91 protein-coding genes and 1 pseudogene (2 of these 92 only partly in view) are annotated in these 115,343 nt (G+C 45.0%); 25 read left to right on the top strand and 67 right to left on the bottom strand.

The genetic code is table 11. The features are described 5' to 3' along the window. The 8 genes from MKX70_RS01960 to MKX70_RS01995 form a co-directional block, all read right to left on the bottom strand. Positions 1-43: the 5' end (the start) of a nuclease domain-containing protein gene (locus MKX70_RS01960; protein WP_340839452.1), read on the bottom strand. It extends 1,289 nt beyond the left edge of the window; only the first 43 of its 1,332 coding nucleotides appear in the window; its start codon is at positions 41-43; its stop codon lies off the left edge, out of view. Then, positions 44-322, bottom strand: a complete 279-nt coding sequence (locus MKX70_RS01965; protein WP_340839453.1) for a DUF2357 domain-containing protein — start codon at positions 320-322, stop codon at positions 44-46. A gap of 58 nt (positions 323-380) precedes the next feature. Continuing rightward, positions 381-674, bottom strand: a complete 294-nt coding sequence (locus MKX70_RS01970) for a nuclease-related domain-containing protein (protein ID WP_340841612.1) — start codon at positions 672-674, stop codon at positions 381-383. A gap of 360 nt (positions 675-1,034) precedes the next feature. Then, positions 1,035-1,325 carry a hypothetical protein gene (locus MKX70_RS01975; RefSeq protein WP_340839455.1) on the bottom strand — a complete coding sequence of 97 codons (291 nt, stop codon included), beginning with the start codon at positions 1,323-1,325 and terminating at the stop codon, positions 1,035-1,037. A gap of 796 nt (positions 1,326-2,121) precedes the next feature. Then, entirely contained in the window at positions 2,122-4,158 is a 2,037-nt protein-coding gene (locus MKX70_RS01980) for an AIPR family protein (protein WP_340839456.1), read from the bottom strand. A 10-nt stretch (positions 4,159-4,168) separates the two neighbouring features. Further along, positions 4,169-5,119, bottom strand: coding sequence for a PD-(D/E)XK motif protein (locus MKX70_RS01985; protein WP_340839457.1), 951 nt, complete (start codon positions 5,117-5,119; stop codon positions 4,169-4,171). Continuing rightward, positions 5,103-7,835 carry a Z1 domain-containing protein gene (locus tag MKX70_RS01990; RefSeq protein WP_340839459.1) on the bottom strand — a complete coding sequence of 911 codons (2,733 nt, stop codon included), beginning with the start codon at positions 7,833-7,835 and terminating at the stop codon, positions 5,103-5,105. The genes MKX70_RS01985 and MKX70_RS01990 overlap by 17 nt, the downstream gene beginning before the upstream one ends. After that, positions 7,825-9,246 carry an ATP-binding protein gene (locus tag MKX70_RS01995; RefSeq protein ID WP_340839460.1) on the bottom strand — a complete coding sequence of 474 codons (1,422 nt, stop codon included), beginning with the start codon at positions 9,244-9,246 and terminating at the stop codon, positions 7,825-7,827. The genes MKX70_RS01990 and MKX70_RS01995 overlap by 11 nt, the downstream gene beginning before the upstream one ends. A 466-nt stretch (positions 9,247-9,712) precedes the next feature. Between MKX70_RS01995 and MKX70_RS02000 the strand changes: the two genes are divergently transcribed. Beyond that, positions 9,713-11,046, top strand: a protein-coding gene (locus MKX70_RS02000) for an IS3 family transposase (protein ID WP_156123488.1) whose coding sequence is annotated in 2 segments (ribosomal slippage) — positions 9,713-10,094 and positions 10,094-11,046 — 1,335 coding nt in all. Because the reading frame shifts where the segments join, the coding sequence is not laid out codon by codon here. Positions 11,047-11,114: 68 nt separating this feature from the next. On the opposite strand, the gene MKX70_RS02005 is transcribed toward MKX70_RS02000, so the two are convergent. The 7 genes from MKX70_RS02005 to MKX70_RS02035 form a co-directional block, all read right to left on the bottom strand. Then, a complete protein-coding gene (locus tag MKX70_RS02005; protein WP_340839461.1) occupies positions 11,115-12,794 on the bottom strand; it encodes a DNA cytosine methyltransferase in 1,680 nt (559 codons plus the stop codon). A 157-nt stretch (positions 12,795-12,951) separates the two neighbouring features. Continuing rightward, positions 12,952-13,695 (bottom strand): DUF6339 family protein, encoded by a 744-nt coding sequence (locus MKX70_RS02010; protein ID WP_340839462.1) that lies wholly within the window; start codon positions 13,693-13,695, stop codon positions 12,952-12,954. A gap of 11 nt (positions 13,696-13,706) precedes the next feature. Continuing rightward, the gene (locus MKX70_RS02015) at positions 13,707-14,567 is read right to left on the bottom strand and encodes a hypothetical protein (RefSeq protein ID WP_340839463.1); all 861 of its coding nucleotides are present in this window, start codon (positions 14,565-14,567) and stop codon (positions 13,707-13,709) included. Then, on the bottom strand, positions 14,557-16,530 hold the full coding sequence (locus tag MKX70_RS02020; protein ID WP_340839464.1) for a hypothetical protein: 1,974 nt from the start codon (positions 16,528-16,530) through the stop codon (positions 14,557-14,559). The genes MKX70_RS02015 and MKX70_RS02020 overlap by 11 nt, the downstream gene beginning before the upstream one ends. After that, positions 16,527-17,573, bottom strand: a complete 1,047-nt coding sequence (locus MKX70_RS02025; protein WP_340841613.1) for a DNA cytosine methyltransferase — start codon at positions 17,571-17,573, stop codon at positions 16,527-16,529. The genes MKX70_RS02020 and MKX70_RS02025 overlap by 4 nt, the downstream gene beginning before the upstream one ends. 859 nt (positions 17,574-18,432) lie before the next feature. Then, complete coding sequence (locus MKX70_RS02030) at positions 18,433-18,630, bottom strand: DNA/RNA helicase domain-containing protein (RefSeq protein WP_340841614.1); 198 nt, start codon at positions 18,628-18,630, stop codon at positions 18,433-18,435. Positions 18,631-18,658: 28 nt separating this feature from the next. Beyond that, entirely contained in the window at positions 18,659-18,967 is a 309-nt protein-coding gene (locus tag MKX70_RS02035) for a hypothetical protein (protein ID WP_340839465.1), read from the bottom strand. A gap of 196 nt (positions 18,968-19,163) precedes the next feature. On the opposite strand from MKX70_RS02035, the gene MKX70_RS02040 reads away from it, so the two are divergent. Further along, positions 19,164-19,724, top strand: coding sequence for a hypothetical protein (locus tag MKX70_RS02040; RefSeq protein WP_340839466.1), 561 nt, complete (start codon positions 19,164-19,166; stop codon positions 19,722-19,724). A 132-nt stretch (positions 19,725-19,856) separates the two neighbouring features. On the opposite strand, the gene MKX70_RS02045 is transcribed toward MKX70_RS02040, so the two are convergent. After that, positions 19,857-20,474 carry a type 1 glutamine amidotransferase family protein gene (locus MKX70_RS02045; protein ID WP_340839467.1) on the bottom strand — a complete coding sequence of 206 codons (618 nt, stop codon included), beginning with the start codon at positions 20,472-20,474 and terminating at the stop codon, positions 19,857-19,859. Positions 20,475-20,784: 310 nt separating this feature from the next. Here MKX70_RS02045 and MKX70_RS02050 point away from each other — a divergent pair, with 310 nt between their 5' ends. Together MKX70_RS02050 and MKX70_RS02055 are read left to right on the top strand one after the other, a co-directional pair. Further along, positions 20,785-21,000, top strand: coding sequence for a hypothetical protein (locus MKX70_RS02050; RefSeq protein WP_340839468.1), 216 nt, complete (start codon positions 20,785-20,787; stop codon positions 20,998-21,000). Positions 21,001-21,008: 8 nt separating this feature from the next. Then, positions 21,009-21,284, top strand: a complete 276-nt coding sequence (locus tag MKX70_RS02055; protein WP_340839469.1) for a phosphotransferase — start codon at positions 21,009-21,011, stop codon at positions 21,282-21,284. A gap of 227 nt (positions 21,285-21,511) precedes the next feature. Here the strand turns inward: MKX70_RS02055 and MKX70_RS02060 are convergent, their stop codons facing one another. After that, positions 21,512-21,868: a hypothetical protein gene (locus MKX70_RS02060; protein ID WP_340839470.1), complete on the bottom strand. Its 357-nt coding sequence runs from the start codon at positions 21,866-21,868 to the stop codon at positions 21,512-21,514. Between the two features lie 145 nt (positions 21,869-22,013). Here MKX70_RS02060 and MKX70_RS02065 point away from each other — a divergent pair, with 145 nt between their 5' ends. Then, positions 22,014-22,847, top strand: coding sequence for a hypothetical protein (locus MKX70_RS02065; protein WP_340839471.1), 834 nt, complete (start codon positions 22,014-22,016; stop codon positions 22,845-22,847). Positions 22,848-22,899: 52 nt separating this feature from the next. On the opposite strand, the gene MKX70_RS02070 is transcribed toward MKX70_RS02065, so the two are convergent. From MKX70_RS02070 to MKX70_RS02095, 6 genes are all read right to left on the bottom strand, one after another. Then, positions 22,900-23,922, bottom strand: a complete 1,023-nt coding sequence (locus MKX70_RS02070; protein ID WP_340839472.1) for a carbohydrate-binding protein — start codon at positions 23,920-23,922, stop codon at positions 22,900-22,902. Positions 23,923-24,327: 405 nt separating this feature from the next. Further along, entirely contained in the window at positions 24,328-25,623 is a 1,296-nt protein-coding gene (locus MKX70_RS02075; protein ID WP_042234001.1) for an IS110 family transposase, read from the bottom strand. Positions 25,624-25,707: 84 nt separating this feature from the next. Then, positions 25,708-25,944 carry a hypothetical protein gene (locus MKX70_RS02080; protein ID WP_340839473.1) on the bottom strand — a complete coding sequence of 79 codons (237 nt, stop codon included), beginning with the start codon at positions 25,942-25,944 and terminating at the stop codon, positions 25,708-25,710. A gap of 8 nt (positions 25,945-25,952) precedes the next feature. Next, on the bottom strand, positions 25,953-26,522 hold the full coding sequence (locus MKX70_RS02085; RefSeq protein WP_042232498.1) for an SF0329 family protein: 570 nt from the start codon (positions 26,520-26,522) through the stop codon (positions 25,953-25,955). Between the two features lie 377 nt (positions 26,523-26,899). Then, on the bottom strand, positions 26,900-32,893 hold the full coding sequence (locus MKX70_RS02090; RefSeq protein ID WP_340839474.1) for a fibronectin type III domain-containing protein: 5,994 nt from the start codon (positions 32,891-32,893) through the stop codon (positions 26,900-26,902). Positions 32,894-33,198: 305 nt separating this feature from the next. After that, entirely contained in the window at positions 33,199-34,188 is a 990-nt protein-coding gene (locus tag MKX70_RS02095) for a tRNA dihydrouridine synthase (RefSeq protein ID WP_042232496.1), read from the bottom strand. A 339-nt stretch (positions 34,189-34,527) separates the two neighbouring features. Here MKX70_RS02095 and MKX70_RS02100 point away from each other — a divergent pair, with 339 nt between their 5' ends. From MKX70_RS02100 to MKX70_RS02110, 3 genes are all read left to right on the top strand, one after another. Further along, on the top strand, positions 34,528-35,826 hold the full coding sequence (locus MKX70_RS02100; protein ID WP_340839475.1) for an MFS transporter: 1,299 nt from the start codon (positions 34,528-34,530) through the stop codon (positions 35,824-35,826). Between the two features lie 204 nt (positions 35,827-36,030). After that, positions 36,031-37,695 (top strand): cellulase family glycosylhydrolase, encoded by a 1,665-nt coding sequence (locus MKX70_RS02105; RefSeq protein WP_340839476.1) that lies wholly within the window; start codon positions 36,031-36,033, stop codon positions 37,693-37,695. Between the two features lie 82 nt (positions 37,696-37,777). Further along, complete coding sequence (locus MKX70_RS02110; protein WP_340839477.1) at positions 37,778-38,566, top strand: nucleotidyltransferase domain-containing protein; 789 nt, start codon at positions 37,778-37,780, stop codon at positions 38,564-38,566. A gap of 67 nt (positions 38,567-38,633) precedes the next feature. Here the strand turns inward: MKX70_RS02110 and MKX70_RS02115 are convergent, their stop codons facing one another. From MKX70_RS02115 to MKX70_RS02135, 5 genes are read right to left on the bottom strand one after another with little or no spacing between them, the layout of a single operon-like run. Beyond that, positions 38,634-39,647 carry a Gfo/Idh/MocA family protein gene (locus MKX70_RS02115; protein WP_340839478.1) on the bottom strand — a complete coding sequence of 338 codons (1,014 nt, stop codon included), beginning with the start codon at positions 39,645-39,647 and terminating at the stop codon, positions 38,634-38,636. Next, positions 39,644-40,837 (bottom strand): radical SAM/SPASM domain-containing protein, encoded by a 1,194-nt coding sequence (locus tag MKX70_RS02120; protein ID WP_340839479.1) that lies wholly within the window; start codon positions 40,835-40,837, stop codon positions 39,644-39,646. The genes MKX70_RS02115 and MKX70_RS02120 overlap by 4 nt, the downstream gene beginning before the upstream one ends. Continuing rightward, positions 40,837-41,958 (bottom strand): UDP-glucuronosyltransferase, encoded by a 1,122-nt coding sequence (locus MKX70_RS02125; protein WP_340839480.1) that lies wholly within the window; start codon positions 41,956-41,958, stop codon positions 40,837-40,839. Before MKX70_RS02125 ends, MKX70_RS02120 begins: the two co-directional genes overlap by 1 nt. Positions 41,959-41,974: 16 nt before the next feature. Further along, the gene (locus tag MKX70_RS02130) at positions 41,975-43,333 is read right to left on the bottom strand and encodes a hypothetical protein (RefSeq protein ID WP_042232484.1); all 1,359 of its coding nucleotides are present in this window, start codon (positions 43,331-43,333) and stop codon (positions 41,975-41,977) included. Next, positions 43,330-43,572, bottom strand: coding sequence for an acyl carrier protein (locus tag MKX70_RS02135; RefSeq protein WP_042232482.1), 243 nt, complete (start codon positions 43,570-43,572; stop codon positions 43,330-43,332). Before MKX70_RS02135 ends, MKX70_RS02130 begins: the two co-directional genes overlap by 4 nt. Before the next feature lie 157 nt (positions 43,573-43,729). Between MKX70_RS02135 and MKX70_RS02140 the strand changes: the two genes are divergently transcribed. The 3 genes from MKX70_RS02140 (at position 43,730) to sstT (ending at position 47,185) form a co-directional block, all read left to right on the top strand. Beyond that, on the top strand, positions 43,730-44,650 hold the full coding sequence (locus tag MKX70_RS02140; protein ID WP_042232481.1) for an AraC family transcriptional regulator: 921 nt from the start codon (positions 43,730-43,732) through the stop codon (positions 44,648-44,650). After that, positions 44,628-45,635 carry a hypothetical protein gene (locus MKX70_RS02145; protein WP_042232479.1) on the top strand — a complete coding sequence of 336 codons (1,008 nt, stop codon included), beginning with the start codon at positions 44,628-44,630 and terminating at the stop codon, positions 45,633-45,635. Before MKX70_RS02140 ends, MKX70_RS02145 begins: the two co-directional genes overlap by 23 nt. Positions 45,636-45,940: 305 nt before the next feature. Further along, positions 45,941-47,185, top strand: coding sequence for a serine/threonine transporter SstT (gene sstT / locus MKX70_RS02150; RefSeq protein WP_340839481.1), 1,245 nt, complete (start codon positions 45,941-45,943; stop codon positions 47,183-47,185). Between the two features lie 309 nt (positions 47,186-47,494). Here the strand turns inward: sstT and MKX70_RS02155 are convergent, their stop codons facing one another. Then, positions 47,495-51,523: an S-layer homology domain-containing protein gene (locus MKX70_RS02155; protein WP_340839482.1), complete on the bottom strand. Its 4,029-nt coding sequence runs from the start codon at positions 51,521-51,523 to the stop codon at positions 47,495-47,497. A gap of 602 nt (positions 51,524-52,125) precedes the next feature. Between MKX70_RS02155 and MKX70_RS02160 the strand changes: the two genes are divergently transcribed. The 3 genes from MKX70_RS02160 (at position 52,126) to MKX70_RS02170 (ending at position 54,293) form a co-directional block, all read left to right on the top strand. After that, positions 52,126-52,590, top strand: a complete 465-nt coding sequence (locus MKX70_RS02160) for a MarR family winged helix-turn-helix transcriptional regulator (RefSeq protein ID WP_340839483.1) — start codon at positions 52,126-52,128, stop codon at positions 52,588-52,590. Further along, positions 52,577-53,128, top strand: a complete 552-nt coding sequence (locus MKX70_RS02165; RefSeq protein ID WP_197073031.1) for a GNAT family N-acetyltransferase — start codon at positions 52,577-52,579, stop codon at positions 53,126-53,128. Before MKX70_RS02160 ends, MKX70_RS02165 begins: the two co-directional genes overlap by 14 nt. An 85-nt stretch (positions 53,129-53,213) precedes the next feature. Further along, a complete protein-coding gene (locus MKX70_RS02170; RefSeq protein ID WP_340839484.1) occupies positions 53,214-54,293 on the top strand; it encodes an acyltransferase family protein in 1,080 nt (359 codons plus the stop codon). A 539-nt stretch (positions 54,294-54,832) separates the two neighbouring features. On the opposite strand, the gene MKX70_RS02175 is transcribed toward MKX70_RS02170, so the two are convergent. The 13 genes and pseudogenes from MKX70_RS02175 to MKX70_RS02235 form a co-directional block, all read right to left on the bottom strand. Continuing rightward, the gene (locus MKX70_RS02175) at positions 54,833-55,495 is read right to left on the bottom strand and encodes a hypothetical protein (RefSeq protein ID WP_340839486.1); all 663 of its coding nucleotides are present in this window, start codon (positions 55,493-55,495) and stop codon (positions 54,833-54,835) included. A 242-nt stretch (positions 55,496-55,737) separates the two neighbouring features. Further along, complete coding sequence (locus MKX70_RS02180; RefSeq protein ID WP_340839487.1) at positions 55,738-58,830, bottom strand: SMC family ATPase; 3,093 nt, start codon at positions 58,828-58,830, stop codon at positions 55,738-55,740. Continuing rightward, positions 58,787-59,983 carry an exonuclease SbcCD subunit D gene (locus tag MKX70_RS02185; protein WP_340839488.1) on the bottom strand — a complete coding sequence of 399 codons (1,197 nt, stop codon included), beginning with the start codon at positions 59,981-59,983 and terminating at the stop codon, positions 58,787-58,789. Before MKX70_RS02185 ends, MKX70_RS02180 begins: the two co-directional genes overlap by 44 nt. 232 nt (positions 59,984-60,215) lie before the next feature. Continuing rightward, positions 60,216-62,384 (bottom strand): Z1 domain-containing protein, encoded by a 2,169-nt coding sequence (locus MKX70_RS02190; protein WP_340839489.1) that lies wholly within the window; start codon positions 62,382-62,384, stop codon positions 60,216-60,218. 195 nt (positions 62,385-62,579) lie between these two features. Next, positions 62,580-63,296: a hypothetical protein gene (locus MKX70_RS02195; RefSeq protein WP_340839490.1), complete on the bottom strand. Its 717-nt coding sequence runs from the start codon at positions 63,294-63,296 to the stop codon at positions 62,580-62,582. A gap of 28 nt (positions 63,297-63,324) precedes the next feature. Then, positions 63,325-63,546 (bottom strand): annotated as a pseudogene (locus MKX70_RS02200) (YdbC family protein). Between the two features lie 36 nt (positions 63,547-63,582). Further along, complete coding sequence (locus tag MKX70_RS02205) at positions 63,583-66,654, bottom strand: type I restriction endonuclease subunit R (protein ID WP_340839491.1); 3,072 nt, start codon at positions 66,652-66,654, stop codon at positions 63,583-63,585. Positions 66,655-66,669: 15 nt separating this feature from the next. Then, complete coding sequence (locus tag MKX70_RS02210; protein WP_340839492.1) at positions 66,670-67,995, bottom strand: restriction endonuclease subunit S; 1,326 nt, start codon at positions 67,993-67,995, stop codon at positions 66,670-66,672. Next, a complete protein-coding gene (locus MKX70_RS02215; RefSeq protein ID WP_340839493.1) occupies positions 67,985-69,481 on the bottom strand; it encodes a type I restriction-modification system subunit M in 1,497 nt (498 codons plus the stop codon). Before MKX70_RS02215 ends, MKX70_RS02210 begins: the two co-directional genes overlap by 11 nt. Positions 69,482-69,579: 98 nt before the next feature. Then, on the bottom strand, positions 69,580-70,617 hold the full coding sequence (gene mcrC, locus MKX70_RS02220; protein WP_340839494.1) for a 5-methylcytosine-specific restriction endonuclease system specificity protein McrC: 1,038 nt from the start codon (positions 70,615-70,617) through the stop codon (positions 69,580-69,582). Further along, positions 70,604-73,066 (bottom strand): AAA family ATPase, encoded by a 2,463-nt coding sequence (locus tag MKX70_RS02225; RefSeq protein ID WP_340839495.1) that lies wholly within the window; start codon positions 73,064-73,066, stop codon positions 70,604-70,606. The genes mcrC and MKX70_RS02225 overlap by 14 nt, the downstream gene beginning before the upstream one ends. 38 nt (positions 73,067-73,104) lie before the next feature. Continuing rightward, a complete protein-coding gene (locus MKX70_RS02230) occupies positions 73,105-73,794 on the bottom strand; it encodes a hypothetical protein (protein WP_340839497.1) in 690 nt (229 codons plus the stop codon). A gap of 717 nt (positions 73,795-74,511) precedes the next feature. Beyond that, the gene (locus tag MKX70_RS02235) at positions 74,512-74,847 is read right to left on the bottom strand and encodes an excisionase family DNA-binding protein (RefSeq protein ID WP_340839498.1); all 336 of its coding nucleotides are present in this window, start codon (positions 74,845-74,847) and stop codon (positions 74,512-74,514) included. Between the two features lie 452 nt (positions 74,848-75,299). Between MKX70_RS02235 and MKX70_RS02240 the strand changes: the two genes are divergently transcribed. The 6 genes from MKX70_RS02240 (at position 75,300) to MKX70_RS02265 (ending at position 81,085) form a co-directional block, all read left to right on the top strand. Next, a complete protein-coding gene (locus MKX70_RS02240; RefSeq protein WP_340839499.1) occupies positions 75,300-76,157 on the top strand; it encodes a hypothetical protein in 858 nt (285 codons plus the stop codon). A gap of 291 nt (positions 76,158-76,448) precedes the next feature. Then, entirely contained in the window at positions 76,449-77,762 is a 1,314-nt protein-coding gene (locus tag MKX70_RS02245) for a tyrosine-type recombinase/integrase (RefSeq protein WP_340839500.1), read from the top strand. Between the two features lie 14 nt (positions 77,763-77,776). Beyond that, positions 77,777-78,766, top strand: coding sequence for a tyrosine-type recombinase/integrase (locus tag MKX70_RS02250; protein ID WP_340839501.1), 990 nt, complete (start codon positions 77,777-77,779; stop codon positions 78,764-78,766). A 114-nt stretch (positions 78,767-78,880) separates the two neighbouring features. Continuing rightward, complete coding sequence (locus tag MKX70_RS02255; protein ID WP_340839502.1) at positions 78,881-79,810, top strand: tyrosine-type recombinase/integrase; 930 nt, start codon at positions 78,881-78,883, stop codon at positions 79,808-79,810. A 100-nt stretch (positions 79,811-79,910) separates the two neighbouring features. After that, positions 79,911-80,864 carry a site-specific integrase gene (locus MKX70_RS02260; RefSeq protein WP_340839503.1) on the top strand — a complete coding sequence of 318 codons (954 nt, stop codon included), beginning with the start codon at positions 79,911-79,913 and terminating at the stop codon, positions 80,862-80,864. Then, on the top strand, positions 80,795-81,085 hold the full coding sequence (locus tag MKX70_RS02265) for a site-specific integrase (RefSeq protein ID WP_340839504.1): 291 nt from the start codon (positions 80,795-80,797) through the stop codon (positions 81,083-81,085). Before MKX70_RS02260 ends, MKX70_RS02265 begins: the two co-directional genes overlap by 70 nt. A gap of 37 nt (positions 81,086-81,122) precedes the next feature. Here the strand turns inward: MKX70_RS02265 and MKX70_RS02270 are convergent, their stop codons facing one another. The 3 genes from MKX70_RS02270 to MKX70_RS02280 are packed head-to-tail and all read right to left on the bottom strand — an operon-like array spanning position 81,123 to position 85,112. Beyond that, on the bottom strand, positions 81,123-81,554 hold the full coding sequence (locus tag MKX70_RS02270; RefSeq protein WP_340839506.1) for a hypothetical protein: 432 nt from the start codon (positions 81,552-81,554) through the stop codon (positions 81,123-81,125). Then, the gene (locus tag MKX70_RS02275; RefSeq protein ID WP_340839507.1) at positions 81,555-83,402 is read right to left on the bottom strand and encodes a DEAD/DEAH box helicase; all 1,848 of its coding nucleotides are present in this window, start codon (positions 83,400-83,402) and stop codon (positions 81,555-81,557) included. Between the two features lie 51 nt (positions 83,403-83,453). Beyond that, the gene (locus MKX70_RS02280; RefSeq protein WP_340839509.1) at positions 83,454-85,112 is read right to left on the bottom strand and encodes a pentapeptide repeat-containing protein; all 1,659 of its coding nucleotides are present in this window, start codon (positions 85,110-85,112) and stop codon (positions 83,454-83,456) included. A gap of 113 nt (positions 85,113-85,225) precedes the next feature. Here MKX70_RS02280 and MKX70_RS02285 point away from each other — a divergent pair, with 113 nt between their 5' ends. Both MKX70_RS02285 and MKX70_RS02290 read left to right on the top strand, forming a co-directional pair. Then, positions 85,226-87,223: a retron Eco8 family effector endonuclease gene (locus MKX70_RS02285; RefSeq protein ID WP_339189479.1), complete on the top strand. Its 1,998-nt coding sequence runs from the start codon at positions 85,226-85,228 to the stop codon at positions 87,221-87,223. A gap of 193 nt (positions 87,224-87,416) precedes the next feature. Then, positions 87,417-88,466: a reverse transcriptase family protein gene (locus MKX70_RS02290; protein WP_340839510.1), complete on the top strand. Its 1,050-nt coding sequence runs from the start codon at positions 87,417-87,419 to the stop codon at positions 88,464-88,466. A gap of 695 nt (positions 88,467-89,161) precedes the next feature. Here the strand turns inward: MKX70_RS02290 and rlmD are convergent. From rlmD to MKX70_RS02310, 4 genes are all read right to left on the bottom strand, one after another. Next, on the bottom strand, positions 89,162-90,688 hold the full coding sequence (gene rlmD / locus MKX70_RS02295; RefSeq protein WP_340839511.1) for a 23S rRNA (uracil(1939)-C(5))-methyltransferase RlmD: 1,527 nt from the start codon (positions 90,686-90,688) through the stop codon (positions 89,162-89,164). Between the two features lie 43 nt (positions 90,689-90,731). After that, a complete protein-coding gene (locus MKX70_RS02300) occupies positions 90,732-91,625 on the bottom strand; it encodes a diacylglycerol kinase (RefSeq protein WP_042232470.1) in 894 nt (297 codons plus the stop codon). Between the two features lie 264 nt (positions 91,626-91,889). Continuing rightward, entirely contained in the window at positions 91,890-92,660 is a 771-nt protein-coding gene (locus tag MKX70_RS02305) for a sirohydrochlorin chelatase (RefSeq protein WP_340839512.1), read from the bottom strand. 3 nt (positions 92,661-92,663) lie between these two features. Then, entirely contained in the window at positions 92,664-92,954 is a 291-nt protein-coding gene (locus tag MKX70_RS02310) for a YerC/YecD family TrpR-related protein (protein ID WP_019913624.1), read from the bottom strand. Between the two features lie 404 nt (positions 92,955-93,358). Here MKX70_RS02310 and MKX70_RS02315 point away from each other — a divergent pair, with 404 nt between their 5' ends. Continuing rightward, the gene (locus MKX70_RS02315; protein WP_042232467.1) at positions 93,359-93,907 is read left to right on the top strand and encodes a hypothetical protein; all 549 of its coding nucleotides are present in this window, start codon (positions 93,359-93,361) and stop codon (positions 93,905-93,907) included. 124 nt (positions 93,908-94,031) lie between these two features. Here MKX70_RS02315 and corA read toward each other — a convergent pair whose 3' ends face one another. The 13 genes from corA to MKX70_RS02380 all read right to left on the bottom strand — a co-directional run bounded on the left by corA (position 94,032) and on the right by MKX70_RS02380 (position 106,056). Next, on the bottom strand, positions 94,032-94,991 hold the full coding sequence (gene corA, locus MKX70_RS02320) for a magnesium/cobalt transporter CorA (protein ID WP_042232465.1): 960 nt from the start codon (positions 94,989-94,991) through the stop codon (positions 94,032-94,034). A gap of 209 nt (positions 94,992-95,200) precedes the next feature. Further along, positions 95,201-96,103, bottom strand: a complete 903-nt coding sequence (locus MKX70_RS02325) for a response regulator (RefSeq protein WP_042232463.1) — start codon at positions 96,101-96,103, stop codon at positions 95,201-95,203. Positions 96,104-96,106: 3 nt separating this feature from the next. Then, positions 96,107-97,396, bottom strand: a complete 1,290-nt coding sequence (locus MKX70_RS02330) for an ATP-binding protein (protein ID WP_042232461.1) — start codon at positions 97,394-97,396, stop codon at positions 96,107-96,109. A gap of 87 nt (positions 97,397-97,483) precedes the next feature. Further along, positions 97,484-98,134: an amino acid ABC transporter permease gene (locus MKX70_RS02335; RefSeq protein WP_042133429.1), complete on the bottom strand. Its 651-nt coding sequence runs from the start codon at positions 98,132-98,134 to the stop codon at positions 97,484-97,486. 31 nt (positions 98,135-98,165) lie between these two features. Beyond that, positions 98,166-98,816: an amino acid ABC transporter permease gene (locus MKX70_RS02340; RefSeq protein WP_042232459.1), complete on the bottom strand. Its 651-nt coding sequence runs from the start codon at positions 98,814-98,816 to the stop codon at positions 98,166-98,168. Between the two features lie 168 nt (positions 98,817-98,984). Then, the gene (locus MKX70_RS02345) at positions 98,985-99,836 is read right to left on the bottom strand and encodes a glutamate ABC transporter substrate-binding protein (RefSeq protein WP_340781059.1); all 852 of its coding nucleotides are present in this window, start codon (positions 99,834-99,836) and stop codon (positions 98,985-98,987) included. A gap of 32 nt (positions 99,837-99,868) precedes the next feature. Then, positions 99,869-100,597 carry an amino acid ABC transporter ATP-binding protein gene (locus MKX70_RS02350; protein ID WP_340781060.1) on the bottom strand — a complete coding sequence of 243 codons (729 nt, stop codon included), beginning with the start codon at positions 100,595-100,597 and terminating at the stop codon, positions 99,869-99,871. Between the two features lie 301 nt (positions 100,598-100,898). Continuing rightward, positions 100,899-101,888 (bottom strand): inorganic phosphate transporter, encoded by a 990-nt coding sequence (locus tag MKX70_RS02355; RefSeq protein ID WP_340839513.1) that lies wholly within the window; start codon positions 101,886-101,888, stop codon positions 100,899-100,901. 13 nt (positions 101,889-101,901) lie between these two features. Then, positions 101,902-102,519 (bottom strand): DUF47 domain-containing protein, encoded by a 618-nt coding sequence (locus MKX70_RS02360; protein WP_039298293.1) that lies wholly within the window; start codon positions 102,517-102,519, stop codon positions 101,902-101,904. Positions 102,520-102,723: 204 nt separating this feature from the next. Beyond that, on the bottom strand, positions 102,724-103,827 hold the full coding sequence (locus MKX70_RS02365) for a DUF3048 domain-containing protein (protein WP_042232455.1): 1,104 nt from the start codon (positions 103,825-103,827) through the stop codon (positions 102,724-102,726). Between the two features lie 147 nt (positions 103,828-103,974). After that, positions 103,975-104,751 carry a DODA-type extradiol aromatic ring-opening family dioxygenase gene (locus MKX70_RS02370; protein WP_042232452.1) on the bottom strand — a complete coding sequence of 259 codons (777 nt, stop codon included), beginning with the start codon at positions 104,749-104,751 and terminating at the stop codon, positions 103,975-103,977. Positions 104,752-104,837: 86 nt separating this feature from the next. Then, the gene (locus MKX70_RS02375; protein WP_042232450.1) at positions 104,838-105,668 is read right to left on the bottom strand and encodes an alpha/beta hydrolase family protein; all 831 of its coding nucleotides are present in this window, start codon (positions 105,666-105,668) and stop codon (positions 104,838-104,840) included. Between the two features lie 187 nt (positions 105,669-105,855). Beyond that, positions 105,856-106,056 carry a hypothetical protein gene (locus tag MKX70_RS02380; RefSeq protein ID WP_340839514.1) on the bottom strand — a complete coding sequence of 67 codons (201 nt, stop codon included), beginning with the start codon at positions 106,054-106,056 and terminating at the stop codon, positions 105,856-105,858. Positions 106,057-106,280: 224 nt separating this feature from the next. Here MKX70_RS02380 and MKX70_RS02385 point away from each other — a divergent pair, with 224 nt between their 5' ends. Beyond that, complete coding sequence (locus MKX70_RS02385; protein ID WP_340839515.1) at positions 106,281-106,943, top strand: DUF1129 family protein; 663 nt, start codon at positions 106,281-106,283, stop codon at positions 106,941-106,943. Between the two features lie 41 nt (positions 106,944-106,984). Beyond that, entirely contained in the window at positions 106,985-107,944 is a 960-nt protein-coding gene (locus MKX70_RS02390; RefSeq protein ID WP_340839516.1) for a hypothetical protein, read from the top strand. A gap of 137 nt (positions 107,945-108,081) precedes the next feature. Here the strand turns inward: MKX70_RS02390 and ilvA are convergent, their stop codons facing one another. The 5 genes from ilvA to purH all read right to left on the bottom strand — a co-directional run. Then, the gene (gene ilvA / locus MKX70_RS02395) at positions 108,082-109,344 is read right to left on the bottom strand and encodes a threonine ammonia-lyase IlvA (protein ID WP_340839517.1); all 1,263 of its coding nucleotides are present in this window, start codon (positions 109,342-109,344) and stop codon (positions 108,082-108,084) included. A gap of 254 nt (positions 109,345-109,598) precedes the next feature. Beyond that, positions 109,599-111,680, bottom strand: coding sequence for a methyl-accepting chemotaxis protein (locus MKX70_RS02400; RefSeq protein WP_340839518.1), 2,082 nt, complete (start codon positions 111,678-111,680; stop codon positions 109,599-109,601). Between the two features lie 309 nt (positions 111,681-111,989). After that, a complete protein-coding gene (locus tag MKX70_RS02405; RefSeq protein ID WP_340781068.1) occupies positions 111,990-113,351 on the bottom strand; it encodes an SEC-C metal-binding domain-containing protein in 1,362 nt (453 codons plus the stop codon). 331 nt (positions 113,352-113,682) lie between these two features. Beyond that, complete coding sequence (purD, locus tag MKX70_RS02410) at positions 113,683-114,948, bottom strand: phosphoribosylamine--glycine ligase (RefSeq protein WP_340781069.1); 1,266 nt, start codon at positions 114,946-114,948, stop codon at positions 113,683-113,685. 23 nt (positions 114,949-114,971) lie between these two features. Beyond that, on the bottom strand, positions 114,972-115,343 hold the final stretch of the coding sequence (gene purH, locus MKX70_RS02415; RefSeq protein WP_042232438.1) for a bifunctional phosphoribosylaminoimidazolecarboxamide formyltransferase/IMP cyclohydrolase. 1,176 nt of this gene lie beyond the right edge of the window; only the last 372 of its 1,548 coding nucleotides appear in the window; its start codon lies off the right edge, out of view — the gene reads right to left on this strand; the stop codon is at positions 114,972-114,974.

Here is a 115,343-nt window from a genome sequence, read left to right on the forward strand (position 1 = left end):
CGCGGTATCCCGGCGCCATCTGCAGCACCAGCGTAACAGACATCTACTTCAGCACTCCGGCCTCACGCAGGAAATCCATTTTAAGTACGCGCTCTATTTGCGTCAGCATCATATCCAGTCTTTTGATCAGCACAGGATCTGGGGTCCGGCTTGTCTTCCTCCAATGAACCTTGAGCTCCTTCAGTTTCCCATGAACCCGTTCCAGCATCCAGCGGATGAACCGGTTCTCGTTCGTATCATAGGCTAGACGCTTGCGTGTCTCCATTAAGTGCGTGGCTGTGTAGCACTCCGTCAGCCCAACCTCATTCCCAAAGTTCAGCACACCCGTATTTTCTCTACATGAAGCTTTCGGATCGCTAGGTTTGTAATATTAGCTTGGCTCAGTTGTTCATAAATAGATTGAACTTGTACTTGAGAAAATAAAGGCTCAGGGTTTCCAACTTTAAACGGAGCAGTTTTCTGGAGATAAATTCACTCAACTCTACATCATAAATGACTAGCTCGTTAGATTGAATTTTGCGGAGTTCTGGATTAATGCTTGAACGACATCTATACACCTTGTATCGGTTGCCTACTAACCAATGTTGATCCGTCCGTTTACCTTTAATTTCTCCATTGTAGTTTTTCGTTTCAATGACAAATAAGCAGTATGGAGAAATAACAATATGATCTATCTGAGCGTAACCAGTTCTAGATTAGGGTGCAATAGATCGCTTAGCGATCTGCATTCCTTAGGTAGTTGATCAAGTTGGAGATTGATTTTCTGTTCGCCTAACTCACCAATTCATGTGGGGGTAACCTTAGGCTTATGCTTGGAAGGTTGTACATTTTGCACAGCCTGTGGTGGCTTAGGGTCCGATATTTTAAAGAGAGATATTAAGCTTTAAACATAGCACAACCTCATATCATCTGTATTTACAATATGTATGGTTATTCGACAAAATGGAAAAGTCCCCCTTCAAAAAATGCACGTAAGAAAAAGACTGTCGTGTGGACAGCCCAAGCATAAGCATGTGTATGTTTTTTAGTCCATCTTAATCCGATAGAACAGAAGGAGGGGTAAAGGCATTTGCAAGCTGCATGCCATCCTTGAGTCCTTGTAGATACAGACGTTCATAAAGAACGGATTGCTTTAAAGAAAGCTTATCCTCCCAATTCTCAAACTCTGGCTTACGTGCAATATCCATGGAGGCAAACAACGCCTGAAAAGCTTTACGCTCTTCATCAAAAGCGTGTCTAGGCTCGGATTGATGTTCAATCAGTGCACTCACCACAACCAATCGACCTTGAATCGTTTCTGTAAACCATGCTGGAAAGCTCACCATATCTCCTCCAAGACAGAAGTAAAACCCCTATTTTCTTGATGCAACTGATTGATGAATTCGTCTACCCTACGACTCTGGAACTGAAGCGCTTCATTGTTACTTAACGGAATCGCCTGCTTCAGTGATTGCTGCCCAAGTTCATTCAGCTTGCGTTTTTCCTCATCATATTTCTGTTTCAGATGTTACATTACACCCCTTCCTTCCGGGAAAAGCTATATCTGTAGACGAAGCACAGAAATTTTAATGCGTATTAACCAAATTGTATGCGAGGAAAGTATTATTTTAATGCGAATATCGAATTAAAATAAAATATTATGAGGTGACACCGAAACGAAGCATCGCCAAGAACCACCGGGTGACAAAAATATCATCGGAACAATAAGTGGTAGCGAATAGCTAAACGAATGAAGCAAAAGATTTTTCTCGCCCGGTTGCAAGCCTCGGTCTAGACATCAGCCCGACCAGTTTATCGCGATTGGAAGGTCAATATAGGCTTGTGCAGGATTACGGGGTGGTTGCCAATGCGAAGCAGTGGAGGTTTCTGTTGGGGAGTTGCTGGGGGATAGTTAGTATAAAGATAAACAATGTACACTTCTGAAAGATTTTTACAAAAACGACCCAATAAAACCAGAAAAACATCTGTCTACCCTTTATTGTTGTAAGTCTCACCTAACAACAAAAAGGAAAGAACAGATGCCTATGGATTTCCGACGACTGACAGCTTAAACTTGCAAAATGAATATTAATCACAAAAAGTTTAGGCAAGGAAAATCTATAATTTACATTCAATAAATCCTTATACTACTACACCTTCATCTATTGCTTTTTCATATAGTGTGTTTAATATCTTACTTTGTTTTTCTGAAGGAGCCGCCAAAATTCCTGTAGCCATTTTCTCTAATATATCCATTTGTGTATGTGTCACTTTGCTCACTGATTGATACCTCTTATAGTAGTCCAACAATTTCATCCAAACTTGTCTATGAGTATTCACTACAAAAATTTGTATCTCAATACCCGTTTTCATTTTCTTTTCCTTTTTTTCTTCACGTTTAATATATTTTGTCTCTTCCTTATCGATCAAAAGTGTTTCGTTAAAAATGATCCCCATATTAAGTTTTTTTACTCTTTCCCAACATTCGCGTTTTTTACACCACTGAGCTATATTGGCCGAGCCTCCAGGAGGGGTTGTGATAGAATCATAAATCCCTTTGGTGATTGTATTGATGATAGGTATAAGCTCTTTAGGAAGTTGCTGTTCTTCCCATATTTTATTAAAAGCAAAATGCTTTCCGGTGGACTCCACTAACAAAGATAGGTAAGCTATAGTGTAAGTTACCGTCTGCGCTCTGAATCCGCCATCATACCATGCTGCATTAGAAATCAGTTTTTCTACATTTTTGAAAAGAATTATACGTGCTACTGCATCTTTAAAGTAACTGTCTGTAATCGCTAGGTTATCCTTTTCAAGATACTCCGTTATATGATCTGCAAATGATGCGAAGCTGTACTGGGCACCCTTAGAAACGACTTCTGGCTTTCTCAACCAAGAGTTCTCACTCTTAGAGAGAAAGGTTTTATCAATAAGTTGTGCCTTCGGATTCTCCAATTGAAACTTCGTTTTTTCCGCTTTTGTTAGATAAGCCTGTTCATTTAGATATTCTCCTCGCACCCTCTCATAGAACCAGTGAGTTCTACGTTGCGATCCTCCCATACTTGGAGCCCATACCCTTTGCGAACTACTTTTCATTTCCTTATGATAAGGATTATTGGAGAAAAAGTCTGACTTATTTACTTTATTTTGAGTATTCGCGTATTCAGAAACTTTTGATACAAAATCATGATGCTTTTCTTTTTCTTTGACTACAGATAGTTTCATTTGTACAGATACTTTTGCTACATCTAATTTAGCATTTTTTTTAGCAGCATAAATAGAAGAGGTGGTCTGAGCTCCATTTACAATTTGAAAATCAAAAATTTTACTTATGTTACCTATTTCATCAAATTCTACTTTACTTGCAGTCGCAGTGATACCATTGTTATAGGCGAAAAAAAGTTCAGGATTATATTCAATGGTGTTTCTTATACCTTTGTTTACTCCACCCTTAAACTGTAAGAAAGTCCTTACATTTTGTTCAAATAGCTTCTGTCCATATTGTTCATAGATATTTGATAAATCTTCTCCTGTTAAAAAAGATAGATATGATTGATATTCTACTGAGCTCGTTGGAATCTCCAAGCAGGGAAATTTCACATTAATTTCAAAATTCCTCTCACTATAGTCAGATATATTAATTTTGTAGATATAATCTATATCGACCACTCTTAAGTCTACCTGAATGTTATCTAGCTTTTCAGAGGGAAGCTCAGTTAGAGTCCTCGTCATGATGCCATCTGTGATTAAGATCATTCGAATTTTACTTATTTTACTTCTTTGGTTATAGTGAAAAATGCTATAAGCCATTGAGTATGCATCGGATGTCTCTTCCAAATCTCTATAAAGCCCCTGGATACTTTTTTTCACAAAATTCCTGAGCCTATTAAATTTCGTTGTGATATGAGTTTTTGTCAGTGTTTCAATCTGATCCTCTTGAAAAAATTGATGAACTAAGATCGTAAGAATCTCACGAGATTCGTCATAATCATAGCCATGTACTTCTATGCCTGTTTTAGAATACTCTGCAGCTGTATAATCGCTGGTAAGATCACCAATACTCACTAAAGATTCACACGTGTTTTCGAAGAAGGCCTGACTCCGCATTAATCCTCTGCTCTCGGCATCAGCAAGAATACTCTGCAAAAAATCTTGATGGAAATCCTCTAGAGTGATCATATCTTCCCTCTCATTTCAAAAGGTTCTGTAAATTCGTCTCAAACTTCTTACATTTCGATAAATCAATAGAATAACATGCTGAAACGATTGGGGCTTTTACATCCATTGGAGTAATTTTAGGGAATTCATTTGTTATGCTAAAAATCCTTTGGTTATCTACTATGAATTGATTCAACTCTTCGCTTATGATTTCAGGAGCATAGCCATAAGCCAAAAGTTTAGCCTCAAATAATTCCAATACGTAATCTGTCCCGTTAGATACTATTACCTTCTTAATGTCCCCTACTAATTCTTCTATCGATGTCCCATTTTCAGAAGTTGTCAGTGCATAAGTAACCATGTATAAATAATTTTTTTCACAATAAAGTTGCTTTAAGGAAGAAATACTTACATTATCTCCTTTAGAAGTTCTATAGGATTTAACTTCAAGTGCAGCATTATCAAGTAAAAAATCCTGTTTGTCAGACTCCGGGCCATTCCAAGCTAAAATAGCTTGATGAATCCCATACATAGGAATTACTATGTCTTTTAAACACAGTAGTTCAGAAAACAAGCCCATCTGCTGTTCTATAGGGAAAGCGAACATTTTTACTGCCTTTAACAGTTGTTGCCATCGTTTAAGTCGTACTTCAACTGCTTTAAGCATTACTTTTCCGTCACTGTGATCAAGTATCACTTCTATTAAATCATCACATAATGAAAGAAAAATCTCCCATTCCTTTTTGTCATGTAAAACTATAAATAAATCAGTATGATTAGGTTCTATGTCACCTTTAAACAACTGTATACCTTTAAGCGTTATTCTTCCAGTTTTAAACTCAATACTACTATTCGTCTGGATTCTCAAACCGTAGCTCCCTTGAGAGTCAGTTATCCAGAATAAATCGTGCGGTGTGTGAACAGAAACACGTCTTTGCGAGAGTCTTTGCATTCCTTCCCATGGATTATTCTTGGTAGTCATCGTAGTCATCCTCAGTATTTGATAGTAAGTTTTTAATTGTTACACTATTAATTTTTACTTTTACAGTTTTTTTACCACTTTCTATACCTCCTGGGAAGCTAATTCCGAAGGCAGCCAAATCTGTTTGATGAATGATTTTATCTTCAATGCTTTGATTAGTATCTTCCACTTTGGAAATTTCCCCATCAATTACATGTAACATAAGAAGTGGCCTTTTCAACTTACTTCTTACTGTTTTACGATCACTCTTATTAATCCCTTCCAAATCTTTTTCACAAAGAGAAATAGCCTCAGCAGATCCAGATGATACTTGTCTATTCTTAATTTCTAAATGATCACCTTTATCTGTAAACTTACGTCGCTCTTGTTTAATTTGTATATCTCCAATACAGAACTCAGCGTTTTTATCTTCTCCGCTATATAAAGCTACATCCCACTTAGTTTCCATTTTATTTACATATTCACGCACAAATTCAATAGGCATTCTAGAGTTAAGACCAAATTGATCTGAGGTAACTACATTAAAATGTTCTAAGAAATATGCAATAGCTTCTTTATCAACATCTCTCCACAGATAATTTCTGTAAGTCTTTTCTTTTTCATTGGAATCCGACCAATTTTCAGGTCCATATTGCTTATCAATTTGTGTAACAAAACTTTTTATTAATTCTATGTTTCTATTATTGATATTAATATCATTATGAACCCAACTTGTTTCCTTAGCTGTACCATCAAGTTTCATTTCGAAATAGATATCTTTACTGTTCTTTTGCTTATTTCTTGCAGTAACTTGTAGACCACTATCAGGATGGAATTTTACGGATAGGCCAAAATGTTCTGGAGTCATTTTTGCTTTAGCCATTCGATCTAAATCGTCAATCAAGTCCTCGGTAGCTTCAATAATTAACCTAAATCTATTCGCTACATCCATAGGCATGTAAATAAAACATAGGTCTTCATAGTTAGGACGATATCCAAACCATCTTCCCATTTGCATAAGGGTATCATAAAAGACTGTGCTTCTAATAAAATAACTAATACTCAACCCTTCGACAGTATACCCTCTAGATAGGCTTGTTCCACCAATAACTATAGCGTTAGTAGAACTATCATTTCTGTATACAAGAGGTATTGTAGTATGATTATGAACTTCTCTTACAATAACTGTACTGATAACATCAACCATACTGTGAAGAACGGCTTCCCAACTAAATTCAAGTGTAGAGTATCGTTTTAAAAATGTTTCCTTTAAATCCTTAATCAATGAATTCTGTGCTGAAGCATCCGTTAGTCTGCCAAACGAACTTACAGCATTTTGAACCTTCTCAACATATTCATATGAAAAAATGCCGACTCTTTGATGCATCAGGGTAAATCGAGTAACGTGAATTAACATACTGTTATGCTTATCCCCTTGGCCTCTAAGTCTCCTTATTCCTATATTAATAAAAAAGTGTCGTATAGCTTCAAATAAACTATCAGGTAACGACTTTAATGGATCATCTTTTTTATGAGTAAGTGGAAGAGTGTGGGTATAGTCTTTAATTGGAATAATATGTTTAAGGCCAGGATCTAAAAAAATTTTTGCTGCTCCAAAGTAATTAGTAGGTGCCTTAATTGCGTAAATGAAGTCTTTAGGAAAGATATCTTTACCAACGTCTTCATTCCTAGCTTCATGGTCGATAAATATGTTTGCATATGGAGTTGCTGTGTAAGCTACATAAGCACTTTTATGAAATAACTGTAGAAGCTCTCTTAGCCTTTTATTAATAATTGTTGGGTCATCTTCACTCTTAGTATTGATAGATGCATAGTCTGATTCATCGTCTATCATAAGCATGGCATGCCTTGCGATTTGATTCCTGTACTGCGCTTTCAGCCAATTAATAACATTCAAGAGAGTTTTCGAATTTTTCTTTATTACTATTAATATCGGACTCTTGATATTATCTAGATTTATTCCCTGTTTATTTCTATCTGCGTCTTGTTTATTAAAATCCTGCTCCGCAGTTGTCAAGCTTATTGGTAGCATTTCAGCTTTCATATTGCCAAGTTTACCTACACCAACAGGAACCCCTTTGTCTTTACCAACGAAGGCCTCATTCATTCGTACCTGCGTTTGATCTCTAAGATTATTCATCCCCCCAGCTATAACAACAATAAACTTGTAGCCAGCATCAGCAGCCTTGCATACTAAAGCTGAATAATTACTTGTTTTTCCTGACTGTACATGGCCCACAACCATGCCCAATCTTGAGAAGGCTTCTATTGAAACATTTGTAGGATTTTCGATATTATCCATAACCCTATCTGTATCTTCATCAGTTGTCTTTACTACTTCTGGTGCTAAAGATTTACTAATGAATTCTTTATATCTTTTCCAATAATATCCATTCAATTCCTGCTTTGATTTTCCAGTCCACCAAGTTGTATCTCTTTTCTGTTGCTCTTCCCCTTGTACAAGGATCCCTGTTTCCATTCTCACATCAAAGTGGGTCTCAAACTCTCTTCTCATTCGAATCCAATCTTCTTCAGTTAAATCTTTAAGATCAGGAGTCGAAAGTATAGTCCCAAGCAAAGAAATACCATTAGAAAATATAACTTTTTGAATAACTTCTATTTCTTCTTTAATTTTATTTTCGGGGAGTACCCCCTCAACTTCTTGGAGCTTTTTTAGGATAAAGCTCTTTATAACCTGATAACTGTTACTCTCCATCTCTGAGTATCCCCTCTCTATTCTTGAACATCTCCGTCTTAAGCAGGCTTGTAATCTCTAGCTCGCTCAAGCCAGCAGTTCGGAGCTTTTTAGTTATTTCTTTAATGTCTTCATCGGTTAACAATGTTTCTTGATTTACAACGTAAGGATTCTGTTGCAACTGTGCTTGGATAGCTTCCAAAGGTAAGTAAGCTTGTAAACCTCTTAAGTACACATCCAACAACTCCTGAAGCTCAAAAGGAAGATCCATCGTTAACCTTTCAAGTAAGGGATGTTCTTGATTCAAAGTAAATCTGAATCCCCCATTCTGTGGAATCATTGACCAAAACTTAGTCGTTGTTTTATCCTCAATCTTTTTTCCCCTGCCAGTGTATGGTCTTGAGCCCTTTTCTGTAACCTGTCTTATAATTCTCCGGAGATCATTTTTTATTTCTGGGATAGGGCTAGCAGTAGACTTCTTAATATCAATCCTCCAATACTTATCTTGATCATTGGAAACCTCAATTTTTATCCGGACAAGTTTATGAACATCATTTGCTTTGTGAAGTCCCCACCAAGTTCCGTATATAAGCAGTCTCCGAGCTCTATATAAATAAAATCCCTGGGACTTTGTATACCCTTCGTTTGTGGCATACTCCTCATATTCTTGTTGAGATAGTTTAGAATGATGTGGAAGAATGTACGGTTGTACAGTTATTGTAGAATTATTTACTTTCAATTTCTCACTAGTGAATTGTTGCGTTGCAGGATGATTAATATTAAATGGGTTAAAGGGCTTTAATGCATTGTTATTAATTGAAATATTAATTGCCTTTTGTTTAGGAGCTCCTTCTAAGAACTGATGGAATACTAGGGATAAGTGCCTTCTTAGATTCGAAATGACAGCTGTTAAGTCCAACTTATCTACACTGTCAATTTCCTGCCATATAATCAACGTTCCACTGTCTTGAAATTTTAACTGTTTTACTAGTGGCATGCCATTAAATTGAGTAAGAGGAGGAGCAAGCAAAATCCATTCGTCTTTATCTGCAATATAGTCTAAATCCCATTGTCTGACTGATGTCTTTTTATTTTTTTTAGAAATGACAGTTAATTTTTTACCTTGTGAAAAAGAAGCTGTTTTTAAGCCTAGTCCAAACCTACCTAAATCTGATTTATTTCTCTCAGCCTCAGGATCTTTAGCTCCTAAGCGCATAGCTTCAACAAGTTCCTCACTGGCCATTCCATTGCCATTATCAAGCATACAAAAAATTAACTCTGGCTCTGCAAGCAGATGAATATTTATGTCCGAGGCTTGAGCCGCGAGACTATTATCCAATATATCTGCTACAGCTACATCAAATGTATAACCCACTTCGCGCAAGGACATAATAAAATTTTTAACTTTTGGATTAACAATTTCTTTTTTCACATTATCCACGCCTTTTCAATATGGCCCTCATTTTAAATACTAGCAAGAACCTAATTACTGATATCATTGTTTATTGAAGTAGATGACAAATCAAACATCGCTAATATACGACATTTCCCCGAACATTCTGAGACTCCAGAAATAGATTTTTAGAAAAAAATAGACCTACTGGTCTAATTTACCGCGCCCTTAATATTAAATCAACTACAAAATAACAAAATAAGACAAACTGTAAGAGTTAAAGTAAATTCCCAGATCTAATTCGTCCTTCTCTTCTATTCTTCCATATGAAATTAGAGAAGTACACATCAATAACCGATCTAAATTAAACAGCATACTTTATAAAAAAGACCCCCTACTTCATCAATGAACTGTGACCCACAAGAAAGACACTTTGAAAAAAGTGACCTTCTTGTGGGTCTTTTGTGTTTTAATCAGAATATTGGAAAAGGAGCGGGATAAGACTGTGGGAAATTTAAATCGAACCCTATTTACGGAAGATATCATCAGAAGATTAGAGAAGAATCCAAATGTTCAGCGAGTATCCGAGACGAATATTTCGTATACTGCTGAGTTTAAGTTGGCGGCAGTGAAGGCCTACAACGAGGGGACACCCCCGTCAGAAATATTTCTTAAGGCGGGCTTTGACCTAAATCTCATCGGTTCTAAAAAACCAAAGCATAGTTTGAAACGCTGGAGAGATAGCTTTGCTAAATATGGTGAACTGGGACTACTGGAAGAACGGCGTGGCAAAGGCAGCGCTGGACGAAAGCCTGCATGTGCCTTGTCTGCTGACGAAGAACTGAAGCGCGCAAAGGCGAAGATTAAATTACTAGAAGCTGAGGTCGACTTTCTAAAAAAGCTCGAAGCGCTCGAACGGAACCAAGGAAAACCTTAACACCTTCGGAGCGCTACGAAATCATTTATCACACCCTGAGAGCCCATGGATTAAGCCGTATGACTCGTTATCTATGTGGAGTCGCCGCTGTGAGCACCAGTGGCTATTACAGATGGCTGGGCGCCGAGCAAAGGCGTCAACTTCGTGCAGCCGACGACGAGCGCGACCTTGTTCTTATTAAGCAACACTTCAACGCATTACAAGGAAGAGCTGGCGCTTTGGTGATTAAGATGCGTTTGGAGCATCTCAGCGGTGTCACCATGAATCACAAGAAGATTCGCCGATTAATGCGTAAATTTAACCTTGTCGCAGCCTTACGGCAAGCTAATCCGTACCGTAAGATGGCAAAGGCAACGCAGGAGCATCAGACCTGCGCAAACTTACTGAAACGCCAATTTGACCAGAAAGAGCCGGAGAAAGTCTTTCTAACCGATATCACCTATCTGCGGTACGGAAACGGACAGTGGGCTTATCTTTCGTGCATAAAAGATGGAGCAACCCGGCAAATTCTTGCTGACTGTGTAGCAGGGACACTAGAGTTACCACTCGTTGAAAAAACCATTCGGCGTCTGCTGGAACGGCTTGATGGAAATCTTCATCCAGAAGCCATTTTCCACTCCGATCAGGGCATGCACTACACACATCCTAAAACTCGTCTCCAAATTGAGCAGGCAGGTTTTCAACAGTCCATGTCCCGTAAAGGGAACTGTTGGGACAATGCATCGATGGAGTCGTTCTTTGGGCATATGAAAGATGAAATGAGCGTTCGAGATTGTCAGAATCTCACAGAAGTCAGGGCTCGTGTTTCGGAATATATTGCCTACTATAACTCCGAGCGATACCAATGGACATTAAAGAAGATGACTCCTGACGAATTCAGAAGTCATCTCCTTGCGAGCTAGCTCTAGGGTATTTCTTTTAAACCGTCCTCAAATCGGGTCACAGTTCACAATGAAAGTAAGGGATCTTTTTATAAATTAGCCATTTCATAAGGTGTAATTATGTTTTTTAGGGATTGATCTGCAGGATGTCCTAAGTAAAAAAGAAGTTGATCAGCAACAGCTCTTCCTAACAGCGGTGGCACTGCGTTTCCTACCTGTTGGTACTGTGCATCTTTCGCTCCAATAAAAATAAAATTATCAGGAAATGTTTGCAATCGTGCAGCTTCTCTAATGCTGACAGCTCGATTTTTCACAGGGTGAATCCACATCGACTTACGAATATTCAGTACTGTTCCTGAAGGGGTATTATAGTTAAGACGCAGATAAACAGTATTTTGTGTCCTCTTTGGATTAGAATAAGTCCCTTTAAAGGAATCGTCCAAGTGGTGAAAGTTTTGTCCTGGTTGCAAGGCCCTAAATCTCTCCAGAGCTGTTTCCCTGGTATCTGTCATAACATGATTATGAACAACCGCAGTCCCTGCCTGCAGATACTTGAGTAAAGGATTTGCATAATTAACACAATCTTTAATCAAAGGCTTATCCTCTTCTATAAGTACTAAAGGTTGAACATTTTCGAGATCTTTGATAGCATCCTTTACGGTATAAAAGTGAATCGGGTTTTCAATAATCGGCTCAGGAAGTTTAACTTCTTTGTCCACAACCAACTCATTACGGATACCAATAATAAATAAGCGTTCTCTCTGCTGAGGGGCACCAAAATTAGCGGAATTCAAGATCAGACGATCTTCATTAATTTTGTAACCCAAGCTCTTAAATTTCGCTTTCAAGTAATCCAATACAACATACGATTTAAGATTGACTAGGATTTCATTATCTTTCAAATAGAACCCACCTGTTTCAAGGCTGTTTATTTCAATTTCTCCAGCTCGCATAATAATCTGATGAATAGTCATTACTTCTTCTAGGCAGGAATACACCTCATCAATCGGACTCCGTTCATCCTGCAAAAGATTACCTAATTCCATCCACTTCTCTCTATAATCTGGACACCAATAAAATTGATGCTGTCTTTCCCAGTTGTTAAAAAAGTTCTTAATTCCTTTTCTAGTTTTGCTTAAATAAACCTTTGCCTCTTTTTTCTTCCGACTTAGGTGGCTAAGTTTGGAATATAGAACTCTATCTGAAATTGTATAATTGGTAATTGATACTCGAAAGGGATCGTTTAAAAAGAGTATGAGTTCTTCTTTAAGTGTTTCCACTAGACCTAAAGAAACTTTTTCTGCAGTCGGGACAAGTTTTAAATACTTAATCTCGTGTTCATCTTGGGAAGAAAGAAAAAATTTATGCTTGCTAGACCTTATTTCTTTAACATTCTCCATGACAAACGCTTCTGGATTTAATCGTTCAATGGCTTTGACGTACTCTTTTACTAGTTGATTATTAGCGGAGATTAGCGCTACCTTCTGTCTATTTGCATTTGAAAAGCCCTGACAGGGAGGCCCACCAAATACAATATTAACTTTTCCAGACCCTATCTCATTACATTCTTTTAAGATTTCATCATAATCAACCTCCTGTATATCACCATACATTTTCACATCTAAATGATTAGCCAAATATGTCCGCTGTGCTGATTTGTTATTTTCAACTGCCGCTGCTATTTGAATCTGACCGGTCTGTAAAAAACCTAAACTTAGACCACCAGCTCCAGAGAAAAGATCAACAGCTATTAACTTACCACTCTTCACTGCTAGCCCTCCTAACAAGAACATGCGTTCTTCACCTAAGCAGCTTATCACAATCTGCTCCAAAAAACAATAAATTATCTTAAGATCACTAGTTTACAGCGAAATGATAACATTGGCTAGTATAGAAAAAAGCCTGCCGTTTGGCAGACCTGTATCTTTAAGCTAGAAGAGCATCGAGTCTTTCTTCGATTAACTTCTCCATTTCCAGTCGATCTAATGCATCTAATATAGTAACTCCACCAAGTTGATTGAGATACATCATTAAACTTCTGAACACTTCTCTATTCACTGATTGACCTTCGATTTTATGTTTTTTATGAAGAACAGACAAAACTGCACGGGTAATATCACGATTCCCTGAAAATAGCCTTTCAAGTAAACTTTGAGCAATGTCAAGTTTAGAAAGGAGCATGGCAGTCAATTCATAAGGATCTTCCCGTTCTTCGTCATAAGATATATAACCGTACCACCAGAGGCGGGCTATCCCATTACGTACAAGAGCTCTGCCTTTGTTTGACATAAAAAAATAACGTTCTTTTATTGAATCTTCAGTTTTTTGTTTTTTTAAATAAGACTCTACCGGCCATCTTTCACGCATATACTTCCAGAATGTTTGATGTGCCAAATATACCCATATTCTCTCATCAGATGCCTGTGTTAAGGTCATCTCTCTTAGAGCAGTATATACTTTTTTTGTGTTTTCAAAATCAAAATGAACGGTTGAACTTATCGGCATATGCAAATCAATATCTTCCACTCTAATTTTGGATGGAAAACTCCATCTTTCAGAGCCAAAGTAGTCGTTTAACCAGTGATCTCTAAAGGAGTATTTCGGTATATTATGTTTAATATTAGATTTAATATCATCCAATGAACTATCACTTATATAATTTAAATTCAAATTTTCACACCTCAATATTCTTCAAAATTCATAAGTGCTGAAAAAGCTTGACTTAAGGGATCTCCGATCAACTTATGCGCAATCGAGATGGTGGACTCCTGTTCATAGCTGTGAGTGCCTAGCTCGATACCAAAGTCCTTAAGTCTTAATAAAATGACTTGATACCATCTACACTCTTCATAATCGTTAATTAATCCTTGCTCATTTCTTAATATCTCCAGTATCGATACTAACGCCGGAATAACAATCATAGAAGAAAGAATCGGTTGGAAACTCGAATTCAACGAAATAGATTTATATTGATCAAAATTCCCTTGAGAGAGTTTAATGATAATTTTATTCCCTGAAGAGTCTACCTCTATAGCCTGAGCATCATCGCTTCGGTTGGGCTGAATAGAGAAAATTGATGGAATCCGTTTTAAAGGATCGATGTCCTTTTCGGCAATAAATACTCTTTCTGCATCCAAAGCAAGAATATCACCCTTTTTAATTTGGAAGCTGTACCCTTCATAATCAGGGTGAAATTCTGCCAATTCATAATTTTCTATGTTTGAAACAGCTAATATAAACGCACAAATCTGCACCTTTCCTTCCACATCTTGAGCAGGAAGCTGAAATGAGAAACTGGCGTCAAAAGACGAGAATACTTTGCGATACCGTGTGGATTGACACTCAAAGTGAAACGCGAATTTAACTTTACGCTCTTGTATAAGCTTATTTAGTCCTGCACTGCTTGTAATACAATACGCATCAAAAATATATGAACTGTGTGTTTCAGTATTTTTTAGTGAGGCTTGGAAATCACTATCTATAAAGTCATCCGAATAATAAGATAGTACTGGATGGGGAAACTGTCTGGAACTAATTTGCATAAATAGCCACCTCCAATGCGCAACGAAGAGGTTCATTCAATGTAATCATTAATATCATTCGTTCGTTCTTTTCAAAAAGTACAGGTCCAATCTTCACATCACTCTCAATACTCAAATTCCTCCCATGAAACTCAGCAGAGCGAACCTTAGCTTTTTCCCCTCCTACCTCTCCAACTATGTTAATTCCTAAGTAACCGTAACCTTGTTCGTTTGACATCATGGTCACTTTATAAGTACCCTTTACTGTATCAGTGCAAAAAATTCTAGATTGAGTAATTCGCAGATTTTTATTAGGTTTAGGATACGTTTTTTTTTGTTCTTCTAGTTGGAGCGCTATATTTTTGTCCACTTCATCTACTTCATTGTTTTCTGTTATATCATCCAGTGCTTGATCTTCAGTATTATTTTTTTGCTTCTCGTAATTATCTCTTTTATCACTATATATATTTGAATGTTCTTCCTTGTCTACATTAAAGGTTTCCTCAAAATCAGAATGAGAGTAATTTTCTTCATCAGTATCTAATTGATGATTATAGGAATCCAAGTCACCTTCGCTAATAATAGTATAGGTGTTTGGTTTGTTCTGTCGATAGTTCACCTGAATCTCTATTTCCTTTGGTTCAGATTTTTCACCTTCTATCTCAGTAAATGCAGAGTCAGCACTGTCATCCCCTTTATCAGGTAGATATTCGCTCAACCCTTCCACATCCAATTCTTCCAAAGCATCTCCGAGTGTAATGGATTTTATTTGATCATTCATCCAAGAATATATTTTTTTTATAACTCCCTTTGCATAGTTTGGATTCTCATGTCGCTCCGCTTCCCAAGCTGTATGGGTAGGAGGTTCAATCATTCGAAGAAATTCATTGATCTTTTCTCCTTCTGCAATTAATACGCCAGAAAACTTAAATGGAGTTCTAAAATTCCCTTTATCATATATTTTCATTCCCGAGCTTCTAACCATTGCTACACGCTTAAGTGCATCTTTACTTGGAAGAACATACATTCTGATCTCTCCAAGTCCTTCAAAATCAGCTTTTGTAAATTTAAATGTATTCGACAAAGTGTAGGCTTCATAGTATTGATAGGACAAACAATCTGTTTCTCCTTTAGTATATTGCTCCATAATAGCGGGTAGGGTCTCAGCATTAATCTCTATTCCTTCGACCTTTACAATTAGCTTCTGATCCAGAATAGCAATAAAGAAATTTTCTAACACAGAGCGTATAACCTTTTTATCCCAATCAACTTCAGCGTTGAATCCAGCAATAAATATGTCTGTTCCAACTTCATCTCTCCTAAAAAATTCACTTATCTGCTCTTCTTGGAGGACTGGATCATTTTTTTCAACTTGTCCATAGTAACCAGTTCCCTGTGTTGGCTCTTTCAATCCGTTGAGATGTGTAACCAATTTAGACACACCTTGGAACGATTTAAGACCGTCTAGATCCTTTGTATTATAAAAAACGGTTCTTAGATCTGAACAGGCAAAAGGAGCGTGTTTTCCGATGCCAAAAGAACCACCTGATTTGGAATCTTTGTTAGAAGAACCAACTGATTTAATTAGATTATGCCACCCTCCTTGATGACCTTGATTAGCTCCCTTAAGCCCTGTAGTATTATAATCGCTGATTTTCAAGAATTTAATTGTTTCTCCTTGCATAACACTCAGCGCCTGTTCAAAAAACTTTACGGTCTTTACGTTATCTTTCCAATATTCCAAGCTTTGTTTTAAAATGTGTATAAAAGTATCCTTTCCGGGAAACTGAGAAACAGGTAGCTCTTTAACCTCAAATTCTACTCTAACCGGTTCGATGCTATCTTTCTCTCTCGCATCACAGGAATTTTGATTAATCTCCCTAGCAAGTGAATTCCAAGGATCACCTTTAAAAGTCTCGATCCCTGCATCATTAAGACCAGTAACTTGACCATAATTATTAGATGGAAAATTCCAGTTAATCATTGTCGTTCTCCCTGCTCAATCAAATTTCTTCTACATTCCGCTGCCAGCCTCTGTACCAAGTCAACAGTAACAGCATTTCCGATCTGTTTATACTGCTTTCCTTTGGGCATATCTTTAGGAAAAGAAAAGGATGTGTCTTTAAATCCCTGTAAACGAGCGCACTCTACTGGAGTTAATTTTCTTATCCCCCAGTCATCCTTAATAACAGGAACGTTATGACCACCTTCTCCCATGTTAGCTGTCAAAGTAAAGGTAGCAGCGCTCTTATTTTCTCTTACATAAGCTCTACGAAGTAGATATACTGAGTCCTCATTGCCCTCGGCCATTTTGTTGGCAAACATTTTACCGTATTTACTTTCTTCATCAAAATAATATTCCTCATCCAGTTTATTCTGCAAGTCTAGATAATCTCTTACATCGTTTAGATTCTCTATAGTTTGTGGAAATTTAAAAGCATTCATTTTAAAATGTTGTTGTGAAAAAGCAATCATAAATAGTCGTTCCCTGTTTTGAGGAATATCTGTATGTTCCTTGGTATTTAAAACTACTGCATTGCTACGATTTGAAATCAAGTTTCCTTTTTGATCAAGGGGCACTCTAAACCAATAACCAGCTCTTTTTATTTCTTCTTCGATTGTGTAAATAGTATTTTTATTATCGTGATATATCAAGTTTTTAACATTTTCTAGAACAAGAATTTTAGGTTTTTGATCTCCAAACTCCTTTAACAATCGAATAATTTCAAAAAATAGCCGACCTCTGGGATCTTTAAAACCGAGCTTATTGCCTGCTAGAGAGAAAGACTGGCAAGGAAAGCCAGCAGTCAAAATATCAACCGGTTGCAACTCATCCGCTCTCACTGAAAGTTCTTCAACCGACTTCTCAATCAGCCTAGTTTCAGGATAATTATGACGATACGTTTGAGCAGCATAGGAGTCCATTTCATTTGCCCAAACAACATTAAACCCCTCATTTTTAAATGCTCGACAGAATCCACCTATACCTGCAAATAGACTTCCTACCGTATATTTATCGTGCTTCATTGAATCCAAAGATGCCCACTCCAAAATTATTATATTTTTAAGTTCAATGTTAAAAAGCTTATGCATAGATTGTATCTTTTTAATAATAGATGAGATTTATAAAAAATGGAATGGGACGCAAACAATTTCATATCCCTGGGAAAAAGCGACTACAGTACTGTAGTTATGATAACAGAAACATTTATTTAGCTTTAATAATCCTCGAGTTTTTCTATGGATCTTATACTCGCGTCCTCGTGAAAACAAAATAAACCCTCTCAGTGAAGAAAGGGCAATTCCAACATTAACCGCTTATACGGTTATTTCCATTCAAACTAATAGTGAAAAGCATAAACCCATGTGTATATGACAAGTAGATTGTTAAACATCCATGGAGTATAAAATCACTTACTATTATTTGGAATAAAAAAAGCAAAAATAACTAGTGGCGTTTTAATGCTTTCTTTCATCTTCCTTAACTATAATCGAAATATCTTAAATGATAGATCAACAAAGCTGATTCACCTCAAGCTTTATTAACTTATTTTTTATGTTCATTCCTAAAACAGTAAATTGAAATTCTATCATCAAGAAGGCCACGACGATTAGACGCTCCTCCGGCACTGCCTCGAGGCAACTCGTCTCACCGCTTCAATGTCGTCACTAATGACAGGAATTGGGATATCCGTATCATTCTTAACTACCAAACGAGAACTGAGAAAAACCCTCCAGCAGTTGCTTCAATTTGCTCTAAAACATGCAATTCCCCTCATAACAAAACAGAGGAAAGGCTGGTTGGCTTCGGGTTTACCCCGCTCCAATCAACCTGCCCTTAATTTTTTCAAAACAATAATATAACCCTCATCGCCTTCAATTGGCCTCATCCCGAAATCACCACTGAACTTTGAATAGCCAATCGCCTTTGCAAGTACGCCTTCAGATGAGGATCTACACAGTAGATATAGCACCCCTTCGCTCCCCGGGTCATTAAAGTCCTGTAGGTGTTTCGTATAATTTGATCGGCCATTCGGTCGCTTGATTTACATTCATGTTTTTCACCAGCTTTCGAGTTATCTATGAATTGCCGTACCTTCTAAAATTTCATACTACATAAACCCATCCTCAGGCTCCCCCACCTCAAACCCTAAAACTTTCGTCGCTTCTGATTTAACCCTTGCTATCCAAGAATCCCAATCACTCTGATTCATTCGAGCATAAAATGACAATCCACTTGGCTCAACGGATGCCTGAATAAAAACATCATCATCTTCCTGCCCAAACCAGTGTGGAATCCCATCTATGTACCCTTTCCAACCAGGCATAAGCTCATATATATTAGCAACTCTATTCCATACTTCATCAGGTAGATGAGCCCATATATTCAGATTACAATGATGAGAGGTTATTTCATCCATTTGCCTTCCCCCTTAGCCTTACAACATATACAAAATAAGCCTTACGCACTTCAATCACATCGTACCATATGTTGGAATTCCCCTCCTATCATTCGAGGCTCCAACGAGTTAATTATCCACTTGCAAAAAGGATTATTTTTCTATATTTTTAAATATAAAGTAACCATTATTATAAAACAAAAAAGGATACTCACTAATGAAAAACAAAATGTTATTACTTCTTTCATTGTTATCCGTGTTATTTGTAAGCTGTGACAGCACAATTGTAAATGAGCCTCAAGCGGAGCTTTATAATCCCCCTTCAATCCAGTTAGAAATTGCAGTCGTTGGTGATGTTCCTTTTGACAACATTAGAAATCTAAACTACGTACAACAAAGCCTCAAAGATATTATTGAAGACACTAATATAAATTATGATGGCTTAATCATTACAAAGGATTATCTGGCTGAAGCAGCCAAGCAGGAATATAAAGATTTTTTCAGTAACATAACGTATCCGGTATTTTTCATGGGGACTGAGAATCTGCTGACGAATGTATTTCATGACGATAGATTAACTCTCGAGTCCGCAAGAATAGATGGTTTTGGAGCTCATGTATCCGGATTTGTTCTATTAGAGGGCAGGTTTCAGCAGTGGGGCTTATACTTACCAAATAACCCTACAGAACAAGATATGAATAGAGATATGATTTTAAGAATCTCCAATATATTAGAAGATTTCAAAATTCTACGCAGTAACATGAAAACTGCAGCTTAAATTCACCCTATGGTGGAACACGACAAATCCCCCCACAACTACTTATAGATGCCCAGAAGATGTCCTGCCATCCCTGGCCAGACCAACAGAAATACCCTCTCCGTGAAGAGAGGGTACCCTTATTAACCACTCTTATCCCATCAACTCATAGAAATACTTAGCCTCCTGGGTCTTGTAGAGACTATACCAAGCCTTTAATCTGTCTGAAGCCAATACATCCAGAGCTTTCAGGACATGTACCGTGAATTCTAGCGGCGCTATTCCAGAGGCAGTGATCAGCTTCCCATCCGTGACAGCAGACTGCATCTGGTAGAACTCTTCGCCGGTGTATGCGGGACAGATCATTTTGAGGTACTCCAGATCATTGCTTGTATGCGGGCGTGAATTCAATAGTCCTGCCTGGGCAAGCGCCATTGTAGCCCCACAAATCGCTGCCACTACTATATCTTCCTGTATACATCTAGCGGCAATTTGGAGGATGGGCTTGTGAATGGCTTCGGTCCATGTCTCTCCGCCGGGTAGAATTAAGGCATCTGTACTTGCAATACTGCACTCATCCACCGTGATGTCAGGCATTATTGCCAGTCCACCCATTGTAGTGATCAGCGTCTTCTCATTGGCTACGGTTACTATTTCAGAGGGGGCTTGTCCCTTCTTGTAATACCTTCCCGAGTTCAGTTCGGCAGTTAAATACCCTATCTCCCAGTCTGCCATGGTGTCGAACACATATAGATATACCTTATTATTCATTTGTACGTCCTCCTTCAAGGATTCATGTGAACCCTATAATTTCTATATTATAGAATAGCTTCACTGACAGCTGCTGTCAGTGAAGCTATTAAAGCTGAGCTCCTCCAGTCAAAAACAAATATAATCAACAGTTACATTTTTGTCCAAAAGCAGATGTGTTATTGTACCCATCTACAAAGTCACTGATCTGGAGAACAACAGTTACAGCCTCCGGTTAAATATCTCCAAAGGTGACGCACTTGAACAAATTTGGAGTAAGCGGGAAGTTCTTCAATCCTAGATGGTCTGGGTGGAAGGATGCGCAGAACCTTTGATTCCTACAATAGAAGACGCCAGGGCCGTAGATGAAATGATCGGCAAGTTACATAGACAATCCTCTACTTGGCAAATCCCAGGTTCATTTGAACGCCCTGCCTTTGACGGCTCCCGGATATTACAATCCCTTAATATGCTTAAGGAACGCGCTAATACCGGACTGCTTGAGCAGGTGATACAGAGCTTCTACTCCATGCGGGTGAGCGGGTAATTAACCTGATGAACTCTATTGAACGAACAACCAGCAACTGGGGAATGATTCATGCGGATTTGATTCCAAATAATTTATTATTTTATGAACAAGAAGTGCGGCCCATCGATTTTGGCGCTTGCGGGTTCGGTTATTACTTATTTGATCTGGGCTGGACGTTCTCCTATATCCATCCTTCATTCAGAGAACAGTTACTTCAGTCTTACTCCATGCATCATCCGTTACCTGATAACTATATCGAGCGGTTAGAAGGCTTGTTCATTGCCGCACACTTGAGACCATGAATTTCTGGCTGGGCCTGCCAGACTCCCAAGAATGGCTGCCCGAGCACATCGGTAGATTAGCCAGTAGAGAGATTTATGCCTACGTAAACAATGAATCGTTCCTCTTTGGCGGAGTGCCGCATTGGGAATGACCCTTCACCTGGGCTTGGCACACGCGCAAAAAGAAAGACGCTACGGGAATTCCCGAGCGTCTTTCTCATTCTACCTCCTATACTCCTTATAGAATTTCACTTCATATCTTCCATTTCGCTCACAATCTCTGGTGTGAACTCCCGTTCTGTACCATTTGATTCAATAATGGAAATTTGCTCAGGCGGGTTATCAAGGCTCTTCCCCCTGACCAGCAACTGCCGTTCCCCTTCGATTTTGTACTTTCTAATATACAATCCTGAGCCGATATCTTCGAACGGATACTTGTCGAAATCATCCCAGCTTAGTGAGGCTCCCTTTTCAGATAAGCTCTTTACTTCATGCAATGAAATATATTCCCTTACATCTTCTTTCTCTTTATTTTGGCAGGCTGCACAGAACATTAATACGAACAACAATGTCATTGAAAGCTTGAAGCATTTGGATAATGTCATACAATCCCTCTTTTCTTCCATTTTTTAATTGATATATATTGGAAATTATTATGCCGTATTTATGTAAAACACACTAATAATAGAACAAAGGAGGCGTGATAAACAACTGCAAGTCAAGTGTGTTAAAAAATCAGGAGGTTTCTGAATGAAAAAACTACTTTCCTTGCTCACAGCTGTTGTAATGGTATTTCTGCTTACTCCCCCAGTATTAGCAAGCACAAATACTAACGAAATCAATTCACAAAATGTTTCAATAAATCAACTGGAATCATCTGTTGACCCTTTAGCTTCTTTTAATCCGGATCCAAAAGAATGGTTAGAATGGTTTAATGGCTTACCTGAGGAAGTACAATTGCAAGTAAATTACAGACCTGTTGGATATACCTCCACATTCAGTAAAACAGCCTTACCAGCCAGTGAAATACCAATTAATGAAACACAGTACACTCAAAGTTCTTCTGAACCTAAGCAGGATTCCAATAAATCTGCAGAAGTCCAACGACTTGAAACCATGGTAACTGGAGGATACGAACATCCATATAGTACCAGTGTTTGGGCACCATTTACAGATAAAGCGAATTGCTACGCTTATATGTTAAATACCTCTACCTATTCAGGCCACAAGTTACAACCAGGTGAAAAGGCAGGAAGTATTTTTTCAAGTTTAACAACAAACAGTATCATTACTGCAGCAAAAGCAGACATGCCTTACATGAGTAAATCTCTTCGTAGTTCTTCTTATAGCGAGGTTCCAGGTTATAGGGAATACAAAGTGGCATTAGTCATTGCTCCCAATTATGATTATCACTGGTATAGACAAGATGCTGACGGGGGCTGGTCACATAAACGCGGCCTGACCGCCATTGATTTCAGAGATGCAAGCGGCAACTCCGTTCGCAACCCGCAGACCGCTGATCGCAATTATGGTAATGGTCTCAATTATTCTACATTCAGCGGATGGTATATTATTAAATACTAGCTCGAAAAAAAGACGCTGCGGGGTAACTCCCCGAGCGTCTTTTTGCTTTCCCTTAATTCTGCCCTCCATACCCCTTATACGTCCCGTACACAGCATTCGCATACTGATCCGCCAGAATCGGACGCCCGTAGGAATCGGTAGCGCCTGGATACCAGTTGTCGCCTCCGTTATAGTGTAAGAGTCCGTTGTAGATATTTCCGAACCTGACAATCTTCTCATCGAGAATCAGTCCGCCTAAGGCTACCTGATCCTGTTCGCTGCTGTGATTATACGTGCGGCCGAATTTGGCGCTGAATTGGGATAGATAGGCATTGCGTGTGTTCGGTTCGACCTGCATCAATCCGTCACCGGCGGAGGGACTGCCCGGCAGACCTGCTCCGAAGCTGCTCTCCTTCTTGATCACCGCGCTCAGTAGTAGTGCGAAATCTCCGCCTTTCCCGAATGTATTGTCCACATTCATGACATAGGTCCAGATCTGACTGGGAACCTCGGAGGGCCTCGTTACCGAAGGATTCGGTGAACCCGTATAGATTTTTACGGAAGTCATCTTGTCATTGACACTGTCGCCGACCCAGGAGGAATCTGCCGTATAGGTCCACTTGGTTCCTCCAAAATTATCATTCTCATAGACTTCAACGGTCCAGCCACCGGGAACCTTGAGCGAAGACATCCAGTCATTCGGAATTCCGGCAGCATTCAGCTGAGACAGCACATAATTGCCTACGCCAAGGGTTACGGCGTTACCGCCATAATTGATATCTGCATAGAAGATAACTCCATTCGTTGCCGGGGGTGTTGTCGGCGCAGGTGTCGGTGTCGGCGTTGTGGTGCTGCCGCTCTTCCATAGCGCAGGAACATTAACTGGCTCCCAGCCTGTGAGGGAAGTATGTGCCTGAAGACAGGTATAGGTACCTCCGCTATAGGTTACGGTATCATTTACTGCATATGCCGTATTGGGAGCCCATGCTCCTCTGGCGGCCGCGTCTGCCTGCGGTAAGGCTGTGAAGAATAGGGATAGGAATATGGCTGCGACTACCAAGAGGGATAAGGCTTTGGCTGGAACTTTTTTGATCAATCTCTTAAACCTCCCACTATAAATTAATATTTTCTCTTGTTTGCTCACTCGTTCTTAGGTTTTCAGCCATGGACAGGTTGAGAGTTGGAGAAGTCATGTAAGGATGACATTATTTTCTTGCAGAGCCGGTGGCGGGAATAGAGGTTGGGGGGATTGTCCCCAGCCCATGGATCGTTCCTGTGATCGCACTTTGGATATCCACACCTGTCTCTTGACGGCTTACCCTCCCATGTCACGCGGGGTCTTTGCCCTTACATTCCTTCGTTCTGCCTCTCAAGAGGTGGACGCCGTTTCTTGCTCCTTTACAGGGTCGTTGCCCTTATGGAATTAGTTCCTGCGGCTGCTCCGTGCTTCTTTTGTCTTTGGTGAAACCTACTTCAATGAGCAAAATGAGTTTGGTTTTTCTTAGGCTGCCATCTGTAGCTGGGCCTGACGGACCGGCCCTAACACGCTGTTTGCATCGTATGGAATGTGCTTCGTCCCGAGCGTATGAAGCACGCGAATAAGTTTCCCGCACAACGCCACAAGGGATTGCTTTTTCTTCAGTGGATTCTGACTTCGTGTCGTAAAATACTGGTGCAGTGCCTTGAATTCGGCGTTCTTTGCTACCATGGGCATGACCGCCCGGAACAGCAGGGCCCTCAGCTTTGCACGTCCACGTTTGGTAATACTGGACTTGCCCTTTTTCTTTCCCGAACTATTCTCTTTGAGATTCAGTCCGGCCAGCCGAATAATCTGCTGTCCATGCTCGTAACCACTCAGATCGCCCACTTCCGCCAGGAATCCCGCTAACGTCACTACAGCCACACCGGGCACGGTAAGCATCTCTTTCGTGCCTGGAATTTGCCCTAGTAGACGTTCTACTTCGGACAGAATCTCTTCAAGCTGTCTGGCGAACATGTCATACTGCTCCAGAAGTGTTTTAATCTCGATCTTTGCTGCAGGAAGACCTTCGGTCAGACCGATAGAGCCTCTCGCCGTCTCGACCAGCAATTGGGCTCGCTTCGTTCCCACCGCTCGTTTCACGTCTTTCTTCCACCGCTGAGCGATGGCTTCTGCACCGAGTCCTACGATCTCACCCGGCGTCGGAAACTCGTCTAGAGTAATAAGCGAGGCTTTTCCTTCCCAGTCTTTAAACACCTCAGTGTATTCCGGGAAAAAGCGATCCTGCCAGTTCTGCACCCGCCTTTGCACCTGCCCGAGGTTCACCATGATCTTCTCCCGAAGATTCATGAGAATTCGCAGATCTGCGTAGATACGCGTTGGCAATTTAGGTTCGCTGTATTTCCCATTCCGCACTAAATCGGCAATGACTTTAGCGTCTTTATAGTCGTTTTTCGTGGGTGAGTTATCTTCCAGTTCTTTGCTTTTGTGTACATGATGCGGATTGACAATGACCAAAGGAATGCCGTGCTGTCCCAAATACTCGGCCAGGTTAAACCAATAGTGTCCGGTAGGCTCAATGCCAAAGAGGACGTCGCTCTTGGCATGCTCCCGCTGAAGCTCCTTCATCCACTGAACCAGTTGCTCCAGTCCGGTACGGGTATTTGAGAACACACAATCCTTTCCGAGTTCAATCCCCCGGTAGTCGATAGCGCGAGCCACATGGGTTTCTTTCGCAATGTCTGCGCCTACGACAAGGGTCTTGTCGGAAATTCGTGTAATCCGTTGATTCTGCTTCTTCGATTGTTTATACTTCATGTTGAGTGCCTCCTGTGCTGGAATTGTTCTTTGGCGGAACGTTTCCCAGTATACAGTTGGCGCTTTTTTCATTCAAACCTCAAATTAATTCATTACAGGAATGGCTCCTTTATTTAATTTACCGGTTTCGCCCATTGGGCGAACCACAGGTATATTGTATTGTCGTTTGTGAAAATAATTCCATAACTGATGAACTTTAACGGGTTGCCTCCATAACGAAATAGCTCCACTGACATTCGCCGTCAGTGGAGCTATCCAAGCCGATATTCCATGGAATACCGTTCCTATCGCATTACATTCTCTTATGGTTGCCTGCAACATATTGCGCCTCACAACGCCCCCCGCCGCAGCTCATAGAAATACTGCACAGCCGGATGCTTCAGCTCCATTATCTCCGCCATACCCACGATCCGCTTTTTCCCGACCCGTCTGTCCACCAGCGCCAGAATATTGAGTACCATATCATTACTCTCCAGGCTCTCCTCAATAGGAGTCGTCAGGAACTTATTCGCCACCACGATGAAATTCGATTTAGTGAGAGCAGTCTGCGCTGACATTAGCTCTTTGGCGTGTTCTGTACTTTTTCGGCTTCTAGCCATTACGATCAGGCGATCCTCCGGCACTGGCCCCTTGGCAGCTTGTCTGACTGCTTCAATGTCGTCCTCGCTGACAGGAATCTGGAGATGCGGATCATTCTTAATCTCCAGCTCTGTCTGATACCACCTGATCCTGTTCGTTTTATCGCCCATGTTGAGTACGTTCTTTTTATCCACCGAGATGTAACAGATCCCTGATTTATCCGCAAAATAACGGTAACCCGGTGCGCGGTATTCTACCCTTCCCTCTAACGCAGGACTGAGAAAACCCTCCAGTTGTTGCTTCAATTTGCTCCAGGACATGTGATTCCACCTTCCATAACCAACAAGAGGAACGGCTCTTGGCTTGTCCCTTCCTATTCATCCGATCCTGATTGTCATTGCAATTACTCAGATGTTCCGCAAGATTGTCTTCATGCAGGCGATACAGATAGATTCTTCCCGCTTTAAGCTCGTAACGATAAACCTTTTCACTTAATTCAGGGGAATCCGCTATCACTTGCATTACCAAGATGAGAAACATAACTCATAATATCATAGTTATTGACTCTTTTTCATCCAAGCCCCTCCGCCCGTATCGATCCCCTTATATTCCACGTTATTTTTCCCACCAAAAGAAAAGGGTAATCCGTTTATGTCTCTTAGGACATCAAAGGATTACCCCCGCTTTTGAAAGGATACTAAATTAATCCCGACTCCTGAAGAAGCCGCTCCACAATCGCTGCCACCTCAGCTCTAGTCATGTAGTCTTTCGGTGCAACCTCTGTGCTGCTTCTTCCCGAGACAATGCCAGCCTGTATGGTGTCAGCAATACTGCTCCGTGCCCAATTGGAAACCTCCGCCGTATCAGCATAAGGAAGAAGTGCTGCTTCTACGGATGGATTAGATAGCTTCGCTTTTAGATTCGTGATCATCATCGCTTTGGCGATAATCACCATCGCCTGTTCACGGGTAATGTTGTCGTTCGGACGGAAGGTTCCATCTTCAAACCCGTCGATCAAGTGATACGTCTTAGCTGTATTTATAGCATTGTTGAACCAATCTGCAGCCTTCACGTCCGAGAAGACACTCACACCATTCTCCAACTTGAGCCCCAATCCACGAACGATGATCGCTGCAAATTCAGCACGTGTAACATCCTGTTCAGGATTGAACATGCTGTTTCCTGTGCCCTCAATCACCATTCTTGACCCCATATCGTTGACAGCAGCTTTTGCCCAGTGGTCCGAGACATCACTAAATTCAAGCGGATGCCAGACAATCGAATAGGTACTATTCGTCAAGCTGTTTACCTTGGCGTAATATTTACCGTCGCTTGTAACTATCTTAGTGGGTACATGACGAACTGTTCCGTCCGGTTCAATTACAACTCCTGTCGTAATCTTGTTAGGATCGATCCCTTCCGGAATAGCGATAGTTCGTTCTACATAAACATTAAATTTAGATACTTCAACGGTTGTACCAGAACTTGTTGCTCTCACTGTAAAATCAATGGGTGGTGCTACCAAAGTAAACGATCCATTTGCCGCCGCATCCGCTACTTTTTTCATACTTTCTGCTGTCGGCACAGCAATTTCAATCTGAATGGTGATATCCTGCAAGGCAACTGCCTTACCAAATTGATTGGAGATCGAGTCAATATTAATTTGCTGTGCTGGCAGGACGTACGTTGCCCGATCCGTTTTCATCTCTAATACAGCCTGTTTATTTTCCATATTTTTAACCATTTGACCATTCAGTTCACCAACGACTATATCGGACTTCGCATTAACTGGAATGGTTACAATCGCATTTTGGCCTTCAGAGGCAAGCTTGTCGTCCAACTTTTTCTGGTCAATGGCAACTGTTGTCACCGTTTGATCATCCCGGTTGCTTGTTGTTGCCGTTCCCGCATTTTCCACCTTACCATTAACGAGAACATCAACGCCTGTTCCGGCCTGTGGTGTTGGTGCCGGTGTTGGTGCCGGTGTTGGTGCCGGTGTTGGTGCCGGTGTTGGTGCCGGTGTTGGTATAGTTACAGGTTCTGGAGGTGCCGTTGGGATAACAGCATTAGATGCACCAGAGGATACACTGCTGCCCGCTCCATTAATCGCCTTCACCGTAAATGTATAACTTATTCCATTCGTTAAGCCTGTCATTGTAACCGGACTTGCAGTTCCGCCCATAACTACGTTTCCTGGTGAAGCTGTCACTTCGTATCCTGTAATTGCCATTCCACCATTATCGGTTGGGGCTGTAAAGCTAATCACGGCCTGCCCGTTTCCAGCAGCTGCTGAAACATTCGCCGGGGCTGCTGGAACCGTAGCTGAAGTTACACTTACCGTGTTCGAACTTCCCGCGTTCGCTCCACCTGTCACCACCAGCCGGAAGTCGTAACTCATTGCCGGACTTAATCCCGTCACAGTTGCTGTTCCAGCATTCGCTGCAATGGCTCCCGTCGTCGCTGTGGTCCAGCTATTCGCTCCCGCAGGAGACTGCTGAATGATCACACTTGTCGCTCCGCTTGCTGCCGTCCAGCCAAACGTTGCACTCGTGCTTGTCTTCGCTGTGCTTGCAAAGTCGGTGATTGGCGCTGCGTCAGTCGTTGCATTTGCCGTGTTCGAGTTCCCCGCGTTCGCCCCGCCTGTCACCACCAGCCGGAAATCATAGCTCATTGCCGGACTTAATCCCGTCACGGTTGCTGTTCCAGCATTCGCTGCAATGGCACCCGTCGTCGCTGTGGTCCAGGTATTCGCACCGGCTGGCGACTGCTGAATGATTACACCTGTTGCTCCGCTTGCTGCCGTCCAGCCAAACGTTGCGCTCGTGCTTGTCTTCGCTGTGCTTGCAAAGTCGGTGATTGGTTCGGCATCAGTTGTCACACTTGCTGTGTTCGAGTTCCCCGCGTTCGCTCCGCCTGTCACCACCAGCCGGAAGTCGTAGCTCATTGCCGGACTTAATCCCGTCACGGTCGCTGTTCCAGCATTCGCTGCAATGGCACCCGTCGTCGCTGTGGTCCAGGTATTCGCTCCGGCTGGCGACTGCTGAATGATCACACTTGTCGCTCCGCTTGCTGCCGTCCAGCCAAACGTTGCGCTCGTGCTTGTCTTCGCTGTGCTTGCAAAGTCGGTGATTGGCGCTGCGTCAGTTGTTGCATTTGCCGTGTTTGAGTTCCCCGCGTTCGCTCCGCCTGTCACCACCAGCCGGAAGTCATAGCTCATTGCCGGGCTTAATCCCGTCACGGTCGCTGTTCCAGCATTCGCTGCAATGGCTCCCGTCGTCGCTGTGGTCCAGCTATTCGCTCCCGCAGGAGACTGCTGAATGATTACACCTGTTGCTCCGCTTGCTGCCGTCCAGTCAAACGTTGCGCTCGTGCTTGTCTTCGCTGTGCTTGCAAAGTCTGTAATTGGCGCTGCGTCAGTTGTTGCATTTACCGTGTTCGAGTTCCCCGCGCTCGCCCCGCCTGTCACCACCAGCCGGAAGTCATAACTCATTGCCGGGCTTAATCCCGTCACGGTCGCTGTTCCAGCATTCGCTGCAATGGCACCCGTCGTCGCTGTGGTCCAGGTATTCGCTCCGGCTGGCGACTGCTGAATGATTACACCTGTCGCTCCGCTTGCTGCCGTCCAGCCAAACGTTGCGCTCGTGCTTGTCTTCGCTGTGCTTGCAAAGTCGGTGATTGGTTCGGCGTCAGTTGTCTCACTTACCGTGTTCGAACTCCCCGCGTTCGCTCCGCCTGTCACCACCAGCCGGAAGTCGTAACTCATTGCCGGACTTAATCCCGTCACAGTTGCTGTTCCAGCATTCGCTGCAATGACTCCCGTCGTCGCTGTGGCCCAGGTATTCGCTCCCGCAGGAGACTGCTGAATGATTACACCTGTTGCTCCGCTTGCTGCCGTCCAGCCGAACGTTGCGCTCGTGCTCGTCTTCGCTGTGCTTGCAAAGTTGGTGATTGGCGCTGCGTCAGTCGTTGCATTTGCCGTGTTCGAGTTCCCCGCATTCGCCCCGCCGGACACCACCAGCCGGAAGTCGTAGCTCATTGCCGGACTTAATCCTGTCACAGTTGCTGTTCCAGCATTCGCTGCAATGACTCCCGTCGTCGCTGTGGTCCAGCTATTCGCTCCCGCAGGCGACTGCTGAATGACAACACCTGTCGCTCCGCTTGCTGCCGTCCAGCCGAACGTTGCGCTCGTGCTTGTCTTCGCTGTGCTTGCAAAGTCGGTGATTGGTTCGGCGTCAGTTGTCACACTTGCTGTGTTCGAGTTGCCCGCGTTCGCTCCGCCTGTCACCACCAGCCGGAAGTCGTAACTCATTGCCGGACTTAATCCCGTCACGGTTGCTGTTCCAGCATTCGCTGCAATGGCTCCCGTCGTCGCTGTGGCCCAGGTATTCGCTCCCGCAGGAGACTGCTGAATGATTACACCTGTCGCTCCACTTGCTGCCGTCCAGCCAAACGTTGCGCTCGTGCTTGTCTTCGCTGTGCTTGCAAAGTCGGTAATTGGTTCGGCGTCAGTTGTCACACTTGCTGTGTTCGAGTTGCCCGCGTTCGCTCCGCCGGTGACTACCAATCGGAAGTCATAGTCCGTTGCTATGGTGAGTCCCGTCACGTTTGCTGTTCCAGCATTCGCTGCAATGGCACCCGTCGTCGCTGTGGCCCAGGTATTTGCTCCGGCTGGCGACTGCTGAATGATCACACTTGTCGCTCCAGTTGCTGCCGTCCAGTCAAACGTTGCACTCGTGCTTGTCTTCGCTGTGCTTGCAAAGTCGGTGATTGGTTCGGCGTCAGTTGTCACACTTACCGTGTTCGAGTTCCCCGCGTTCGCTCCGCCTGTGACTACCAATCGGAAGTCATAGTCCGTTGCTATGGTGAGTCCCGTCACAGTTGCTGTTCCAGCATTCGCTGCAATGACTCCCGTCGTCGCTGTGGTCCAGCTATTCGCTCCCGCAGGCGACTGCTGAATGATTACACCTGTTGCTCCGCTTGCTTCCGTCCAGCCAAACGTTGCGCTCGTGCTTGTCTTCGCTGTGCTTGCAAAGTCGGTGATTGGCGCTGCGTCAGTCGTTGCATTTACCGTATTCGAGTTCCCCGCGTTCGCCCCGCCTGTCACCACCAGCCGGAAGTCGTAGCTCATTGCCGGACTTAATCCCGTCACGGTCGCTGTTCCAGCATTCGCTGCAATGGCTCCCGTCGTCGCTGTTGTCCAGGTATTCGCTCCGGCTGGCGACTGCTGAATGATTACACCTGTTGCTCCGCTTGCTGCCGTCCAGCCAAACGTTGCGCTCGTGCTTGTCTTCGCTGTGCTTGCAAAGTCGGTGATTGGTTCGGCGTCAGTTGTCACACTTGCTGTGTTCGAGTTGCCCGCGTTCGCTCCGCCTGTGACTACCAATCGGAAGTCATAGTCCGTTGCTATGGTGAGTCCCGTCACGGTCGCTGTTCCAGCATTCGCTGCAATGGCACCCGTCGTCGCTGTGGCCCAGGTATTTGCTCCGGCTGGCGACTGCTGAATGATTACACTTGTCGCTCCACTTGCTGCCGTCCAGTCAAACGTTGCACTCGTGCTTGTCTTCGCTGTGCTTGCAAAGTCGGTAATTGGCGCTGCGTCAGTTGTTGCATTTACCGTGTTCGAGTTCCCCGCGCTCGCCCCGCCTGTCACCACCAGCCGGAAGTCGTAGCTCATTGCCGGACTTAATCCCGTCACGGTCGCTGTTCCAGCATTCGCTGCAATGGCACCCGTCGTCGCTGTGGTCCAGGTATTCGCTCCGGCTGGCGACTGCTGAATGATCACACCTGTCGCTCCGCTTGCTGCCGTCCAGTCAAACGTTGCGCTCGTGCTTGTCTTCGCTGTGCTTGCAAAGTCGGTAATTGGCGCTGCGTCAGTTGTTGCATTTGCCGTGTTTGAGTTCCCCGCGTTCGCTCCGCCTGTCACCACCAGCCGGAAGTCGTAGCTCATTGCCGGACTTAATCCCGTCACGGTTGCTGTTCCAGCATTCGCTGCAATGGCTCCCGTCGTCGCTGTGGTCCAGCTATTCGCTCCCGCAGGAGACTGCTGAATGATTACACCTGTCGCTCCACTTGCTGCCGTCCAGTCAAACGTTGCGCTCGTGCTTGTCTTCGCTGTGCTTGCAAAGTCGGTGATTGGCAAAGGGACAACTGCGTCGTCAATCACAATATTATTTATCCCGTGCCAGCTTGGCGCACTTGAATACAGATAGACTGTGTCTACGTTATCAAAATCTTCATTCAGTGAGACATTCTTGGATACAAATCCATCCATCATCTCATCTGTTTGAAATGAAGCGTTTGCAACTATAATTCCGTCGCGGTATCCAACCACGTCAATTGTAATCGGAACCGCCTCACCATAATTTGCATAAAGGAAATCATTGATCTGAAACTCTGCTCCGTCTGCTGACCTTATCCCCATTCCCTTCCAGCCATTATTAGTTAGGTCCATATCATAGCTTGAAAGTGCATCGAAAAAGTCACCCGCATACGAATCTCCATGTACTAATGTCTTTGAAATTAATGTACCGTTAGTATCGCTGATATTAAAAAATTGTAAAGTAAGGTTAGGAATATTAAACGAACCTCCATCGCCATCCTCAGCAATGCCGTCGTCCCACACGCCTGCGTTAGTTTCAGTCGCGTTAAAAGTCACCGTTGATGAAGCCGTTGCGGATATAACCCCCATCATTTGAAAATTAGTGAGTCCTCCTGATAGAATGAGCATACAAAGGAGCAACATCAATGTCTTTTTTATTAATCTCATAGTATTAATAGATATCCGTCCTTTCATAGTTAGCTAAGACTAAGGTTTCGACATAAAGCTGCTTGTTCCTTTAAATTTTCCTTAAATATTTGGATATTTTTAACGCTAAGTCGGCTCACTTATGTGATAAAAACAGACAATTCTGTGAAAAAGCAAAAAGAGCCAGAGCTGCTACAGCTCTGACTCGATCATTTAACTATTTAAGAATTAAGGCTTGGATACGTAGCAGCTTAATCCCCAAGTCCCTCCGTCCCATCCTGTTCCTTACTCGCAAACTCATCCAGCAGCGCACGCACTTCACTGGTAGACTTGGTGTTCATTAAGTTATTTCTTAATTCACTTGCCCCGCGGAAGCCGCGGACATAAATCTTGAAGAATCGCTGCAGCGGGCTGAATGAACGTGGCTTCTGCCCCGAATATTCATCATAGAGATCCAGATGCAGCCGCAGCAGATCAAGCAATTCCTCACTGCTATGTTCCTTCGGCTCCTGCTCGAACGCAAACGGATTCTGAAAAATCCCGCGCCCGATCATAATCCCGTCCACACCGTACTCTTCCGCGAGCCTCAGGCCGGTCTGCCGGTCGGGGATATCCCCGTTAATCGTCAGCAGGGTATGCGGTGCGATCTCATCACGAAGCTTCTTAATCTCCGGAATCAGCTCCCAGTGGGCATCCACCTTGCTCATTTCCTCCCTGGTGCGCAGATGAATCGACAGATTGACAATGTCCTGCTGCAGGATATGGGTTAACCAGCCGCGCCATTCGCCCAGGTCAGTGAACCCGAGCCTGGTCTTCACACTGACGGGCAGTCCTCCGGCTTTGGCCGCCTGGATAATCTCCGCTGCGAGCTCGGGACGGCAGATCAGGCCGCTTCCCTTCCCGTTCTCGGCTACATTGGCTACAGGACAACCCATGTTAATATCGATGCCCTTGAAGCCTTCCTCGGCCATGCCGATGCTCATCTGGCGGAAGTATTCCGGCTTATCCCCCCAGATATGAGCGACAATCGGCTGTTCATCCTCTGTATACGTCAGACGCCCGCGCACCGCATGATGCCCCTCCGGGTGACAATAGCTCTCTGAATTCGCAAACTCCGTGAAGAACACATCCGGTCTGCCCGCTTCACTGACGACATGACGAAACACAACATCCGTCACATCCTCCATAGGTGCAAGTATAAAAAAGGGGCGTGGTAATTCACGCCAGAAATTATTCGTCATGTTAATAACCTCTCTATGCTTATCAGGACAAATCTTTATCCTTAGTAGTAGTAAAACTAAACCAAATTATATCATAACCCCGTGAGAAACATACTTACCCTTAAAATTGGCAATTGTATAGTTATTTCCCCGATTCCATATGGTAAAATAAAGAAGAATTTACTTTGGGGTGAATTCAACTTCAGGCTTCAAGAAGGAGAATGAATATGAGAATATGCAGTGACAACGCTCCGTGCAAAGTCTGAACCGGACGAAACTGCACGGAGCGGATTGAGTTCGTCCGTTCGGCTTTGCACTTTCATTGAATCGTTAAGAATTCATTGAAAGAGGAGCAGAGTCATGATAACAAAATTCAAAATGAACCTCAGGGAGCTTCGTACTTTCCTGATTTTATGGATTACACAGTCATTCTCGGCACTGGGCAGTGCAATGACCGCCTTTGCCCTGGTGATCTGGTCTTATCAGCAGCATGGATCGGCTCTGACCAGCGCTCTGTTGGTTATCTGTTCCTACGCACCTTATGTCCTGCTGAGTATCTTCGCAGGTGCACTGAGCGACCGGTGGAACAAGAAGGCTACGATGCTGATCAGTGACAGCTTTGCGGCACTTTGTACCGTTACGGTCCTTATACTGATGACAATGGGTAAACTCCAGATCTGGCATCTGTATCTGATCAATACCTTGACTGGCGTGATGAACACTGTACAGCAGCCGGCGTCGGATGTAGCCATCAGCCTGCTGGTTCCGCAGCAACACTACCAGAAGGTTAGCGGAATGCGGTCCTTTTCCAATTCGCTGGTTACCATATTGACGCCTATACTTGCCACTTCAATACTTTCCTTTACCAGTATCCGGGTTGTGATCCTGTTTGATCTGATTACCTTTGCCACAGCGTTCACGGTATTGCTATGCTGTGTCCATATCCCGCAGGTTCCACAGCGGAGCAGCACCGATAGCGAGACCTTATTGCAATCAGCTTCAAGCGGCCTGCGGTATCTCAGGGATAACCGGGGAATTCTGGATTTGATCCTTTTTTTGGCCTTGATCAATTTCACCGCCTCCATTTTCAATGCTGCCCTGCCCGCAATGATGCTCTCACGGACGGGTGGCGGAGAGCTGGCGCTGGGGATGGTCAACACCGTTACAGGGATAGCCCTGATGATTGGGAGTATTTCGGTTGCTATCCTGCCGCCGCCCAGAAGCCGGGTTCGAGTCATTTGTAATTGCCTGCTTTTTTCCATGAGCACCGAGAATTTCTTCCTTGCCTTTGGCAGAAGCACGCCTATGTGGTGTTTGGGTGCAATCCTCGGATGGATATTCATTCCTGTTATGAACGCAAATATGGATGTGCTGTTCCGCTCCACAATTCCTATTGAGATGCAGGGACGTGTCTATTCGGCAAGGAATACCTTACAGTTTTTCACCATTCCTTTGGGATATCTGTGCGGGGGTGTTCTGGTAGACAGGGTGTTTGAACCCTTTATGGCAGTACAGCCGCTAGGCAGCCTGTGGGTTGCACTGGTCGGAACAGGCAAAGGCTCCGGAGCAGCTTTGCTATTCCTTGCAATCGGAATTTTCGGTGCATGTTCTTGTCTGCCGTTCCGGGCAGACAAACATATCTGGAGGCTGGAAGAATAGCTTCTTCTCCCCAAACTGCAATCAGCACAGGGCAGCCGTAGAGCTGCCCTGTGCTTTTCTATATCACCATATTCCAATCGCACTCACATTAACATAATGTTTCCAATTATTCATAATTCATCCTTATTCAGACGAATACGTTAACATCTTGATCGTATGCTATAACGTCTGACCTCACTGAAACCACTAAGAGGAGGAAAATGAATGTCGTTTGGGTTACGGAAACTCAGTGTATGGTTTGTAGCTTTGGTAATGCTGGCAAGTGCTTATGCGTATCCGGGTCATGAAGTGCAGGCTGAGGGTGCAACAGGCTATTACCACACCTCAGGCAACTCAATCGTGGATTCCGCCGGGAATCCGGCCGTATTCAACGGCCTCAACTGGTTCGGCTTCGAAACTGCGAACTACTCTCCGCATGGGCTGTGGTCCCGTTCCATGGATGATGTACTCAACCAGATCAAGACGGAAGGCTATAACCTGATCCGGCTGCCCTACTGCAACCAGATGTTCGATTCAGGCTCTGCAGCCAATAGTATCGATTATGCCAAGAATCCTGATCTGGCCGGTCTTACGCCGGTGCAGATTATGGATAAACTGATTGAGAAAGCCGGGCAGCGCGGCATCCGGATTTTCCTGGACCGGCACCGGCCGGACTCCGGTGGACAATCGACGCTGTGGTACACTGCGGCCTATCCCGAAACCCGCTGGATCAGTGACTGGGTGATGCTGGCCCAGCGCTACGCGGGTAACCCTACCGTCATTGGAGCCGATCTGCATAACGAACCGCATGGTACGGCAAGCTGGGGAACAGGTAATCTGTCCACAGACTGGCGGCTGGCCAGTCAACGGGCAGGCAATGCGATTCTCGCCGCGAATCCGAACTGGCTCATTATTGTCGAAGGCATTGAGACCAACGTTCAGGGCAACTCCAGCAGCTATTGGTGGGGAGGGAATCTGACAGGCGTGCGTAATTACCCTGTCACGCTTACTGTACCGGACCGGGTGGTCTATTCCCCGCATGATTATGGTCCCGGCGTTTCCCCACAGACCTGGTTCAGTGCTGCCGACTTCCCCAATAATCTGCCGAAGCTGTGGGACGATACCTGGGGATACATCAGCAAGGAACAAATCGCTCCCATCCTTGCAGGGGAATTCGGCGGACGCAGCGTGGATACTCTCTCAGTGGAAGGGAAATGGCAGAATGCGCTTGTAAGCTACATCGGCCAGAATAATCTCTACTGGACGTACTGGAGTCTTAATCCGAACAGCGGAGATACCGGCGGGCTGCTGCTGGATGATTGGACCTCCTGGAATGCGCCGAAGCAGGCTATGCTGGACCTTATTATGAAACCGGTCACCTTCACCCCTATTGGTGATCCAGGTGGACCTGGGGAAGGACCCGGGCAGGGCGACCCTCAAGCAAGCCTGCTCTACCGTGCCGGTGAGACGGGGACAGCCGTGGGCTCAATCCGGGCGAGCCTGCAGCTGAAGAACGAGTCCGGTACCTCTATTCCGCTGAATGAGCTTACAATACGTTATTGGTACAATCGAGATGGAAGCGCTACACAGACCCTGGAATTGGATTATGCAGTCATCGGCAAAGAAAACCTGCTGACGCAAATCGTCCCCTTGGCTACACCGCGGACAGGTGCGGATACTTATGCGGAGATCGGGTTTACGGCAGGTGCAGGCTCACTCGCAGCTTCCGGCACAACCGGAGATATCCAGTTTCGCATTCACAACTCGAATTGGTCGAATCTCAATCAGGCCAATGACTACTCATTCCAGCCCGCCATCATCAGCTACGCCGCGAATGACCGCATCACGATCTATCATCAAGGCCAGCTGATTTATGGAATTGAACCCTAAATGTCTGAATTGACCATAGCTGGTGAGCCGTCTAATGGTTACGCTTAATGTGCAGGAGCACGTTAAGGGAGGATGAAAGAAGATGTATGCGCACCATAGACAGACGCTGGCGAAGCTGGTGGAGAAGCAGGAGAAGGAGCCTTCCTGTCTGGCGGTAATCACCAGTGGTTCAGTAGCCCAGGGAACCGCCAAGGAGACCTCGGATGTGGATGTTCACCTGTTATTCACCGATGAAGCCTACGCAGAGTATGAACGTAAGAATAGGCTGTCCTACGTGGACCGGGAAGTCAGTACCTATGAAGGCGGATACGCCGATATCAAGGTGATCAACCTCCGGTTCCTGGAGCTTGCCGCGGGGCGGGGCAACGAGCCGACAAGGTATGCTTTTACCGGTTCAAGCGTTCTATTCTCCAGAATCCCGGAGCTGGGTGAACTGGTCGCCCGAATTGCGCTCTACCCTGAAGAGAGCCGGGAACGCAATCTGCGGGACTATTGCGCCCAGATCTTCCTGTACGCTTTCTATTTCGCCAAAGAAGCGGCCCGTAAGAACGACGCCTACCTGCTCGCTCACACAGCCAGCAACCTGGTCTTCTTCAGCGGGCGAATGATCCTGGCTTATAACCGCATGCTCTTTCCAAGCCACAAGGGGCTGCTGGATGCCGTTGATGCTGCAGAAGCTAAGCCGAAGGACTTCCGTAAGCTCGCTGCAGAACTGCTGCAGTCGCCCGGAGCAGATAAGAGTATGCGCTTCGCCGCGAAGGTGCTGGCTTTCTATAATCATAGACTTACCTTCGAGCAGGCGTTGGGGATTTATGTGATCAACAACGAGCGCTCCTGGTTAGAGCAGCCCCCTTCCTTGCAGGACCGTTAACAACAAACAGCGACTCTCCGTTGATGGGGAATCGCTGTTTTGACTTTTGGGTTATTGGAAGATTGCTTCATAGACAGACCCGGCGCTGCTGCGCCTCGGCCATGATTAGGGATTGCAGGTGTATCCGTTCCCATGTAGCTTCCAGCTGCTCTGCCCTTTGCCCGCTCATGATTTCCGCGAAGGCATTCAACTGGCTGACATAGTAGTTCATTGGCTCGAATTCACACAGGGTGCTGCGGTTGTCCGGCAGATCATGGCGTATTTTAATTTTGTAGAAGCCTTTGACCGGCCGGAAGAAATCCGGGACCGTCAGCACCGTATGTTCGAAATACAGCGTATGCGAAGCCCGGAAAGGCAGCTCGAAGGAAGTGAGGCACTCGGCTTCCAGACCGTTCGTATATTGCAGCGCCGCCTGAAAGGTCCAATCACAGCCCTCCGGCCCGTCAAAAGCCGACTGCGCCCGGATCTCTCTGGGCTGAAGACCAACAAGGGTCTGCAGAAAATGCAGCCAATAGCAGCCCAGATCGGCAAAAGCGCCGCCGCCTTTCGCCTTAACACTGCGGTAATTCCCGGCATATCTGTCCCTGGCAGGTACGGATATTCTAGTACTGATCCTGTGGAGCGGACCGAATTGCCCGGAATCGACAATGGATTTCAAAGCCTGCTGCCAGGGGTGGAAGGCTATCATCAGACCTTCGGCGAGCTTCGGGGAGGCGGAGCTTCCCCGTACCAGCTGCAATCGTTCAGCTTCTTCGGGATGTAAGCATATCGGCTTCTCTACCAATACATGCTTCCCCGCCTCCAATGCCCGGACTGCCCATTCTGCATGAAGGTCATTGCTGAGTGCAATATATACCCCATCCAGATCACCAAGCTCCAGCAGCTCCTCCAGACTGCCCGCCACATAAGGAATCTGGTAAGCATCCGCCAGAGTCACTGCCTTTTCCCGTGTCCGGTTGGCAATTGCGGCTATCCGCACCTTCTCCACAACCCGCGCAGGCTCCAGCATGGCAGGTACAGCAATTTTCGAGGCACCCAGGATACCGAGCCTATAGGCAGGTGAATCACACCCGTTCTTCATACATGTGTCAGGGCAGCATAGGTATTCAGGTACAGCACATTGCATTTGGAGCAGGCCGGCGACAAGCCTTCATCCAGAATCCGCCGCAGCCTGTCATAGCGGGCTGAATTCCATATTTCCGTCAGCGGTTGCTCCTTCACATTGCCAATGGCCAGCTCGCCAAAAAATTTGCACGCACTCACCATCCCGTTCGGAGCAATATCCACCCTAGTACTGAGCGCCAGACATTTCGACGTACTGCGGGAGAGCATCGGCTTGCCGGCCACAAAATCCTCGATTTCATCAAAGTCGAGCCCCGGCTGGTAACGTATTCGGGTATTCTGCCAAGTGTTGCTGTTGATCCGTTTCAGGTCTTCGGTCAGCCTGGTGACATTCTCCGGCTTGATATGGTATTTGAAGGCATGCCAGCTGCTCCGGTGATCCGGCGGAAGCTCCGCCAGCCACTGGAAATGTTCATCGTAGAAGCGGTCCATTTCAAGGCTCGTGTCCGCAGAGATATACCACGGGAAGCAGAGCAGTACCAGGTCGACGCCCTTGTGCTCAAAAAACTCCACCAGCTCATACAATCGGCCGATCATATTGTCATTAATTACATTGTGCACAGAGATCCGGCCGCGGAAGCGGCCTTGCCTGCGCAGCTCGAGCAGCCGTTCGACGCTGTCGATCACCTTCTGAAAGGAGCCTTTGCCGCGCAGCAAATCATGCTCCTCCTCGAACCCCTCGATCGGAATCAGCAGCTCCAGGTTGTCAGAGATTGCACACAGCTCCTCTTCATACTTAGGAATCAGATAGGCATTGGTACAGATCGTGGTGTCCCGGGGATGCTGTTGCAGGAGCTCCAGAATCTGCTTGGTATTCCGGTGAAACAGCGGCTCGCCGCCCCATAAATACAGGCGGGACTGCGCTTCATCCGTCTCCTCGAGCAGCCTCCGGATCATCTCCACATCCATATCGAGATTCTGCTCGGCAGTGTCCATATCATGATGATAGCCGGATTCATTCCACTGGTAGCAATGCTTGCAGCGGAGATTACAGCGGTTGGTCAGCTTCAGCGACATAATCTCCGGCATCACCGTCCGGAAGCCGGGATCATGCTTGCGTTCCCTGTGCGGGACCACGACATTCTTAATCGTACGTTTCAGAGCCTCAAAGGACTTGGCGTCCAGGCTCACTCTACTGGTAGGCTGCATTAGCTTCTCCCTTCTGCTGCGGATAGCTGCTCCGCATAGCTTACCGCATAATCCGGATAACGGCCCCTGGCTGACTGGAGGTTGTCCGCCAGCTTCCGCAGCGCCTCACGCTCAAAGCCCATCTCGGCCCACTCCCCGTAACGGATGCCGTACCCAAGCTCTACCCACAGATCGCTGTTAATCTTCTCATGCGGTCCGAAGGGGTCCAGCAGCACCAGCGGAGTGCCCGAAGCCAGGGAATCAATCAGGGCGCCGCCTCCCGGCTTGCTGATGACTGCGGATGCCTGCCGGATGACGCCATACATCCCGTCCTCGTAGTTATGGCAGGGCGGAAAGTGGTCTGCCTGGCTGACAGTTACCCCGGCAAAAGGCGGGAAGGTATACTGCCCGCTGCTGTCACGCTTCCAGGTCCGCCACTCCGGATCGTTCATATAATAACGTCTACCATGAACGGCCTCTCCAATCTCCTGAGTACTGTACGCGGCAATATCCAGTTCATACCCTGCCGACTCCAGGCTATCAAACTTCTCGCGGAAGGTGCCAATTCCCCAGCCGCCGCCGTGAACAACCAGTCTCCCGTTCCTGGCCGAAGCGGGCAGTGCTTCCGCGAGTCCGGCATCTATGCTGCACAGAATTTCGCATTTTGCGGGATCATACATGCTTACTTCGCGGTAGCCTTCCGCGTAACCGGGGTTCAGCCTGCGGAGGTTCTTCCATGACGGCGAAAGATCGGCGTCAATATAGAGCAGGTCAGCCTCCACAGGAAAGCCGGCCAGTTCACGGTACCGGTCCATGACATGAACCCAGTGCCCGGATAATACAATGAAGCGCTGCCGTTCTTGCTGCTTCCATTGCTGTAATAAATGTTCCACGGCCGCAGCATCCAGGCTGCCCCGGATATCTCCCGGTATTTTCTGCGAGGTCAAGGCGACGGCGAAGCTCTGCTGGTACGCTTTGCGGCTGTTGTCTGTCTGCTGTTTTTTGCTGTCGGACATGAGTGTTTCAAATACCTCAATCTCCGCCTGGATGCCAAGTGCGGTAAGTCTCCGTTCCAGAAGCAGGCCGGGGACATAGAAGCCCAGACCGAAACCAGAGCATAGAATCGTCACGGTGTTATTCATTGGAGGGTCCCTTTCTTTATCGCAGTATAGTGTAGCCCGAGCGCAGAAGCGATTCGTCCAGCTTGCGGGTGAGTCTGTGCTTGCTGTCTTCATCCCGGTAAGCGAGTGCTGCATACAGCTTGCCCTTAGTGGAACCGGCAGACCGGGACGGGTCAGGAGGCTGAAGTGTGCCCGAAGCCAAAGGAATCACTCCTTCCCCCGCTCCCCGCGAAAATAATATGCCTTCCCGCTCAAGCCGCCCCAGCAGATCTGCATAATGAACCTCGCCCATGGTTGCCAGCGGCACCTGTAACAGGCAGGTATGCATTCCCTCCTGCTTGAGCTGGCGGTCTACATTATGCTTGATCAGACTCATCGACTTCCGGGCATTGATCTCGACCAGAGGGGCGAGGCTTCCGTCACGCAGCAGCATGGAGTCCACGCATACATCACCGAAATAACCGTCTGCATACAGCTCACGCCCAATGCTGTGCATGATCTCCCAATAGTCCTCCCGGTCCAGCCTTTCGAGCAGAGCCGGCTCCGGAGAATGAGACTCTCCGAAGGCAAAGCCATGGTTGACCAGCTGCTGAACGGACAATATCGAGATCCGGCCTTCCGGGTCAATGTGAAATTGGCAGGAGAAGTCGGTCTCCCGGTCCAGCAGCGGTTCGAGCACAAACTTTATTCGTTTGTCCTGGTTCCGGCTGGATTCCAGGTACCCGGCAATCCGGCGCAAGATCCGCTCCGAGTCCACGAGCTGATTGCCTTTGCCGGATACACCATACTCATCCTTGATCAGCAAAGCCCCCTTCTCCAGCAGCGCTTGTCCGGATTGCAGCAGCTCTTCCACGCTATCAACGACAAGAGCGATATTCGGCAGCAGCAGCCTGTCCCGCATAGCAGCAGAGTAGGTTTTGGTGTTCACTCTGCGCACAGTCTGTTCATCCGGGAGAACGGGCTGAAGCTTATACCGCTTAACCGCCTCATGCGTTCCGGGAAGCACGGCAAAGGGCTCAAGCCATGCTCCTTCCGGTATTAACCTGTCCGGCTCCTGCCCGGGGTTCAGCCTGCCCAGCAGTTCGAATACATTCATTGCATTCATTGTATTCAGTACGTTCTGTGCTGTGCCAGATGCCTCCACGGCCAGGGTTAACGGATTCATATTGGTCTTGAACGAATAATCGAGAGATTGCAGATAATCATATTGAGCCTTGTTCATCCCATGACGGGTTAATAGAATATCTCCGCTCCCGCAGAAGACAAACAGCAGTTCATCCATGGCCTGCACGATAGCCAGAGCCTTCGCATCAGGAACGGATGGCAGAGCAGCCAGATCTTCCTCCCGCCAGTATCGCTCCGACTCCAGGCTGCCGCAATGTACAGCGTTCTTCATCGTACAGCAAGCCCCTCGACATACGCGGAGAAGCGGTCCACCGATTTCAAATGCTCAAGATCAAAGGTATCAAAGTCTACTTCGACATCGAATTCGTCTTCGATTCTCAGAATAAAGTTGATGATTTGCAGCGAATCCAGTGCGGCGTCCAGTGTCAGATCGGAAGCTCCGCTCAGCGTCTGAAGCAGGCCCGGCTCCTCCTTGATTTCCGCGATAATCTCAATAACCTTTTGCTGCATGTGTATACCCCTTTCAATATGCAAATTAGGAATTAATAGGATGAATATACCAAAATAAAGATTGTTAATATATGGTTGAATACGCCAAAATATTCAGATATACTAGGATGGATTCCAGAAGTCTATCTTAAGGAAGCAGGAAACGGAGGTTTGTGTTATGGAAGTTTTTCCGGTCTTTACTGGGGAATATCTATTTGACTCCTGTTCGCCGGTACAAATGCTCCTGACTCAGGAAACGGTCACTTCCGTACGTCATCAGCACGATTTTGTAGAGCTCGCCTATGTGGTTCAGGGGGAAGGCATCCACCAAGCGGATGAGGATAAAATGCAGGTTATGCAAGGAGATTTGTTAGTTATACCACCCGGGGTTTCCCATGTCTTTCAGCCGCAGGATCTGACCGGTGCAGAGCCGCTCCTCATCTACAATTGTATGCTCAGGCCTGAGCTTGGCAGGATGCTCAGCGGGCTGCCGGAACCCTTTTCTGAAGAAGAGATGCTCCCGCTCCTGAAGCTTCTGGAGGTGAAGCAATGGTTCGGGTATAGAGAGAGCAGCGTGGAGCTGGCCTTAGTACTCCGCCGTATGCATGAGATGCAGAGCTGCGGCTCCCTTGGGGACCCACAGCAGCTATACCCGTTGCTGTTCGAACTGGCAGACCTCATACTGCCCGCAGCCGCCATTCCGTTCGCTCAGCAGCCCGGGATGGACTATGATCCGCTGCATGACGTCATCCTGTATATGATCAGTCATTTCAGAGAGAAAATCACACTGAAGGAGATGAGCCGCCAGTTTGCGGTGAGCTCCCGCCAGTTTCAGCGATTATTCAAAATTAAGACCGGCAGGTCCTATATCCAGATGCTCCAGGAAATCCGCATGAAATATAGCTGCCTCCTGCTGATGTTCACAGAGCTTGGGATACAGTCCATTGCCCTGGAGGTCGGAATTTACGACATGAAATATTTCTACCGGCTATTTCGTGAATATAGCGGTATGACTCCTGCCTCTTATCGAAACCGGTTGCAGAGCCACTTTGTGTCGGCGAAGGAGATGATGAGCAGTGCTGAACATTGCTCCCATTAAGAGTACGCCCTATCCTACCCTGCGCAGCTGTATAGATGACTGTATCCAGTCTGTTGCCCAGTGGCAGGGCAAGGACATCAAGTGTATGTACGGCAATGCCTGGCAGATGTCCTTCGCAGAACAGCAGTCCCCGGATCAGCCGCTCATTGAGCGGCTAGCGCTGCCGCGGATCAGTACAGACTCTCTCTCTGCATACCATGGCCTTATGTTCAATTACATCGAACGGAAGGGGCTGGCGATGGAGAAGGACTTTATGCTTGACCTTCTGGAGAGAAGACTGTCTTCGGGAATGCCAGTGCTGGTCGGCTTCGATTCCTATGACTGCCCCTGGTGTGTGGCCTTCCGCAGGCTGCATACCAGCCATGCCTGCCTTGCGGTTGGACTGGATCGGCCCGGCAACATCATCTATCTGACGGATGCCTACTATGGCAAAGAGCTTGAGGCAATAGATTTCAATATCCTTGAGCAAGCCTGCCATTTCTATGCTACCTTTGAGCTCTGTGATACTTCGCGTTCCTACACAGATTGGGAGACAACACTTCATGAAATGCTGACGAATCCAGCCCATCAGGTTCAGCCCGGCGAGGTTGCTGCTAACCTCAGAATCTATGCCGATACCTATCTGCATACAGGAATTCCCGCTGACAACTCCGCCGAAGCCGGTTCCCGCCTCAAGCTGTACGCGAACGCCCTGCCCATCAGCCGGATCCGGTTCAGCCAGTTCCTGCAGCTGCTTAACCAAGAGGCCTCTGTTCCGGCACTCTCCCGGGCCGCCGAGGGCTACCGTCATGCAGGAGAGCAGTGGGATCTGATTAATCAATTCATGATCAAGGTGATGTGTTCCGGCAATAAGCCGGCCGGGCGGGTGAAGATTCACAGAAGAATGTGTGAAATCATCAATCTGGAGGAGCAGCTTCTGGAGGAATTGGTGCAATTGACGATGCAGGTGGACGGGCCCGGTAAGTTCATTAACAAGCATTATTAATGCTCCAAATGAAATATCTGAATTCAACCTTCTCTCCAAAGCTGTTGTGCCCACGCGGCTGCATCTCATGATCCCTCCTTCTATGAGTCCGGCTTTTATTGTTTTAATAGGAACCTACTGTATCTGGATGGTCTACACTTCTATGTGAAAAATTACGCACAGTTTCTCCCACTCTTACATAGAAGGTTATTTCCGTGTTAAACTAGCCTAAATATAATTGCCTTAACATAGTAAAGCGGCTATGTATCAACATAGTAAAGCTGTAGGGCTTAGTTATATTTCCATATTGATACCGGAGGGAATACATGAACGCTTTATTGCTCAAATGGAATCAAGTAAGCCTAGTAAAACGAATACTTGTGGGGATCATAATTGGTAGTATCCTGGCTTTAGCGTTTCCTAATGCAACAGGCTTCACCATTTTCGGTTCCTTGTTTGTATCCTCATTAAAGGCCATCGCGCCAGTATTGGTCCTGCTCTTAGTGATGACTGCTATCTCGCAGCATAAAAAGGGTCACCAGACGAATATGAAGTCGATTATTGCTCTATATGGGTTAAGTACCTTTTTGGCCGGGCTAACTGCAGTTATTGCAAGTTTTATCTTCCCGGTGAGCTTGTCACTTGTAACGGGTGCGGACGACCTATCTCCACCTGATGGGATTGTAGAAGTACTGAAGAGCTTGCTGTTTAAGGTTGTCGACAACCCAGTAAACGCCCTAATGAATGCCAACTATATCGGTATTCTGACTTGGGCTCTCCTTCTTGGTATAGCTCTAAAAGGTGCCAATGATAGTACAAAGATTATGCTCACTAACTTTTCTGATGCGGTATCCCATATCGTTAAGTGGGTAATCAACCTGGCGCCTCTGGGCATCATGGGACTTGTGTATGATTCCATTACAGCCAATGGACTTTCATCCTTGCTTGATTACGGTAAACTACTTCTCGTGCTTATTAGTTGTATGTTATTTATAGCGCTTGTTGTTAACCCAGTGATTGTATATCTGAAAATCCGCCGAAATCCTTACCCGCTTGTTCTTTATTGCCTGAAGGAAAGTGGGATTACGGCCTTCTTTACTCGCAGCTCCGCTGCAAACATTCCAGTCAACATGAGCTTATGTGAAAAGTTGGAGCTTGATAAGGATACCTACTCGGTGTCCATTCCCTTAGGTGCTACCATAAATATGGCGGGTGCAGCGGTTACGATTTCCGTCTTGACTCTCGCTGCTGTTCATACAGTTGGCATTGAAGTGGATTTTGGAACAGCGCTTATTCTTAGTATCCTATCTGCCGTAGCTGCTGCTGGGGCCTCAGGCGTTGCTGGAGGGTCGCTCTTACTGATTCCTCTAGCGTGCAGCATATTCGGCATTTCGAATGATGTTGCCATTCAGGTCGTTGGTGTAGGTTTCATCATCGGCGTGTTGCAGGACTCTTTTGAAACTGCGCTTAATTCTTCCTCGGACTTACTCTTTACTGCAACCGCTGAATATGCGGAAAAACGTAAAGAAGGAGGAGTTCGTGTTAATACGAAAAAAGTGACTGACCTATAGGTCAATGGCAGAATCCCCTCAGCAATATTCTGGAACGCATGCATGACCGAGGCTTGGATTAATCCATTCTCAAGGGTGGAAATGGAAATCGAGCGGACAACCTACGCTATATCCGCTTCCACGATCTGCGCCATACCTCAACAAGTCAAAAACGCAAAAATAAAGACGCTACGGGGAGCAATTCCCGAGCGTCTTGTTGCGTTCTTTTACACGCTTGTGCTTAATCCCGTATATCCATATTTTCGCCGCACATAGCAAAAACCGTGCCAGCAATAGCTGTCACGGTTTCCACATTCTTATGCGAATCTCTTACTTATTATACAGTCTGTAGAGGAATACCGCAGCTTCTGCTTTGGTGGTGTTGCCGGCCGGATTGACTTTGTTACCGCTGCCTTCGATCAATCCTTCCTTCACCATGGCAGCTACGCTGTTCACCGCATAGGAAGCCACTTTGGACTTGTCAGAGAATTTCTCCAGATCCTCAGCCGCACCCGGGTTATTCAACTTCTTCTCCAGCTTCAAGGCTCTTTCGGTCAACACCATCATGTCCTGTCTTGTGATCTTAAGAGCGCTGCCGAATCTGCCGTTGTCCAGGCCGTTCGTAATACCAAGTGCTTTGGCTATGGCAATTTCATTATAGTAGTAAGCATTCTCTTGCACATCGCTGAAATTCCCATTTCCCTTGGCAGTCAAGCCAAGTGCCCTGACGAGGGAGTACAGGAAATCTGCTCTGGTGATCTCGGTTGACGGATGGAATTCACCGCCCTCAGTCTTGAGAATATCCTTGGATGCAAGGACTTCGACCGCGTTTCTGGCCCATGCGGCCTTTCCGAGATCTGTGAATGTCCTGGATACGTAAGCTACACCGAAGTCGCCGAAGTGAGTGGTTGTGAAGGTTACCCTACCGGTCTTGGAAGCATACCGTCCGCTTGGTACGGTCATCACATTCCCGCTTCCGTCAATGTACCAGACCCCAATCATTTCGGGTTTCTTCAATTCGTCCACAGTCGGCTTGTAAGGCACGGATACGGTTACAGGTGCACCGGGATTGCTCCAGGCCGTTTCTTTTCCGTCTACCTTAAGGCTAAGCTGAATGAACGGCCTATCACCGAGAGCCGCTTTCACTTCCGCCGGGAGTCCCAACTTGTCGCCTTTTCCAATCTCCAGCGCTACTTCCTTGCCGCTGCTTTCAGCCACGCCTGTCAACATATTCCCGGAAATGACGACCTGACCGATTTCTGTGGAAATGGTGAGTTTGTCATCCTTGGTTCCGCTTGTCAGTGCTGCAGCAGGCAAGCCGACCGAGTATGAATTCACTCCTTGCGCGGCAGGAATGTCCAGGGTAACATTTTTCTCCATGAATTCCTTTGCTTTTGCCAGATCCGATACCTTAACCAATGCTGTACCATTGTTCACAGTCGCCTGCATGGTTACTGTCTGACCCTGTACCACTGGTGCGGAAGGGGCTGGTGTTGCAGATGCTGCAGGTGCAGGGGCTGAAGGTACTTCAGGTGCAGGCGTTGAAGATGTTGTAGGCGTAGGTGTTGCAGATGGTGTTCCTGGTTCCGGAGTGGACGGAGTCTCCGTCTTGCCATTGACTACTTTTAGAGTGTACGTCTTGACCCTGCCGTCTGCACCTGTTACCTCAACCTTTATATCCGTTCTTGTTCCAGGTGTCAGCGCTATAGCTTCGGAAGCTGTACCGCTGGCAACCACCTTATCGTTCACTTTAATGGATGACCTGCTGTCTGCCGCTGCCGCTGTCACGGTAATGCTGTCAGCATCCTTTAGAGAAACATCGTACTCTGTGGTGGCTGTGTTGAACGCAGGCTGGAGTGTTCCCGCGCTCAGTGTCAAGCTGCTGAGGTCCGCATTCACACTGCGGGGTCTATAGACTCCAAGATCGCCAAGGTCAATGACATCGTTCTGAATTTTCTCGAATTCGCCTGTAAAAAAACCATCCAGATACGAATGTCCAAGAATGAATCTGTCCGGTTTCATGGCGCCATAGTAGCCGGCATTTGCATTGCTCTGACCGTCAAACAGGACATAGCTTCCCTGCCATCCGGAACCGGATACTCCCCAGCTGATGATGTGATCGATATACGGGGCGAACTTGTTAAACGTTTTGTACAGCAGCGCGTACTGATAACCAAGGGCATCCGACTGTCTCACATTGAGCACTGCGGGAGCGGTCGCGCCTCCTCCGGGGGCATCGGTCGGTACCTTAAGGTCAAGCTCTGAATAAGTAATACCTGATAGCAGGCCCCGGTCAACGAGAGAGGCATAGAGGGCCATCGCATATTGGTTATCGCTCGCAAGGGTCTTCCCCACCGCATCGTGTCCCTGGATACCGATATCTTCGATCAGGGGTCTTCCGTCATACAGCGGATCGGAACGCCATGCGGTATTTAATTCGAGAACCATATTGTATACTGTTCTCGCTTTGCTGCGGGTCGCAAGTCCGTAATCGTTATAGGTCAGCTTCGGTGGATTGTCAACGATGTAAGTGTCAATGCTGCCGTCGTTGTCGTGTCCATCAAGCTTCATGTACTCCGGAAGATTAGTGTAATTGGCTTTGTAAGCTGCCGCCATCTTGGCGTTGGGAGCCGCGATGTGCGCGTTTTTGAAGAGCAGGTAAATGTAATGGTCGGTGATGTCGCCGCCAATCTGATCATCCGACATGGCAGCAAGCCAGTTGGTATGTTTCAGGCTAGTTCTCCAGCTGTTCGCATCCCCGGGGATGAGTTCGCTGTGGCGGCTCTCGTGAACCTCTTCGTTGAGTACATCCCAGGAATTAAAGGGAATGACGCCACGGGATTCGCTGGAGCCGTACTTCGTATCTGTGGTCAGGAAGTGCCGCATCACATACATGGTGTGGTTGAACTGCACCCTTCTCGCCATTTCTTTGTCGACCTTGACCGTAGTTGTGACGCCGTTGCCCAGTCCGTAGAAATCGGTCCCGCCATTATACCCGGAAGTAAGGTTCGCGGGAATCATCTGTGTCATCCATCCGGGGGCCTGGTTGTACCATGCCAGAACATGGCCGTGAGACTTGTACTGTCCGGGAGTTCCGGAATCCCTGATCGCCTGATAAGAATTGGTCGGGAAGCTATATTCCGCTAATCCAGGGGTAGTGGTTGCGCCGTTCAGGGCCTCGCCGCTAACGCTTTTCAGCCACTCCGGGCCACGGGGATGCGTACCATCGGCCTTCAGATTGTTGCCGTCGACGAAGATTTCATAGTGATTGGCGCGGGTTCCGGTTACGGGTCCCGTGCCGATCGCGCCGACCATGAACAGGCCATTCTCCTTATTGTACAGACTCTTTAGAGGCGCTACGGCACTCTGGTTTTCCTTGTTGACTACACTCGGAAGTGCAACGCCACTAGGATCAGGTGCGGTAATCTCAATGTTGGCGACAAGCAGCATACCGGTTTCTGCAGGACGGGCATTCTCGCCATGTAGCTCAAGAATGAAGTTCGAGGAATTGCCCGTTGAGGCAGTAATGCTGTGATGTGCCTTCAACCAGGATTCACCGTTGTAGCTGCCCACCCAGTCAGGATTCAGGTTGTTGTACTGGTAATCCCTAAGATAGGTATCGAGGTTAGTGCCCGTATTTCTGATTCTCCATCTCATGAATTTGCCTTGCGCACTCTTGGGATAGTAGACATCGAATTCAATCGTTGAACCCTCTGTGACATTTACGGCCGGGGACAACGGGGATTCCAGACTTATGCCGCCGAACGTGCTTTTTCCGTTATGGGCGTAATGAATCTGGAGTACTTCAGCTTTACCTTGGGAATCTGCAAAAGGATACGGGATCGTCTTGAACGTGCCCCCGGCAAAGTCAGCGGGGACACGGTTGTCAAGCGGAGTTCTGGCCGTCCAGGTATTCGTGGGCGCGGTAACTTTTACAGGAACCTTACCCGGACCCGGATCAAGACGGAAATAAGGATCGGAGCCGTCTGACTTAATATTTTCATTGAAAGTTACTATGGCTGCTTTAAGAATGGCTATAGCTTCGTCGGCGGGAGTGTTCACATTACGCGCGGACTCAAGCGCATCATTAAGTGCTTGGAGTTCGTCGACATGCACCCAGGGCAAAGCCCGGTTCACATCGGAACCATAGACGGAACCATAGACAGACTGGCTGACTTGGAGCGGGAATTCCGGATTGCCGGTTTTTAGGGCTTCGGCTTGAGCAATAAGGTCGCTCAGTTCAACTGGCAATTCTTCTCCGGCCGCAGCAGCCGGGACAGGAGTATACGTGAATACGGAGAACAACATGATGATGACTAGGAGGCGGGAGATGCTGATTACACATTTTCTACTGTTCATCTTAGTCTGACTCCTTTTCTTGAGGAAGTCTCTAAAGTCTGGCTATAGAGTTACCCCAGTTAAGATGCTGTTTCGGGGAAAATATCGCATTTGTTAATATTTTCTCCTTGGGTTACGTCAAGTCTAGCTTGACGGTCAATACACACACCTCCTTCTGAACATAAATGGCAGACATAATTTGAAAGCGCATTCACAAGAGCGGACGGGTAGAAGGCCTCGATGATCTACAGCCCTGACAGTTGAATGCAGCCCAGCTTTCGCTGACTACACCGATCCGTCAAAACGTCTTGCGCAGTAACCGCACGTTGCCCTTCCCTTCCAAATGTTAATTGTATACGCTTTCTCCAGCAGTGCTTAAACGCCAATTACTCCCTGTAACAATTTTCATATTAACAACAGGAAGGGAAAGTCTAAATACGGGTAATGCACGAATGATTTTAATATAAAACGAAAATAGACCGTCCCCTCTCTCGCAAAGGCATGCGGTCTTGTAATTAAGCGAAATCAGGAGGTGCGCTGCACATGGATAATGAACCCTTGACAATAATACGATATCGTATTATTGTAAATCCGATATCGTATTATTATTAAGGAGATCAACTATGAATTCTGAACGCACAAAAATACTAAACTTTATGATTGCAATCAATAAACTAGACGGCTTATATTACTCTATTGCTAAGCAAATAGGGGTCCATGAGAATGAATTTGTGCTATTATACGCCCTTTCAGACAGGAAACCACATACACAACGCCAAATCTGTGATGAATGGCAGGTACCTCGCACAACGATCAACTCAGTCACTCGGAAATTTGTAAAGTTAGGATATATAGATCTTGTTCCTACCGGTCATAAAGAAAAGGAATTATCGTTAACAGAAACTGGAAATGACTATCTTACAACCATCTTTTCAGATGTTTTCGCCGCTGAAAGTGATGCATTTAGATCCACTTTAGAGCCATGTGTAGACATTGTGACACATGTCATTTCAGAATTTGTCGTATCTCTTGAAACATTACTGAACAATATCAAACAGGAGAAGGTAAAAAAAAATGAAAATGAATGAACTCATCTTCGAACCCGTCATTGAATCCGGATTAACGTCGTTTAAAAAGAGACTCCAGCATGCATTTTCTCTAGCCATAATAGTCATGGATGAAGATGCTTCTGACAAGCTTATTCCACCCGACCAAGATATTGAGAGAAATTTTTATAGCAAAGGAGCAGAAACTTATAACATCTACAAGAGCGGCCATCGTATCGGCGGCGTTATTGTGTCTATTAATGACGTAACAAACCATAATCATTTGGACTTTTTCTTTATCGAACCAGAACATCACAGCAAGGGCATTGGTTTTGAAGTGTGGCAAGCAATCGAAGAAAAATATCCCAATACTCTAGTCTGGCAAACTGGTACACCTTACTTTGAAAAGAGAAACATCCACTTTTACGTGAATAAATGCGGCTTTCAAATCAATGCATTTTACAATGAACACTATCCAGATCCCCATTTCCAACATGAAGACCCTTCAGATGATCATGATGGGTTTGATGATGGGTTCTTTAATTTTATAAAGATCATGAAATCCAACAATCATAAATAGATAAACTGCATAAAAGAGGCCCATTACCCCCATTTAATCCAACTTGGAGTATAAGATCATACTTCACACTTATAAGGAGAATACTATGTTAAAAGTTATTCATTTAAGAAGCTTCTTTTCGGAAGAAGCTGTAAACACTGGGCGTCAAAAGGAATTGGACATTGCAAAAGGTCTCGCAGTTATTTTTATGATTTGGCAACATATTCTTGGTGTATTTGAAGTACCAACCTATGGTGCTTTTGAGGATTTCGCTGTCAGTATTTTAGGCTCTCCTTTTGCTGCTCCTGTCTTTATGTTTACTATGGGGATGGGCATTACCAATTCCCGTAAGAACCACCCATCTGATTTATTTAGTAGAGGATTACATCTCTTTGTTATTGGATTTGTTCTGAATGTCTGCAGGTGGATCATCCCTGAAACAATACGAACATTTATTGCTGGAGACGCATTCAATATGACTGCACTTCATAACTTTTTTATGATGGATATTCTCCAATTCGCAGCTTTGGCATTTATTTTTATTGGCATTGTCAAGAAATTAAATATTCCTTCCACAGCCGTTATTGTCATCGCCCTCATTTGTTCACTCTTAGGAGATATTTTTTTGTTCAAATCAGACAATTTTCTCATTGCTGATATCGTTGGTCTAATCATACCGACAAATGGCAATGTGACCTTTCCATTTGTGAATTGGATTATTTTTGTTGTCTCAGGGTTTTATTTTGCTCACTTATATCGGTATTTAAAAGATAAAAAAGGCTTCTTCTTTAAGGTCACACCACTCGCCCTCGCCATCTCATTAACCTATATCGCTTATTGTTTTATCGCTAAAAAGGGTATGTTTGTTGATGAACATTCATTCTTCTTTATGACATTCACAGGTATGATTTTTAACATTATCTTGGTAATAGGATGGATCGGACTACTCTATTTATTATTTAATCAAACCAAAGGTCCAGTGATAGCCTTCATGACTGGCTTAAGCAAAAATATAAATTCAGTCTATGTCATCCAATGGACCATTATCGGATTCTTATTAACAATTTTTTTCATTTCTCTATCACACTTCACAGAAATCATCCTTCTTGTTTCAATACTACTGACTTCTTATGGCTTAAGTTTCGTATGGTTAACAATAAAAAAAAGTAAAAAACAACTGCACTGAACGCTCATTCACTTCATTAGTAATATACACTTGTTCCTATAATAGTGCGTGGATATTTCCACAATTAAAAGCCACTGAATGTGCAATATAACACTCAGTGGCTTCATACTCATTGATATGACTTTGTTTTATCTTCTTTCTAACTTCACTACCGACTCCACATGCACCGTATGCGGGAACATATTATCCTGGGATGTGATCTGTAGCATTCCGCAGAAACCTTGATTTGACGGGCTTTTCCCAATGGACTTCCGTTCTGGAAGGCTGATTTCCGCATGTTTCTGTTGATGTTTTACATCAATTTTACATCAATTTATTAAATGACTGGTCTCATCGCTACCACAATAACAAGAGTATCTATTCATATTCGTTCATATTGGAGGTAGCTAACTATTACGTAAGGATGGTTAGACTAAAAAGGGGAACGGACAATTATTCGCATTATTTTGTTAACTCCTCCCTAGCCTTTACTAATGGAGCATCGGATCCTCACTTATTATCTTTCGTAGCCTTCACTAGGCCTCTATTTTCAATAATGGTTAATTTTTGCGTAGTTCCTTTGCAGCATTGAGGACCCACCATGCGATACCTTGCTTTACAAAGTCGGTCTCATTCATTAAGCCTTCCTCGTGAATAAAATCATCCACTTTATCGCGAATCTGGTATTGAAGCCTTTCGAAAGCGACTTTCCCCACTTTTATTCCAAGCTCCCTACCCGTGCTCTCCAGTTTGTTCCGATCCGCAATCGACGTGAACAGTTCTGGGAAGATCATAATCTCCATGCGATGCAGATAAAACAATGGTCTCCCATTTGCAAATGAGAACCTGTCCATATGTTCGATCAGTCCGATCTCAGCCGCTTTATTAACTGCGCGAAAGTCGAACCCTTCCTTCTTACGAAGCAGTAACAATTGACGGACTTTTTCTCGTGTATTCGTATCTTGTAGATATGTTACAAAATCTCCTTTAAAGACTCTAGCTGTACCTTCAGCCGAAATAGCATTAGCTTCTGTTTCTGTCCAATAAGCATCGAAATGCGATATTTCGGCAGAGAGGTCCCATGCATGAATATCTTGATGCAGCCGCTGTAAGGTTTGAGTAGCCAATGGCTCGATGTGAGCATATTGTGGGTTAGACATATCTTGCTTAAGTAGCTGGTATGCTCGGCGTAATAAGCTGTTATTATCGATTGGGGTAGGCATACAGTCAAACCTCCATGTTAAATATCTTCTTGTTAATTAAACGATTCCAAGCCGGTTAATACTCTACTTGCAATCTTGAACCCCTTGTTATTTTACTTAAATTTCTAATTAGTGCCATGCACCCACTCCTCAATTGATTGTTCTTTACTATAATAAAGTTAACTGGGCTCTCAAAGTAGTATATTCGTACAATAAAATTCTCCCGATAGGGAGAAGATCTTACAGGCAACACCTTAAAACTTCTAACTCACATAAAAGTTAGTATAACTATACCCCTCCCTGGTTTTCTTCACCTCCAGGATTGCTGGTATCGCCTGTTTCAGCTCTTGGACATGAGAGATCACACCAATCATTCGGCCTGACTGTTGCAGGTCAATCAGAGTATCAATGGCCTTGTTCAGAGACTCTTCGTCCAGTGAACCAAAACCCTCGTCGATGAACATGGTTTCTAGTGAAACGCCGCCATCATAGGCTTGAATAACATCAGCCATTCCTAGCGCCAGGCACAGGGAAGCATTAAATTTTTCTCCACCGGATAATGTCTTCACATCCCTCAGTTGACCGGTATAATTGTCATACACATCAAAACCAAGGCCACTTTGCTTGCCGCGTTTCTCCATGCGGTCGCTGCGGACAAGGTAGTATTGTCCTCCGGACATCTTCTGTAGCCGATGGTTTGCATTGTGAATAATTTTATCTAAAAACTCAATTTGCAGATAGCGTTCAAAGGAGATCTTACTACTATTTTCTCCGCGTACAACATCATATAAATCTTTCACGACTTGGTATTCGCGTTCAGCCTCTTGGAAACTACGCTCAGCCATAAGAATATTCGCCTTAAATTCCGTTCCTTTATCAAAGTTATTCTCGGCTTGGATAGAATCCGCGCGAACGATATCAATAGATTGCTCCAGATCATCTAGAAGCTTCTGCAGGATAGCAAGATTTTGACGTTCTTTACCTGCTAGCGTAGAGGTTAATTCCTCAATTTGCTTGGTTACCGATGCCAATGAGGCCTTGTGCATTTCAATTCGATTCTTCAGCTCAGCTTGAGCACCATTGCTCATCTTCGCTGCTTTATAGTTTTCTTCTGAAGCAAACCCAGCTTGTTCTAACGCTCCGAGGTAGCTATGAAGAGCCTTGTCCTTATTGGTAGTCGCTTCGCTCTTCACGTTCTCAGCATTGACTCGACTTGCAAAAGCTTTGATTTTCCGTTCATTCGCCTCATGGTATTGACTCTGCGCTTGCTTCCATGCATCCTCCATTTGCCTTTTGTTGACCTCTGCAATCTTGATATGCTGCTCTAGCTTCTCAAGACTACGTACATCTTCTGGCAAGCTGGATAACGATTGATCAAATAATGCTTTCTCAGTTACATGTTCTGTATTTTTGTTATTGAACAAATTCAGCGTATGTTCCTTTTGTTTGCGTAAATCCTCCAATTTCTTATCCAATGTATCTAATGCTTGCTTGAGTGGAGCTAACATGGCATAAGCTTCCTTCAGCCTATTCTCCTCTTCCTTTAGCGCCTTCCCCTCTATTAATAGCTCCGCATATACACTCTGAATCCCTTCTAACGGATACCCCAGTTCCAGCAACGGTTGCCGCTTCTCTCGAATCTGCTGTTCAGTAGTTGTATGTTTCGCTTTTGCTTCGAGGTATTTTTTTTCAAATAAAGATTTCTCCTTACGCATCTGTTCAAGCTCATCTTTGGTAGGAATATCGCCGGTGACTGCCGCCTTTTGGGGATGATCAAGACTTCCGCAGACCGGACATAACTCACCGTCATGAAGATGACTTGCAAGCAATCCTGCTTGTCCTTCAATCCAGCGTTCCTCAATTGCAGAATACGCTTGATCTGCTTGATCAAACGACACTTTATCCTCTCTTTCTTCTGCCTGTTCCTTTGTAAGTTTGTCTAAGAGGTCCAGGTATTCTTTCATAATTACAGCCTGCTGTCTTAACAGATTAAGCTTCTCTGTCTTTGCTGGCAAATGGAGAACCTTATCTTCCAGTTCCTTTACTTGAGCTGCCTTAGAGGATCGTTCGTTATGCTTAATTTCCAGCTCATCATTTGCACCGTTCAACTGCTTGGACAAGGTATCCACTTCTATTGCAAGTTTCGTGACACGTTGCTGCCTCTGATCAATCTCTTTTACTGCTGGTAGATATCCTTGAAGTCGATCCAGTTCACGTAAAGATTGATTGCGTATTTCTTCTTTTCCCTCTTCCTGCTTATAGAGAGCATTAGCCGAACTGAGGGCAGCTTCAGCCTGCAGGCATTCAGTAAGCGCAGCTTCGAGGAACTTGATTTTACGGCTTAGTTCATCCGTCATTTCAATATTATGCCGCTCATAGATCTCAAGATGATCCGCTTGCTCCGCGAGTGAAAGCTGCACCGTTTGCTGCTTGATAACATCCTCTTTCGCTACTAGCTGTTGCTTTAATTCAGATTTCTGGTCTAACAGATCAAATTGCCCATTCACGGCTTGAGCTTGATGGTAGACCGTCGTATGCTCTTGGAACTTGGTCATTTCGGATTGCAGCAGCAGCTTTTTTTCTTTCAGTTGCACAGTATAATATTCAATCTCTTTATCCAATGCTTCAAGCACTTGATAAGTATTGTAGTTATCCTGCTGGAAGACCCTGTACAATTCTGAGTCTTCACGTCCGCCTAAAGCACCCTTCACACTACAGATATGATATTCTAGCATCTTCGCCTGCTCCGAACAGACTTGCTGCATATCCTTACGTTGTTCATTTAAATGGTCGGTGACCTGTTTATATAATCCTGTCTTAAAGATCCGGCGCAAAATTTCTTCCTTGTTCTCTGTCTCTGAGGTGAGCAGCTTGCGGAATTCACCCTGTGGCAGCATAACGATCTGGCTAAACTGCTCCTTGGTGAGTCCAATAAGTCCGCGAATTTTCTCATCCACCTGCGACACGATAAAGCGATCGACAATAGGGATAGCCTGTCCACTGCCGATTTCATGCAGTTCATAACTTTCTCCCGTGGCACCTTTATTACCAGCCTTCACATGAGCCAACTGCCGAAATACTCGATACGTCCGGCCTTTCAGCTCAAATTCCAATTCAACTGAAGTGTGGGCCTGGTCATCGGCGAAATGGCTGCGGAGCATCTTGTTATCATTTCTGTCCTCACCGCTTGCATCTCCATACAGAGCGAAACAGATCGCGTCAAAAATAGATGTTTTCCCGGCCCCCGTGTTCCCTGATACCACAAATAAGCGGTGCTCTTTAAGCTCAGAGAAATCAATAACCTCTGTATCCTTATACGGCCCGAACGCCGTCATTGTCAGCTTCAATGGTCTCATAACGCTCACCTTCTTTCTCCAGGATCTCCTGCAGCGTTTCGATAAACAACTTCTCTGTTTCTGGCGATAGCTCCGTTCCTCTTACATCTTTATAAAAAGCTTTGAACAGCGAAAGTCCATCCATTTTCGCTCGCCCATCAACCGCCTGTGCCTCCCCAATTAACCCTGAGATAGCCATCTTGCGTTCTACATGCATAGCATTTGGATAGACCGAGCGTACTCGTTCCATTGGCGATGAGACCAACACTTCATCCAGCAAGCGGACAAACACATAATCCTCATTGATAACATGTCGCTCTATATCTGCTATCAAGCCTTCTACGGTCCGCATGTCACGTCGTGGTGTCAGCAGTCGCCGCTCAATCGTTGTATTTCCGTGTTCATCTAGATTGACAATTAAATATCCCTTATTATGATGTTCTTCCGAAATCGAATACTTCAGCGGTGAGCCGGCATACCGGACTGTTTCGTTTCCAACATGATGTGCTTGGTGCAAGTGACCTAATGCCGTGTAATGGAATCCATCAAAATATTCCGAGCTCACATGCTCTGCTCCACCGATGGACAACGGCCGTTCGGAATCGCTAGTATTATCCTGTGCTACACCGCCAGGTGTTATAAAAGCGTGTCCCACAAAAATATGACGGACGCTTGGGTCCAACTTTCCTTTAATATTCTCCGTAATCTTCTGCATGGCATCATTATGTGTCTTAATACTCTCATCACCGAGTAAATAACGTACTTTCCCAGGCTCCGCATAAGGAATGAGATGGAAGTGAACTTCACCATTCTCATCACTCAAAACTACGGGCTCCATCGGATTGGTAAGTTCTCCGGCGATATGTAGTCCCGAGGCTCTCATAATACTGCTGCCAAAGTCAAGACGGCTTGGACTGTCATGATTACCGGCGACTGCGAGCACAGGGATTTTCAACTGAAGTATAATCTTCTGCAGGACCCGATCAAGTAACTGCACTGCTTCCGTCGGTGGGACGGCACGATCGTATAGATCGCCTGCGATAATGATGACATCAGGCTGCTCCGTTTCAATATCCTTGATAAACTGTTCAAGAATATATTGCTGATCCTCCGTCATATAGACGCCTTGCACCAGCTTGCCCAGATGCCAGTCTGCTGTGTGGAATATTTTCATGGTTTTCCGTCCTTTCGGATTGTCTTGTTGCTAACTTAAGCGTTACAGTTTCCTTGTTATTATGTAACTCTATTATAAACAAAAGTTCGCTGACAGTGGGCTGTCAGCGAATGTATGTTCTAGCTCTATCAATTATTGATACACATCTTTATAGAAAAAAAGAGATGCAATAATAACATTTCCGAATCCTTCTGATCCTAGTTCAATCGAGTACGAGATAAATTTGTTTTTATTAATCCGACACTTCTTCACTCGTAAATACTGCCGTCCGCGTATCCGCTGGTGTTACTAATACAGGCCACCAAAATGGATGACCGCTCCAGCCTTTTTCAACTTCACCCTCTTGACGGAGCAGAACTAAGGCAGGGATATCTTGCGCCACATCACGAGCCTTGTTTTTCTCTTGATAAGAATCTGGCGAGTTTTCAAGTCGTCCATCATTTTGTTTGAGTCGCTGTGCCTGACGTTCTTTACGTACCAAAATCCATACCTTTCCTTGACGTTCCTCTAAAGTGGTAGAGCGATTACTTAAAAACTCAAGACTAGATATAAAAGCCTTAAGGTCCCAGTTATGCCCCTCTTTAAACGTACTTTCGATGAGCTTGGCCATTTCAATTACTTCATCAAGATTCATTAGGAATGGCTCATTATAGTTGTTAGTTCTATTTTCTAACATTTTATCAATCTGAGTAATAGCCTTTTGAATATTCGTTTTGGCTTTCACTTCAAAACCAACAGGTAGTAGACGAGAAGATGGCTTAAGTGTAGTTATACTCGATAACAATAGCTTATTTGGCGAACATGGTACAATTTTGTCTTTTGTATCCTTTTGGATAAAAATCACACCATTATTTTGGTTTCCTCTTTCAAAAGCCTCACGCAATGCAGTATCGAAATCGTGGATTTTTTTCATAATATCGTAAATGGGCTTTGTCGTATAAAACCTGGTTACAATTAAATCTTCCATTGGCCGGGCACCAAACATACGGGAATGCTGCAGTACCGTATCTTGCTGGAATGTCTTCGGTCTGCGACCGTAATAAAATCCAATTAAATTCCCTATGGTTATGCCACGGTCTAAGATTTGTCCACCAATAAAAATATTCAGTGGAGTTCTTAATTTTAATTGGCCTGTTTCATCCAGAAGTTCCTTCACCTCTTTTTCCGAATTCACCACCATTGTCATGATGTGCTCATCCAAGAAAGCCTTCCGCACTTCTTTTTTAACCGATTCAATAGTAGGTATTTCTAAATGATAGAGATCAATTGATTCTTTAAGGTTATCGTATGCTTCCTCAATCAATTCGTTATATCGTGGCATATCTGCCTTGCATTCTTCATTTAACTTATCGCAGATTGCTAAGATAACATCATCTTGCCAACCATGGGAGGATTTATTTTGTTCAGTATGAATGATAAAACTAAACTTTTTTTCTACTTCATTTAATTCTCTGTTCTGCAATCGACGAATGGAGCCACCAACAATAAAGTTGACGATAGCTTCACGGAGCGTTTTAACTTTAGGACTAATAAGACAATCTTCTATTTTAAATGATCGACGATCTGATTTTTTCAGAGCTTCCAATTCACTCTCATTAACTTCTTCAAACAAATGATTCGAAATGGAGTCACTGCCATCATCATTCTGATCAAAGTAAAAATCGCCACCGATATACCTATTGTGTATGGGAACTAATTTAGTAAAGGCAGGTCGAATGGGCTTGAATTCCAGTTTTTTGGATTCAATCGTCAATTCTTCAGGCTGAAGATAGAGAGAGTATGGCGTTGCTGTAACTTGGAGAAAATCGCACTTACCAGCTTTTTTGCGAAATTCATCTATACTACCGGCAATTTTTTTAATTTCCAGACCTTCAGCTTTAGACTTATTAAAGCCAAGACTGGCATAGTCAGCTTCATCATCAATTATCAATATTCTCTTTTCTCCAAGTAACGGATATTTCTCAAAGAATGCATTATGGAGTCGTTCCATGTTACGCTTTTCCTTTTTCACAACAAAGACAAGTTTTTGGTTAAGCACATAACCCCGGAGACCACTTGGTACATTCATGATGTCAAAAACTTGCATTTTGTCGTTTTGAATGAGCTCATGAAATTCACTATTTAGACGCTCAATCGTCTGCTGTGCAAGTGCAATTGTTCCTTTGGTAAGTATTATAGTCACATCGAAATCATTATCATAAGCAAGACCCATAATTCCAATAAATGTCCGAGTTTTGCCTGATTGAATTTTCCCGAGTAACATTCCTGGACGATTAGCGCTTGTATTATTTTCCTGCAACTTAGCAACAGTTTCCTTAATACAGGTCTCTAGGGGCTCATCATATCCATTTTTTTCTTTTAATGTATTATAAAAAATACCGGTTTGTATTGTCTTTAACATAACAGTTCTCCTTAGTAGCCGAATTTAATAAACTTATTCTAACAAGTCTCAATGACCACTTTCTGTCAGGAAACAGGTGTTCTATTTAAAAGAGTACTCCGTATACAGGCGAATTAATTTCAATAACTTGAAGTGTTAAAATGGGTTGATTTAAAAAAACCGAAGGGCTATCCCTTCAGTTTCTTCTATAATAGTTCATTCCTTATTTATCTCCGTATAATCTGCACGGAAGTAAACTTTGTAATCAGTAGCCTTAAATCCATACGCCTTCAACATTTTTAGTATAAGATTCCGAATGCTATTTCCACTCATGTTCGTTTCTATGTATACTTGATCAAGAATAAGCTGTGGTTTTCTCATACCTTCCGACTTGACGGAGATATACTTATTCTTCTTGCCATTCATTCCACGTGCATGTTCAAACTCAAGAAATTTGGGACTATCCAAAGTCATGAGCAGTTCGACAGTCTTTTTCAGCATTTCTTGCCAAGTCTTCACTTCGACAATATTCTTTTCATTTATTCTAAAAGCAAAGGGCCGCTTATGTGTAAAGTTCTCATATAAAGTATGCTCAACATTATTATCTACAATATAATCAGCATAGTTTGGGATTTTCTTTCTTTCAGCTTCTTCATCGGTGTCCTCGTCATCAACGATATCCACTGTATCTACTCCGAGGGAAGCGACAAACTGATCAATCTGCTGTTCATAATCGTGAATAAACATTGCCATATCATCATACTGTCGTCTTGTAGCAAAGTCTCTATTAACAAAAGCATCATTCGACTTATGATTAATTGCATTCATCGTATCGTTGAGTACTTCCCTTATAAGTTCCAAGCTTTCCGAAAGATCAATTGCCTTGTTTGGAAATTCCGTCTTCAAGCTCTGCACCACTTGATCAATGTTCACTCATTGTAGCCCCCTGTATACGGATTAATTACAACTCCAACCCATTCAAGAATTCTCTTAGTGTAATTATTTCTTCCTTCGACAATGCAACACCCTTGCCCATTTTATCATGCTCAGGTGACTATTCACGGATATCATACTTTGGTTCACGGTCATTCCAGCTGATGAGATTGAGCTCCTTACTCCAGCCTTTTGCGCCTTCGGATAAAACTCCGGTGTTTCTAGTGATTTCGTATTTAAGCTCTGCCATAGGGTTGCTCCCTTTCAAGTGATGTTCAATGTCTAACTATAAATAAGTCCCTCTCGTCTCCGCAGCTATAGAAGGATTTGTCCAATGGGTCCTCTGAGTATACAAGTTGTTCTTCATTTGCAGTTCTGCTTGCTTAATCACCAATTCTGTTGCATCTTTGATTTCATCAGGCGGGTATTTATATTCCTTCAATAAACGTTTGATGAGGGATCTCATATTGGCTCTGGCATCGTTACGTTTTTCCCAATCGGGAGTTTTGTTATCATTAATCAATTGAATCAATCTCTTTGCCATTTCTCGTAGAATGTCTGATTTATAATGCGCTTTGATTAGCTCTGGTTTCGCCAAAGCATCATAGAACGCCTGCTCCTCAGGCGACAATTGCAGGTCTATACCTTCATTAGTTGCCGATTCAATCTCCTTGGCGATATCGATCATCTCGGTAATTAGTACATTAATATCTTCAATATGGTTATACCGCTCTACGATAACTTTTAGCTTGTCGGAGAAATATCCCGAACGAACAATATTCGTTTGCTCAAACCATTTGATCTTATCATCAAGCAGTTTTTTCAGGATGCCAGCTGCAACATTTTTACGTTTCATCGCCATGATCTTTTGCAGATTCTCAACTGATAACAGACTCTTTTCTTGCTTTGCAGAAATGGAAACCACCTCATCGCCATCTCTTATAATGGCTTGCTCGATCATCTCCGATATTTTCCGTTTGAACGCTTCCACATCAGGCATCCCATCCCGTTCTACCTTAACAATAAACGATTTGATTGCCACGAAGAAGCTTACTCGGACGCGCACTTCAAAATCCAGCGCAGTCGCACAAATGGTGTACGCACTTTGCAACCTAACTACATGCTTCAGAAAAACATCTTTGGCGCGTTCCTTCAATACATGCTCAACACCATCTTGAATGAGCTCGAAGCGTTCTTTTGGCGAAGCTTCCATATACCTGCTAAAATCAAAGCCGTGGAACATTCCTTCCAAAATCTCGGTTTCGGTCATTAGTATTTCCTTGGCTTTTTCGATATCAGGCACACTGTTCTTATCCCGATTGGTATAGGTATTTAAGGCTTCTTTTAAATATTTGCTCAGCCCGATATAATCAACGATGAGTCCGGACTCTTTCTCTTTATATACGCGGTTGACTCTAGCGATCGCTTGCATCAAATTGTGTTCTTTCATAATTTTATCTATGTACATCGTATCTAGGCAGGGAACATCGAAGCCGGTTAACCACATATCGACCACAATGACTATTTTAAGATCGCTGTCCTCTTTTTTGAAAAGGTTAGCTAGTGTTTGGCGGTATTGCTTGGTTCCTATAACATCGCGCATTTCTTGTTCATCTTTATTACTGTCCGTCATAACCAGACGAACGTGATTGGCTAAATCCGGTGCTTTCTGTTCAATAAGTTGATACATCCGAAAAGCAATTTTGCGTGAATAGGCGACAATCATCGCCTTGCCTTTAAGCATATCTTTACGAATAGCATAATGCTTCAAAATATCATCCACGACCAGATTCAACCGATCTTCATCACCAATGACCGCTTCCATCGTCACGAGATCTTTTTTCAATTGTTCTATCTTCTCGAGAGAAAGACCTTGTTCTTGAATCTTCGCGACTTCATGATCGATCTTGTCGAGTATCCCTTCATCGAGATGCACTTTGGCTAAACGATTCTCATAGTGTAAATCTACTGTTGCTCCATCCAACTTGGCTTGCGTCATATCGTAAACATCAATTAGATCGCCAAACACCCCGATGGTTGATTTATCATTGGAGTCGATGGGAGTACCCGTAAAACCTATGAATGTAGCGTTCGGTAATGCATCTCTTAAATATTTAGCATAACCATAGACCAGCTCAGCTTCCAGCGTCTTCTTGTCAATTCTGATATCGGGATCGACTCCGTATTGGGATCGATGGGCCTCATCTGCTATAACAATAATATCGTGACGATTAGAGAGCATCCCTGTTTGTTCAGTGAACTTCTGAATCGTTGTAAAGATGATCCCGCCCACAGAGCGCTTATCTAACAACGTATTCAAATCCTCCCGTGATTCAGCACGAACCGGAGATTGACGAAGATATTCCGTTGCACTGCTGAAGGTCCCGTGAATTTGCTCATCTAAATCATTGCGATCTGTTACCACAACTAACGTCGGATTGTTCAACTTCTGAATTAAACCCGCAGATAAAAATACCATCGAAAAAGACTTGCCAGAACCCTGAGTATGCCAAACTACACCACCGCGTTTATCTCCATCCACAGCATGAACGACACTATGGATAGCCTTACTCACACCATAATATTGGTGGTAAGCAGAAATAATCTTGGACTTTCCACCTGCAAAAAAAGTGAAGTTCTTTACCACGTCCAATAGCCGCTCTTTGTGCAATAAACCTTTGATTAGTGTACCGATCTGCGCAATGTGAGGTGCATCTATAATAGGGGAATCAATATCAACTTTTTTCCACTGCATAAAGTAGTCATAGGCTGAGGTGATCGAGCCAAAACGGGCATTTACCCCATCACTAATGATACTAAAGGCATTATAGTGAAACAGAGGTTTGATCATATCTTGGTACGTCTTGATCTGTAAATAACCATCATGAATCGTCGCTTGCTCACGAACTGATGATTTCAATTCAATGACTACGAGCGGTAAGCCATTAATGAATAAAACGATATCCGGGCGCTTCTCAGCTTTATAAATGACTGTAAATTGATTGATTGCTTTGAATGAATTGTTATAGGGCTGTTCAAAGTCCATCACTTTGACAATTCGCGCAGGAATGTCCTCCCCATACACTTCAATTCTGACGCCTTCGATTAGATAGCGATGGAATAGTTGATTGGCGGAAACAAGACTCGCGTCGTCGATATAGAGAATTTGACGAAAAGCAGCTTCTATAATTTCTGATGATAGAGTTGGATTAAGAGAATTAAGAGCCTCTCGTAGATCGTCCTCTAATACAACCTTTGCATAATCACGCACAAGGTCGTAGCCGTTTTGTATGGTGTAGTTCAGTTCGTCATGCAAAAGTTCAAGAACTACTGCTTCCAGGCTATCTTCTGTAAACATAGGTTCACCGCCAATCTATAATTCGACTTGAGATACGTCGATTTCTCCGGACATGAGTTTGGGGAGTAGGGTGTCTCGTAGTTCAGACAAAACGTTTGATTCCTGTTCGTTATTTGCAATTCTTTTTCTTATTACAGATACAATATCATCAAATCTCTCTAATACATCTGTTGATGGAACTAACATTTCGAATCTTCCAAATGTCTCTGGACGTACAGCTGGATATGCACTTCCTTCAGCATTATTTGTGAGGTGTTGAACAAATTCATCTGTAGTTACACTACAATAAAGAAAAGAAGATGGTATTAATTTTGAGGTTAATACAACAAATCCAGTAGAAACTACCATGTTAGGGTCTGGATTATGAATATACAGATATGACTTTCGATTTGGACGAACAGTTGACCAAAGTACATCACCGTGTCTTGTTAATCGTTTTGCTCTTGAAGGTGCGCTTTCTAAGGGGATTGACTCCAGCCTTTGTAATTTCCCATTATCTACTGAAGATATATCAACATACTTTATACTCTCAAAAGAATAAGACTTTGTTATGCTTCTTTCGTTAATTGCTACTAATTCTTTTAAGTACTTAATAGTCCATCCCTTCGGAATCTCTTTTCCTAACTCCTCGCACCATTCCATCACGCTCCCACTAGACTTATAGGTTTCACCGTTTTCATTTGGAAACTCAAAATCAACAAACCATTGCTTGAATATCGCCTGAGCCATTTGCTCAAGCACTTTGTTCATGCGGTTGTTGAGTTCGATTTTGTCGTCAATAGAGCCTAGAATATTGGCGATTTTGTTTTGGATACTACTATCAGGCACTCTAATCTTAAATTTCAAGCAATCAGGTACACGTATATGACTTACGGTTGAACCTGTTCCTTCATAAAGCTGGATTTGTCTCTGCATGAATGGACTTTTCATGGAATACAGTAAAAACCTGGAGTTTAGCATTTTTGGATTTGCTCTGAACTGGATCAAACGTTGACCCAAAAATATTTTATCTTCCGTCTTCACAATGCCTACCTCACCTATTGGTGCTTCTCTCGTTAAAATAACATCCCCAATCTGTGGAGTAGACCTTCTTGTCCAAACCTTGTAGACATCTTCACTAACATATTTTACTGATTCCAGGTCAATATTACCGTTTTTCACATTAGTAGTTCTAATCATTTTGTATTGTGTTGCATAATCTACCGTTGGAGCTGTTTTATTAACACAATCTACTATAGAATCACAAACATCACTAATACTCATTTCTTCCCACTTCAAGCAAGCAATTTTTTTTTCATCCAAATGAATCAGCAGTTTATTCGAACGCTTATCAGAACTCATAACCAATAGCCCCCAGACTCTTCTTGATCTTCTCGTCCAGTACAGAAGACTCCGACATTAAATCTGAAAGTTCGGATACAAGCTTCTCCATCTTTTCCTCAAATGGTTCATCATCTACGATTTCTTTCACACCCACATAACGTCCTGGCGTTAGCATATATTCATGCTTCTGAATTTCCTCAAGACTAGCTGACTTACAGAAACCGACCTCATCCTCATATCCATCATTCTTAAGCCACTTATGGTAGGTTTCCGAAATCAATGAGATGTCTTCATCTGTTAACTCCCGTAATTTGCGACTTACCATAACACCCATGTCACGAGCATCAATGAATAACACTTCACCTTTGCGTTTCTTCCCACGTCTCAGGAACCATAAGCAAACTGGAATCCCCGTGGTATAGAACAATTTATCTGGCATAGCTACAATACAATCGACTACGTCTTCATCAATGAATTTAATGCGAATCGTACCTTCCCCCGCCGTCTGCGAAGATAATGAACCGTTTGCCAAAACGATTCCAGCAACACCTTTGGAGGGTTTTAATTTATTCAACATATGAGAGAGCCAAGCATAGTTGGCATTGTTCTTAGCAGGTATTCCCCATTTCCACCGCGGATCATCTAACAAGCTGTCTTGTCCCCAATCACTTATATTAAAAGGAGGATTGGCTAGCACATAATCAAATTTCTCATCTCGGAATTGATCGGAATGGAATGTGTCTTCGTGCGTTTTCCCTAGGTTGGATTCAATCCCTCTAATGGCAAGGTTCATTGTAGCTAGTCTTCTCGTCTCCGCGTTTAATTCCTGTCCATATACTGAAAGCTTGAACGTGCTGCCTCCATGTGCTTTAACGAACTTCTGAGCTTGTACGAACATTCCTCCTGAACCGCAACATGGATCATAAATCGTGCCCTCGAAGGGTTCGATCATATCTACCAATAGTTTAACTACGCTACTCGGAGTATAGTACTCACCGCCACCTGCCCCCAAGATAAAGGCGAATTTACCGAGAAAATATTCATAAACTCGACCAAGCGCGTCCTCTTCAATCAATAACGTATTAGAATTTTCGAAGACCATAATGACTTCGCCAATTCTACGTTGGTCAATATCTGCACCGGAATAGATCTTAGGTAGTATACCGGCGAGATTTTTGTTTTCTTTTTCAATCGCAATAAAAGCCTCATCAATGATTTGACCTATGTTAGGCTTAGTCGCATGCTCAATGATGGATTTCCAACGTGCTTCTGTAGGGACATAAAATACATTAAAGCGTTCGTATTCATCTCGATCATCCTCGAAGCCATCACCTTCTGCAATCAGTTCGTTATATCTTTGCTCGAATCGATCCGAGATGTATTTGAGAAATACGATACCCAGTACGATATTTTTATATTTGGAGGCATCTATACTACCTCTAAGTTTATCCGCTGCTGCCCATAGTTTGTCTTCGATACTCGTTACTAATTTTTCATTGGCCATTGTATGATTTTCTCCTGTCTAGATGTTTAGTAGTTCTATAGACTTATTCCACTTACTAACTTGAAATTCCTTTATTCGACAAATGATTCTCATCCTTTTTAAATATTTACGATGTCAATCAACCGATTATGAATGCTCTGCCAGCTCTTGTTCAGATCAACCGTATACACATTCAAAGGATGACCTTTTATCACATAAGTTAAATCAAGTTCCTTGTCGACTTTGGGATAAAGAAGAATGCCAATAACAGTCTTTTTATTCGCATGATTCGCTTGGCGATAGTTATTCAAATAAGCAAATATTTGATACAAATTGCCGCTAATCAGTTTCTCCAAATCATACCTTTGGATATAAGCGGAATGATAAAACTTCGTATCCATTATGATTTTGTAAGAATCACACTCCAGAGAAATATCCGTTTCCATCCGAGGAAGTAACGACAAGTCCTCTCCCTCTGCATCCCAATAAATCACTTCTCTAGTAACCTTAAATTCGGTGCATTCCGCTCGGTAGAAATTACGTACAAAGCTTTCAAAAAGAGCAGCCATTTCTTGATGATTACGCTGGAAATCCATGAATTTCAGATCTGATTCTTCTTCATTCATAAGTAAGCAGTCATAGAACAGCTTGCAAATATCCAAGACAAATCCATAATACTTATTGCTCCTGTGCAATCGAACTTCGGTAAAGATACGAGCATTTAATGAGATCAGAGATATCTCCCCAAAATAAGAGTAAATCCGGATTACTTGGTCACGCAGCCCCGGATCCAAATCTTTAACATGAAGAAGATTGAATAATGTGGTCTTAATAATCCGGTTATGCAGAGTATCATGATTCAATTCTGCATATTGGATCACCATCTTGCTTCTATTGAAAGATAGCTTACGAATGGAGTCTTGAAAATTGATTTTACCTTTTAAGGATGCCGTTTCTTCGGTTAACTCCGTGTACTCTCTATAAAAACCTCTCTTAATCAAGGACTGCAGCTGTTCCAGAAGCACTCGTGTGAGCAGATGATATATATCTCTATCCTGTTCCTGACCTACAGATACAAATTCCTTTTCTTGGAGTCGATTCCATGCATAACACAACATGTAATAAACATTCTTGACAGGGATTTTAGTATATTCCATGAAGCATCTCTCTCACTTTATCTTCGCGGTCGAACCAATATTCGTTGAGCAATGGTTCAACTTCCAGCTTCATAATTCTTCGGAACCATTTTTCCTCGTCTTGTACATCTGTTAATGGGCAAAAATAGCTGTGTCCGATTTCATAACCTTTACCCAAATTCAGCGTATCTTTCACGATTGCTTGATTTATATCAGTAAGAGTAGTAATGATCTTATCGATGCAGCCTTGACTAACTCCCTTGCCCATAAGATTTTCTCTAAATTGTTGGCTATGAAAAGCGGGCTCTACAGAGATAAAGGCAAACCTTCTACGGAGCGCATAATCTACCAATGCTAGGGAGCGGTCTGCCGTATTCATCGTACCTATCATATATAGATTCCTAGGAATATAGAACAACTCGTCCCCTTCACTGTAAGCAAGCTTTACTGCATAGGATTTACCACGTTTATCCGTCTCGATAAGCATCATGAGCTCCCCGAATATTTTGGACAAATTACCCCTGTTGATTTCATCAATGATCATATAATAATTATGTTCGGGGTCCAGAGTTGCCTTCTGACAGAATTCGTAGAATATTCCATCCTTGAGAGCAAAGCCTCCACCTGATACTGGCTTATAACCTCTTATAAAGTCTTCATAAGCATACGACTGATGAAATTGAACCATGATTACCCGGCTATCATCTTTTACTCCGTTATGCAGATAAGCAAAGCGCTTCGCAACAAAGGTCTTACCAACACCAGGCGGCCCTTGCAAAATAATATTATTCTTATAATCCAAGGTTTCTATAATCTCCTCAACCTTTTCTGGTGTCATAAATACTTCTTCAAATAAATGCTCTAGCGTGTATGGTGTAAGCTTCTGTTCTAACCGAATCTCTTCAACCTCAGCACCGTTCTCCTCAAGCATTTCTTCTTCAAACCCTGTTAATTGTAGAAGCTCTTGAACAAAATCTGTATAACTCGTAATATTCGTTAGTGTTTTCAAAGGCGTTTTATTAGCTACCTGCCAATCTCCTACCTTCAACCAATCCGCTTTTCGAATAGAGTGATATATCCCTCTAGTGGGATCATATTTGTAATCCGAGGTTATTGCACCCACAGCAATGATGCTCTTGCTTCCTTTCTTAATGAAAACAACGTCGCCTTCTCTCATCTCGTTCGCAAACTCGTAATTAGCCAGAGCATCATTATTAGGGTTGTGTACGAGTTGGAAAATCTCCTTTAGTGATTCATTAATTTCTCTCTTGCTTGCATATTGTTTTAGATCACCTAACTCTTCCCAGCCAATCGCAACCAATCCATTCTTATAGAAATCATCCCAATGTATCGCATCTTCACCGGCAGCAAGCAACCAATATTGAGTACTGGAAGTATCATCATCATCCTCAGCTTTGCCGAACTGTTCGAATAAAAAGCTTAAGAACTGGTCAATCTCCAGATAAAGAGGCAATTCCGTCTTTCTACCCACGATATCAAGATAATGTTTCAACACTTCATGATCCAAGAGGCTTTGTTGGAATTTCATAAACTTAACGCCGTAGGAATCCCCTCTTGCATATTTAGGATTAAGTAGCAGTACATTTTCAACGGCAACCTTATCTCTTTGATTGTAAAAGCAATACTGATCCGGAAAGACATTACCAATCAGCTCGCTAACCACACTGTGACCAAATCCGAACAATTTGTATTCATCGCTCGAAATAAACCCATCGATTCGTTCTTCAATTTCTCCTTCCCCATACAAAAGGAAAAGAAAACTATTACGATACTTTTCAATAGGCTCATTTATATTTCCCAGAGCTCTCTTTCTGGCAAGGTTCATTCGAAAAGCGTTAATATGATTACCAAGCTCCTGTATCTTTTCCCACTCTAAAATTTCTAGGTTCTCTCTATTCTTGAAAGTTTGGAAAAAGCGTTGGTTACCGTATATAAAATCGCACTTTTCAAACCATTCATCAGCACTCTCTTTAAACAAATGTAGATATCTATCTAACAAGGGCAGACTAGCTCGTTCGCCGACCTGTTCTGGTGCATTCCAGTACTTAAGCAGATTGCTATATTCGGAATCAGACAATCGGTAGTTCGTCAGCTGGCTGATTCTAAATATCTGCAAATTCATCGTTTCCGGAATTTGCTTGAGTTCATGTCTCATCAACATGCCTTCTTCGGTATTCAGCCTTACCTCCTGAACTTTAAGCTGGATCTGAAAATGCCCAACTTTATCTTCACCTACAACAACCGGCGTATTCATTACGGTACAATGTGCGATCACACCACCGCTATTCTTAGTACCACCGTCTGATCGCCATATAAATACCTTGTCATCCTGTTGAATGTCATTTATGTACTGCTTTTGTCTTACATCCCAAGTAACAACTTTATTCTGCTGTAAATATGTATCTACATCAAACGCGTTGGGATTACCCTGAAAAATCCAATATGTCATCGAAAAGCCTCCTAGTATAAGTTTCTAATTGAATGATTTCAAATCCCTTTCATGGTCTTAACATCTACAAACAAGTCAACCATATATGGTTGCAAAACATGCTCGTGATCCAACCCCAATATCTTCTTTGTTTGTCCAATAGCAACCTGCCAATCTTTAACGGAAGATGGGCAGGTTACAGAGTAATCTCCTATAAAATATAAATTAATTAGAAAGGCCTTAATCCCGTTTAACTCACGAAGATAATACAAATGTGCTACTCGGTTTGCGTATTGATAATAGGTTTTCGTCCAATCAAAATGTGCACCTATCCCTAAACCCTCTTTCACCTCGTCTAGGGTTTGCTTAATTAACGCCAAAGATTGTTCTCCCGCCTTCGACCCTGGAGACTTCAACTCCTTTAAATTTGCCTTTGCCTCCACCAAAATAACTTCTTGCGTATCCGTTACACCGAGACCATCCCACTGTGGTCCCCTAGAAGGCCAAAAGTTGTGCAGAGGTACAGTAATTTTATCTGCAACACCAACTTTTTCTAGAAACCCTACATCTCTAAATTCCGCCATTGAATTACTACGTATTGGCGATACCCATTGAAGTTTCCCCTTTAAGGATAGTTGCTTTGTCACTAATTCAATGGAGTCTGTCTCATTATCATTCACCCAAGCTTGAATTGCTCGGAGACTGCCTCGACTGTTTTCAGGTTGGGGATAGCCTTTAGGTACATTCATATTGATGGACACCTCACTTTAGGTTTCTCCTGAATGATGCTATTTTCTATACACGTACATAATCATTCCGATGTAAAAAGTAAAGCCCTGAGTCCTTAACGGTAACCCCAAAAGCTCGTTGTAATTCACCTGTGTAAGTTGCAACCTGTGGCCGGTAAAAGTCTATAAAGGCCGTATACCAATTATGTATCCTTCTCCTTACTCTACTGTTTAATTCGTTTTTCCCAAACCAGTCCCTGCCTTTAATTCTTCTACCCTCATTATAAAGATTAAGTGTGATATAAAAAACTTGCCCATAAAGCGATAACCAGTTCCTTTTCCATCGTTTGTATAGGGGCAATAGAATCAAGTGAACGCAAATCACGATATATATACCAAACGTCCACTTCACATTTGAAAGCTAGGTCAGCTGCAGAAATCCCGGGATTTACTTGGATAGCATTAATAATATTAAGATACGAATGACTTTATCACCCCTTTAAATTGCTCCGCATTTATATAGATATGAGAATTCTACTTTATTGCAGTCTAGGCTAATTATATTTCACTAAATATAGGCAGGAATTATTTACCGCTTGTTTTAAATGCTTATCTTACTGTACTGTTAAAATAATCAACCACCACAGTCTATTTCATCCGTATCGGATGGGATGTTTTGTGGTGGTTTTTTCTGATTAACATATTCATGAAGTAATTAAGCTAATTAACTTAGAAGCGTTATTTAAGGATATGAGGGGTGTTAGTGTGAATCCAAGAATTGATTGAGTCTCTATAAAACAAGATTCTTCTTCGTACTCTCACAAAGGGGATTTGATTTTCACGTACCATTGTATAAATACAGTCTGATGAAACACCAAGATAGTCAGACAACTCCGTTACAGAAAATACAGGCTTCATTTGAAGTTCAACTTGTTGTGCGGCTGAATTAACGTCACTGCCGTCAGCAACTGTGTCAGATTGAAACTTTTCTTTCCCGACGCCGACTAGCAGTTGTTCTTCCATTTGTACTAATGTTTTTAATAATTGAATTCGTAATATTTCATATTCGCTCATAAAGTTTACCTCCAGGAGATTATTCAAATCAACACTTTACATAAAGTAACCGTCACAGTGATTGATGCTCTTGATATGAGCTTTAAGATTACAGATCTCACTTGATATGATTTCTTATGGATATCTTATTACCGGAATTGCCTTTACACTTTAGAGTTTCAACATCTTTGAATATCTAATTGCGGTTTCAGTAATGTTATGCCTCAGTTATTAACTCACTCCGGCATGCCTAAGTTGTACCTGGGACTTACAGATGTACTAATCAAGCAAATACCGTTGTACTACAGAATTACAATTCCCTCCCATTGAATCAAGAATCTTTCACCAACAAGACTTCGGAGGTGTCTTAATATCAGTTTCCCCAATTTAACGCATTGGTTCAAATTTCTCAGTTCAACTGAGAGTTTCTATAATGCCCACCAATATGCATTAATATGGTTAGTGGTGATGCTATGAACACTACCATCAAATATGATGGCGTCTATCAAAGTCATGTTCGTTCCCTTGTAGATGAGTATTTTGCAGTAATGCATAAGCTGGAGAATACAAGTAATTCAAAACAGCTACAAGCAAAATTAAAATCAATAAAACGCAAGATATGTAGGTTGGATTATGTGGATGTGCTGGCGTTGCAAAACTCCTTTGAGCTTTGGCATTTACTTATGAATGATCCAGACCTTTATTTTAGACGCACGCTCTGCAGAAGATTATTTAATCTTTCAGAGCCGGACGTAGCAGAAGCACTTGGGTATTCTGCTACAAGAGCAGGCGCGGCACATAACTTATTTAATTCATCTGGCATGCCACATTGGCCCAGACCATTCCAACTTTCCATTTTGCTCAATCATCCTTGGCAATTGGTTAACAAAAATGACCCAGAGGAATACTCATACTCTTCACCAACAGAGTACTTCGACCCCGGAGTTGCAAAAAAGATACATATTAAGGATCTTTCTAAGGAGAGAACCCGAGTAAAAAGTATTGCGGGTTTTGTCATTTTAGACCCCCAAGAGCTTTTCCCACTAGAACTGCCTCCTGTGACCGGACGCTGGGTTACTACTTATCCTGAAATGGATTACTTCGAGTTCCATCTCTACCATGAGCCCGTACTGGATAAAGCTTTACAGAAACGCATCCTTAACACATTTCCATTTGCTAACGATGCGATAACAACCTATGTCCCCTTTAGATCAAAAATGAGATCCCTTTGGGTCATGATGCCGAAAGTGGGACGGGAGCAGGACTATAAAGGACTCATTACTGAATTCAAGGGATTTAGGGATGCTACAGTCCACTGTCATCTTAGGTAGTCCCACTAAGCCGTCTCTATCTGGAGGCGGCTTTCTCAGTTACACTGAGAAATTTCAAAGTCCACTTTAACCATGGCCATCCTAAAGGTAAGACAAAACAAGGAGGGCTAAACAGTGGATCACAATAACCATTTAATCACTAAGAACGAGCATTCAAAAAATAACGAAACCTAAGAATCTTTTCGGCAGAATTTTTCTTTTGCCGAAAAGATTCTTGACGTTCAGGGTATGTTTCCTACTCTCAGTGACGATCATGATATTAGAAAAGTCACGCGTGAGAAGGTGGAACATATGCTGTATGCCAAACAACTGATACCTGAAATTCAACCTATTGAAGACAAGATCTATCTAGGGGCAAAAGGTATTAATCAATGGATCTGGGAAAACAAAGTACAAGCTGAAATATCTCAAAACTTATTACGAGAATATTTAAGTCGTGGAATGCACAATACACCTCATAACTTTTTTAGAAAGTTCCAACTCACTCGTAATCTGCTGTTTCACATTGCGAAACTTTATGAGATTGAACCTTTTCAGATTCAAGATAGGCACTTGCTTGATCCGAAGTTTCTTCATCAGGGTTTCGAAGGTTTAGCTAAAGATGGATTCACATCAACTCTATTCCACTTCCTAATGCGAAAATCCATTCAAAACGGAATGTTAGATAAAGACTTCCCATTCGTTAAAGCATCAGACAAACAGTCACGCATGCATCCTAGAGTCCTCAGCTTCCAAATACATATGGAAGAAAAAGGGTTATCCCGTAAATATATTCGGAATACAGCTACCCACGTACACCAACTCTTGGTTTGGCTTTGTGCAAATGTCCAGATGTTTAGGACAACAAGTCCAGATACGATCTCAATTTTCCAAATTAAAAATGAACATTTGCTGATGTACCGCACCTACAAACTAAGGCTCGTAAGGGATGATGGCAACAGCCGAATCTCATTTGCACACAGTATATATGCCATACGCTTATTCTATCGCTTTTTGCATGAGAAATTTGGCTATGAGGCCCCCTTACAGCGCTTCTACTCCATAAAGGCCCCCCGATACAGCCCTCGTGAACTTCCAACGGATCAGCAAATCGAAGCATTCTTTCATGTGGTGGCGCAATATGCAAGAAATCCTGTCCGTGAAGAGATTGGGTACCGATTGATGTTCCATCTGGGGTTACGCTTATCGGAAGTAGCGCATATCAAATGGAGTGATATTAATTTAGGAACACGAACGATCGTCATCCACAGTAAAGGCAAGAAGAGTCACGTTTTACCTCTCGTTGGAAAGCTCTATTCCCTTTTACAAGAGCTTCACACCCAGCCGAAGACAACCTACCTCTTGGGACAAAAAACCTCTACGATTAAACATGAGGTATATGAATATTTCATTCTTTATGCGATGATTACCGGTTGGCCGTTTCCAGGTGGCGTTCATATCTTCCGCCATATGTTTATTACGCGTCTTGCATATAAAGGCGTCCTTCCGCAAGCGATAAAAGAATTAGCCCGTGTAAGTATGCTGGATACCGTAGGGCTATACATGCATATGGCGCACCGAGATCAGCACATGATTAGTCAAATTGATCTGCTCAAATATGAGTAAGGAGGAGGTACGTTATGCCTATATTTGATGATACGATAGCCAATGATATTGCTTTTGAAGAAAACCTACTCCAACTGGCGGATCAATACGGACCGGACGCGTTTAAACGTATGTTGCAGCGCCTCTCACCCCAAAACAATGCTGAAGCGGTAAAAATGAAGGAATCGGTTCTGCTAGAAGATGCGGTTCTCCATTATTATGAGAGTGATGCATTTCAGAGCTTAGCAAAAACCTCACAACAAGCATATCGCTATGAAATGAATTTGTTCTTGCGGTATTGCAACCGCATAAAAGGAACCTTCCCAAATATCAAGGAGATTTCATCTGCAGCTTTTTTAAACGACTATCTAGCCCCTGTTCAAAAACTGAATACACGTAGCAAAAAAGCTGCTTTTTTACGAAGTTTTCTGGGAGAGGTTTTTGCTCATTTTTTCAAGCAGGATATCCGAAAACTCAAACGAACCCTCTCTATGGAAATAGATCAAAACCGTGAGCCACGTGCGTTTACCAAAGAACAGTTGGATGAGCTGCTGTGCCTAGTTCGACTCGGCCGCGAAGCTCACCGCAATTTCACCATTTTATGGACCTTTTTAGGCTCGGGTATTCGGCTGAGCGAATTGTTACATCTACAGATTGGTGATATTGTTTCATCCCGGCAAGAGATCCTTGTACGTGGAAAAGGAAAAAAGGGATATAAACAGCCTAGCAAAATAACCAAATCCTCACTTGAAATACTGAGCAAATACGTGAGCTTTCGTTACCATGGCGTGAAAGACGCGCAAGATTATCTGGAACGATATATTTTTTCGGACGACAGTGGAAAATCCCCTTTACATGAAAGTACGGTTCAGAAGATGTTTGCTGCCTTGATTGATCAAGCAACCTCTATACCCGGATCCGACAAAAAACCTTATCAGCTTTCCGTACACTCTTTACGGCATTCCTTTGCTCTCTATCTGCTTGAATCAGGTGTAAATCTATACAATGAGGCATTCGTGGCTTAGCTCCACGGAGGTTTATTTAAAATTGTTTGATAGTATGCTGGTTAAGGCAATCGATCAGCATCCCCTCGCTCAGCTTAAAGCAAGCGATCTCTTTTGAATCAGGAGGCAATCTCTATGGCTTTTTTACTTCAGTCCGCCTACTTCAAGATCTGGAGCAACCAATTCACATTAAGAAATTCAACCAAACAAAAATATATAAGCGTACTCAAGAAATTCGAAGCCTTCTTACTTGACAATGGTTTTGAAGGAGACCTTGATTTTGATCAATTTCATGCCAGTCGTGAGCATCCTAGTAGATTCCTCCCCATTCAACGGCAGGTATTTGATCGTTTTTTTCTGGACTTAAAACAACATGAACATATGTCGAACATGAATTTGGCAGCGACCATCACCGTATTACGATGTTTCTTTGAATTCCTGTATGAAGCCGATCTGATTCAGCATAACCCACTACTCGGATATCCTAGGCCAAAATTCGAGTCTCCTATTCAAAATACGGCCTTGTCGAAAGTAGAATGTCTCGCCCTTCTTCAAGCTGCATTGCATAGAAGCCCGTTCTACCGGCAAGAGTTTGTGTTTCTCTGGTTCATGCTGATCACGGGTCTTCGACTCTCAGAGGTCCGTTTCCTAAGGCGAAAACGGGTACACTTGGATACACGGATCGTCCACGTTTTTGATGCACAGAAAACCGAGAAACGACCTGTGGCCCTCCCTCAGGATCTCACGGTAGAACTCGAACGGTACATCCAACATCCTGAATATCTTAGATATGCGAATCAGGGGGATGAATACCTATTCCATCAACATGGAAAAATCATGACAGTCGATAAGATTAAAGGTATACTATCTGATTTAACTCACGATGCAGGTCTTGGCAGGCATATTCGCCCACATGATCTTAGACGAACAGCGGGATATTTGATGCAGACAGGAGGTATGAGCATCATCGATATTCAGCATCAGCTGCGACATAAAAATGTAGGAACAACGTTGCGTTATGTACCACCTTTGAATGATTTGACTAAGATTCTTGAGGATACCTAAGGTGATACCAATCAATATTAATCTATTAAGGTAAGGTCTCACTTCTTTATGAATGGACATAATGACTAATATAAAAATCCATTGTAGAAGGTGTTTTAACTTGGCTAATATCCAAAAACGTGGTGATAATTCATGGTTCTTAACAGTTAATGCTGGTAAAGACGCTAGAGGAAAATACGTTCGTTTCACAAAAACCGTTCATTGCCGAACAAAACGAGAAGTGGAAAGCGAATATGCTAAATTTCGGATGGAAGTGGAGGCGGATGAATATGTATCGCCTCAAAAACTAACATTTGGGGCGTTCGTCGAAGAATGGAGAGATAAGTACGCCGTAAAGCATCTGGGATTCAAGACGTTATACACATATAACTCTAATCTTAAGACCCGAATTCTTCCGTACTTTCAGCATCTACGACTAGAGGAAATCAAACCACTTCACATCGTAAACTTTCTAAATCAACTCGAAAAGGAAGGAAGCCGTGGAGATAAAAAAACAGGAGGCTTAGCCTCTGATACGATTGAAATTCAGTACCGTATCTTAAAAAACATACTCAAACGTGCAGTGGAATGGAGAATTATTAAGCGAAATCCGGCTATCGATGTACAGAAACCAAAAGTCAATTCCAAAGAGATCGTCCCTTACAATGAAACAGAGGTAGAACAAATGCTTCGAGCGTTGCAACGTGAGCCGTATCACTGGAGGGTTATGATCACTTTGGCTCTTACAACCGGATTACGGCGGGGCGAGTTACTCGGGCTAGAGTGGAAGCATCTTGATTTCAACAATGGGATGTTAGATGTTTCACAATCTATGATTCACGCGCTTAAAGGTAAAATCATCGTTAAATCTCCTAAAACTAAAAAATCTATTCGAAAAGTAGCATTACCAAGCTCCATGTTAAAGGAGCTACGAGAATATTACGCTTATAGAATGCAAAAACCATTGACGTTGGCGATTCGTGGTATAGCGGAGATTGGTTCTTTATGTTCTCACATCCCAATGGACAACCTTTCCATCATGAGCGTCCCTACCTTTGGTTTCGACAGTTCATAAAGAAAAATAGCCTTCGGTACATTCGGTTCCATGATCTCCGGCATACCTCAGCCACGATTCTGATAAACCAAGGCGTTCATGCTAAGATTATCTCAGAGCGACTAGGACACGGCAGCATTGCCACCACTATGAATATTTATGGACATGCTCTGCAAACTGCTGATCAGGCTGCTGCCGATAAGTTTGAATCATTTTTCACATCTGATACACATGGGCAATAAAGAAGACGCTCCTTTAGGTAAGGGGCGCCTCTTACTTTTATGCTATTAAAGAATGTAATTTTTTTTCAATCTTCGTTTTAAGATTACTAGGTAATGTCGATAAAAACCTCGAGATTTGTTCTTGCTCGTATGATTTGTTCAATAAAACGAGTAGCTCATCGAGAATATTCGCTTCGGTTGTATCTCTATCCCAAATCACGTTTGTTCCCTTATAGGTTTCTTCATCAATTCTTAATAATTTCTTATCCAGACTATAATAGTATCTAAGTTTAGTTTCAACTAATTTATTAAACATTTCTTCCCTAAAAACAAGTTCTCCAATAATCATTTGATTTTGTCTTCTATAGGAAATATTGCTATAGTCATCTAAAAAAATATTATCGGTCAAATCGCTAGGTTGTACTCCGTCAGTGAGTAATAAGTGTATTAGCTCGTCAATCTTGCATTTTATTTCAATCGTTACATTCATTTAAATCATCCTCCTTAGTTCCTCAATTATTACATCAAGGTACTTCTGTGAATCAAGCAAAGCCTCAGGTTCTCTCCTTTTAACAGGTCCATATTTGGCATACAATCTTGCATTAATGTATCTTACCAATATTCCATCATTGGTACAATCACTATTTAGATTATGAATAATTTTGTTGAACTTCAAATACAGATTGGTGTCTTTAGGGTTTATACCCTTTTCTTCAAGAACAACTTGGACTGCCTCATTGGCATTGTTATATAAAAGCCCACGGGTTTTTTTCCTGAGTAATTCCGGCCTCTTTGACAATAAAAGCTCATTAATTTCATTCTTTTTGGATGTAATTGATTGCTTTTTAATTGCCTCTTTAGCTGCTAGTACGTCTTCTTCGCTAAGTCCTGCATCTCTAAGTTTTTGAATCTTACTCTCAAGTTCTGATTCAATTTGAAATCTTGCTTGTTCAAACATTTCGTTGAAATCAAGGCCAGAAAGGTAGGAATCCTTATCACTTATAAAATACTGATCCTTTTCAATAGAGGCATAAACAATTTCTCGTTTCTCATATTCTCTATCTGAGATTGCATATTCTCTTACTGGAATTTTTTTGCTTTTCTCTACTTCTTTTGAGAAAATCTCCCACATTAAATTCAGGCCTATTTCTTCGTGGAATATAACCACTGCATTATTATCAATTGCGAAATCTGTTATCTCCTCATTAGGAATAGCTCTCAAAACTCTACCAATAACTTGAGCAAATGCATTTAAACTACGATATGGTCTGAATAAAGAAAGTACTGTCAAATACTTATGATCATACCCTTCCATTAACATATTAACTGAAACGACAACCTCACATTTATGATCCTCAATATCCATAAATGCTTGTTCAAGTTCATCAGGTTTCATTCCACTGTGAACAATTCTGACTGTCGAGCCTTTATCCTTATACCAATGTGCAACATCTTTTGCATGTTTAATGCTACATGCTACGGCAAGAATTTTATGTGGAACATTTGGAGAAGCTTCTTTTATTATTTTTAACTGTTTAATACTTTCATCTATTACATCTATTGAACATTCTTCCGAAAGAGCAATGGATTTTTCAACCCACTCCTTTTCTTTTATTTCGAGAACTTCATCCTTACTGTACTTCTTTGAGTCGCCGGGAATAGAGAAATACAAGTTTCCATTGTTAATGGTAGCCTTTCTTAGCCACTTGACATACTTTAGTGCCATAACTTCAGATAAAGATGTATTGTGTATTTCTTCACCGGGCAGTTCTTGATGGTCTCCTCTATATGGCGTTCCCGTAACGTGTAGTTTTTTTGCCTCAGAAAAGTATTCCAAAGCTTCTACCCACGTATTTGCTACAGAATGGTGCGCTTCATCAATAATAACCAAATCAAAAAAATCTCTAGGCACAGTATTTAATAAAGATTTTTGATTAGCTTTATTTAATTTATGTACATTTGTAATAACAAAATTACATTTTTCTAAGCTGGATAGTAACATATCAGCTTCATATTCTTCCACTACTGGCATATCTTCCGGTGAAAATATCACATCCTGGTTCAACCAAAAGTTATCCTCTAACGGGTGCAGTGTTTTGACCACGCTCTTTTTCGTTACCAATCCAGGCGTTATTACAAGTACCCTCTTATAGGAAACTCCGTAGGGAGCAATTGAAATCAGCCCACTTTTACCCGTACCAGTAGGTAATACCACTAACGCCTCTCCTTTGGGATTACTTTCAAAGTACTCTTTAATTTTAATATAGGCTTCAATTTGTGGCTCTCTAAGTTTTTTGTTTTCAATAATATTGGGTACAATTTTCATGAAATATGTCAATTAACATCACTCCTTTTCGAAATGTTCTTGTGGGTTTACAAAACTATTAATTTAACTTGGAGGAGAATATTTTCTACCAAACATTGATAACCACCACTTGTTAGTAGGACTTTCAACTAGAACAATTTCATCCTCAAGGTACTTCTTTAATTCATCCGTTTGATAACCGAAATTACAATTATCTAAAAAGACTTTTTCAACTAATAAGGCTTTAGTCACCGGATTACATTCTATTAGGCAATTTTTCCAAGATAGTCCTACGAACTTTCCGCCTTTCCATTCCAAACCTTTCATTGCACACTCAATAAATGTAGATCTTTCCACGTACATTTCATCAAATCTTCCTCCACCAAATTCAGTCAATTGAATATCCAGTCCCCTCCACTCCCCACCAAGAGTACAATCGTAAAACTTGGTATTATCTGAAAAAATCATATAAGAAGCTTTAACCCCATAAAATAAGCTTTTTTTCCAAGTACAATTCCTAATAACTACACCCTCTAATACGGCTCCATTAAAACGAACTCCTATTCCCTCACATTTCTCAAAAAGCGATGTATGTAGGGTGGACTTAGTGAATATTGTTTTAGTCATTCTACAGTCATTCATTTGTGTCTCGAACATACTAGCATTTATAAAATTTATATAACTCAGATCACAACTTAAGAATTGAACATTCTTCAACTTTGTTCCTTTAAAACTGGAACGATAAAGAATACAATTATTAAAGACAACATCTTCTATTGTTCCTTGTTCTATTATTAAGTCAGGTAAGTAAGCATTGTTAATGTTCAGCTTATTGCTTGAATTTTTTTCCATGCTAATTTTTCGTGCACTAAGTACTTTCCCTAAAGTACGAACTATTTCTTTAATTGCCGTATGACATTTTAACCACTCTTCGACAATCCGCTGTAAATCTCGCTTTTTCACAGCATACTCGTTCATGTTTTCTGCATATTGTTCATAACTCCACTGACTGATTTTCTCTTCTCTAAAGGTAGAATAAAAACTTTTATGCCAGTTAGACCATTCATATTCATCTAGCTTAAAGAAGTTGACTAGCATATCTCTATTTTTTTCGTGAATGAAATGGCGTGCTGCCAGTTCTAATTGGCGGTCATGTAAAAGCCGGCTCTCTTCCGCAAGTAACGGAATAACTTGTTCGGGAAACTGCTGAAGAGCAACAGCTGCTGCTTCTCTCACCTCAGGAATCGAGTCAAATTTAATTACATTAATTAAATATCTTATAGATACCTCATATTCTCCCAAGGCTTGAACTGCACCAAGCCTTACAGGGGTACTATCACTTCCTAACTCCTTCAGCATACCCGAAATCCTATCCTTTTCATTTTTTTCACTTTGGATATTGAGACTATTGATTGTGTTCTTATGAGCATTCCTTGTTGCATAATAAGTTATAAGCAGTGAGCATATTCCAATTACTGAAGTAATCATTTGCAATATTGGGCTCCAGTACAATGATCGCTTCTCTCGTTTGATTTTTTCAGTTTCCACCTTGAGTTTTTCACTTTCATTTTTTAGCTTTTCAGTTTCCTGATTTAATTTTTGAATCTCGATATCACTTTTATTTTTAATAGCAGTAGTAGCTACAGTCGATGCTTGTGTATGCATAGGACTAATTAAAAAAAGAGGACACAAAAAAAAGCATAAAGCAATTGTATTAAAGAATAGGCGTAAGCGATGGTTCATATAATAAAAACCTCCATTCATTGTACCGTAATATTTTACCATACAAATTAGAATATTATAGATAATATTCTCTTTTCTTACTATAATAAAAAAGACAAATAGGAGGAGTGCACTTGGCTATCCGTAAAATAGAGGTTGATAATTGTAAATCATTGTGGAATATAGAGGTTACACTGAATAGGATTAACTGTTTGTTGGGTGAGAACGGTTCGGGAAAATCAAACTTACTTAAAGCCGTTAATTATTTCTATCAAAATATGACTGAATCAAATCTTCAACTTAACTTGCATGATAAACACAACCCATTTGTTGAAGATATGAAAATCACTATTTGGTTCGATTTTCATAGGATTCGTTCAATTGCTAAGAGTCATCGAAGTGCAAACCGGATATATGGTCATGAATTTAAGCCCTACTTCCGAAAACTACTATCCATGGACAAGTTATTTCGAGACGGGAACGACCTAATACCATTAACTCTTACTCAAAAAAAGCGTGAGGGAATAACCTGGAGTTTGCCTTACGAATTCCGTGTAATCTTGAAGAATCTGTTCCCTGTCTATTTTGTTAATGCACGACATATAAACCTTACGAATTGGGATCAGTTATGGGAAACTATCGGTGACCTCGGTACACTAGAAACTAAGGACAGACCAATAAATAAAATCAAGCAGGCGTTGGAGGAATGCTTAGGACCTCAATATAAGAAGATCGCAGAAAAACTCGAAAATGAACTAGACGTTGGCAACTTAGAACTAAGATCGTTTCGGCCTAAGCTAATGTTTTCTCATTTATATCAACTTCAATTAGGAGGGCGTTCATTCCGTTATCAAAACGAGGATCTGGATTACTTTTCAGATGGACTGAATTCTTATAATTATATTAAGCTCTTATCTAGGATGGTAATTCAGCTATCGGAGTTGCGACTAAAAGAACCGCTGATTATCCTCGATGAACCAGAAACGGGATTACATCCCCGGTTTTTAGATGACCTTAGCAAAATCATTTCCAAGGATATAGGTTTTACTGGTTTCTTGATCGCCACTCATTCGCCTAGATTTATTCGGAACATGTTGAATATCGGAGATAGTTGTAGTTTATTTCACATACAGATGCAAGATAGACATACTTCTATACAGCAAATGAAAGGGTTTACTGACAATAGGGAAGTTCAAACATTCACAGAGCTGGAAGCTAGCTATTATTTTGCAAAGGCCATTCTTTTCGTTGAAGGAGTAACAGAGTTAGAGCTGTTTTCAAACCCAGAACTTGTTAAACTATTCCCAGGACTTAGGGAAATTGACGTTTTCCCTTTTAGCGGGAACTCTGTAAGACTCAAATCTATTAATCCCGTTGAAAAAAATATAAGTATACCTTACCTTATTCTTACTGATATGGATAAAATAATTCAATACGATTCAAAGTCTAGTCGATTCACTCCTTGTAGCGACTCAGCTGTTTTAAATCCTCTCAAGGATCGGAAGGCTCATAAAAAAGAGATGTTCTACTATTCAAATAGAAAATCTCAAACTTATACTACTAGACGTCAGATTGAAGGTTTATTGGAGAAGTGTGCATTTTACTCACATCCTCATTGGGGTATTATTGACAGCCCATATTTTTATGAACTCATAAATTTAATAAGAGAATATTGCATATTGCATCATGTTTTCCCAGTTAGCACAACCGTCGAAGGGCTACTAATACACCCCGACAACTACTTACTCGTTTGGGATTATATATGTCGAACAGAGAAGGATGACCAAAAACTTAATCAATTACGTTCTATATACAATTATTCAGAAACACCTTCCTATAAAACCACTATCCTCCGTATGTTACACGGTGGAAAAGCAGATCATAATTTAACCAACAAACAGAGATATCCAGAATCAAGAGAACCTGAATACGCACCCGCAAAAACAATTTACAAATTAATTAATCAATATAGTTACGGAAAGACTAGTGGATGGGTGACAGCGTACATAAATGATGTGTTTGAAAATGTTATTAACAAGGCTCAAGAGAGTGAACGTAAAGAGCTTTTTGAAAGCTGTTTTCCTGAGCTATACAAGCTTATTACAGTTATGCTAGAATTAACAAGGAAATAGGAAGACGGGTAGTAAGCGTGAATGTATATATGCGTTCCGCTCCTTGTTGTGTTGAAACCAAGGGTTAAGTGCTATAAATTTAAAAACTAGTTATCGCGGATTGTCCCGGTGATATATTGATCGCGCCTAAAATTAAAGTTCGCTTCGCGAGGCATTGGGTAGGTACCCGTTTTCCTATCTCTTAGTTAGAAAGGTGATTCTTATTCAGATATTTAGAGAAAGCTTTTTTTTCGGTCATGTTCTCAAAGCCAAGGAATCTCTAATAAAATCATGCTTAGAAAACAAAAACGATTACTACTACGAGAAGATAATTCCAAAAAAAACACACGGGTTTAGAACTCTACATTGCCTTAGAAGAGATTCTGAATTATATAAATTACAATCAGAGCTTACCCATAATTTTTTGGATAAAATACCTATTCCCGACTATGTATGTGGATTTGTTCCAGGAAAATCATATCGCGATTATTTAGCTCCACATATAAGACAAGTCAACGTGGAAAAAGATCGCTATTATCTACGCTTGGATATTAAAGACTTTTTTTCTAGCCTCTACAAAGAAAACATTCTAGATATGTTAAATCCTTATTTTCGTCTTGAACCAGTGAAGAATGAATCTTTACTGGAATATATTGCTGAACTTACCACTCTGGATGGAGTTCTACCTCAGGGAGCAATCAGTTCACCATCACTATCGAATATTCTTTTCAGAAGAATGGATATTAGAATCAATAAATACTGCAAACAAAAGGGTTATACTTATACTCGTTATGGAGATGACCTTTTATTTTCATCTGTAAATGATAATCTACATAATGCTTCGACGATATACTTATTCTCCTCTATTCTTAATGATGGGGGATTTACTTTAAATGAGCGAAAAATCCGGAAAGGGATCAATCAAATGTCCCTTAACGGATTTGTTGTCGGATCAAATTTACGTATTTCTCGTAGTAAGCGCGCAGATATTGGAAATATTTTATATTTATTTGCTACCCACCAACCCGATGAAAGAAAGAAACTACTCGATATTTTGAATAAAGAGTCTTTTCGGTATCGTCGGAAAAATAGTGATGATTTATATTTTTATAATGACAATGCTCTAATACATTATCTTGCTGGTTACAGGGCAATGCTAATTGGTTGGTTACCGGAAGATAGAAACCATCTGCATTTTGAGGAAGCAATACGTACAATTAATCAACTAGAAGCACTGCTCGAGAAAATTCATTACATGGAATAACTCCTACTTTCGGAGTTTTTTTCTGTTCTATACTCTTTTCATGTTCTCTCTCCCATGAAATATAATACACATCTCTGTCAGCGATAATAAAGACATTTCTGGAATTGGTAACAAAACTCAGATAATTTCCGTCCGATTCTCCGTCCGATTCTTTTGCCCTACTTATGATACGGCTCACCTTAATTAATCTTCACTATCCTCCCTGTTAGTAAGAACGGTCCCTCCTTGGACATGTGTAACGAAGGAATGAGAGGTCAATTACCCGGTGGTCACTAAATTCCTAACACTAATAAGCCCGCTGGACGGTAAAGATGCTGCCATCCTGCAGGCTTATTCTTTATGTTTGGAGACGGGGACAAAGAATAAAATAGGACAAGCTATTCGTACTTTTCTACATTGGATCTCAAGTCAATACTTCTTTTATTATCTATACATCCGCTTTTACATCTGTACACGTTCCCAAATGAAACTAAGCACCCTGAGTCCTTATGAATACCAAAATCAGGCTGCTTAAATATCGCTTTGTATTTGTCTACTTGACAGGTGTTACTTCATTTTTTCTGGTGTCTTCTTTTCATTCAGGCTCAAATCCGGTGAAGTTTTACATCAATTTTACATCAAGACTGATCTTCACCATCTGTACCAGCAAAGTTTTTAATCTGTACCATATTGAAAATCCAAGTAAATAAAGGGTTTTATTTCACTGTTCCACTCTTCACCAACACCGCCACCGACTCCACATGCACAGTATGCGGGAACATATCCACCGGAGTGACCTCCACGGTTCTGTACCCGCCATCCTCCAGCACCCGCAAGTCCCGGGCCAGTGTCGACGGGTTGCACGACACGTATACTACCCGCTCCGGCTTCATTAGCAAGATGGTCTCCAAGAGGCGCGGGTCGCAGCCCTTGCGCGGGGGATCGACGACGATGACGTCCGGGGTGATGCCCTGCTCTTTCCAGGCAGGGATGACATCCTCTGAGGCACCAACTTCAAACTTCACATTGCTCATGTTGTTAAGCTTCACGTTCGCGCGGGCATCCTCTATAGCTTCAGGCACAATTTCCACCCCGTAGACCTGGTCTGCATGCTGGGCCAGGAACAGCGAGATGGTTCCGATGCCGCAGTAGGCATCAATTACAGTCTCGCTTCCGGTTAACGCAGCGTATTCCAGGGTTCTGCCGTACAGTACCTCGGTCTGGACCGGGTTCACCTGGTAGAAGGAACGCGCTGAGATAGCGAACTGCACATCTCCGATATAGTCGTAGATGACATCGCTGCCCCATAAGACGCGGGTATCGTTACCGAAGATTACATTAGTCTTCTGGGTGTTAATGTTCTGGCAGATGCTCGCCACTTCAGGAAGCTGCTCACGGATACTGCCGAGCCAGGCATCCAGATGCGGGATATCCCGGCCATTCGTAACCAGCACCAGCATCATCTGGCCGGTGCGGAAGGCCTTCTTCACCACAACGTGGCGCAGCAGCCCGCGGCCGGTCTCTTCGTCATAGGCGGTAATGCCAAGCTCACGGCCAATGCTCTTCACGGCAGCAACGACCTTGTCATTGTCTTCATGCTGAATCAGACAGGTCTCCATGTCGATGATCCGGTGACTGCCGCGTGCGTAGAATCCGCCGACCAGACCGCCGTCGGTCACGCCAATCGGCACCTGAGCCTTGTTGCGGTAACGCCAAGGCTCGTCCATGCCAAGGGTAGGCAGGACAACGATTCCTTCGTTCAGGGAATCCGCAGCCATTGTACTTGCCACATTAGCACCTGCACCCGGAGACCCTGCAGCACCTGCGTTTGGCACACCCGCAACCTGCAGCTTCCCGATCCGCTCCAGGTTGTCCACCACCAGCTGCCGTTTCCACGCCAGCTGGGCGGTATAATCCATATGCTGCAGCTGGCAGCCACCGCATTGATCATAGATCGGGCAAGGCGGCCCTATACGGTCGGGGCTAGCCTGTACCAGCTCCATCAGCTTGGCATAACCATACTGCTTCTTGGTCTTCAGCACTCTGGCGCGGACCTTCTCACCGGGGAGAGCGCCCTGCACAAAAAGGGTAAAGCCCTCTACGCGGCCTACCCCTTCACCTTCATGGGTCATGCCGATAATATCGAGCAGGACCTCATCATTCTTAATCACTGGCAGTCCGGCGACAGAGGCCGGTCCTTGTTCCCGGCGGCTTGCGCTGCGCCCGCTGCGGTGTTTACTCATGTGTATAGGTTCACTTCTTTCATTATCTTCACTATTAATCTTGTTAATTATTCTGCGCGAAGATCCGCAGATGATGCGGCAGAATACTGAAATTGCCCGGCAGCGTGCCGCCGAGTTCGCCGTCCAGGTTAAGCAGGACGTGGCCGGGAGAAGTAACCTCCATTGCATCGGTGCGGAAATGGATGACCTTCTTGTCATTCAGATGATCGCCGCGGATCGTAAGCCGGACCAGCCGGATGAATTCGGCCAGGTTGCATTTCTTGACGGCAATTACATCGAGCAGGCCGTCATCAATTCTGGCCCCCGGAGCCAGCTTCTCGAAGCCGCCGACGGAGTTCGTATTGGCGATCAGGAAGAGCATGAACTCGTCATGGATCATCTCTTGGCCGTTCGCGCGGATGTACAGCTCCTGCGGAGCAAGGCTGGCCATCTTCTCTATACCCTTCAGGTAATAGGCAAGCTGGCCCATCATGGTCTTCAGCTTACTGGGAACCTCATAGGTAAGCTCCGTCAGCTGGCCGCCGCCGGCTATATTAATGAAATAACGGTCATTGGCTTTGCCGAGGTCAATCAGGCGCGACTCCTGGCGCAGAATCAGGTCGCAGGAATCCTCCCAATTCTTCGGAATGCCCATAGCCCTGGCAAAATCGTTGGTAGTCCCGAGCGGTAACAAGCCGAGCGGGGGAAGGTTAGGCTTCTCAGCCATCCCGTTGATTACTTCATTGAGCGTACCGTCGCCTCCGGCAGCTATGATCAGATCATACGTACCGCGCTCTACAGCCTCAGCTGCGGCTGCTGTGGCATCGCCCTCTCCGGTTGTTGCATGACAGGAGGCTTCAATGCCGCCAACATCCAGCCGGTCTAAAATATCGGCGAGTCGTCTTTTCATTTCTTCCCGACCAGAAGTGGGATTATAAATCAATCTCGCAGTTTTCATTACCGGAACGCCACCTGTTTATATAATGGATAACCTTACTGATTATACCCAATTCAGGACCCCACAAGCAATGTCAGGGAGCTTCAGAGGATTATATTTATACTCCCGCGCAGCGCTGGAGACCCCTCAGCCCGGCAGAAAGTATAGATATATGTATGCGGCGGCTGCCAAAATAAATACTGGACGCATTCTATTTTTTCTACGGTGACTATTTGGACTTTCTGCCACTGCCCGCCCCCAGATTTCTTGATTTTTTGTTATTTTCTAACCCCGGCCCCGCAGACGCTGTAGCGCCGCCTCGACCTGCCGTTCAATCCAGCGCGGCAGCAGCGGATGCGGCAGCAGGGTCTGGCCGGAGTAGGCATAATCGAGCCCTTCCAGCCGCTGCGGGATAACAGCCTTGGTGAAATACCCCTCACTTAAAAAGAGCGGAGCCACCAGTACATCATGGCCCTGCTCCTGCCAATACTCCACTTTGCTTCTTACGCTGTCCGGATTCAGCAGCCCGTAATCGGCCGCAGCCAGCCCGCTTATGTCCCGTACCCGCGCCGCGAGTGAGGAGATCCCCTGCTCCCAGCGTTGCCGGAAGCCCTCATGAATGCTGCCGTGTCCGACGAGCAGCAGGGTCTCCCGCTCGGGATGCTTCGAGAGTCCACGGAGCTTATCCCAGATCATCTGGGCAATGTCCGGATCGTCGTCAACCGGATAGCCGTAATGAATCCGCGCTGTGACCCTGAACCGCTCCAGATCCGTCTCCCGTTCCGGAACCGGCTTAGCACCCAGTGCATACTCTATCTCATCGATATGCGTACTGCCGGAAGAAACAAACAAGGGGATCACAATAATATCTGTGACCCCTGCACGTTCCAGCTCGTCTATACCGTCTTGGATCAATCGCCCTTCTACCAGCTCCAGGAAAGATACCGCCACGGGAATCTCTTCCCCCAGCGATAAATGACTCACGGCTTCCTCTACGATCGACACCCAGGTCTTATCGCGGGAGCCGTGGCTGATCATCAGCACACCCGGCTGCATCAGTTATCGTCCCAGACGTTCCAGCGTGAGCTTGTAACCGTCATTGCCGTAGTTCAGGCAGCGCTTCACACGGGAGATTGTTGCTGTACTGGCACCTGTTTCTGCTTCAATTTGATTGTATGTAGACCCTTTGCCCAGCATCCGCGCGACTTCAAGGCGCTGCGAGAGCGATTGAATTTCGTTCACTGTGCACAAATCATCAAAGAACACATAACATTCTTCCATATTTTTCAATGTTAAAATAGCCTCAAATAATTGATCGATACTTTTATCGTTTAGCTTCTTAAGCTGCATCGTTTATCATCCCCTAAAAGTTTGGTCCATACAAAATGGATACTCGGAAGCATAAATTTAATGTGACTATCTTGCCTCTACTATATTGCACTGGAGCACATTTTTCAAGCATTAACGGTTTCACGCTGTAAAGAACGAAAATAATGGACAAACGTCCACCCCGGGCGCACATCGCTCATGGGGCTAACGGCCCTTTTCCCTAGCTTCATAGGATTTACCGCCTTAACTATAGTACTACAAAACCTCACGAAATCAAGCATGGACACGGTTTCTTCACTTCCAGAGGGTACTTGTAGGCATTCGCCCTTTTCCGCTAGTATCCCGGTTACCCGGGCATTCGTCTATACCGTATGTTCGCCCATGACATACAGTATAGCAAACCACTAACGAAGGAATGTGATATTATGCCTGAGCATTACTATAATCATTCCCGCAGGGAAGGGCGTTCACTGGCTGAGCCGTACAATCTGTCACCCTATCCGGGCCTCACTTCCTACGCCCCTGCCCCGCTTCCCGGAGAACCCGGAATACTGCCTGCCTTGGGTGCTGAAGCTGCCGATACCGCACTTGTTGTGCCCGCTGCCGAAGCTGCTACTGCGAAGGCCGGGGGTCTGCTGGGCGGGCTGGGCAACCTCGGGAGTCTGGCGAATATGGAGCAGATCAAGGGAATTGTCGACCGGATGGGCGGGATTGACGGGATCGTCAACTCCATGGGCAAGGTACAGAAGGTCATGCAGGGATTTTCACAGATGGCTCCCATGGTGAAGCTCGTGATGGGCGGATTCGGCAAAGGCAAGGGAAACGCAGCGGGAGCACTTGCGGCGGAAGAAGATGCGGCACTGTATACCCCCAAACGGCGCAAAAAAAGACGCCCAACCACGCAGCGCCGCAAAAATACCTCCAAGAGCCGCAAAACCGGGGCCCCTTCCTCTGTTAAGCGCCGTCGTTCTTAAGCGGCGGCGTTTAACACGCCTTGTCTGTCTGCTGCGAGGCCGCTGTATTCCAAGAATACCCGTGCGTCGTCAGCCATAACCATTCTTTTATACCGCTGCTCCTTGTCCGGTTCTCTGCACGGTCTCACTTAAACCAGCCGCTCCGCCGGAACCATCTGAACATTCCAACTCCCAGCACCAGCATCAGCACCAGCACCGCGAAATAACCATAATCCCAATCCAGCTCCGGCATCACCCTGAAGTTCATCCCGTATATTCCGGCGATCAGCGTCAGCGGCATAAATACGGTAGTAATCACCGTCAGTGTCTTCATAATGGAATTCATCCGGTTGGAGTTGAGCGAGATGTAGCTGTCACGCAGATCGGCGGTCATTTCCCGGTCAACTTCAATCATGTCGGTCAGCTTCAGCAGATGATCATAAATATCACCGAAGTAGATCCGTTCTTCCCCGTTGCTCTGCACATGCTGCGAGTTGACGATCCGGTACATCAGATCACGCATCGGCACGATGGTCCGGCGCAGCTTGAGCAGTCTTCCGCGCACGTTGAACACCTGGCTCATCAGCTCTTCCACCGATTCACTGTCGCTCTTGCTCTCCAGATCTGCCAGTTCATCCTCCAGGGTGTACAGCGAAGGGAAATACCTGTCGACCAGCTTGTCCATTACGGTGTAAGCAGCAGCCATCGGCCCGCCCGACCAGCCCTTACGGCTATGAATTTCAGCTTGGACCATCTGCCACGCTTCCTCCATTTCCGATTTATTCTGGTGATGGTAGGAAACGAGGAATTTTTTGCTGAGAAAAAGATCGACCTCTTCCGCCTCCAACGTACGCTCATTAAGCGCATGCAGCACGAAGAACTGCACTTCCTCGTAATAATCCAGCTTCGGTCGCTGCAGCACATGCATACAGTCTTCAATGGCCAGCGGGTGAAAATGAAAATAAGTGTCCAGCAGCAATGTTTCTTCTTCCGTAGGCATGGCAAAATCCGCCCAAATCCAGGCATAGTTATCCAGCACTATACTCTGAAGCGGCAGGTCAGTCAGCACCTCACCCTTATGCGTTACCGCAAGCGTTCGTATCATATATGAGTCCTCCACCTTATCCTGCTATCCGCATGGCAACAGCCCGTTGCCTGTCGGCCTGCTACTATTGTAACGCATGAGGCCTACTATTATGAAACTTCTGCATCGTTCCCGGTTCCTGCTATCAATCTCAAAAAAATAACCGCCAGTCCGCTGGGCAGCGGTTCCGGAGGTTTATTCCTTGCTTCATTTTCCGTATCCATTCCGCTCTAGCGGCCCATCCCCTCCAGCACTTCCAAATGAAGCACCTGCAGGAACTTCTTGATGTTCACCTTCACCTTGCCGGTGTCTCTCCCCTGTTCAATCTCTTTCATCTTCAGGCGTACTTCTTCAAAGTCGAAATACAGCGGCGCATAATGCTCGAACTTCGGATTGCCGTAATCCGTCAGACCGATGGAAGCAAGGTTCGCCAGTCCGGCAGCCAGCGCGCGGCGCAGACGCTGTTCAATCGCTTTGACTTCCTTGGCAGCATCGGCTGGCACCGGTTTATATGTAGCGGCTGCCATTTCATACAACTCCTTGAGCGGCGGAAGGCTCCCGCTGTTCCCCCCCGCCACCACCAGTTCCATGATCGTGATAATATCCCGGCTGCCATTCTCCGAGATCATTCCCATATTCATCAGAATCGGCTGGATAATCTCCTTGACGGAGCGTTTGCCGGACGGCATCTGCGGCATTCCGAACTGCAGCCCCTCCAGCTTGCCTAGCGTCAGCTTAATCTCATCCAGATAACGGCCCATCGCATAACGTTCATTCACCTTGTACAGCACAGATTCGACTTCAATCTTATTGATCGGCTTGCGGATGAAGAACTCGATCCCGCTTTTATAGGCGCGGCTGACCATATCCCCGTTCTCAATCTGTGAGATCATCACGAACTTGGAACGGCAGCCCTGCGCCTGCAGGGATATGATCGTCTCAATACCATCCTGGTCCGGCATCAACAGATCCATCAGCACAATATCCGGCGTCTCGCTCAGGATCAGGGCTACCCCCTCCTGCCCGCATTCCGCCGTACCCACCACTTCGCCAAGTCCGCTATCCTCAATAATATGCTGCAGCATTCTTCTTGCCGACGCGTCGTCATCTACAATACAGAAAGAAAGTGGCATTCTCTATTCCTCCTTCCGCAGCTTTGCGCTCGGCACAATAATCTGGAACATGGCCCCTCCGGCATGTGACACCGGCTGAACGGTAATCGTTCCCTCGAACATATTCACTATATCCCGTACATGAGAGAGTCCAATCCCAGTAGCGGCGATTCCCTCTTCATCGAATTTCGTAGTAAAACCCGGCTCGAACAACAGCTCCAGGTCGCGTTTATGAATCCCTGCCCCGCTATCGGTCACTGTAAAAATGGTCATGCCGTCTTTCTCATAGGCATCCAGGTTGATGCTGCCTTTACGTTTGATGACTTCCACCGCATTGGCAGTGAGGTTGTTAAGCAGAGTCAGCAGAGGAATATAACTGTCGGTTGTGTAATCGGAGGTAATATGAATATGAAAATTGACCTGCTTGCCCAGCATTTCGGCGTATTTGGCATTGCTCTTGACCGTGAACCGCAGAATTCCCGATAACGGCATATCACCGGTAACCTCGCGCTCCACCAGCTTCACAAGCCCGGCCAGAATCCGCTGGGAATCCTTCTTCACCTCATGGATCTGCTGGGTGATATCCAGCACCTGGCGGCTATACGGCTCCGGTCCTTCCCCGGCCTTCAGATTGCGGTACAGCTCGAAGCTGTTTAGAGTCACATTCTCCAGCGTTCCGATCGACTTCTTGAGATAGAATACTTCCCCGTACAGGCCGGAGCCGAAGCCGAGCATCTGCTCGATCCGTTCGTTCTGTTCACGCGCCCTGATCCGCATCTGGCTGACGGAGATACTGCTGTATACCCCCGTCGTGAAATACGTACGCAGGACAGCAATCGCCATCAGATACGTCCATTCGTTCAGCCGGAAGGAGGCCGAATCCAGTACAATCAGCCGGGTCAGCAGCTCCATTTCATTCGACAAGAGATCGATTACCGCGGCAACAGCGCCCAGCACCAGCGGATGGAAGGTATCCAGCCGGCTTTTGATGGCATGCATCAGCATGGCGAACACAATATAATAGACCATCGCGGAGAAATGACTGTTCAGGCTCTGCTCAAACGTCAGTCCGCTTCCTTCTACTGCATCCATTGCGGTCCGGAACAGCAGGACGACCACACCCGTAGCAATGCCTGTACTGATATACGGCAACTGCCTCATTAAAAGCAAAAACAGCAGAAAAGCGCTGCTGCCCATAGCAATCCGGAAGATGTCGCCATCAAACGGATTTATTTTGAATTCACCGGCCACAGCGGTAACGACCGCTACCAGCAGAATCTCTGCAACTCTCATTCTCAGAATAGATTGTCCCATCGCCACTGCTCCTGCCTAGAGATGTTGACAACTATAGTATCATACCCGCACTTTATTTTATACGGTTTTGCCCCGAACCCGCTCGATTTATGCTGTTTTGTTCTCAAGTCTTCTGGAGAGCATGGACAGCAGGAAGTTTACGGTGAAATAGATCAGTGCCACAAGCGCGAGCGTCGGTATAGCATAGCCATAGCTGTGCCCGATTACGATATTCGCATTGTGCATCAGCTCCGGCAATGAAATGACTACCGCGAGTGAGGTGTCCTTCAGCAGCGAAATGAACTGGCTGACCAGTGGCGGAACCATACGACGCAGTCCCTGGGGGAGCACGATATGCCACAGAGTCTGAAAATTACTGAGACCGGAGGAACGTGCAGCCTCAATCTGCCCTTTATCAATGGACGTCAACCCGCCCCGGACAATCTCAGCGATCATCGCCGCCTCGAATATCGTTAGTGCAGCAATCGCCGCCGTAATCAGTCCAAGCTTAATTCCTACCTCCGGCAAGGCGAAGCGGATGAAGAATATAATCAGCAGCAGCGGCAGATTACGGATCAGCTCGACCAGGTAGAACATCACCGGAGACAATACCGGCACTTCTGAATAGCGGATGACTCCAATAATACAGCCAATGACAAAACTCAGAATGATCGATACAAAGGCAACGATCAGCGTAATATACAGTCCGTCCAGCAAAAACTTCAAATTATCGGCGGAGTATGCACCAATAAAATCCATGATATCCCTCCTTTATGCTTTGAGTGGCTTCTTAATATTTGCGCTGCAGTCTGCGTTCCCACACGCGTACGCCGTAGCTGAGCGGAAGGGTAAGTACCAGATAGAACAACGCCACGAAGATGTAGGTGTCGAAGGTACGGTAAGTCTCTGTTGAGATACTGTCCGCGAAATACATCAGATCAAGGCCGGCTACCAGCGTCAGCACCGAGGAGTTCTTGATCAGGTTGATGAACTGATTGCCGAGCGGCGGGATGACTAGCTTGATCGCCTGCGGAAGGATGATATGCAGCATCGTCTGTATGTAGCTTAGGCCGGATGAACGTGATGCTTCCATTTGTCCCTTGGGAACAGCCATGATTCCGGCGCGGATCGCTTCGGCGATGAAGGCAGAGGTGTATACCGCAAGTCCGATCGTTCCCGCCTTGAAGCCGTCCAGCGTAAAGCCCAGAGCAGAAGGTCCATAATAGAAGATGTACACTACAAGCAGCAGCGGGATATTGCGGATGAACTCCACATACGCCGTTCCGAACCAGCGCAGCGCTCTCACAGTAGTAATGCGGAAGACCGCAATCACTGCTCCGATCAGGAAGCTGCCGATCAGGGCCAATACACTGGACATCACAGTGCCGTAGAACCCTTCCATATACAACCCGAAATAATCCGTTAATATTGAAAATTCCATTGATTTCACCTGCCTTTGCCCAAAGATGAGTTCGTAGTTCGTTCTTGCTCTACATAGGAATCCTTCCTATAAACAAGTAGAAACGGCAGTGCCATCCTTATGGGATGGCATCCGTTTCTGCGAGTAATATAAGGCAGGTTGTGAAGTAAGCTGAAGCTTAGAACATGCTTATTTCGCTGGAGCTTTACCAATCCATTTCGTATAAATGGCATCATACTCACCGTTTGCTTTCAGTTCAGCCAGTGTATCATTCACGGCTTTAACTACATCGGTGTTGCCCTTTTGAACTGCAATGCCGTAAGGCTCATCCGTGAACGGCTCGCCTACAACTTCATAGCCAGGGTCCTGCGAAGCCATACCGTACAGAATCGCATCGTCCGTAGTCAATGCATCGCCTTGCCCAGCCTTCAGGGCGCTGAAGGCATCCTGATAGTTATCGAATTCAAGCACGGTTACACCCGGCACTTTTTCTTTGATATTCTTAATGGAGGTTGCGCCTTTGGAGCCCAGGATCTTCGTATCCTTCGTTACGTCATCCAGTCCGGTAATCGGGCTGCCCTTCTTCACCAGCAGGGATTGGCCTGCCTGGAAATAGACGTCGGAGAAATCAACTTCCTTCTTGCGTTCTTCAGTGATGGTCATGGTAGCTACAACCATATCGATTTCGCCGTTATTCAGCATCGGAATACGTGTCTTGGAGGTCACTTCCTTCAGCTCGATCGCGTTCTCGTCACCCAGAATTTTTTTGGCGATGGCTTTGGAGATATCAATGTCGAAGCCCTCCACGTTGCCGGATGCAGGGTCCTTCAGACCGAACAGGCGGGTATCGTACTTCACACCAACGAGCAGCTTGCCTCGTTCCTTGATCTTGGCAATCGCTTCTGAGTCAGTAGCCGTTCCTGCAGCAGCGTCATTCCCTCCGGTATTGTTCTTGGCATTGTTGTTGCCGCAGCCGGCAATCACGAGCATAGCCGCGATCATCAATACACTTAACATTTTGAAGCTTTTGGACATTTTCATTTCTGTTCCTCCCCTGAATCCTATATATTTGTTTAATGACTTAATACACGGCTGAGAAATGTTCGTGTCCGGTCTTCACGCGGACTGGCGAAGAATTGCTCCGGCTCTGCTTCTTCCACGATCTGTCCCTGATCCATGAAGATTACCCGGTCGGCAACCTCGCGGGCGAAGCCCATCTCATGGGTAACGACAACCATCGTCATGCCCTCGCGGGCCAAAGTCCGCATAACATCGAGTACTTCCCCGACCATTTCCGGGTCAAGCGCCGAGGTCGGCTCATCGAACAGCATAATCTTCGGCTTCATCGCCAGCCCCCGGGCAATCGCCACACGCTGCTGCTGTCCGCCGGACAGCTGTGAAGGATAGGACTGTGCTTTATCGGCAATCCCGACCTTTTCCAGATAATACATCGCCGTCTTCTCGGCTTCCGCTTTGCTTAGTCCAAGCACCTTAATCGGTGCAAGTGTGATATTATCAATCACTCGCTTATGCGGGTACAGATTGAAATGCTGGAAGACCATTCCGATCTCTTTGCGCAGCTTGTTGATATCTGTCTTGCGTTCATTTACGGTTATACCGTCAACGGTCAGTCCGCCGCTCGTAATAGTCTCCAGTCGGTTAATGCAGCGCAGCATAGTGCTCTTGCCGGAGCCGGAAGGACCGACTACGACAACCACTTCCCCTTCCTGAACATGCAGGTCAATGGCTTTCAGCACATGGAAATGTCCGTAATGTTTGTCTACCTGATGAAAGTCGATCAACGACAGGCCCCCCTTTGTATATCATTATGTGTTTGTCAGCTATGGTAACACTTAAAACACACCTTACTTTAAAGACTACCAAAAACTACAACATACTACGAAAAACTTTAATCACCCATGTCATTTTCTTTTCTAAATGTGACGTATTTCATTTTCTTTTTACGCCTATTAATGTTTTTTATCAGTTTGCTGTAACTTATTGTGACATTCCTCTCTTGATAAATGAAAACACAAAAAAAGATGTCCTCAGCCAACCATGGCTTCCGCGACATCTTGTTCGGTTAATCTATTCTATTCAAATCTAGAAAAAGAGTTTGAAGATCAATCCCGCCAGCACTGCGCTGATCGGAATCGTGATGAACCAGGTCACGACAATCCGTCCGGCAACTCCCCATTTCACAGCGGAGAAGCGTTTGGCCGAGCCTACCCCCAGAATGGATGAGGTAATGGCGTGGGTTGTACTTACCGGCAGATGCAGCAATGTAGCCGAGAAAATAACAGATGCGGCCGAGATATCCGCAGCAAAGCCGTTAATCGGCTCAATTTTGAAAATTTTGGTACCCATGGTCTTAATGATCTTCCAGCCGCCGATGGACGTTCCGAGCGCCATGGATGTTGCCGCTGCAATCTTAACCCAGAGTGGTACATGCATAGTGTCGAGCCGTCCCGATGTTACGAGGGCAAAGGTGATAATCCCCATCGCCTTCTGGGCGTCATTCGTACCATGTGTGAAGGATTGGAGCGCCGCCGTAATGATCTGCATGGAACGGAAACCCTTGTTCACGGTATGCGGACTGCGCTTTGCAAAGATCCACTTTAGAATCATCATCACAACATAACCGATGGCAAATGCGATCAGCGGGGAGAAGATCAGCCCCTCCACAATCTCAATGAAGCCATGCCATTTCACATTCTCCGAACCTGCACCTACATATACCGCTCCGGCCAAAGCTCCGATAAGCGCATGGGAGGACGATGATGGAATCCCGAGCCACCAGGTTACCAGATTCCAGATAATCGCCGCAATGAGCGTCGCAATAAGAATATCTATCCCGTTATCCAGGAGTGCCGGGTCAGCAATGCTGCCGCCGATCTTCTTCGCTACGCCTTCAAACATCAGCGCACCGATAAAGTTCATACTTGCTGCCATCATAATGGCTGTACGCGGCTTCAGCGCGCGTGTAGAGACTGAGGTAGCGATTGCGTTGGCTGTATCATGGAAACCATTGATAAAGTCAAACGCCAGCGCAAGAAATATAACAAAACCTAGTACATATATAGATGTATCCATATTTCAGAGCCCCTTATGAATTGCGCATGATGATCGATTCCAGCATGTTGGCTACGTCTTCACATTTATCCGTGGTCGTCTCCAACCGCTCGTACAATTCTTTGCGCTTAATCAGTTCAATCGGGTCTTTTACAGTTTCGAACAGGGCCTTCGTACAGATACGAAGCACTTCATCGCCTTGGTTCTCCAGATCATTCAGACGGATCGTGTATTCACGGATCGCCAGCAGCTTCTTCTGGGAGAGCAAATGAACCGCTTTTTGGATTTCATACGCACTTTGGCGCAGAATTTCCGCGAACTGGACGATATACTCATCCGCATCCAGCAGGTTATACATATAGAAACGCGAGGCAGAAGCCTCCAGACCATCAATAACATCATCCATGCTTGTGATCAGGTCCATGATGTCGTCACGTTCCAGCGGCGTAATAAAAGTTTTGTTCAGTTCCTTGATGACGGTGTGCGTGTAGGTATCGCACTGGGATTCGTATTTCTTCATCACCCCGGCGAAATTCTCAACATTGTCCTGGAGAGTCGAAATATTCTGAGCGAAGTAATCTGCCGCCTGAACAATGGTATCCGCCATGTTTTCCAGCGTCTCAAAGAATATATCCTTTTTTCTCAACTTCATTAGCTTTAAACCCCTTTACATAAAATTGCCGTGAAAACGTGAAGCCACCCAAATGTAAACAGCATGAAAATGAATGACAACCCTTGTTATCTTATCATATCAATAGAATGGATAGAAGTAAAAAACCGAACTTTTTTACACTATAATAACAATTCCCTGTAATTGCGAAAATAATCATATGAACGGTTAATTATCCGGTGCTTATCAGGTGGGACTAGGTGCCAGCGCATAATCGACATGGCTGCCGAAGGATGGACTGTTCGGTACAATCAGAATATGCGTTATGCCGGGGTACATCAGCGCTTCCCTGCCGTCTTCTTTCACGAACCGGATGATGTCTCCGGGCCTGCGCGACCATTTGCCGGGAATCGCTACTCCGCGCTGAAACAGCAGCGCTTCCCCGCCCAGCTCCACATCCACCTGCAGCCTGCCGACATCATCGAGCACCTTATGGTCAGAGCCCATTACGATTACGTTCGCCGCTGCCACCGGACTGTTATTATTCAGATCCAGATGCGGTTTGCCGTTCACCCAGCGGACATAGGTGCGCTGCTCAGCATTATATTTATACCCCACCGTATAGCTCTTCAGCAGGAAGCTTACATTGAATTCCAGCGCGGGCTTCCCCTCAGTAGGCGCATAATCCGGATCTGTGAAAAGCAACCCGGGAACCTCCACACTTTCGGCAAATCCCAGCTTCCCTGCACCTTCCCGCAGCTTGGCGGCATTGCTGTATAGATTATGCGGGGCTTTGCGCTCCTTGTCCCGCCAGAAGTAGGCACCTGCACGGCCGATCTCGTCCATGTCCTCCTTCTTCTGCTTCTGCAGAATGGCGTAAGCCGCCGGACTGCCTCCCGCATGCACAGTCACACCGCCGTAGCTCTCGCCAATGTCGAGCAGATAAGGGCGGATACTGCGGATCGGGCCGATCTTCACCACCCCGGTATGACTCTGGAAGATTCCGATCAGCCGGGTAATTCCGCCCTCCGCCAGTACTTCGTAGAGGATATCCGCTTCGCTGACTCCGGATTGCGGCCGGGCAGCCGGGGCATTATTGATCATGACTGCGAGCGGCCGGGGCAGCGTTCCGTCCGTAGCCGGAAGCCCCGTTAATCCGGATACTATTCCCGCTGCAGGCGCTATTGTCGGAGTGGGCTGCGCAGCTTCTGTCGGCTGGGGTTCAGCAGTAGCTGCTACTGTAGTCGGCACTGGAACCGTTACTGCATTCTCTGTCCCGCAGGCGGAGAGCAGGGCGGCAGCAAGGACGAAGACTGATATAGGACGGGCTGAAGACCGGTTTATCGTCATAAACTTGTTGTTCCTCCTAAAGTTTTGTATGTAAGCTTTCTTTCATTTAATCATAGCTGGCAGAGTTTGTCTTGAGCACACCGGAAAATCTGCATACAAAAAAGGATACAGCCATTAGAGCGGCTGTATCCTGCATTTATTTGTGTATTAGTCGACCATCCAGCAGTTTAAGCTTAGGGTACCGTATTGATAGGCCTGAATCATTAATTGCGCCCGTTTGCCCTCATCGGCTGTACCCATTACATAGAAGAGCGGTACGAAATGTTCCTTACCGTAAGTGGGAACGGCCTCCCGCACATGCGGAGCCTGCTTCTCAAAAGCAAAAAGTGAAGCCAGATCCCATGCTTCGAGCCGCTCAGCGATCCAGGCATCGAAGTCGAGCGCCCAAGGCTCGGGCTGATCATCCTGCTTCAGCAGCCTGAGATTGTGGACCAGTCCTCCGCTTCCGATCAGGAGGATTCCTTCATCGCGCAGCGGAGCCAGCATCCGTCCGATATTGTACTGCTCCTCGGGAGAACGCATCGAATCGACGGACAAGGCTACGACCGGAATGTCGGCCTGCGGGAACATTTTCTTCAGAATAACCCAGACCCCATGGTCAAGGCCCCGGCCGAGTATAGGCTGATGACAAAGATTACTATCCTTGAAGAGTGCAGATATCCTGCTGCTTAACGCGGGATCGCCCGGGGCCGGGTAGGCCAGCTTATACATTTCTTCCGGAAAACCATAGAAATCATGCTGCGTTTCATGCTGTGCGTCCACTGTAATCAGCTGCTTGGGACTGTCCCAGTGCGCCGAGAAAACTACAATGCCGCGGGGCTTCCCCAGATCAGAACCCAGCCGCTCCAGGAAACGAGTGTATTCGTTATCCTCGAGAGCCAGCAGCGGAGAGCCATGCGCAATAAAGAAGGCCGGTAATTTCATAGGGTGCTAACCTCCATAACCCAGTATATGGTCTGCCCCTTTATTTTACCGCTTATTCTTGGGTATTGCACGCATGGGGTATTATCCTATATCATCCAATTCTGCCATTCTTCCTGCAGATGCTCCTGCTGATTCATCCAATCCCGGGTGCGCTTAAGCACCTGCTCCTGTGCCGGACCTGACGAGAAGGTATGATCGCCCTGGAAAATAATCTCCTTGTCGCAGCGGCCTTCAGGACGTGTCCAGAACAGCTTCTGGTAGAGGAAGGCATAGTCAACGGGAATAACATCATCGGAGGTTCCGTGGATGACCAGCACATCACCGCTGAATTTCCCGGCCTCCTGGAAGGGCTGGAACGCTGCCAGTGAGTTGAAGTATACCGGGGTGAATGAATAGCCGGAATAATCGGCTGAGCCGCTCTTCACCGACCGGTCATAGGCTTCCCTTCCGACAATCTTTACGATATCATTGAACGGATAACCAACCGCAGACCACAGCACTAGGTTCTTCACCCGCCGGTCACGGACACCGGTCAGCAACGCTACTGCACCGCCCAGACTATGTCCGATCAGCGTCACACGCTGCGGGTCCACATCGGCAGAGCTGATGCCGTAATCCAGCACCGCCCGGGTCTGGCTGATCATCGACTCCATATCTTCGCTCCCGTAATTACCGCTGCTCTCCCCGCAGCCTACGTAGTCAAAGCGGATAACCATATAGCCATCCTGCGCCAGCTCACGGGCTGCCTTAACGAAGATCCGGTCTACACCAATCCGGCTGCCCACGAAGCCGTGGCAGATCACTGCAAGCGGCACCCGGTTCTTGCACCGTCCGGTGCCTGCCTTGTCTGCGGATGGATAGTGGATGCTCGCTGTCAGTTCCTCTCCATTATGCCGGATGATAATATTCCGTTCCATTGCTGCGCCCTCCCTGAAAGCTGATTTATTTCAAATTATAATTATTCCGATTAATTTAGTATGATTTATATCTTTATTATACGATTCTCATTAAATTCTTGTCAATAACTATAGTCCTCCTTCCAGAAAAGAGCCCCTTCCGCTCCCGCAGGAGCAAAAGAGGCCGTGGGTCAAGCTTGAGCTTCACTCAGTCATAGCTGTCGTGAAACATATCGTGGGTCTCCCGCCGGCCTTCCCAGTCATCAAGCCCGTTCTCCGGCGCCACACCCGCAGCATCCCAAAGACTGAAGCCGTCAGAGTTGCCCCAATCCCCCACTTCATTAACAGGTGCAGGCGCGAAGCCGTCGCACACAAATTTGCCGGGTTCCTGTTTGTTCTCCTGTTTCATAACGCTCCCTGCCTTCCTCTAGCTATATTTGGTGAAGCAACCACCTCTTCAGTGTTCTCTCTTCCAAACGGATTATTCAGGGATAAACGAAAGAAAAGTTACGCAGAAGCGGAATCTTCTTATCCGCCTGCAAGGGTTGTCCTTGCACACCACTGCTGCACAAACGTATACTCTAGGTTAAAGGCTAACCTGATCAATCCACCTTGGAGGTATACGTCCATACTATGAAAGTCAAAGCTATGATTAAGCAAAACAACCTGCTGCGTGAGCAGATGACGCCATTTAACCGCTCTTTTTTTGAAGATATGATTCTGGCCATGCGGGCCAGCTCGGTAGACTCTGTCCGTGCGGAGGAGCTGCTGCTGGAGGCGGCTGAACTGCTGCTGAAGGGACAGGCCAAAGGCAGGAATGCCAAGCAAATCTTCGGCGAGAACCCCGGAGATTATTTCAAAGATGTGATGAACAGCAGCCCCCCGCGCTCTCCGCGCGGCAAGCTGAAGAACTCCCTGATGATCTCTTTGTCCGCCCTGACCATTCTGTTCGGAGTGATGGGCGCTGCCGGACTGATCATGCAGTGGAGCGGCGGGCCGGATGAAATCTTCGGCCAGATCAGTATTTTCACCCTTATCATAGTAGGTATCGGCTCGATTGTTCTGATTGAGCTTATTATGAAATGGATGGCCTCGTTGTCTGAGGACGATAGCCCGAAGCCCCAGGCTTTTGATATCAAAGGCCTGGGACTCTATGTCGGCATTGCGATTGCGGCCGTTTTTGCCGGAATGTTCCTCGATAATCTGTTCCCGGTCATCCGGATTGCACCTTGGGTCAGTCTGGTTCTTGCCGCAGCCGGTGGTCTTGGACTGAAATTAATATTTTTCAAATCATAGAGAATATATTCAACTTTTATTCCACACAGGAGGAGACTTGTATGAAGAAGCACGTCGTTCTAACCGCCGCTATTGCTCTGCTCATGGGGCTGGAGGCAGCAAGCTCCGCTCCTGCCCGTGCTGAGAGCAGCGCGGGCCGCAGCACAGGCACCTCTGAGGCGGCTACCAGCGCTAAGGCGGGTGTTACCGGTACGGCCGTCCTCAGCCATGCTGAGGCTGTCTACAGGGCTGCGCTGCCGCTGTTCTCCTCAGGCAACCTTCCGGGCGCTATTACTTATATGAATACCAATCTGTATGCTGTCACTCCTTATCAGGCGACTGTTCTGACATTGAAGCTCGAGAACCTGCACAAATCGCTCCTGCCTTCCTGGGAGAAGAAATTCAGCAGCAGTGAGGTACAACGGAAGCTCATCTCCGTCTATAAGGCGGGAGTCAGCATGGTGAAGCTGACCGAGAGTACGGAGAATGCTTCACTGCGTGCGCTGCTGAAAAGCGCGGGAGAGAGCGGCTATAAGCTGGAGACGGCCGAAGGCACCTTTTTCCCGGTGATTGATTATGCAGCTTACCGCAAATATAAACTGTACGTGACAGAGGATATCCGTGATTATATTTCAATAATGGCGACCGAGTCGGATCTGCCCCCTTCCAAGGATAACGGGCTTGTGATCGCCTGGGGGGATGTCGCTTCCCGTGCACTAACCCAGGAGCAGTTCATTCAGACCTATCCCAAATCCAACCGCCTATCAGCAGTCAAGACACTTTATAACATGTACGCAGTGAATACATTCTATGGTCAGAACAACACGCCGCTCTTCCATTACGATAATCTGGAAATGGATCTGGAGGCACAGAAAGCCTACAGCAGCATCCTGGCCAAAAACAGCAGCACCAGCCCTTTCCTGCAGAAGCTCGATGGCTTCATGAAGCTGATGAAGAGCAACGGTTATCTCTTGGATGATGACGCCGAGCAGTATCTGAAGACAGAGGTGCCTCAGTCCTGATAAGCGAATACATCAGCAGCACGTGATGCGCGCAGCATCCTACTCTTATCATCATGAAGAAGACCCGCCCGGTTTGAACCCGGAGCGGGTCTTCTTCATGTCCATATAAACGGCTATTGCCGCCGATAACGATTATATTAAATCAGCATGCTGAATAAATTGACATCCTTGTTGATCTCTACGTAATCCACACCCTTCTGCTTCATCCGCTCAATCAGTGGGGCGTATGCATCTGTAGACATCAGCTCAATGCCTACCAGGGCCGGGCCGTTCTCCTTCTCGTTCTTCTTCGTGTATTCGAACCGGGTAATGTCATCGTCGGGTCCGACTACCTCAGTCAGGAATTCACGCAGGGCACCCGCACGCTGCGGAAAATTAACCATGAAATAATGCTTCAGGCCTTCATAGATCAGTGAACGCTCCTTGATCTCCTGCATCCGGTCGATATCATTATTGCCGCCGCTGACGATGCAGACCACGCTTTTGCCGCGGATTTGATCCCGGTACATGTCCAGCGCAGCAATCGGAAGCGAGCCTGCAGGCTCCACAACAATCGCATTCTCGTTATACAGCTCCAGAATGGTTGTACAAGCCTTGCCTTCCGGCACTTTGACTACATCATCCAGGAGTTTCGAGCAGATGTCGAAGGTCAAGCCACCGACACGTTTCACTGCCGCACCGTCCACAAACTTATTGATTTCCTTCAGGGTGATCACCTCACCGCACTCCATCGCCTCGCTCATGGAAGCTGCTCCGGTAGGCTCCACACCGATCACCTTGGTCGCCGGGCTCACGGTCTTCACATAGGTGGCTACACCTGCCGCCAGGCCGCCTCCGCCAATCGTAACAAAGACAAAGTCAGCCGGCTTGTCCAGGCTCTCCATAATCTCCATCGCAATCGTACCATTGCCAGCGATAATGCGCGGCTCATCAAACGGGTGAATCAGCGTCATGCTATAGTCTATACAAGCCTGCAGCGCTTCATCGTAAGCATCGTCGAAGGTATCCCCCTTCAGAATCACTTCCACGAATTCGCCGCCAAAACGCCGGACCTGCTTAATCTTCTGATTAGGTGTAGTGCTCGGCATAAAGATCTTCCCTTTGATTCCCAGTGCCTTACAGGAATACGCCACACCCTGGGCGTGGTTCCCCGCGCTTGCACAGACAATCCCCTTGGCTCTGTCCTCGTCGGACAGACTGCGGATCACATTGTAGGCCCCGCGGATCTTGAAGGAGCGTACAATCTGCAAATCTTCACGTTTCAAATACACATTACAGCCGTATTTAGCTGACAGTACCGCATCCAGCTGCAGCGGCGTACGGACGATAACCTCCCGCAGCACATGATGTGCGCGTACAATATCTTCCATTCCTACGATCCGGTTTTCGCCTTCTCTCATCTTTTCCTCGCCTCACTGTCTCTTTCTTATCGTTTCGCTTCTTGTAACATACTCTTCCATGGACATTTTTTCAACCCTTGTCCTCGTCACACAACACAGCATCCACTAGTGGTGGAATCCCGCTACTCCACTCCTCCATTCTTAAGTTCATCTTATATAGTTGTATAATGTACAATTAAAAACAGTGAAAAGGGAGCGCAACAAGCAAAACGGCCCTGCCGCAAACCGGCAGGACCGTCCATCCTTCACTATAACTAGACCTTAAACCGCGAGACCGTCTGCAGCAGCTGCGCCGAGCTCATCTTGATCTCCTCCATCTCGGCAACGATGCTGCCGGACTTGCCGATGATCTGCTCGGCCTGGACGGCGATGACCCCGGCCCCTTCTGCGCCTTCATTCGTTGCACTGCCCGTCTCGCTGATCGCGGTCAGCATGCTCTGAATGGAGGCCAGCAGCTCTTCAGAGGTGGCACTGAAGTCCGTAACCAGCTCATCAATATACTTGGCATCTTCGCTGTACCGTTCACCCGTCTCCTGCATCGCATCATAATCCTTCAGCACCTGCCGGTCCATGAAGCGCAGCATGCTCTCCGCGCCCTCGACCAGATTGGATACCGCCTGGACAACCGCTTCAGTCACTCCCTGGATTTCGGTCACTGTCTCCCGCGAGTTATCAGCCAGCTTGCGGATCTCCTCCGCCACAACGGCGAAGCCTCTGCCCGCATCCCCGGCCCTAGCGGCCTCGATGGAAGCATTCAGCGACAGCAGATTGGTCTGGGCGGCAATTTCCAGAATTGCTCCCGTGAGCGCGTCTATCTGTGAGATCGACTTCGACTGCTCAATCGCCATGCGCAGCTTCTCTTCACTCTCTCCGTAGATATGATCCGCCTGCCTGCGCGACTGGGCGGCTCCCTCTTTCAGCTTATCCGCCCGCACATTGATTTCCCTGGCCGCTTCCGCACCCTCTTGGGCTTTGCGGGCGATACCGTTAATGGCATGCTCGAATTCAATCGTGCTGGCGTTCATTTCTTCCATCGAAGCCGCCGTCTGCTGCATGCCCGCTGACAGCTCTTCGGTAATCCCCGACACATCGGTGATGCTGCCGTCGAGTACGAATACATTCTTCTCCGTATTCTCCACAGCGCCAGAGATGCTCTGCGAGCTGCGCATGATTTCCTGAATCAGCGACTGCTGTGAGGAGATCATATCGTTGAAGCCCTCTGCCAGTACGCCGATTTCCCCTTTGGCGGTAACCTTCGCTCTTACCGACAGGTCGCCGGACATCGCCTTCCGGAAGGCGGCCGTCAGGATAGGAATCTGCTTCAGAATACTGCCCGAGACAAAATACAACAACACAGACATCACTACAATTGAAGCAATAATCGACAGGATAAAAATCAGCTGGAATTTCTGCAGCTCCCTCTCCGCATGTTTCTCCGGCACAATCAGCGCCACGGACCACTGGTTCTCTACTGCCGGCGAATACGACACATAACTGGTCTCTCCGTCAATATCCGTCTTCATCACATTCGAGCCCCACTGTACCATCTTATCCCCGACTGCTTTCCAGTCTTCACCGAGATCGGACATTTTCTTCAGCAGAATATTGTCTGTATCCGGATGGTAGATGAAGGTTCCAGTCTTATCAATCAGTACCGCATACCCGCTGCCATTGTAATTAAAAGCGCTCAGCGCCTGGGTAATCTGCTCCGTGGAGATATCCGCACCCGCCACACCAATCAGCTTACCGGTATCGTCGAGAATAGGTGCGCTGACACTCACGACCATTTTGCCTGAGCCGGCATCAATATAGGGGTCCGTAACCGTAACACGCTTATTCTTGGCTGTGTTGGCATACCAGCCCCGTTCCTTCAGCACGAAGTCCGCCGGCGGCTCGAACTCATCCTGCGTAATCACCTTGTTCGCAGCATCCAGACCTATGTACACATTCAGCAGGTTCTTATTGTTGCTCTTGACAAGATTGAGGGTGCGGATCAGTTCACTGTACCCGCTGGTGGTCTTCGCTGTTTCCGGATCATCTACACTGGCAATATAGTCACGGATATAGGCGTTGGCATTCAGAAGCTCTACACTGTCCGAAGCGGGCTGCAGCAGCTCATTGACCTTAACGCTGATCTCTCCTTTCTCATAAGTCAGCGAATTGTTCAAGTCATTGACTATAATTTGCTTGGCATTGCTGTAAATCACTACGGATACAATAACGAAAATAGCAACTACAGAGATAATCACCGACAAAAACAGCTTGGCGCGAATCCCCATATTGCTTAAAAATGATGTCAGCAGCGCCTTATCTTTCTTGCTCTTCCTCAGTGCCATAGGACTCCCCACCTTCAAATGTAAATAGGCTCAGGCAATACTCTCACTCGAATGCTCCCTGTCTTTTCGACTTATTTCTGCAAAAAAGCTCTTTATCCCTTTAACGTTTTACTTCGAGCTGTGAAATAAGTGTGACCATGTCAGGTATTTTCAGAAAAACACAGCATTAAACAAACATTTTCATTTAAAAATAGGCTTCTTTTACTATTTTTATCGGATAATGTAGGTCGGAGGGTTAATCCATGTCAGGTTATCTACAAAAAAAATACAGCCCCGGAGGACTGTGTTGGATATTCCCGTGTATACGTTCTATTGTTTCAGCATCCATTTGAGCAGATCCGGCATGCTTGCCCACAAACGCGAATGCATAATGACATATTCAATGGCTTCATTGGAATCGCCCATTCCGACAAAATCCGGGAGATTATGCGGCAGCCGCTTCACACCCAGCAGATAATCAGGCACATGCTTGTTCACTCCGCGCGCTACACGGTACAACATTTTGAGTTGCGAGGTAATTCCGTTCTTCTTGAACTCCAGTACAATCCGGTCATAGGCAAAAGCCGCTGCGGCATCGTCTTCCCCGTAGTTCTTGATCACCCGCTCCGCTTCCTTCAACTGGTTGCTGTACAAGTAGACAGCGGCCAAAAGATAGCGGGCGCCGGTATTGTCACCCGGATTAAGCTCGAGAATATGCTCCAGAATCTCCGCTGCTTCCTCTGCCTTTCCGCCGAACCAGCAGGATTCCGCATAGCTTTGGCAGATACGGATATAAGGGCGGGTCTCCGTAAGCCCCCAGAAATACCCTTTGTTCTTGGTAAAATAAAGCTCGCCCAGTTCACGTCTGCCTGCAGCGATTCCCGCTTTGAGGAATTTACGCGCCTCATGCTCATTCTCCGATTCCTCGGCCAGAATAAGATAGGCATCCGGACTGTCCGGATAAATCTCCAGTGCCGTCTCCGCCAGCTGAACACGGCGTTTCGCAGAAGTGGCCTCCACCGCTTTGTACAGAAGGGCTTGCGCCTTCTCCTGGGGAGTGCCCGGACCATTCAGCGCGATCAGCTCATCAGCTTCTCCGCCCATTCCGTGTTCTTCGACATAATTATATATTTCTTTGACTTTACGGGAGATGGTGGCCGCCGTAACTTCGTATTTATCAGCAAGCTCCGTCTGCGACAGCATGAAGCCGTATTCCTCTGACAGCAGATATTCGATAGCCGCGCAGAACGAGCCGGCTTTCTTCACCGCAGGTTTGGTCTGCCGGGAGAAGCCATTCCACAGCACCAGGGCTTCCAGAATCAGTTCGCGGTCGTATTGATTTCTCATGCTCTCAATGAGCTGCAGCGCCAGCTGTTCATGGGCCGGATGCTCCCATTTCAGTTCGCGTGCGACCATCTTTTTCAGCTTGGGCAGTGTAAGCTTACTCTCGGTACGTACAGCGGCCTCCACTGCTGACTGTTCCTGTACGGATTCGCTGAATACAACCTCTTGTGCTGCCGCATCCTCCGTCGTTACCAGCCGCAGTATGGATTCGACTGCTGACGTTTCTTTATCCAAGCAGCACTTCTTATATTTTTTCCCGCTTCCGCATGGGCATAAGTCATTTCTTCCGACCTTACTCAAAACTAATTCCCCCTTAAATCTGTAACTAAACATCCGCATAAACCGCATCGCTGTTATTGTACTTAAGTATCATTTCCCGGCACGGGGTTTTCTATATCTCCTGAAAATCAGCAAGTGGAAACAACTTTTACGTCAATTGAAATTTTAAAAAAGGCCTTTCCATGAAAGGAAAGACCCTTTATCTGTATATATCCGCACATTTTCCCCCGTACGAGTTGTATTATAGCACTTCTCCTACTACTTGTCAGTCCTTTTTTTGGGTCTAATAGCATAAACTAACCCCGCAAAGTGGGGCTTTAGCTTCGATGACTATACGGGTAATTTGCATTGGCCCCAAAGCATAGGCACTCTTATCTGGCTGAAATACAGTGCTTTATCCTCAGATCAGAGCCTTCATAGCGATGTCACTGCGGTTTTGTTTGCCCGGGAATGTAATCTTCGCTGCGCTGGCATATGCGGCTGCACGTGCTTCGGCAATCGTAGGCCCCATGCCTACAACTCCAAGCACCCGGCCGCCGCTGGTTACCCAGCTGCCATCCTCACCGCGCGCGGTTCCCGCATGGAAGACCAGTCCGTCCGTGTCCGCTTCAAGTCCGCTGATCGGCACACCCTTCGGATACGGACCGGGATAACCTTCCGAAGCCAGGACCACGCAGACTGCGGCCTCCTCGCTCCACTCAATCTGGATATCCGCCAGCCTGCCTTCTGTAACAGCCAGAAAGATCTCCAGCAAGTCGCTTTGCAGCCGGGGAAGAACAACCTGCGTCTCGGGATCACCGAAGCGGGCATTGAATTCTATCGTCTTCGGTCTGCCGTCCGGCGAGATCATAAGCCCTGCGAACAGCACGCCGCTGAAGGGGCGCCCCTCAGCCACCATGGCTCTGGCCGTCGGCTCGATGATGGTCTCCACCGCTTCGCGGATAATAGCCTCATCGATATGCGGAAGCGGGGAGTATGTCCCCATACCTCCCGTATTAGGTCCTTTATCGCCGTCGAATACCGGCTTATGGTCCTGTGCAGCTGCCATCGGACGCACTGTTTCGCCATCCACAAAGGCCAGAATCGACATTTCCTGCCCCGCTAGATACTCCTCGATCACGACCTGTGCGCCGGCTTCACCAAAGACCTTGGCCACCATAATATCCTCCAGGGCCGCCTCCGCTTCCTCACGGGAATACGCCACGGTCACCCCTTTGCCTGCGGCCAATCCGTCCGCCTTGATTACAATCGGCAGCTCCTGAGTCCGCAGATAGGCAAGTGCAGTCCCGTAATCGCTGAACTTCTCATACGCCGCTGTCGGAATGCTGTACTTATGCAGCAGATCCTTCATGAAGGTCTTGCTGCCCTCGATTTCCGCCGCATTCTTCCGCGGGCCGAATACAGGAATGTCCTGTGCTTCGAATGCATCGACGATCCCTGCTGCCAGCGGATCATCCGGTCCGATCACGACCAGCCCGATCTCCCGTTCCTTGGCGAACGCGGTCAGCTTATCGAACTCAAATACACCGATCGGCACACATTCCGCAAGCTGCGCAATCCCGGCGTTGCCGGGTGCGCAGTAGATTTTACCGGCCTTGGGGCTGCGGATTAAGCTCCAGATGATCGCATGCTCCCGGCCGCCGCCGCCGACCACTAAAATATCCATAAGTATGTTACCCTCCCAGCGTTCTAGTGTTTGAAGTGGCGAACGCCGGTGAAGACCATGGCAATGCCGTATTCATTAGCAACCTTAATGGATTCCTCGTCCTTAATCGAGCCGCCCGGCTGAATAACTGCCGTAATACCAGCCTTGGCAGCCATCTCAAGGGTATCTCCCATCGGGAAGAAGGCATCTGAAGCCAGCACGGAGCCTTTGGATTTCTCTCCAGCCTGCTCGATCGCAATCTTAGCCGCGCCGACACGGTTCATCTGTCCTGCACCTACGCCTACGGTCATATTATCAGCCGCCAGCACGATCGCGTTCGACTTCACATGCTTAACAACCTTCCAGCTGAAGAGCAGCTGCTTCAGCTCTTCTTCCGTTGGTTTGCGGTCGGTTAC

It is taken from the genome of Paenibacillus sp. FSL R7-0312 (assembly GCF_038004445.1).
Classification (GTDB): domain Bacteria; phylum Bacillota; class Bacilli; order Paenibacillales; family Paenibacillaceae; genus Paenibacillus_AQ.

Coding starts and splice junctions, on each gene's coding strand:
- MKX70_RS01975 (WP_340839455.1), bottom strand. CDS start 1,325: ATGGTGAGCTTTCCAGCATGGTTTACAGAAACGATTCAAGGTCGATTG.
- MKX70_RS01980 (WP_340839456.1), bottom strand. CDS start 4,158: ATGATCACTCTAGAGGATTTCCATCAAGATTTTTTGCAGAGTATTCTT.
- MKX70_RS01985 (WP_340839457.1), bottom strand. CDS start 5,119: ATGACTACCAAGAATAATCCATGGGAAGGAATGCAAAGACTCTCGCAA.
- MKX70_RS01990 (WP_340839459.1), bottom strand. CDS start 7,835: ATGGAGAGTAACAGTTATCAGGTTATAAAGAGCTTTATCCTAAAAAAG.
- MKX70_RS02015 (WP_340839463.1), bottom strand. CDS start 14,567: ATGCAAATTAGTTCCAGACAGTTTCCCCATCCAGTACTATCTTATTAT.
- MKX70_RS02020 (WP_340839464.1), bottom strand. CDS start 16,530: ATGATTAACTGGAATTTTCCATCTAATAATTATGGTCAAGTTACTGGT.
- MKX70_RS02025 (WP_340841613.1), bottom strand. CDS start 17,573: ATGAAGCACGATAAATATACGGTAGGAAGTCTATTTGCAGGTATAGGT.
- MKX70_RS02035 (WP_340839465.1), bottom strand. CDS start 18,967: ATGGATGAAATAACCTCTCATCATTGTAATCTGAATATATGGGCTCAT.
- MKX70_RS02040 (WP_340839466.1), top strand. CDS start 19,164: ATGAAAAACAAAATGTTATTACTTCTTTCATTGTTATCCGTGTTATTT.
- MKX70_RS02045 (WP_340839467.1), bottom strand. CDS start 20,474: ATGAATAATAAGGTATATCTATATGTGTTCGACACCATGGCAGACTGG.
- MKX70_RS02055 (WP_340839469.1), top strand. CDS start 21,009: ATGAACTCTATTGAACGAACAACCAGCAACTGGGGAATGATTCATGCG.
- MKX70_RS02060 (WP_340839470.1), bottom strand. CDS start 21,868: ATGACATTATCCAAATGCTTCAAGCTTTCAATGACATTGTTGTTCGTA.
- MKX70_RS02065 (WP_340839471.1), top strand. CDS start 22,014: ATGAAAAAACTACTTTCCTTGCTCACAGCTGTTGTAATGGTATTTCTG.
- MKX70_RS02075 (WP_042234001.1), bottom strand. CDS start 25,623: ATGAAGTATAAACAATCGAAGAAGCAGAATCAACGGATTACACGAATT.
- MKX70_RS02080 (WP_340839473.1), bottom strand. CDS start 25,944: ATGTTGCAGGCAACCATAAGAGAATGTAATGCGATAGGAACGGTATTC.
- MKX70_RS02085 (WP_042232498.1), bottom strand. CDS start 26,522: ATGTCCTGGAGCAAATTGAAGCAACAACTGGAGGGTTTTCTCAGTCCT.
- MKX70_RS02090 (WP_340839474.1), bottom strand. CDS start 32,893: ATGATGGGGGTTATATCCGCAACGGCTTCATCAACGGTGACTTTTAAC.
- MKX70_RS02095 (WP_042232496.1), bottom strand. CDS start 34,188: ATGACGAATAATTTCTGGCGTGAATTACCACGCCCCTTTTTTATACTT.
- MKX70_RS02100 (WP_340839475.1), top strand. CDS start 34,528: ATGATAACAAAATTCAAAATGAACCTCAGGGAGCTTCGTACTTTCCTG.
- MKX70_RS02105 (WP_340839476.1), top strand. CDS start 36,031: ATGTCGTTTGGGTTACGGAAACTCAGTGTATGGTTTGTAGCTTTGGTA.
- MKX70_RS02110 (WP_340839477.1), top strand. CDS start 37,778: ATGTATGCGCACCATAGACAGACGCTGGCGAAGCTGGTGGAGAAGCAG.
- MKX70_RS02115 (WP_340839478.1), bottom strand. CDS start 39,647: ATGAAGAACGGGTGTGATTCACCTGCCTATAGGCTCGGTATCCTGGGT.
- MKX70_RS02120 (WP_340839479.1), bottom strand. CDS start 40,837: ATGCAGCCTACCAGTAGAGTGAGCCTGGACGCCAAGTCCTTTGAGGCT.
- MKX70_RS02125 (WP_340839480.1), bottom strand. CDS start 41,958: ATGAATAACACCGTGACGATTCTATGCTCTGGTTTCGGTCTGGGCTTC.
- MKX70_RS02130 (WP_042232484.1), bottom strand. CDS start 43,333: ATGAAGAACGCTGTACATTGCGGCAGCCTGGAGTCGGAGCGATACTGG.
- MKX70_RS02135 (WP_042232482.1), bottom strand. CDS start 43,572: ATGCAGCAAAAGGTTATTGAGATTATCGCGGAAATCAAGGAGGAGCCG.
- MKX70_RS02140 (WP_042232481.1), top strand. CDS start 43,730: ATGGAAGTTTTTCCGGTCTTTACTGGGGAATATCTATTTGACTCCTGT.
- sstT (WP_340839481.1), top strand. CDS start 45,941: ATGAACGCTTTATTGCTCAAATGGAATCAAGTAAGCCTAGTAAAACGA.
- MKX70_RS02155 (WP_340839482.1), bottom strand. CDS start 51,523: ATGAACAGTAGAAAATGTGTAATCAGCATCTCCCGCCTCCTAGTCATC.
- MKX70_RS02160 (WP_340839483.1), top strand. CDS start 52,126: ATGAATTCTGAACGCACAAAAATACTAAACTTTATGATTGCAATCAAT.
- MKX70_RS02165 (WP_197073031.1), top strand. CDS start 52,577: ATGAAAATGAATGAACTCATCTTCGAACCCGTCATTGAATCCGGATTA.
- MKX70_RS02170 (WP_340839484.1), top strand. CDS start 53,214: ATGTTAAAAGTTATTCATTTAAGAAGCTTCTTTTCGGAAGAAGCTGTA.
- MKX70_RS02175 (WP_340839486.1), bottom strand. CDS start 55,495: ATGCCTACCCCAATCGATAATAACAGCTTATTACGCCGAGCATACCAG.
- MKX70_RS02180 (WP_340839487.1), bottom strand. CDS start 58,830: ATGAGACCATTGAAGCTGACAATGACGGCGTTCGGGCCGTATAAGGAT.
- MKX70_RS02185 (WP_340839488.1), bottom strand. CDS start 59,983: ATGAAAATATTCCACACAGCAGACTGGCATCTGGGCAAGCTGGTGCAA.
- MKX70_RS02190 (WP_340839489.1), bottom strand. CDS start 62,384: ATGTTAAAGACAATACAAACCGGTATTTTTTATAATACATTAAAAGAA.
- MKX70_RS02205 (WP_340839491.1), bottom strand. CDS start 66,654: ATGTTTACAGAAGATAGCCTGGAAGCAGTAGTTCTTGAACTTTTGCAT.
- MKX70_RS02210 (WP_340839492.1), bottom strand. CDS start 67,995: ATGAGTTCTGATAAGCGTTCGAATAAACTGCTGATTCATTTGGATGAA.
- MKX70_RS02215 (WP_340839493.1), bottom strand. CDS start 69,481: ATGGCCAATGAAAAATTAGTAACGAGTATCGAAGACAAACTATGGGCA.
- mcrC (WP_340839494.1), bottom strand. CDS start 70,617: ATGGAATATACTAAAATCCCTGTCAAGAATGTTTATTACATGTTGTGT.
- MKX70_RS02225 (WP_340839495.1), bottom strand. CDS start 73,066: ATGACATATTGGATTTTTCAGGGTAATCCCAACGCGTTTGATGTAGAT.
- MKX70_RS02230 (WP_340839497.1), bottom strand. CDS start 73,794: ATGAATGTACCTAAAGGCTATCCCCAACCTGAAAACAGTCGAGGCAGT.
- MKX70_RS02235 (WP_340839498.1), bottom strand. CDS start 74,847: ATGAGCGAATATGAAATATTACGAATTCAATTATTAAAAACATTAGTA.
- MKX70_RS02240 (WP_340839499.1), top strand. CDS start 75,300: ATGAACACTACCATCAAATATGATGGCGTCTATCAAAGTCATGTTCGT.
- MKX70_RS02245 (WP_340839500.1), top strand. CDS start 76,449: ATGCTGTATGCCAAACAACTGATACCTGAAATTCAACCTATTGAAGAC.
- MKX70_RS02250 (WP_340839501.1), top strand. CDS start 77,777: ATGCCTATATTTGATGATACGATAGCCAATGATATTGCTTTTGAAGAA.
- MKX70_RS02255 (WP_340839502.1), top strand. CDS start 78,881: ATGGCTTTTTTACTTCAGTCCGCCTACTTCAAGATCTGGAGCAACCAA.
- MKX70_RS02265 (WP_340839504.1), top strand. CDS start 80,795: ATGTTCTCACATCCCAATGGACAACCTTTCCATCATGAGCGTCCCTAC.
- MKX70_RS02270 (WP_340839506.1), bottom strand. CDS start 81,554: ATGAATGTAACGATTGAAATAAAATGCAAGATTGACGAGCTAATACAC.
- MKX70_RS02280 (WP_340839509.1), bottom strand. CDS start 85,112: ATGAACCATCGCTTACGCCTATTCTTTAATACAATTGCTTTATGCTTT.
- rlmD (WP_340839511.1), bottom strand. CDS start 90,688: ATGAGTAAACACCGCAGCGGGCGCAGCGCAAGCCGCCGGGAACAAGGA.
- MKX70_RS02300 (WP_042232470.1), bottom strand. CDS start 91,625: ATGAAAACTGCGAGATTGATTTATAATCCCACTTCTGGTCGGGAAGAA.
- MKX70_RS02305 (WP_340839512.1), bottom strand. CDS start 92,660: ATGCAGCCGGGTGTGCTGATGATCAGCCACGGCTCCCGCGATAAGACC.
- MKX70_RS02310 (WP_019913624.1), bottom strand. CDS start 92,954: ATGCAGCTTAAGAAGCTAAACGATAAAAGTATCGATCAATTATTTGAG.
- MKX70_RS02315 (WP_042232467.1), top strand. CDS start 93,359: ATGCCTGAGCATTACTATAATCATTCCCGCAGGGAAGGGCGTTCACTG.
- corA (WP_042232465.1), bottom strand. CDS start 94,991: ATGATACGAACGCTTGCGGTAACGCATAAGGGTGAGGTGCTGACTGAC.
- MKX70_RS02325 (WP_042232463.1), bottom strand. CDS start 96,103: ATGCCACTTTCTTTCTGTATTGTAGATGACGACGCGTCGGCAAGAAGA.
- MKX70_RS02330 (WP_042232461.1), bottom strand. CDS start 97,396: ATGGGACAATCTATTCTGAGAATGAGAGTTGCAGAGATTCTGCTGGTA.
- MKX70_RS02335 (WP_042133429.1), bottom strand. CDS start 98,134: ATGGATTTTATTGGTGCATACTCCGCCGATAATTTGAAGTTTTTGCTG.
- MKX70_RS02340 (WP_042232459.1), bottom strand. CDS start 98,816: ATGGAATTTTCAATATTAACGGATTATTTCGGGTTGTATATGGAAGGG.
- MKX70_RS02345 (WP_340781059.1), bottom strand. CDS start 99,836: ATGAAAATGTCCAAAAGCTTCAAAATGTTAAGTGTATTGATGATCGCG.
- MKX70_RS02355 (WP_340839513.1), bottom strand. CDS start 101,888: ATGGATACATCTATATATGTACTAGGTTTTGTTATATTTCTTGCGCTG.
- MKX70_RS02360 (WP_039298293.1), bottom strand. CDS start 102,519: ATGAAGTTGAGAAAAAAGGATATATTCTTTGAGACGCTGGAAAACATG.
- MKX70_RS02365 (WP_042232455.1), bottom strand. CDS start 103,827: ATGACGATAAACCGGTCTTCAGCCCGTCCTATATCAGTCTTCGTCCTT.
- MKX70_RS02370 (WP_042232452.1), bottom strand. CDS start 104,751: ATGAAATTACCGGCCTTCTTTATTGCGCATGGCTCTCCGCTGCTGGCT.
- MKX70_RS02375 (WP_042232450.1), bottom strand. CDS start 105,668: ATGGAACGGAATATTATCATCCGGCATAATGGAGAGGAACTGACAGCG.
- MKX70_RS02380 (WP_340839514.1), bottom strand. CDS start 106,056: ATGAAACAGGAGAACAAACAGGAACCCGGCAAATTTGTGTGCGACGGC.
- MKX70_RS02385 (WP_340839515.1), top strand. CDS start 106,281: ATGAAAGTCAAAGCTATGATTAAGCAAAACAACCTGCTGCGTGAGCAG.
- MKX70_RS02390 (WP_340839516.1), top strand. CDS start 106,985: ATGAAGAAGCACGTCGTTCTAACCGCCGCTATTGCTCTGCTCATGGGG.
- ilvA (WP_340839517.1), bottom strand. CDS start 109,344: ATGAGAGAAGGCGAAAACCGGATCGTAGGAATGGAAGATATTGTACGC.
- MKX70_RS02400 (WP_340839518.1), bottom strand. CDS start 111,680: ATGGCACTGAGGAAGAGCAAGAAAGATAAGGCGCTGCTGACATCATTT.
- MKX70_RS02405 (WP_340781068.1), bottom strand. CDS start 113,351: ATGCGGTTTATGCGGATGTTTAGTTACAGATTTAAGGGGGAATTAGTT.
- purD (WP_340781069.1), bottom strand. CDS start 114,948: ATGGATATTTTAGTGGTCGGCGGCGGCGGCCGGGAGCATGCGATCATC.